We start from the raw sequence: 115,343 nt of genomic DNA on the forward strand, positions 1-115,343 counted from the left end.
CTTTTTGGAAGATTGAATATTAATGAAGAGACTACTTGCAATTATCGCGCTTATGTTTGCGGCCTCTTCCGTGCACGCCAGCATGATTTGGATGGCCGTTGCGGTAGATGCCAAACAAGTTGGCGAGTTCACCAAGAATGAGGAGTTACTGGCCCATACACTGTTGAAAGCCAAAGGCGAGAAGGCAATTAATCTCGACAAGGCTTGGCATGGCATTCACTATTTGCTCAATGGAACTGCGTGGGAGGTAACGAGCGTAGCTGGCCAAGCTATTCTTGGAGGTAAAGAATTTGGAACTGATATGGGCTACGGCCCCCCTAGAGTATTATCCACAGAAGAAGTGAAGAAGTTAGCGAAGGCGCTTTCCGTGGTAACGTCGCAGCAACTATCTGCACGATACGACCCCCAAGTAATGGAGAAAATGGAGATATACCCTACGATTATTTGGCGGCGGGAAGGAACAGATGCTCTGAAGTGGCTTTTAGATGATTATGCTGAACTGTCTAAGTTCTATCGGCAGGCTGCGGAAAAGGAACAGGCCGTTATCATCGTTATTATGTAGGCCGCCCCTTTGCGGCCAACAACAGATATTGAAGCCGCGGTGCCAATTTCTGGTAACGGCGATTTCTCTCGAAATTTAACTGGGCTCCATGAGACTTAGAAAAAGAATTCGCGAAATAGCAAATGCTGGCATCTATCGGCATGCCCTGTTCTATAATTTCCCGGGCGGCCTTCGCTTTGAACTGTCTGAGGGTGGGAGTCCACTTGACCAAGTATTGACTGCCCAGCATAAGGCGACGGCTATTTGCCAAGACATTTTCGGCGACAAAGACACAATACTCGTACATCTGCAGAAGTTTGCGCCTTCAAGTCGTTTCCAGTTGCGAGACACTGTTCGAGAACTCCGCATAGCCGGAGTAGTGGTCCCGATAGATAGAGAAATCTGGCTGGAGAAAGGTGCAGAAGATGACGCGGACGATGATGATGAGTATTGGATAAACTGTGTTTTTGAAGTATCCGCATCGAAATTGCAGAATCTACTTTGGTGTGCGTTAAGTTTTGATTTCGCTTCTATACGTCCGAATCCGCATTGTTTGGTTTATCTGGCTCACCCAGAAAAGGGAATTATCGTTCATCCATACGACGACCGAGGAATGGACATCATTTGTCAAAAGACTTCGGCACTACAGGAACTGTACGAGAAGCACTACGGCTGGTTGCTTAGGCACGATATAGAAGCCATGCAACAGACATTTGCTCGGTAATAGCGCTAAACGGCCAGAAGCAGACGCTTATTACAGGAATCCAGAATGAGATACATCGATGTAAAGTGGTTGCACGAAAATCGAAACTACCCAATTCGGTTAGTGTCTGAGATTGGCTTGGATGGTTATGAGATTCGAAAACTGGAATTTTTCAGAGATGGGCGTTGTGGCTTTGCGTGCGAATCTGGAGCAACTCTTGGCGTTGAGCTTGGTTCCTCTCCAACACCAACGCTTGATAACATAAATGCGATTGGTGAATTTGAGGGCGTTGAAATATGCGAAGCGGATTTCGAAGCATTGTGGGTGACAGTGGTTCGATAAATTGCACGCGCCGAAATCGGCCAATGCCGGACCTTTAGAGAAAACTAAGGTTGCCCCTTACTATCCTTTGCTTATCAATTGAGACGAGTCAGATGAGATTGTTTAAAATATACAGTGAGCCGAGGATTACCGCGATAAAGCTTTACTGTATCGGCGAACCTGTAAACAGAGAAGCGCTGCTATCTCGTATCCTAACTTCCCTGCAAACCACGTTTGGCGCATTCCCCGACGAATACGACATAGGTGGCCCCTATGGTGTAAAAAAGGGGAGCACTATCGGATATCAGTCCTTCCAGAATAAGCTCACAAAAAAGGGACATGAGAAGTACTACGCTTTGAGTGGCGAGACAGGTGGCCAATTCGGATTTCGACTTCTGCTTTGCGCACACATCGATGGGCTCGTTTATTCAGAGTTGATACTTTGGTATGCGTCACGAACCTATACCGTGAATTTTCTTAATTTGGTAGAACCGTTGCTGGAGCCTCTGAACGCTTCATGCGGATTCGATATTGACATCCCCGACGGTTATTCAGTATTTACTGAAACCAAAATAAAAAGGAGCATTTTTGGCTCAATTTCTATCAAGGTAAGTTTCGAACATTTGAAGTGGTTGTCGTCTATTGGCGAAGGAGGGGTTCGAGGGCACTTTAGAAATAACATAGTCAATGACCAGCAACTTTCCCTTCTAGGTTCCGCGCAATTGCTGCGGCCCATACCGCTATCTAACGGATTGCATTACATCTGTTCGCCAACTCATTGCACATCTCATTAGTCGGAGCTGGATTTTCCACTAGGCGGCTGGGAGTCTTGATTTTCGCTCGCCAAAACCTTTGCTATTGAGTGAATGTGGGCATGATTGCCAAGGTCCGCTTTGGGGCGACTTCCGCTTGCCGCGACAAAGCGTGACACCTCTGGGTAAGAAAAATGCTATTTTGGCTACAATCGGACAATTGCGGTCTGTCGGTTAATCAGACAATTTAATACAGAAAATGACAGACGAAGAACGAATTGAAGTAGATCGAGTGGCCCATGAATTGTCTGTTCGGGTCGGGCGCGAAGCGCATTTCTACGCCAATAAATATGTTGAGGAAGCAAGAACAAATGGTGAAACTGAAAAGGCCAATTTTTGGGAATGGGTGAGAGCGTATTTGCGGCCGCGCTAATAGCAAATATCGGCACAAATTTGATTGACTCCTTTCAAGAGTAGCATCCCGTGTCAATCGGCACGCTCTTGGCAATTACTGAAATGGTTCAACGGATTGTCACCTGCCCGTAAAATTAACAAGAGTTGGTCTATTAAATGTATGGGTGATGCTATATGGTGTGGCAGCCGATTGCGGATTCAATTGCATTTGCACATAATAAGGTTTCAAGGCATCAATCAACTTGCTACCGAAAACGATAGTGCGACCTTGTTTTTGCTTGGTTTAATTAACAGTGAAGGCAGTAAAGCTTTTAAATTCACCCGTTACCTTCAATATTTCTCCGACAGTCAATGCGGCAATTTCCATTACACACATACCAGCATAAAAAATAAGAAAAATAGCAAGTGCATTGCGATTGCAATGACACGCTTATTGATAGCTTTTCGCATAGTTTTAAAATTTTAAAAGTGCGCTGGCGTCGACATTAAGAATTAAATCGTCCAAGACCGGACGCGATGATCAAACAGAACATGGAGGAGTTGGTATGACCATTACAAGCGTCAGGTTCTATTTTTACCCAAACTCAGCCATCCGAAAAAAGACCTTGTCGTCTAAACTTTGGGGTTTCGCTGAGTGGTTTGAATGTCGTCTCAAGCCGATTCGGGAGGATTTGCGCGGGCCGGAAGTAAAAGGTGTGAACATCATAAACTTTTTTCTTTACGAAAAACCAGATGGGATGTTCAAGCAGGATGTCTGGTGGCAGCGAGGAAATACCTTTGAATACGATACGCTATTCGATTTGGCAGCGCTATCCAAAATACATCGAGTGAAGGCGATTGAGCAGTTAATGATGTGGGCAGCACCCATTGCTTTGGCGGCGCCGTGGCCTCAGGCTGTTGCGGTAGGGCGCGCGTTGAGCGTTCCTCTTACTGAGCGGGAAAAAGAAGAAATTCTGCCATACTTGCAATGGCCGCGAGGTGATATCAAAAAAAGAGTTACCACTAATCTCTAAAATAGTCGGCAACCGAGCGATAGTCCGCTTTGGGGCGCAAGCTGTCAATCTAACAGCGTTGTACGTCGACCCAAAGCAATCTTATTTTCAGAATGGCGCAGGTATGTGCAAGGGGTTAGAGGCCTCCAGGCCGACAATCAGAAGACCCAGAACGATTTCCTTGTTTTTGTTCGAGAAGGTCGGCGAAATGAACTGCTTCTGCCTCTGAGATCGCGGGCTCGCCGAGCGAATTTTGATTGTGGCAACAACGAGAAAAATACAAACCGTGATTTCTATATTTTCGCGTCTCTATAAATGGCTCGCAGCAAATTCCTACGCTGAGTTTGCCGAGGTAAGGGCCTTTCCACATGAACTCGCAGTAGTGTCACGAGCCACCGTCGTTAGACTCTCTAGCGGACAAAAGCATCCGCCGTCGTCGGATACATTTCAAGTCAATTTAATGGGTGAGACGCTTAGCGTGCCCTACCGAGCTTACTACGACAAAGAGCAACTGATTAAATGTATTGGATATCGTGGGCCTGAGCAAATCGTTGTGTTCTGTCTCGGTACTCGGCATTGTGATGGGTATATACGCGAAAAATGTGTCAAAGAACTCCTCCTGCGAGATGAGTACTGGGTAGTCCCTTTCAACGTTCAACTTCTCATTGTGTATGTAGTAGAAATCACTGTTCATATTGAGAAATTTCTACAGAGGGCAGATGATAATGAATACACAAATTTTCTTCACGAGAATACAAAATATGTTGAGAAGCTAGAACGTCGTGCCATAAGTTATTGGAATGTATATAACCGACAACAGTATCCTGATTTGGATGACTATCCGGCAATAAGAGCACTCCGTGCATTGAAGCGGCGTCACATTGTCGGTCGGTAGTAAATGTGAGGTAAATACGCATTTAACGAATGGGGAATATTTTTATTATTATTTTTGCAAATAAATGACGTCAGAGTGGTCGGCAATGTAAAATAAGATACTAATTTTCGCAATATATCTTATGATTAATTTACGTTGTTTGCTGATTATCGCGCTTCTTGTGTTTCTTAGCGGTTGCGGTGGTGGGGGTGGCTCTACCGATTCTACGGGTACTGCAGGCAGTACGCCCACACAACCACCAGTAACGCCGCCCACGGTGGAAACCCGCCAAACCAAAATTACTTTACAAAGCGATGCGGGCGACACGATTGGCTTAGGACAAAGTTATTCGTACAACTTAAGCGATTCGAATATTACCGTCACCAGTGACCATAATCGGTTAGTCGTACAAGTAGAAGGTGATGAATCGTGGATTGGTATATTTCAAGTTGGCGGCGCGGAGCAAACCCAGCTCAGCCTCGGGATGGTGACAAACGTTCCTAAATTCAGCGACGGCATGGACTGGAGCAGTAGTGGTCTCGCTTGGTCCGGCGAAGGCCGGTGGTGTTCAACTTCAACAGGCTGGTTCAGTATTGATAATGTGAAATATAACGGCTCACAACTTAGTGAAGTCAAAGTTCGCTTTGAACGCCACTGTAATGGTGCAAGCCCGTCACTGCATGGCGAAATCACCTATTATGCTGACGATTCCACCAAGCCTCCGGCTCCCGTGATGCCAGCACCGACAACGCTTTGGCAGCCCCATCAGATGTTGCGAACAGTATTGGCAACTACGCTTATTTTGAGAGTGAAGATGGTGATTATGTCGGCTTGGGCAAAACGTGGCGTTATGATCAGCGAAGCGCCAGCATTGTCGTATCAGGGTTAAGCACTAACATGAAATTCAGTATTCAGGGAGATGATCTTTGGTCAGCCGAGTTGCGAGGAATGAGCAGGTATAGCACTTTGCCACTTGGCTACTACCCTGGGATACAAGGTTCGCGATTCACCAACCCGGTCAAAGGTGGTATGAGCTGGACTGGCGCGGGGCGGGGGTGCAGTAAATCTACAGGCTGGTTTGTTATCGATTCCATGGCGAGTGACCAGTACGGCACCGTGTCAGCAATCGACTTACGTTTCGAGCAACATTGCGAGGGGCGTACTGCGGCGCTGCATGGTGCGATACACTGGAGAGCTCCGTCGCCGCTGCCTCCTGTTGTCGGCAATTCGACAGTAGGCTCTTGGCGCGCGCCGTCGCCGCTGCCAACGAGTGGAAACTATCTCTACATGCAAAGTGATCCCGGTGAATCATTGGCTAAAGGTCGTATCGATCTGCAAACGAATGCGACAGCTGCGTTCAGTGTCAATGTGCAGGATAATCGTCTTGCTATCAACGTTCACGGTGCTAACGATTGGAATGTGAACCTGACGCCTCAAGCAGGGCAAAGTCAGTTTGTTGCGGGAGACTATGCTAATCTGAGTGACGGTGCTCTAACCGTTTTGCTTGGTAACTACGGACAGTTTTCGCCGCATGGATGGGTTGTCATCGATAGCATTAGCTACGCTGCAGGAAAGATCGTAACGTTAGATTTGCGGTTTGAAGAACTCGGCCATAACGGGGTTGCTAATGATGGTGGTTTGTTACACGGACAGTTACATTGGCGAGCAGATCAGCCTGATAATTTTCCTGGTCCGTCGACGGTGGTGCCGGCGCTGTTCTGGAAGCCAGCGGCGGGCAATACACCATCTTCCGGAAGCTATATTTATCTGGAAAATGATCCCAGCGACTATCTTACTGACCAGTCTTCTTATCTTTATACGCCGCTGAACAGCTTAATTAAAGTCACCAGTACTGATCATTCCGTTACAGTTGAAGTGAACGGCGACGAAAGTTGGCGAGGTGTCTTTGTGGGAATCGGCAATATGAGTCAAATTCAACCGGGCTACTACGCGGGACAAGGCAATTCTATGCGTGGTAATCCCTCACGTGGCAATTTTAATTGGAGCGGTAATGGAAGGGGCTGTAACGATGCCATCTCTGGTGTGGTTGTCGATAAGGCGATTTATTCTGGGAGTCAGTTGATTGAATTGCGTCTGCGTTTTGAACAGCACTGCGAAAACGAACCTGGTGCTGCACGTGGCGAAATTCGCTGGCTAGCGTCGGACGTTCAGCAGCCGGCTGGACCAGCCGCGATTCCCTCTGGGTTGTGGCGCGCGCCTACGGGATCCTTACCCACTAGCGGCAGTTATTTGTATATCTATTCCGACCAAGGAGATTCGATTGGGCGCGGCAAAACCGTACTAATGACTGACAAGGATACCAAGTTTGCTGCTACGTTGGCTTCACTTTCCAACACCGATCCGTATTTTGCATTGTCGGCGCAGTCCTCCAACACCGATGCAGGAGAATGGTATGGTGAATTCCAGACCATGATCGGACTGAATAAGTTCCAGACGGGCTTCTATGACCATGTTGCTCGGGTTCCGTTCCAGAATCGGGCATTCGGTGGATTATCATGGGGTGCCAATGGAGTCAGCTGTGACTCTTCGATTGGTTGGTTTGCTGTGGATAATGCGGTGTATGTAGGCGAGAAGCTGACCGTCTTACATGTCAGGTTTGCGCAGCAGTGCGATGGATATGCGCCTCAGTTACACGGCGAACTTCATTGGGAAGCACCGCAGACCGTCGCCGTTTCAAGACAGCGAAATCCGTTTAACCATGCACTGATTCGAAAAAAATAAAGCGCATCAGTCCGCCGCCCACAACGCGCAGGCTGAGACGTGATGTGTGTCGTACCAGTAGTCTTTGATGCGCGTGGTGAGGTTGAAGGCTTGCATGTCATCGATGTCAAGTTCGGCGATGAGGTAGGGATGTTCTGCATTGCCGTCGCTGATAACAGTAACGTTGATGATAGGACCAGCGTGGATATGCTGGAGGAATGCGATAGCACTGTCGTTGTTTAGGCTGTGATGGAACCCTGTGAAAATGAGCTTATGCATAACGATTTTGTTATTTGCCTCAGTGTTAGATACGGCATTGAAATACTCTTGACGCGTTCTATTATAGATTGGTGCGGTGCAATAGGTGATGGGTGAAAATTAATATTTTCCTAAGTAGAAGTACATAGGTGAATTTTTATTGCTGCAGTATCTGGTCTGAAATGGTGGATGTTGGCTTATTTGGCGGGGGGGGCTCACCAGTCCAGGGGGGGCGCCGAGCATTATCTTGTCCAGCACGCGTGATGTCTTTTGCTTGGCTATGGTATGATACGCGGTTAATCGTAATTTACCTCCCATGCAGCAGGCGGATTACTTCATCTTGCCTTAATCACATTGTGCCGCCAGCGATTGTCGACGCGGCTTGTCTCTGATTTTGATTAGGCAAAGGCAACTCTTACTCATAGCAGGAATCAGGCGTGACCTATAGCGTCAAAGAAATATTTTATACATTGCAAGGCGAGGGGAACCACGCTGGACGTCCGGCCGTGTTTTGTCGCTTTTCGGGCTGCAATTTGTGGTCCGGCCGCGAAGAAGACCGAGCGACGGCGATTTGTCAGTTTTGCGATACCGATTTTGTTGGTACAGATGGCATTGGCGGCGGTAAATTTAAGCTGGCGCAAGAATTGGCCGCGACGATTGATTCTTTGTGGCCCACGTCCTATGCTGCAAGTAAATATGTGGTCTTCACCGGTGGTGAACCTTTATTGCAGCTCGATAGTGACTTGATTGAGGCGATGCACGCTGTCGGCTTTGAAATTGCGATTGAAACCAACGGTACTTTGCCCGTTCCGGAAGGCGTGGATTGGATTTGCGTCAGTCCTAAAATGGGTTCAGAGTTGGTGGTACGTAAAGGGAATGAGATTAAAGTCGTCATTCCACAATTGGGTCAGGATATGGCGTCATATGCAAATCTTGATTTTGAACATTACTTTGTGCAGGCAATGGATGGTCCGTTGGTAGCGGATAATCTGCGCCGCGCGATTGACTTTTGTAAGCAGCATCCGCAATGGAAGCTGAGCTTGCAAACACATAAACTTCTACAGATTCCGTAAGCTTTTCATGTTAACGATTACCCGAAAAATGGAATTCGATGCAGGACATCGCATTCCCGATCACAGCAGCCAGTGCCGTAATTTGCACGGTCACCGCTATACCTTGCAAATCACGCTCACCGGTGAGGTCGTACAACAAGACGGCGAATCCGATAATGGCATGATTATGGACTTTGGCGATATCAAAGCGCTGGCCAATCAGCATTTGGTCAATTTATGGGACCATTCCTTCATTGTGTATGAGAAGGATTACATCATCAAAAATTTCCTTGAGAAATTGCCTGGTCATAAGACGGTCGTGATTGATCGCGTGCCAACAGTGGAAAATCTGGCGAAAATTGCCTTTGATATCCTCAAGGATGTCTATCATGATCGATTTGGTCGCACCCTCTCGCTCACGAAAGTCACGCTCTATGAAACGCCCAATTGCTGGGCTGAGATTGACGGGTAATCTTGTGGAAGAGAGCACACGTTTGGATACGGTTTCGAATGAAGAAGGTCTGGCAGCTTCAGACCTTTTTTTTATGCGCGCAGCACTTGCACAGGCACAACTTGCTTGGGTTGATGGTGAGGTGCCAGTGGGTGCTGTTGTGGTCAAGGATGGTGTTATTATTGCAAGCGGGTATAATCGACCTATCGTTGATCATGACCCCACTGCACACGCAGAAATCATGGCGCTCAGAAGGGCTGCCGAAGTGATTGGAAATTACCGTTTGCCAGGTTGCGAATTATTTGTGACCCTAGAGCCATGTGTAATGTGTGCGGGAGCCATGATGCATGCGCGGCTTTCGCGAGTCGTGTATGGTGCGACGGATAAAAAAACGGGTGTAGCAGGTTCTGTATTGAATATTTTCGATCAGGCGCAGTTAAATCATCATACTGCTGTCGTGGGTGGTGTTTTAGCTGAAGAATGCGCTCAGTTATTGAAAGATTTTTTTGCAAGTCGGCGTCGCGAGCTTGCTGAAAAAAAACGGTTGTTACAGCGAGATCTTTCCTCTCATTAGATATCATTTCACATGCATTCTGCTCATTCTTCCCGCTTCAATCGCACTTCTCCTCTCCGTATTGCTATTGTTGCCCCGAGTGGCGCGCCACTCGATGAAGATGGGGTACTTATTGGCCTCGCGCGGCTTCGTGCATTAGGTCATTCAGTTCATAGTTACTATCATCCTGAAGAAAAATATCTCCGGTTTGGCGCGAGTGATCAATCCCGCATTGATCACTTGCATGCCGCGGCGCGTCATCCTGATGTGGATGTGGTGATGGCCTTGCGGGGAAGTTATGGTTTCTCTCGGCTGCTCCCTCATCTTGATTTTGATCTTCTGGCACACAGTGGGAAGCTCTTCGTTGGATACAGTGACTTCACTTTGATGCATCAAGCCATGTTGGCGCGTGGTGTTCTTAGCGTGGCTGGCCCAATGTTGGGCGATTTTAGTGATCCTACAAAGCATTCTGAATACACCATGGCCCAATTCTCTGCATGTTTGAAGGGGGAAGGGCATCAAGTGGAATTTGAAGCGACAGGTTCTCCGGATCTTGATCTGCGCGGGCGGTTGTGGGGTGGGAACCTGGCGATGCTGGTCAGTACGCTTGGGACACCTTATTGGACTGCGCTCAACGATGGTATCCTGTTTATCGAGGATATTGGTGAGCATCCGTATCGCGTAGAGCGGATGCTTTTGCAACTGCACGCTACGGGTGTGCTGGATAAGCAGAAGGCGTTGGTTCTCGGTGATTTTTCGGGATACCGTCTCGCTCCTCACGATAATGGCTATGATTTCTCTCAGATGTTGCAATTTCTTCGCAGTATATTGACGATTCCTGTTATTACTGGGTTACCTTTTGGGCATATCCCAGACCGAGCGTCACTCGTGATCGGGAGTGATGCCAGCTTGCGTATCACACAAGAGCAAGCGATTCTTGAAATGCGCTATTCGTTTTGAACTTTTTTTGAATCAAGACGTCAAAGTTCGGATGTTATCGTTGTTTCGAGGGCATACATAAAATAATCCTTATTTTTGTATGTCCTTTTTGTATGTGCTTCATGTTTTCAGCTTACTTATTTTTGTATTGAAATATGAATAAAATCGCCTATCTGAAACAAAATCTATACAAACCACTGATTGCTATCCAAGCAAGGGCTACCCTATGATGTAAGCCCTTATCCGTTGGGATTCGGCGATTAGTCTCCGGTCCCCTCAAGCGCGCTATCCGCCAGCTATTTATCTGCTAAATTGTTATTTTGCTAAGGCAAAATCAAAACTACTCTCTGAAAAAATTATCATGTCAGATTCTAATAATAAATTCTCTCGTGGCATTCGATATGCCGTTACTACGGTTGTGCTTGTTGGTGTTGCTTCTGGTATTTGGTGGGTAACCCACAAACAATCCGCTGCAGCGGGTGGTTGGCAAGGTAAAAATGGTATGGCTGCAGCGGTGGGTGTTGCGACAGTTGTGAAGCAAGACGCGCCATTGCAGATAGCTGCTTTGGGTACGGTAAATTCGACCTATACCGTGACAGTGCATAGTCGTGTAGACGGGCAACTGGATAAGGTTCACTTTACGGAAGGTGAATTGGTAAAACAGGGGCAATTGCTGGCTGAACTTGATCCGCGCCCATTCCTGGCGTCGTTGACGCAAGCAGAGGGACAGTTACTGCGCGATCAAGCGTTATTGAAAAACGCACAGTTAGATTTGCAGCGGTACAAACAGTTGTTAGCTCAAAATTCGATTGCCAAACAGCAGGTCGATACGCAAGAAGCGTTAGAGCAGCAATATCAAGGTACTGTCAAAAATGATCAGGGCGTTGTCGATAACGCGAAATTACAATTGAGCTACAGCCGAATTACTGCACCGGTTTCTGGTCGCGTTGGTTTGCGTCAGGTTGATCCAGGCAACATCGTTCATGCCAGTGATGCCACAGGTGTTGTCGTGATTACACAAACCGATCCGATCAATGTTTTGTTTTCTGTTCCAGAGACGAGTTTAACGAATGTGCTGACTGCGTCCCAAGAGGCAAAAGGACAGCTTAAAGTCGAGGTATGGGATCGCGATAATCAACATAAGATCGCAGATGGCATGCTATTGGCGATTGATAATCAATTGAATACAGCGACCGGCACCGTCAGTCTGAAAGCGAAATTTTCAAATGACAAACAGCGCTTATTCCCAAATCAGTTCGTGAACGTGCATTTGCAATTAGGTGCAAGGGCTAACGCGATTATCGTTCCAACGGCAGCTATTCAATTGGGTAAAGTCGGTAGTTATGTCTACACCGTGAATGAGGATACCTCCGTCAGTATTACTAAAATCGTTCCAGGCCCTGTGTCTGGCGATAATACCGTTGTGGAAAGTGGTCTGCAGCCAGGTCAAAAAGTGGTCATTGACGGTCTCGATAAGCTGCGTGATGGCGCCAAAGTCAAAGTCATTGATCGTAATGCGAAGCCAGATGCAGCCGGTGGTGAAGGTGGTCGTGGTGCTCGCGCCCACAAGGGCGATGGTGGTGGACGCGCTCCTGCTTCTGCCTCCGCTTCCGCATCGACTTCGCACGCTTCCGCTCCAAATTAAACGCAAGGAAATTGCATGAATCCGTCCCGCCCGTTTATTTTGCGGCCAGTCGCGACCACATTATTGATGATCGCGATTATGCTGACTGGCTTTTTGGCCTGGCGTTTGTTGCCAGTGTCAGCCCTACCTGAAGTCGATTATCCAACCATTCAGGTCGTCACTTTGTATCCTGGTGCTAGTCCTGACGTCATTACGTCGTCAGTCACTGCACCACTTGAGCGTCAATTTGGGCAAATGCCTGGCTTGTCGCAAATGTCATCATCGAGTTCTGGTGGTGCCTCTGTCATTACTTTGCAATTTGGTCTTGATTTAACCCTTGATGTGGCTGAGCAGGAAGTGCAAGCGGCGATTAATGCTGCAAGCAACTTGTTGCCTACTGATTTGCCTAATCCGCCTATCTACAACAAGGTGAACCCAGCAGATACGCCGATCATGGCGATTTCGATCAGCTCACCAACCTTGCCAATGACGAAAGTGGAGGACTTGGTCGATACCCGTCTGGCACAGAAAATCTCTCAAGTACCTGGCGTTGGTCTGGTGAGTATTAGCGGTGGTCAACGTCCTGCGGTTCGTGTGCAGACGAACACCAAGGCCCTTGCTTATCGGGGTCTGACCTTAGAGGATATCCGCACTGCAATTAGCAATGCCAACGTCAATCAGGCGAAAGGGAGCTTCGATGGCCCATTGCAAGCGTCTACCGTTGATGGTAACGATCAATTAAAGTCAGCCGACGAATATAAAGATGTGGTGATCGCCTACCAAAACGGTTCACCAGTTCGTTTGCGTGATGTGGCGAATGTGGTTGAGGGAGCAGAAAACGCCCAATTGGCTGCATGGGCTGGAGCAACGCCTGCCATTATTCTGAATGTCCAACGTCAACCGGGCGCTAACGTCATCAAAGTGACGGATAAGATCAAAGCCTTGTTGCCACAACTTAAAGCGGGTATGCCTGGCGCGGTGGATGTTGAAGTGCTGACCGACCGTACTGTGACGATTCGCGCTTCCGTTGAAGATGTGGAATTTGAATTGATGCTATCCGTTGCGCTCGTGGTGATGGTGATTTTCATTTTCTTACGCAATGTTCCAGCGACGATTATTCCAGCAGTGGCGGTGCCATTGTCGCTCATTGGGACCTTTGGTGTGATGTACCTCGCTGGTTTCTCGATCAACAATCTGACCTTGATGGCGCTAACGATTGCTACGGGGTTTGTGGTCGATGATGCCATTGTGATGATTGAGAATATTGCGCGCTACATCGAAGAAGGTGAAGCGCCAATGGCGGCGGCGTTGAAGGGCTCGAAGCAAATTGGGTTCACGATCATCTCACTGACTTTTTCTCTGATCGCGGTATTGATTCCATTGCTGTTTATGGGTGATGTTGTAGGGCGATTGTTCCGTGAGTTTGCGATCACGCTGGCCGTGTCTATTCTGATTTCAGCATTTATTTCGTTGACGCTGACACCAATGATGTGTGCTCGCTTGCTAAAGCATGTGCCAGAAGAAAAGCAGGGTCGTTTTTACCATGCCAGCGGAAAATTCTTTGATAACATCATCGCCTACTATGGAAAGAAATTAGTTTGGGTGCTGGATCATCAGAAACTGACGTTGTTGGTGGCGCTAGGGACGTTGGTGTTGACGGCAGTGCTCTATGTCTGGGTCCCGAAAGGATTCTTCCCGTTGCAAGATACAGGTGCAATTCAAGGGATTAGTGAAGCATCGCAGTCGATTTCTTTCTCAGCAATGGCGAACCAGCAAGAAGCCTTAGCGAAGAAAATTCTTCAAGATCCAGCGGTCGAGAGTTTGTCGTCGTTTATCGGTGTTGATGGTGCCAATGCATCGCTCAATAGTGGACGATTGCTGATTAATCTGAAACCAAAAGAAAGCCGCGACAATATTCGTATCGTTAATGAGCGTCTTCAGCAGGTTGTCAATGAAATCCCAGGCATGTCGTTGTACCTGCAGCCAGTACAAGACCTGAGTATTGATGCTCGAGTCAGTCGGACACAATATCAGTTCACGCTGCAAGCAACCAATCCTGAGGATTTGTCGACGTGGACACCGAAATTAATTGAGCAACTGCAAAAGCTGCCATCGTTAGCGGATGTTGCGAGTGATTTGCAAGATAAAGGTTTGCAGGCTTATGTTCAAATCAATCGGGACACCGCTTCACGTCTCGGTGTGACTACGGCTGCTATTGATAATGCGCTTTATGACGCATTTGGTCAGCGATTGATTTCCACGATTTTTACACAGACGAATCAATACCGCGTGGTACTGGAAGCTGATCCGAAAGCGCAACAAGGACCGTTGTCTTTGAAAGGTATTTATGTACCAACGTTATCTGGCGGACCAATTCCCTTGGATACGGTTGCTACGATCGAACAGCGTTCTACGTCGTTGACGATCAACCACCTCGGGCAATTCCCAACGGCGACTATTTCGTTCAACTTGTCGAAGGACGCCTCATTGGGTGAGGCAGTAGAAGCGATTCATCAGGCGGAAGCCGAATTGGGTATGCCGCCAAGTATCGAAACGCGTTTCCAAGGTGCGGCCATGGCCTTCCAAGCCTCATTGAGTAATACGCTGTGGCTGATTTTGGCGGCGATTATTACGATGTACATCGTCCTTGGCGTGTTGTATGAGAGTTATATTCATCCCATCACGATTTTGTCGACCTTACCTTCCGCAGGGATCGGTGCACTGCTGGCATTGTTAGTCAGCGGCACGGAGCTGAGTGTGATCGCCATTATCGGGATTATTTTGCTCATTGGTATCGTGAAGAAAAACGCGATTATGATGATCGACTTTGCCTTAGAGGCTGAGCGTGATCATGGCATGGCACCGCGTGAAGCGATTTACCAGGCGTGTCTATTACGTTTCCGGCCAATTCTGATGACGACAATGGCTGCCTTGTTAGGTGCGTTGCCTCTGATGCTAGGCGGTGGAATGGGCTCAGAATTACGCGCACCGTTGGGTATCACGATGGTCGGTGGACTCATGGTGAGCCAGGTGTTGACGTTATTTACGACGCCAGTCATCTATCTTGCTTTTGATCGCCTAGCACGTCGTTTTGGAAAAGTCTCCGCACCAATCGTTGCTGATGAGGCCGAAGCATGATGTCATCAGGACCGTTTATCCGGCGCCCGATTGCGACGACGCTGTTGACGCTGGCGATACTGCTCGCTGGTATGTTGGCATTTCGATTGTTGCCGGTATCACCGTTGCCTCAGGTGGATTTTCCGACGATTCAGGTCAGTGCTCGATTGCCTGGTGCCAGCCCAGAAACCATGGCTGCGACCGTCGCGACTCCGCTCGAACGTGCATTAGGACGCATTGCCGGGGTATCAGAAATTACGTCATCGAGTTCGTTAGGTTCGACAAATATCACGCTCCAGTTTGACTTGGACCGCGATATTAACGGTGCCGCTCGCGACGTTCAGGCTGCGATCAATGCCGCGCGTTCATTACTGCCGACAGGGATGCCGGCAAATCCAACGTACCGCAAAGTGAATCCAGCGGATGCGCCAATCATGATCATCGCTTTGACGTCTGATTCAATGACGCGAGGCCAGATGTATGATGCCGCCGACACGATTCTTGGTCAAAAGTTAGCACAGGTGAGTGGCATTGGTAACGTGATTGTTGGTGGTGGTTCCCAGCCAGCGGTGCGGGTGGAATTGAATCCTCTCCAATTGAACCATTATGGCATCGGTATGGAGACTGTTCGTGCTGCCATTACCACGACCAATGCGAACAGACCGAAAGGTTTTATCGAGGACGAGACGCATCATTGGCAAGTACAAGCCAATGACCAGGCGAAACTGGCGAAAGACTATCTTCCGCTGATCGTCAGCTATAAAAACGGAAATGCTGTTCGTATTTCGGATGTCGCTGCTGTGAATGACTCTGTGCTCGATGTTCGCAATGCGGGTCTGTATGGTAAGCAACCTGCCGTGATGCTCATTTTGTTTAGACAGCCTGGCGCAAACATAATCGAAACAGTGGATCGTGTGAGTGCGTTATTGCCTAGCTTAAAAGCCTCTATCCCAGCAGCAATCAATATGGACGTTGTGATGGATAGAACGCCGACGATCCGTGCCTCCTTGCGGGAAGTTGAACGTTCACTCGTGATTTCAGTAGCGCTGGTCATCATGGTGGTGTTTTTATTCTTACGAAATGGTCGCGCAACAGCGATTCCGGCGATTACCGTACCGGTGTCATTGGTAGGCACTTTTGCGGTGATGTATGTTGCGGGTTTCTCTCTCAATAATCTCAGCTTGATGGCCTTAACGATCGCGACGGGCTTTGTCGTCGATGACACCATTGTTGTTCTTGAAAATATTTCACGACATATTGAGAACGGTTTGCGTCCGTTTCAGGCTGCGATCAAAGGCGCAAAAGAAGTTGGCTTTACCGTCTTGTCGATGAGTATTTCTCTCATCGCGGTCTTTATTCCAATTCTGTTGATGGGCGGTATTATTGGTCGATTATTCCGCGAATTTGCGGTGACCTTGTCTGTCGCTATTTTGGTATCGCTGGTCGTCTCTCTGACGACAACTCCCATGTTGAGTGCACTGTGGCTCAAGCCTCATGCTGAAGTGAAACCAGGTAAATTTTTTCAGTTGAGTGAACGGGCATTTGACTGGATGCTCTCGGTGTATCGTCGATCGCTGCAATGGGCGTTAAATCACGGCCCTATTATGATGGTGGTGCTGTTTGCAACCATTGCCCTCAACGTTTATCTCTACGTGATCGTTCCGAAGGGATTTTTCCCCCAGCAGGATACGGGACGACTGAACGGGATGATTCAGGCAGACCAAAGTATTTCTTTTCAAGCGATGCAGCAAAAGCTGAAGAGATTTATTGATGTGGTTGGTGCTGATCCTGCGGTGGATAAAGTCATTGGCTTTACTGGTGGCGGTCAACGAAATATGGCGAATATGTTCGTCTCTCTCAAGCCACTCGGGGTGCGTACTGAAACGGCAGATCAAGTCATAGCGCGATTACGGAAAACGCTCTCAAAAGAACCAGGCGCGACACTTTTTTTACAATCGGTTCAAGACATTCGTATCGGTGGACGAGCCAGTAACGCGCAGTATCAATACACCTTGCAGGGAGATAGCCTTGAGGAGTTGCGTACATGGGCTCCGAAGGTAGAGGCGGCAATGCGCCAGTTGCCGATTCTTGCTGACGTGAATACAGATCAACAGACAAAAGGGCTTGAAACGAATCTTGTCTTTGATCGCGATGCGATGGCGCGACTGGGGTTGACGCAAAACCAAGTTGATTCTGTACTCAACGATGCGTTCGGTCAGCGTCAAGTATCGACCATTTATAACGCGCTGAATCAGTATCACGTGGTGATGGAAGTTGCTCCTGAATATTGGCAGAATCCTGATGGACTCAAGAGTATTTATATGCAAACGCCTGCGGGACAGCCTATCCCACTTTCTGCGTTTGCCCGTTGGGAACCCACCACAACGTCACTCGCCGTGAATCATCAAAGCCAATTTGCGGCAACAACGATTTCGTTCAATTTGCCGCCAGGTAAATCCCTTTCAGATGCGACAAAAGCAATTGATGGAGCATTGGCTGAGATTGGTTTGCCGACCTCAGTGCAGGGGAGTTTTCAAGGTAGCGCAAAAGGCTTCCAGGATTCGTTGAGTAGTCAACCGTTCTTGATTTTGACGGCGTTAATCGCGGTCTACATTGTGTTGGGCATGCTGTACGAGAGCGTCGTGCACCCGCTAACGATTTTGTCGACGCTGCCTTCCGCGGGTGTAGGTGCCTTGTTAGCACTCATGACGGTTGATTCAGAATTCAACATCATTGCGTTAATCGGTATTTTGTTGTTGATCGGTATCGTAAAGAAAAACGCCATCATGATGATTGATGTCGCGCTCACCGCAGAACGTGAACAGCATTTGTCGCCACAGGATGCTATTTTGCGGGCGTGTTTGTTGCGATTCCGCCCGATTATGATGACAACACTAGCCGCGTTATTTGGCGCATTACCTCTGGCACTCGGTCACGGTGATGGTTCGGAAATGCGCACGCCGCTGGGGATTTCGATTGTTGGTGGTTTGATTCTGAGTCAGTTGCTCACGCTATATACAACACCGGTGGTTTATTTATATCTCGATCGTTTCCGTTTGTGGTGTGCGTCATTCCGTAACGGCGGTCAGGCTATCGTTGAAAAATACTAGGATTCATTGTTATGTCAAAAAAAATGTTTCACCCTAAATTGATGGTCAGCCTGTTAGCTCTGGGCTTGTCCGCGTGCGCGATTGGCCCTGATTACGTGAGGCCAAAGATCGATGCGCCAGCAAGCTTCAAAGAGAATGGTGAATGGAAAACAGCGCAGCCAATGGATGTGAGTCCCCGTGGGGCGTGGTGGGAAGTGTATCGGGATGAGCAACTCAACAATCTGGTTAGTATTTTAAATCAGCAAAGTCCGACGATTGCACAAGCGGAGGCGCAATATCGCCAGACGAAAGAGCTGCTGAACCAAGCCGAGGGTAGTTTGTTTCCGCAAATTACGGCCACGGTTGGTGCGAAGCGCGGTGAGATTAACGCGGGTGCGCCTATCTCAAAGCAATATTCCACCAATATCGGTGCAACCTGGGAGGCTGATATCTGGGGTAGTGTCCGACGTGCAGTCGAGGCGGGTTTGGCCAAGGAAGAGGGGAGTGCGGCGCAATTGGCTGCAATTAAGTTAAGTAGCCAAGCACAATTGGTTACGGCTTATTTGCAATTGGTGGTTGCCGATGTCCAGCTGCGACAACTACGTGAGAGCGAAAAGGCACTCGCCGAAACGCTTACCTTGACGACTAACCAATTTCGCGCTGGTGTGGTCTCTGATGCGAATGTGGCAGCAGCAGAAAGCCAACTAAAAACAGCGCAAGCAGCGACGGTAGATAAGGCATTGACACGAGCGCAGCTGGAACACGCTATCGCTGTCGCGTTGGGAAAACCTCCAGCAAGTTTTAGTCTTGATGTGTCTAAAGCCGTTCCGCATTTGCCACAATTACCAGCGGTATTGCCATCAGCACTTCTGGAGCGTCGTCCAGACATCGCGGTGGCAGAGCGCAATATGGCTGTCGCGAATGCCCAGATTGGTATCGCACAAGCGGCTTATTTCCCAACAATCAATTTGTCAGCGTCCGGTGGCTATACAGGAAATGCTTGGTCTAATTTGATCAGTGCACCGAATCGCCTTTGGTCGCTGGGGCCGCAGCTTGCTGGTACGATTTTCGACGCGGGTGTTCATCGTTCACAAAAGGCACAGGCGGTCGCTGTTTATGACCAGAACGTCGCAACCTATAAGCAGACTGTGCTCGCGGCATTTCAAAATGTCGAAGATGACCTGATTGCGCAACGTTTATTGGCAGAAGAAGAGAAACTCCAGACAGAAGCCTTGGTTGCTGCTCAGCGTTCTGAACTCATCACCAAGAATCAGTATGCGGCAGGGACGGTAAGCTACATCAATGTTTTAACGGCGCAAACGACACGCATCAATGCTGAGGCTAGTTTGTGGACGATTAGAAATCGCCAGTACGCTAATAGTGTCGCTTTTATCGCGGCTATTGGCGGTAGCTGGTAAGTAGTCTTACGAGGTTCGGTCGTAAAAATAGCCCGATGGTATAACGCCATCGGGCTATTTTTTTGAGATGGTCGTGATGCGGTTTTTTGACTTGCGCTATCTCTACCTTTTGTGTTGTTGAGCATAAGAAAAAAGCCGCTTACGTCATCTGTAAGCGGCTTTTTAGGGGTGAACTTAAGTCGGAAACTTAATCACCAGCGTAGATGTCATTGTCTTTTGTCTCGCGAATGAACAACGCGCCGATTACCACAGTCACCAGAGCAATGATGATTGGGTACCACAGGCCGTAGTAGATATCGCCTTTAAACGCTACTAGTGCGAACGCAGTGGTTGGCAACAAGCCGCCGAACCAGCCGTTACCAATGTGATATGGCAAGGACATGGATGTGTAACGGATACGTGTTGGGAACATTTCAACCAGCATTGCAGCGATTGGCGCATACACCATCGTTACGTAGATCACGAGAATGACCAGCAATACCAGTACCATTGGTTTGTTGATTTGTTCTGGATCCGCTTTTGGTGGATAGCCTGCTGCTTTGATGGCATCAGCCAATTCTTTACTAAAGGCTTTGTCTTTCGCGGCTGCTTCTTCTTTTGGTAAGCCTACAGCGCTAAACGATGTCAATACTTTGTCACCAATTTTGACTGAGGCAACAGCTCCTGCAGGTGCTACTTCGTTTGCATAGTTGACGGATGCTGCTGCCAATTTTGCTTTGACGATATCACAGGAAGAGTTGAATTTCTTCGTGCCAGTTGGGTTGAACTGGAACTGGCAATCAGCAGGATCAGCAGTGACCACAACTGGTGAATTTTGCAGTGCAGCTTCCAACGCAGGATTAGCATAATGAGTCAATGCGCTAAAGATCGGGAAATAAGTTGCAGCGGCAAGGAAGCAGCCAGTCAGAATAATCGCTTTGCGGCCGATCTTGTCGGACAAAGAGCCAAAGACGATAAAGAATGGTGTGCCAATGACCAACGATGCAGCGATCAATAAGTTCGCTGTCGAGCCATCTACTTTCAGCGTTTGCTGCAAGAAGAACAGGGCATAGAATTGGCCGGTGTACCATACAACTGCCTGACCCATTGTTAAACCGATCAACGCCAAGATAACAATTTTGAGGTTTTTCCATTGACCAAAAGATTCTGTCAAAGGTGCTTTGGAGGTTTTGCCTTCTGCCTTCATTTTCGCAAAAGCTGGCGATTCGTGCATCGATAAGCGGATCCAAACGGATACTGCTAACAAGAAGACAGATACCAAGAAAGGTACACGCCATCCCCATGCGCTGAATTCTTCTTCACCAATCGCTTGGCGAGTGCCCAGGATGACCAGCAGGGATAAAAACAGACCTAAAGTCGCGGTCGTTTGAATCCATGCGGTGTAGGCGCCGCGTTTGCCGTGCGGTGCATGCTCAGCGACGTAAGTAGCAGCGCCACCGTACTCACCACCCAATGCAAGACCTTGCAAAATACGCAACGATACCAAAATGACCGGTGCGGCCATGCCGATCGTAGCGAAGTTTGGCAAGAGACCCACACAGAAAGTTGAGCCGCCCATAATCAAGATGGTGACGAGGAACGTGTATTTACGTCCAATCATGTCACCCAGTCGACCGAATACCAATGCGCCGAATGGACGAACAATAAAGCCTGCCGCAAATGCCAGCAAAGCAAAGATGAAAGCGGTATTGGGATCTGTGCCTGCAAAGAATTGTTTGGCAATGATCGCTGCTAAAGAGCCGTAAAGATAAAAGTCGTACCATTCAAAAACGGTTCCGAGTGAAGAAGCAAAAATTACTTTGCGTTCCTCCGCGGTCATTCCGCTTGACGCTGCGTTAGGTGCTGTCGCCATGCTTGTCTCCTGATTATGTTTTAAAGTATGTTGGCAAAGCGTGCTTATTAAAAATACTGACTGCATTTTTTGCACAGTTTGAGTGTGCGAGTTGAACCTTACGTCATACTGTCATGAAACTTACAGAAACTTACATATAGGCATTCTTTTGCCTTTTTGGATTTTTATTTGCTGAAAAACCACGCCATGATTGTCGCTGTAGGCATTCCTCCTTCGGATTGATGAGTTTTTATTCGTAGAAAAGGCACTAGCCTGTCTCTTGTTGGCGTCATCGTCGATCACCCTTATCAATTTTTTCGGGTGATCTGGATGAATCCAAGAGAGTGGAGAGGGGAGCGATATTGAATTTCTTTTGTCTTTTTAAAAAAATGAATTATTTTCGAACGGTCGTGCTATATTATGTTTTTCTGTGTTGATCACGGTGTTGTGGATGCGTAGATTGTGCATGCATGTGATGACGTTGGTGTCCTCGAAAGAGGAAGTCCATCAGCATCAATGACTTGCTACAACATCGACCTAGAACTCATGTAGCTTTTAATCATACTAATATTGGAGACCCACATGTCTGATGCTGTCATTGTTTCTACCGCGCGTACTGGCCTCGCTAAATCCTGGAAGGGCGCATTTAATATGACCCATGGTGCCACAATGGGAGGGCACGTTTTGGCGGCTGCAATCGCGCGTGCAGGCATCGAAGCGGGTGAAATTGAAGACGTGATCATGGGCTGTGCAACACCAGAAGGCGCCACTGGCAGTAATATTGCGCGCCAAATTGCATTGCGTGCAGGTTGCCCAGTGACAACGGCAGGGATGACGGTGAATCGTTTCTGTTCGTCTGGCCTGCAAACCATCGCATTGGCAGCACAACGCATTATCGCAGGCGAGGGTGACATCTATGCTGCTGGTGGCGTTGAGTCGATTTCATGTGTTCAGAACGAAGCAAACACGCATATGCTTGTTGAACCTTGGTTAAAGCAACACAAGCCAGAGGTTTACTGGCCAATGTTGCAAACCGCAGAGACAGTTGCTAAACGCTATAATATCTCGCGTGAACGTCAAGACGAATACGGCGTACAAAGCCAACTGCGCGCTTCAGCAGCGCAAGCAGCAGGGTTATTCAATGCCGAAATCGTGCCAATGACGACGATCATGGGTGTTGCAGACAAGGCGACGGGCATGTTGGTTAGTCGTGAGGTAACGATCGCTGCGGACGAGGGTATCCGCCCTGACACAACGCTAGAAGCCGTCTCTAAAATTCGTTCCGCTGTGCCTGGTGGTGTGATTTCTGCTGGTAATGCTAGTCAGTTTTCTGATGGTGCATCCGTTGCTGTGGTCATGAATAGTAAGCTGGCAGAGGCGAAAGGCTTGCAACCACTGGGTATTTTCCGTGGTTTTGCTATCGCTGGTTGTGAACCAGACGAGATGGGTATTGGTCCTGTTTATGCGATTCCAAAGTTGCTCAAAAAAGCAGGCTTAAAAGTCGAAGATATCGGTTTGTGGGAACTCAATGAGGCGTTTGCCGTTCAGGTGTTGTATTGTGCAGATACGCTTGGTATCCCAATGGATCGTCTTAATGTGAATGGTGGCGCGATCGCCGTTGGACATCCTTATGGTGTTTCTGGTGCTCGCCTCACGGGACATGCCTTGATTGAAGGCAAACGTCGTGGTGTAAAGTATGTCGTCGTCACAATGTGTATCGGTGGCGGTCAAGGTGCAGCTGGCCTGTTTGAAGTGGTTTAACGTCGACCTGTGTGTTGTTAAAGAGGAGCTTCAGGGTTCGTATGGCTTCTAAGTCAAACGCCTGAGGCTTTTTTATTTCTCACTTTTTCCGGTACAACCATGCAATCAAAAATCCTATCTCGCCGTGATCTTGAATTTTTACTTTATGAGTGGCTTGATGTTGAATCCCTGAATCAGCGCCCCCGTTTTGAGGATCACAATCGTGAGACCTTCAATGCGGCGCTCGATACATGCGAGCAAATTGCCACCGATCTGTTTGCAACCCACAATAAAAAGAGTGACCAGAATGAACCGCATTTTGACGGTGAAGTGGTCCACATGATCCCCGAAGTGAAGCAGGCATTAAAGGCGTTTTGTGATGCTGGGTTGCTTGCCGCTGGTCAGGATTATGATTTTGGCGGCATGCAATTGCCGTGTGTTGTTGAAAAAGCGGGATTTGCCTATTTTAAAGGGGCTAACGTTGGTACTGCCTCCTACCCATTCTTGACGATTGGTAATGCCAATACCTTGCTAAAGTGCGGTACGCCAGAGCAAATTAATTCGTATGTCAAGCCGATGTTGGAGGGGCGTTTTTTCGGCACGATGTGCCTTTCAGAGCCGCAAGCAGGCTCCAGTTTATCTGATATCGTGACCCGTGCAGAACCACAAGCTGACGGTTCTTACCGTCTGACTGGCAACAAAATGTGGATCTCTGCCGGTGAACATGAGTTATCTGAAAATATCGTGCACTTGGTGCTTGCGAAAGTGCCCGATGAGAATGGTCAATTGATCCCTGGTGTTAAAGGTATCTCGCTGTTTATTGTCCCCAAATATCTGCTGAACATGGATGGCTCTTGTGGCGAGCGCAACGACGTGGTGCTCGCTGGACTGAACCACAAAATGGGCTACCGTGGGACGACGAACTGTCTTCTCAATTTTGGTGAAGGCAAGTTTAAACCTCTGGGTAACCCGGGGGCGGTGGGGTATTTAGTTGGCACCTTGCACCGTGGACTGGCAAACATGTTCCACATGATGAACGAAGCACGGATTGGTGTTGGCCTTGGTGCGGTGATGCTGGGTTATACGGGTTACTTGCATGCGCTAGATTATGCACGTAATCGTCCTCAGGGTCGTCCACCTCTCAATAAAGACCCTGCTGAACCCCAAGTGCCGATCATTGAGCATACGGACGTCAAGCGCATGTTGCTGGCACAAAAAGCCTACGTGGAAGGTGGTCTCGCACTCAACTTGTACTGTGCACGTTTGGTCGACGAGGAACGCACAGGGACAACATCCGAAGCCCGTCAGCATGCGGCATTAATTTTAGAGATTCTCACGCCTATTGCTAAATCATGGCCATCCCAATGGTGCCTCGAAGCGAACAACTTGGCGATTCAGGTGCACGGCGGTTACGGGTATACCCGTGAATACAACGTCGAGCAGTTTTATCGTGACAATCGCCTCAATCCTATTCATGAAGGAACACATGGGATTCAAGGGCTTGATTTACTCGGTAGAAAAGTGGTCATGCGTGAGGGTGCTGCACTAGAAGCAATGGGTGAGTTGATGCACAAGACATTGCGCTTAGCCGCCAACCAGCCGCAATTGGTGGAGTACGGCAGAGCGCTTGCACGCGTATTGCAGCGCTTGGCGCAAGTCACAAAGCAATTGCATACATGCGGTGATACGAATAAAACATTGGCGAACGCGTCAGCGTATCTTGAAGTATTTGGACATGCTGTCGTTGCTTGGATTTGGCTTGAACAAGCATTGCTCAGTGTGGACAAGACCCATCATCATGACGCTGACTTCTACGCAGGCAAGCTTCAAGCATGTAAATATTTCTTCCACTGGGAATTGCCGAAAGTACATCCGCAACTCGATCTGCTGGGCAATATCGATACCACCACCTACGACATGCAGGATAACTGGTTTTAGTATGACGTCGGACAGTAACAACGGCAGATGACGTCTGTGATGGCATTTCTGCGTTGTTACTGTCTGAGTTCGAGACTGTAGGTCGGCAAATAAAACAATGAATATCATTGAGATCATCATAGAGATTCATCTCACTCATCTTCTCATTAATGTTCTCATTAATCATCCAATCCGGAGACAATTATGAATGCACGCACTGTTCAAGAACTGTTTAACCTCCAAGGCAAGACTGCACTGGTCACAGGAGGCTCGCGCGGTCTCGGTTTGCAAATGGCCGAAGCCTTGGGTGAGCAAGGAGCGAAAATCGTTCTCTCCTCTCGCAAACAAGCTGATTTGGATGAGGCCGTTGCCCACCTGAAAAGCCGAGGGATTGAAGCGAGTGCCGTTGCCGCTGATTTATCCAAAGAGTCCGCAGTGACACCCTTACTTGATGCAGCATTGGCCCAGTTGGGACACATTGATATCCTCATCAATAATGCCGGTGCTACTTGGGGCGCACCGGCCGAGGACTATCCCGTTGAGGCGTGGGACAAAGTCATGAATTTGAACATCCGTAGTATTTTCTTATTATCCCAAGCCGTCGGTAAGCGAAGTATGATTCCACGTCGCAGTGGACGTATCATCAACATCGCCTCGATTGCTGGGTTGGCAGGAAATGCACCGGGGACGATGCAGACCATTGCCTATAATACTTCCAAGGCAGCGGTAATTAACTTCACGCGCACATTAGCGGGTGAGTGGGGTGTGCACGGCATCACAGTGAATGCTATCGCGCCGGGATTCTTTCCATCTAAAATGACCAAAGGAATTTTAGATCACCTTGGCGAAGAGAAACTCGCGAAAGAGGCACCGTTACAGCGCATCGGTGACGATGAAGATTTAAAAGGTGCTGCGTTGTTATTTGCGTCGGACGCTGGCAAGCATATTACCGGTCAAACCTTGGCCATTGATGGCGGTGTTTCGGCGGTGTAATGATGGAGACCTCTCAATCCCCCGTCATACAGCAACCGTCCCCAACCATTAATCCATTTTTGCATGACTTGGGTGTCGAATTTCTTGAGATGGAAAATGGCACAGCAAAATTGTCTCTTGATCTCGCTGAAAAGCACATGAATAGCTGGCAGATCACGCATGGCGGCGTCATTATGACAATGCTCGATGTCGTGATGGCAATGGCAGGTCGGTCGCTGCATTCCGACCTGAAAGGCGTTGTGACCGTTGAAATGAAAACCAGTTTTTTGCAGCCCGGCGGTGTGGCCGGCGGGCGAATTGAAGCGCGAGGTAAAGCATTTCACCAATCGTCGACGATGTGTTTTTGTGAAGGCGAAGTGTGGAATGGTGATCGCTTAGTCGCTAAGGCCATGGGTACATTTAAATATTTGCGCCGTTTAACCTCGGGAGAAAATATGAAAAAGCTCTATGGCAGTGATTAAACATTGCCTTGATACCTGATCAGTAAAAGCGTGCATTCTAAAAAACAAGGAGACAACATGCGACACGGTATTCAGCAATCTTTGGAGAAGCGTATTCCTCGCCTCCCTCAATCTCTCACTCTCTTACTCGGGCTCATGAGTTTGGCAGGGGCTTGTTATGCGCAGTCTGGCCCCATGGATGCTGCTGCAAGCGACCCGCAAAAGCTAGGATGGATGCAAGGTTTTCCGCCACCACCCGATAAAATCATCCAGTTCGCGAATGGCAGCAATTATCAATTTCCTCGCACCCGTTGGGCCTTTTCCCATGGACGTGAACTCGGGCCTACGGTCAATGTATGGCACGGCAACGGCGTGACTACACCCCTCAGTTTTGCCCCGAAAGAGATTGATCAATTAGTGTTTCAAGATGAATTTGGTAAAGATACGACGTGGGCTGCAATGCTTGCCACAACCTATACCGATAGTGTCTTGGTAATGCACAAAGGGAAGGTCATTTACGAAAAATACTTCGGAATCAGCCGTCCTTATTTGCCGCACATCGCGATGTCGGTCACGAAATCATTTGTTGGCACCTTGGCGGCGATGCTCGCTGCGGACGGGACGCTCGACACGACAGCGCCTGTAACGAAATATGTCCCTGAACTTAAAGCATCAGCCTATGGCGATGCAACGGTGCGTCAGGTGATGGATATGACCATCGGCGTGAAATACTCCGAAGCCTATGCCGATCCCAAAGCAGAAATTTGGGACTATGCGAGGGCAGGTGGTTTGTTGCCTACCGCAGCAGATTATCAAGGGCCGCGTAGTTACTACGATTTTCTGACGAAGTTACAAAAAGAAGGTGAGCATGGCCAAGCCTTTGCGTACAAGACCGTTAATGCGGAAGTGTTGGCGTGGATTGTACGACGGGCTTCGGGTAAATCCCTTGCTGATTTGATGTCCGAGCGGTTATGGCAAAAATTGGGTACCGAAAACGATGCGTATTTTTCTGTTGATCGCATTGGTACTGAACAAGGTGGCGGGGGACTTAACCTGACCCTGCGTGATATGGCTCGGTTTGGCGAAATGATGCGACTTGGGGGACAGTTTAATCATCAGCAGATTGTTCCAGCATCAGTCGTTGATGAAATTCGGGGTGGTGGTGATCCAGCCAAGTTTGCCAAAGCAGGTTTTACCTTGCTCAATGGCTATTCGTACAAAGATATGTGGTGGGTATCGCACAACAGTCATCAGACATTTGAGGCGCGTGGCATTCATGGCCAACGCATTTATATCGATCCCGTCGCAGAAATGGTGATCGTGAAATTTTCATCCCATCCTGTGGCAGCCAATGGTGCGAGCGACGCCGTTACCTACCGCGGGTTCGGCGCCCTCGCTAATTTTTTAATGAAATGAGAAAGTCATCATGAACCATTATCAACGTATTGTTCTCGCATCCCGCCCGCATGGGCAAGTAACACCTGATAACTTTCGTATCGAAACACTACCTGTCCCCGAAATCAACGAGGGCGAGGTATTGATCCGCAATCACTATTTGTCGCTTGATCCTTACATGCGTGGACGCATGGAAGATGCAAAAAGCTATGCGGCACCTCAACCACTCAACGAGACAATGATTGGTGGCACCGTCGGGGAAGTTGTTGCCAGTAAAAACGCGCGTTTTCAGGTGGGCGATAAGGTGATTGGGATGTTAGGTTGGACGGAGATGGGCGTCTCTGACGGTACCTTGCTGCGTAAGCTTGATACGACACATATTCCCTTGTCGGCTTATCTGGGCGCGGTGGGGATGCCAGGGTTGACTGCGTGGTACGGTTTGACACAAATCATGCAGCCAAAGGCTGGTGAAACTGTTGTGGTTTCTGCTGCTAGTGGTGCGGTGGGAAGTGTGGTTGGTCAGTTGGCCAAGCAATTAGGCTGCCGCGTTGTTGGAATCGCTGGCGGTGCAGAAAAGTGTGCGTATGTCGTGAACGAATTGGGCTTTGATGCTTGTGTGGACTATAAAGCAGGGCAACTGGAAGCAGACCTCGCTTCGGCAACACCTCAAGGCATAGATGCGGTCTTTGAAAATGTGGGTGGTGAGGTATTCGACGCTAGTCTTGGACGTATGAACGCCTTTGGCAGAATTGCGCTGTGCGGCATGATCGCTGGTTATAACGGCGAGCAAATTAGCATTAAGAATGCGCGCGTTTTCCTGACAATGCGTCTCACATTGCGTGGATTTATCGTCTCTGAGCATATGGATCTCTGGCCACAAGGATTGCAAGAGTTAGGCACGAAGGTCGCGACAGGACAACTCAAATTCCGCGAGTCAGTCGCCGATGGTATCGGTAACGCACCCCAAGCGTTTATCGGATTATTAAAAGGCCAGAACTTTGGTAAGCAGTTAGTCAAGCTGATCTGAGTGCAACTCAGCACATCAGCAGAGACCAATCATACCGTTATTCATTACATATAAAAATCTTCAGGAGACAACATGAAAGTATTTAAGGACAGAGTTGCCGTGATCACCGGCGCTGCAAGTGGTTTTGGTCGTGAATTTGCGTTAATCGGTGCCCGCCTTGGAATGAAACTCGTCCTCGCTGACGTGCAGCAAGATGCATTGGATGCGACGAAGGCGGAGTTAGAAGGAAAAGGCGCACAAGTGGTGGCGATGATATGCGACGTGCGTCACGCTGACCAAGTGCAGGCCTTGGCGGATGCGGCCATGGCACGATTTGGCGCTGTGCATCTTGTCTTTAATAACGCAGGAGTTGGTTCTGGTGGATTGATTTGGGAAAACACACAAGCGGACTGGGAGTGGGTGTTAGGGGTGAACCTGTGGGGCGTCATCCATGGTACGCGTATCTTCACTAATCTCATGCTCGCTTGTGCCAAAGCTGATCCGGATTATGAAGGGCATATCGTTAATACGGCATCGATGGCAGGTCTTTTAAATGCACCCACGATGGGGGTGTATAACGTATCGAAACATGCGGTCGTGTCGCTGTCCGAATCGCTGTATCAAGACTTGCAATTAGTGGAAGCGCCTATTGGTGCCTCGGTCCTTTGTCCTTATTTCGTTCCAACGGGGATTTCGCAATCGCATCGCAATCGTCCCGCCGATCTCAAAGGCGACGCCCCGACTGCGAGCCAGCGTGCGGCGCAAGCGATGTCAGATAAAGCAGTGACGTCCGGAAAGGTCACGGCGCAAGAAGTAGCGGAAAACACTTTCAAAGCGATTAGCGAGCAACAGTTCTATATTTTCTCGCATCCCGGTGCGCTGAGTAATGTTCAAGAGCGGATGGAAGACATCATGATGATCAGAAACCCGGGTGATCCTTATAAGGCTGCACCACATATCCGCGATATGTTGCGTGCCAAACTTAAAGCCTAAGGTGTGACCGAATCATCTTCATTAATTTTTTGTGTAATTCATTAAGAGGATGCCGCAATGACTGCAAGTATCAAGCCTGGACAGTTTGCCCACCTAGAAAATGGCACACGTCTGCATTACGCTAGCGCTGGGGAGGCGGGGCGACCATTGCTTTTATTTGTTCATGGTTTTCCAGAGTTTTGGTACGAGTGGTCGGCGCAGCTTGCCGAGTTTGGTGGCGATTATTTTGCGGTCGCACCTGATTTGCGCGGATTTAACTTATCGGACATGCCTGCTGATTTAAGTGCGTACAAAGCAAAGCATATCGTTGACGATTTACGTTTGCTGATTGCGCATTTAGGCTATGAGCGGGCAATCATTGTGGCGCATGATTGGGGTGGTGCGATCTGCTGGAACTTGGCCATTACATTGCCATCGCTGGTGGAGAAACTGATCATTATTAACTCGCCGCATCCGTATTTGTTTATGGATTCGTTAAGCAAAGATCCTGCGCAACAGTCTGCTAGTGCCTACATGAATTGGTTACGGAATCCTGGTTCGGAAGAGGCGCTCGCAAAGGATAATTTTGCATTAATGGATGGTTTTTTTAATGGCATGGGTCAAGGGGAGGCAACGTGGTTCGATAAGCCAACCCGTGCTGCCTATCATGCTTGCTGGGAACGGGGGCTAACAGGGGGCGTTAATTATTACCGCGCTTCACCATTGCATCCACCGCTGGAGGGCAAGGAGGGGCCGTCGAAGTTACAGCTCAATCCTAACGATTTTAAAGTCCGCGTTCCTACCCGCATCATTTGGGGTGAGAATGATAAAGCCTTACCCAAAACACTATTAGATGGTATCGGTGATCTTATCAACGATCTCCAGATTGAGCGTATTCCGGAAGGCTCGCATTGGATTATCCACGAGCAACCTGACCGTGTGAATCGCCTGTTACGACAATTCCTAACAGATGCCGAATAAAAAAAGGAACAAGATAAGGGGACACTTGATGATACAAAGTGGCATTCAACCTGGTAGGCGGGAGACGAGTCTGTGGCGGTAGAGGATTTTGCATTTTCACATGCGTTACGTGTTCGGTGGTCGGAAGTCGATATGCAGGCAATCGTATTCAATGGCAATTATTTGAATTATTTTGACGTTGCTTTTACTGAATACTGGCGTGCAACCGGACTGCCTAATGCGCTGATGCAGGCGGCAGAGGGGAAAGAACTATTCGCCCGAAAATCGTCTGTTGAATATCTAGCGCCTGCACGATTTGATGACCTGTTGGATATTGGGGTCCGATGCCATCGAATAGGGCAATCTTCAATGCAATTTGTACTTGAAATATTCCGAAATGGGCAACATTTGATTTCAGGTGAATTGGTTTATGTCTATGCTGATACGCAACTCCCAGGGGGAACGCCCAAAGGAGTTCCAGTGCCGTCCTTGTGGCGTGAGACAATACACCGCTTCGAAAAAATCAAACCGTTAGGAGTCAATTGAGATGGTCACCTTAAAATCAAGCGCGAAGATTGTGTTAGGCGATTGGGCAACGCTGGAAAAAGACGCGCACGCTGTACGGTATGCCGTGTTCGTGCAAGAACAGCAAATTCCCGCCGAACTTGAATGGGATGTCATGGACGCACAATGCCTCCACGCCGTCGCCTATGATAGTGAGAACCGCGCGATCGGAACAGGGCGTCTATTACCAGATGGTCATATCGGACGGATGGCAGTATTGGCAAGTGCCCGTCATTCCGGTGTTGGCGCTGATCTTTTGCGCACTTTGATGGAGCAGGCCAAACTTCGTGGCGACAAGCTGGTTCAGCTCAATGCGCAGCAGTCGGCAGAACCCTTTTATGCACGCGAAGGTTTTGCACGAGATGGCGATATCTTCATGGAAGCGGGTATTGCGCATATTTCGATGGCATACCGCTTTGATTAATAATTACTTTTCTTGATTCTGCCAATCATTGCATAGAGTCCAGCGCCTATCAGGCGTTGGCTCAACGGCACCGCTCTCATCGCAGAGCGACCTCATTTTGTTCTCAATCCGCAGATAGTGTTCGAGCAGTCATCTTGTTCGGTTGATCGTCTTGGATGTGTTGAATCTGTTGTCGCTTTCTGTCCCTGTTTTCGCGACAATCTCCTTCTCATTTCCGGTGTTTATTCTTGTTTTTGCTGCACCCAGGTGATCTGTCGTGCAGGGCATTTTTCCGTATCTCGATCAATATTGGCCCATCTCTAAAACATTACTTAAAAATAAGAATGTTGAAAATTGTTTCTTGGTAGTCTATCTTTATAAAGAAGCAAGCATGATTTATTTTCAATTATCGCTGTATGAATCGCGGCTTCATGACCCATCAAGCTGAATGCACTCAAAAGTTTAAAATTTGCAATTTTGTAAGATAAGCAATAAATTAGTTAATTTGGAAACTAATTGCATTTAATTTAATTAGTTTCTCTCTGTTCAAAGTATGTTGTAGTCGCTTTCCGTCCACACCGCGATGTTCGCCAAGGAGTGGCATGTTCGTCAATTTTTATCCTGGGATGAAAAATGAAAATCGAAAATACAAAAGTGTCGACTCGGCTGATTACCGGATTTGGTGTGGTGTTAGCCTTTCTCCTGTTTATTTTGGTGCAGGGTGTCTTAAACATGCAGCACCTCCATCAGCAGATGCAGCAGATGGTCAAATTCAATGTAGAAGACGCGAGGTTGGCTCGGGTGATGTATCTATCCGTGACAGAGAGAGCGCTGGCGTTTCGCAATATTATTCTTTTGACCGAGCCAAGTGAGCGCCAATTGGAGAGCGAACGTATCGCGGTACAGGAAAAAAAATATAAAGAAGCCGCCGATCAATTAGATGCCTTATTGAAAATCGATCCCGATCCAACGCAAACGCAATTGACACTGATTAAAGAGATCAAAGACACCGCAGCAACCGTGCAGCCCATGGCAGCGAAGGCATTAACGCTTGCGATGAGTAGTGATGCACAGGAAGCATTCCACTTTTTACGGAGTGAATTTCGCCCATTGCAGAAAAAATGGTGGCAGCAGCTAGATGCTTTTATTCAAGATGAAGAGCATCAAAACAGAGTTGCTGTGGCCGATGCGGAAGAAAAATACACCACGGCAAAAACGATCATGATTTCCTGCGGGCTGGCAGCGCTTATTATTGGACTCGTTGGTTCCTGGCTCATTGTCAAGAGCCTGCTGAATCAGTTGGGTGGTGAACCTCGCTATGCGGTCACGATTGCTGAAAAAATTGCTGCTGGCGACCTGAGTATGGACATTCGTTTTGACAAAACGAATGAGCATAGTCTGATGTTTGCAATGAACGCGATGCGGAATGGTTTATCACAATTAGTAGGTACAGTCAGATTAGGGACAGAAACGATCGCGACCGCGTCTAATCAGATCGCGTCTGGCAACATGGATTTATCGTCTCGTTCAGAAAAACAGGTGGGCTCTTTGGAGGAGACAGCCTCATCCATGGAAGAGTTGACCTCCACAGTAAAACAGAATGCAGAAAGCGCCCGCCAAGCCAACCAACTTGCGATGTCTGCCTCAGATATTGCGATACGAGGAGGTAATGTCGTCAATGAAGTAGTACAGACAATGGGGTCGATCAATGATTCGTCACGAAAAATCGTTGATATCATCGGGGTCATCGACGGTATTGCATTTCAGACGAATATCCTTGCATTGAATGCTGCCGTAGAAGCTGCGAGAGCAGGAGAGCAGGGACGCGGATTTGCCGTCGTTGCGTCGGAAGTCCGTAGCCTTGCGCAGCGTTCTGCAGAGGCAGCGAGAGAAATTAAGCGGCTCATTGATGATTCCGTGACGAAGGTAGCGGCAGGGACGAGTTTGGTTGATCAGGCGGGAGCAACGATGGGTGAAATTGTCACTAGTATTCAAAAAGTGACGGGGATTATGAGTGAAATCATGTTGGCGACCCAAGAGCAGACTGCTGGGATTGAGCAAATCAATGAAGCGATTGTGCAAATGGATGATGTGACGCAGCAAAACGCGGCTCTCGTCGAAGAGGCCGCTGCTGCTGCATCGGCATTGCAAGACCAAGCCGACAAATTAAATGGTTTAGTCACTGCTTTTCACCTCGCTAGCGAGCATAGAGACATGGTGGCACCCTCTTTACAACGCTCCCATGAATCAAGCCATGTCAAAGCTAAGGTTGTTCCCATGGTGAGAAAAGCGCCACAAACGCGACCACACGCCAATGGCTTGTCGAATGTGAAACGATTAGGCAAAGAAGCAACAACCAACAGTGACAGCCGAGAAGATTGGACGGCGTTTTAAACCTCGCTTTGAGAGAGTGCTGCGCTTTTTTTATCTTTATCTTTTGTTTTTCAGCGACAAAGTGGTGATAAATCATCTTGTTCACATGAGAAGCTGTTTATTTAATGATGGAAAATGGCATCATGTGGGTGTGCATAGCATCGGTCGTGGGGTTTATCGCCCGCTATTGATCTCCCTGTTAACAAAGGCAATGAGCAGCAATATGATCTTGATTGCGAAGAGAGGCGTGTCATGAATCGTGTTTCCAGTGATCAGCAGAAATATGTCGATGTATTTAATGGCGACGCCGATGGTATCTGCGCGTTACACCAGTTGAGGATGGCATTTCCAAGGGAAGCGATTGAAGTCACAGGGGTGAAACGAGATATTGTGCTCCTTGATCGGGTTCAAGTCGCTCCTGGTGATCATGTCACGGTGTTGGATATTTCCTTAGACGCCAATGTAATTCCTCTTAAACAACATCTCGACGCAGGCGCCACTGTCAGCTATTTTGACCATCACGATGCACGTCATGCCTTTGAACACCCTCGTTTGGAGTTTCATTGGTCTGACTCAAAAGATGTATGTACCAGCCTTTTAGTCAGTCGTTTTTTAGACCACCGGTATGTGATGTGGGCAATTGTGGCGGCCTTCGGTGACAATCTCACCTCAGTTGCTAATAGCATGTGCATGGAGCAAGGGTTGGGATGGAGTGATCGCGCTTCATTGCAAGAGTTGGGTAAGTTAATGAACTACAACGCCTACGGCGAGCAACTATCGGATTTGCATTTACATCCAGCTGAGTTATACCGGGAAGTGCATCGCTTTGTGAATCCCTTTGATTTTATTCGGAGTTCGCCGCATTTTCTTGCGTTGCAGTTTGCCTACACAGAAGAGCTCAGTTACCTCAACGATTTGCATCCGATGGAGACCCGTGAACGCAGCATGGTGTACATGTTGCCGGAGGCGTCATGGTCAAGACGTATTTCAGGCTTATTGGCGAATAAGTTGTACGAAGAAAAAAGAGATTTTTCATTCGCTGTCCTGACACCGAAAACGACTGGAGGCTACGTGGTCAGTATTCGATCATCGTTGCCTGAGTCAAAGCCAGCAAGTCGGTTTTGTGCGCAGTTCCCGACGGGAGGTGGACGCCATATGGCTGCTGGTATTAATCATCTGGGGGCTGATAAGGTGAGTGGTTTCGTACAGCGTTTTTTTGATTACTTCGAGTCCTCATAGTCCACTTCGATCCGCAGATAGGCCTTATACGATCGCCACCAATACGCCTGCTGTCAACACGAGTGCGCCAGCAATCCGCTCTGTAATGAGGGCGTATTTTTCTTGTGTTGCGAGATGACTTGCTTTACTTGCGAGCATGCCGTAACCCAGCAAAATAAAAAATTCTGGAATGATCGAACATCCAGCTAAGATCAGCATTTGTATGCCAATGGGCTGAGACGGGTCAATAAATTGCGGCAGAATGGCCACAAACGTCAACATGCTTTTGGGGTTGGTGAGCTGAAGCATCACCGCTCTGGAAAAGATCTTTTTTCCACTCTCAGGTTGATCGTCGAGTCGAGACAGTGTGATCGGCGATGGTTTGCCAAAGATCGCCGAAAGACCCAGATAGACCAAATAAGCAGCCCCCAGATATTTGATCCCCATGTAGATCATGGGTGACGCTAATAATGCACCACCCAAACCCGTTGCTGACAAGGCAAAGAAAATAGCATTGCCGGACAAAATACCTAAGGTCACAAACAAAGACGTTTTCCAGCCCCGCGCAATGCCGTAGGCAACCACCATCATGACTGCCGGGCCAGGCGATAACGACATCGCCGCCTCTGTTGCTGTAAAAAGTGCCCAACTTTCCAATGTCATCGTCATGGATTTATGCTTTCACAAAGGAAATCAACGTGTCCAATACCGCATCTGGTTGCTCCGACATCAATGAGTGACCGCAGTTGTCAATATGCACGATCGTGCCGTGCGAGATGGTCTTGGTGAGCGTCGTGGTTGCTTTAGGCGGTGTCATCATATCTTTCTTACCAATGACAAATAACGTGGGGCATTGATGAGTCTGCACCATCTGCGCTGCCACTTCGCCATTTGCATACGCGTTACAGGCAAAGAAGTCGGTATAAAAGAGCTGATCTGGATTGATTTTGGAGAGGCGTTGCATTAAACGTTTGCTTCCACCAAGCACTGAAAATCCCGGTCCCGGAAACGCGGGTTTATGTGAGATCGAGGTATGAGACCAAATATTTACCATGTCAATCGCGGTGTGCTCTTCATCTCGTGCGGTGTTGAGAAGCATATCCGACACTTTCATGGGGTATGCAGTGCCGATGAGACATAACTTGTTGACCCGTTGCGGTGCTTGGGCATAAGTTTCGAGCGCAATTAATGAGCCCATGCTGTGCCCGATCAGTGTTGCTTGCGCAATGTTTGCCGCATCTAACAAGGCGAGAAGCCAAGTTGCCATCGCCTCTACAGAGCGAAGTGCAGGTCCCTGACTGCGACCATGTCCCGGTAAGTCAACGGCAAGGACGTTATAGCCGTGATGGGCAAAGTAGCGACTCTGCAATCCCCATACTGAGTGATCATTTTGTGCCCCATGAATAAACACAAGCGTGGGCAATGTCGATGTCAGCGCCTTGCCACCTGTGTAGCAGTACACCGCTTGTTGATGAACGTTGATGAGCATCTCAAGCTCCTTTCTGCGCGGCTTTTAAACCGCGGCTCAGGTCTTCTATGAGGTCATCCACATTCTCTAGACCAACGGATAAGCGCATGGTGCCCTCGGTAATGCCGGAGGCGCTAAGTTGTTCCGCAGGAACGCGGAAGTGCGTCGTGGAGGCAGGGTGGATGACCAGTGATTTCGCATCGCCGACGTTGGCGAGGTGGGAGAAGACAGTCAATGATTCGACAAACCGCCGACCTGCTGCCCGATCTCCCTTGAGGTTAAATGAGAAAACCGCACCACAGCCTTTTGGTAACAGCGTTTTGGCCAATGCGTAATCTGGATGACTTGGTAGCTCAGGATAGGATACCGAGGCAACGGCAGGGTGAGCAACTAAAAACTCGACGATTTTTCGTGTATTAGCAACGTGTCTTTCCATACGCAATCCCAGCGTTTCTACACCTTGCAGAATCGCAAAAGCGTTATGGGGGCTCATACAGGCACCAAAGTCACGCAATCCCTCGCGGCGAGCACGTAACGAGAAAGCGCCCACGGTGGATTCTTCACTAAATACCATGCCGTGGAAACCTTCATACGGCTCGCACAGTTCACCGAATCGACCTGTTTTTTCGTAGGCTTCTTGCCAGTCAAATGTACCACCGTCCACCAACAATCCGCCAATGGCCGTTCCGTGTCCACACAGGAACTTGGTGGCTGAATGGAAGACGAGATCGGCCCCAAGATCGAAAGGACGAATTAAATAGGGCGTGGTAAAGGTCGAGTCGACCATTAACGGCAGATAATTGTCATGTGCGATCGCAGCAACCTCTGGAATATTCAAAACGTCCAAGCCAGGATTGCCGAGCGTCTCTGCAAACAATACTTTGGTTTCAGGACGTATTGCACTGCGCCATGCCGAGAGATCGCGTGGATCGACGAAGGTAGTTTCGATGCCGAACCGTTTCATCGTGTAGGCGAGGAGGTTTTGTGAGCCGCCATACAAAGCGCGTGAAGCGACAATATGGGAACCTGCACCGGCAATCGTTGCAAGTCCTAGATGTAACGCCGCTTGTCCACTTGCCACGGCAATGCCAGCGATACCACCCTCTAATGCTGCAATGCGTTCTTCTAAAACGGCATTGGTAGGGTTGGAAATTCGTGAATAGACGTGGCCGGCGCGTTCCATATTGAACAACGATGCAGCGTGATCTGAATCTTTGAAAACGTAAGAAGATGTGAGGTAAATCGGTGTCGCTCTGGCACCTGTTGCTGGGTCGGGTGCTGCACCTGCGTGCAAAGAGAGTGTGTCAAAGCCAGGGTAATGTGGACCGCTCATAAACGGGTGTCTCCATAGAATAATGCTGCAATGCTACCACTAACGTTGCAAAATGAAATTGCGTTTTCAGTCGTAAAAAGTGTGAACATGCTGGATTTTTTGCATCGCTTACGATACATTGGAATACAGTTTTGTAAAACATAGATAACAGGAGGGGCAGGCCATGAAAGTTTCAGAAATACTCCAGGTAAAGGGCAATATCCTTTTTACTATTACGCCTGATACACCGATTGCTGATGCAGTGAGTGTGATGGAAGAAAAAGATATTGGCTCACTGGTTGTGATGGAATATGGTGACCTGGCAGGGATTTTGACTTTCCGCGAAGTCATCCGCGCGATCCATACAAACAAGGGGGCGTTGGGTAACGGCACGGTGCGGAAATACATGGATGATCATCCGATCACTGTCACACCTGAAACCGAGGTAAATGAAGTACGTCGTATGATGCTGGAAAAACATTCTCGCTATCTGCCCGTCATGGATGCAAAAACTTTGCTTGGCGTCATTTCTTTTTATGACGTTGCGAAAGCGGTATTGGAGGCGCAGAGCTTTGAAAACAAAATGCTGAAAGCCTATATCCGCGATTGGCCTGCAGAACAAAATGAAGAATAAGCAAAGAAGAATGACTTAATTTAAGATGACGCCCGCACAGAAAATATTGCGGGCGTTTTTATTTTTTAAAAAGGAAAAAACATGCATATCGCCGTCGTTGGGGCAGGTTTATCAGGATTGACAGTGGCACGCCAGTTACAAGCGCAAGGCCATCATGTGACGGTGTTTGAAAAGAGCGCAGGGGTCAGTGGTCGTATGAGTACACGCCAGACAGAACTCGGTGGATTTGATCATGGCGCTCAATATTTTACGGCGAGTTCTGATCGCTTCAAAAAAGAGGTGAGTGATTGGAAGAAACTCGGCTGGGTTGCGCCATGGAATGAAAAATTAGTCAGCCTTGATCACGGACAGTTCAAGTCCGCGGGTAAAAGCGGAACGCGTTACGTCGCCATCCCCGGGATGAATGCACTGGGTAAGCAATTAGCGCATGGTTTGGATGTCAGAAAAACGCAGCAAGTCGTCGCCTTAGAGGCATACGGTGAGCAATGGTTGCTGAAAGTAAAATCAGAGACGGTCGCGATCGATGCATCTGCAGGACCGTTTGATGCAGTGTTATTGGCAATTCCAGCCGATCAGGCCGCGCCGTTACTTTGTGCGCTTCCTGCTTTTGCAGAACAAGCGAAGAATGCCAAGATGTTGCCTTGCTGGACGCTGATGCTTGGTTTTCAGACGTCTCTGGAGCTGCCTTACGGCGGCGCGTGGGTGAATCAATCTCGTTTGTCCTGGATTGCCAAAGATAATTCCAAGCCCGAACGCAGGTCAGGAGAGCGTTGGGTGGCGCAGGCAAGTCCAGCATGGAGTATTGAGCATCTGGAAGAAGATCCCGAGCGCGCAAAAGAGAAATTATTGAAAGCGTTTCATGAGGCGACAGGATCATGGATTCAACCGATTCATGCGGTCGTCCATCGTTGGCGCTTTGCGCAGTCGGAGCATCCGCTGCCAGTGGATTGTTTGTGGGATAAAAATCAAAAAGTGGGCGTCTGCGGCGATTGGTTCGCCGCAGGTGTCGAGGGTGGAGGGCGGATTGAAAATGCCTTTTTAAGTGCGTTAGCCTTAGCTAAGACAATCGGCTAAACATTATTGGAGTATCTTGGCAAGTCCGCGAGCGGGCTTGCCAGCATCATACATGGTCCAACTTTTTCTTAAATGCGAAGGTACATGCCATATGGCACTGGTACCGGCTCTGAATAATGCTGTTTCCCCTTCTTTTAACGTGAACTCGTTACCTTGATACTCTAAAGTAACGCTTCCCTCAAGGATGTAGACAGCCTCATCGACGAAGTAATGCCATTCAAACGTCGAGGCATCACATTCAAAAATGCCTGAACTGGTCTTTCCGTCAGCCGATTTGAAAAATTCATTTGCCCGAAAGTTGGGTGTGCCCGATTTGATCCACGTCGGATCAACGCTCAATGGTTTTAAATGTAACTGTGTCGCTTCCGTGCTTGGGGCCGGTGTTTGATACGTGTGGCATATCGCCTCATAGGCCTTGAACAAGAAAATGCTCGCGATGCCACCAAGGATTGCTGCTTTTATTGTTCTTTTCATTCTCAATGTAACGGAGTGTAATCAAACGTGACATAATAAATAAAAAATAGTTTTTTTGCTATAGGTTAATTTATCGCTCGCCCGTTTGTAGCTTCCATAAGCTGGCATATCCTTGATTGCGACTCACAAGCTCATCATGGGTACCCGCTTCAATAATTCTGCCGGCATCCAGAAGATAGATACAATCTGCCTGACGAACAGTTGACAGGCGATGGGCGATGACAATGGTTGTCCGGTGGCGACTCACAATATCGAGACTGCGCTGAATTGCCGCTTCCGTTTCGTTGTCAACGGCACTGGTTGCCTCGTCTAAGATCAAAATAGGGGGATTTTTGAGGATTGCCCGGGCTAATGCGAGGCGCTGGCGTTGCCCGCCAGATAATTTTTGTCCTCGTTCGCCGATACGTGTTGCAAATCCCAGTGGTAGTTGCTGAATGAATTCAGTCGCTTCAGCGGCCTCTGCTGCGGCGGCGATGGCTTCCTCACTGACATTGTCCATGCCATAGGCGATGTTGTCGGCGATGGTACCGTCGGTCAGAAAACTATCTTGCGCTACATAGCCAATCAAACGACGTAGGTCTTGTAAGTGAAGATCGTCAATTGACGTACCATCGAGCAAAATTTGACCTTGCTGGGGGTGATAAAAGCGCAAGAGTAATTTAATTAATGTTGATTTCCCAGACCCAGTTGATCCCACGAACGCCACCGTTTTTCCGGCAGGAATGAGTAGATCAATGCCGTGTAACGTGGTTTGCGTACCATAGCCAAAGTGCACATTGCTAAATTCAATTTTTCCTTGCACCTGCGCTGGCGATACATGCTGACCCTCATAGTTAATGGTGATCTTTGTATCGAGTAGGTTCATGGCGCGGTCAATGGCTGACATGGATCGCTGATACATATCCGTCACTTCCGCTAAACCCGTCATCGGCCATAACAGGCGCTGTGTTAAATAAACCAAGACTGAGTAAGCACCGATCGCCAATTGTCCATGCAAGGTCAGCCAGCCCCCGTAAACCAGTGTTGCGGTAAATCCCGCCAGAATGGCCATGCGAATGATGGGCGTAATCGCGGAACTAATGGCAATGGCCTTCGCATTGGCTTCGCGGTACTGGTTGCTCGCTTCGGCAATGTGATTTTTCTCGATATGTTCAGTCGCAAATGCTTTGATTGTCGCCAGCCCAAGTAAGTTATTGTTGAGACGTGCACTGACATTGCCAGCCGCTTCTCGCACTTCTGCGTAGCGGGGCGCAAGGCGTCGTTGAAACCAAAAAGCGCCAAATAAAATCAATGGAACGGGGAGCAATGAGATGATTGCAAGCGCTGGTTGTAGTGCGAAAAAGACGGCACTCACCATGATTGAGGAGCAGATCACCTGAATAATTTGATTTGCTCCGCCATTCAGAAAACGTTCCATTTGATTGATATCCTCGTTGAGGATAGACATCAGGTTTCCTGTGCGCTGATTTTCAAAATACGCCATATCTAACTTCTGCACATGGTCGTAGGTGTCGAGCCTTAAATCGTGCTGTAGGTTCTGCGCTAGTTTGCGCCATTTTAGTTCTAGCAAATATTCAAACCACGACTCGCCGCCCCAGATGAGAGTATTGACGAGACCCAGTACCAGCAACTGATGCCATGTATCAGTGATCCCCAATCCACCCAGCACTTGCCTTGCGAGGAAACTCTTATCGCCATTGACGACAATATCGACGGCGACGCCAATCAAGACCTCAGGCAGAATATCGAAAAATTTATTGAGAACGGAGTACAAGGCCGCTAAGCGAAAATCTGTGCGGTATTGTTGAGCGTAGTGCAGGAGCTTCTTAAGCGGATGCGTGGTTGTCATAGTGATTGCAAGAGAAAGCGTTGGTCGTCATCGTCGATGCGCGTTGAAGCGCAGATTCTACCTTGGCTCCTGTTTGCGTGCAGGAAATAGATAGTCGCTGAGAGGTAACCGCTGCGCTATGACCGCTTTAATATCCCCCGACATAAAAAAACACCCGCTTATCAGAAGATAATGCGGGTGTTTTGTGAGTAGTGATGCGTTTAACGATCGATCACTACAGTGTCAACGCTTGTCGTAGACAATTAGTCTTCGCGACGTAAATGCGGGAACAAAATAACGTCGCGGATGTTTGGAGAGTCGGTGATCAACATCATCAGACGGTCGATGCCGATACCGCAACCACCGGTCGGCGGCAAGCCGTATTCGAGAGCGCGGATATAGTCGGCATCGAAGAACATCGCTTCATCATCGCCAGCTTCTTTCGCAGCCACTTGTGCTTGGAAACGTGCTGCTTGGTCTTCTGCATCGTTCAATTCGGAGAAGCCGTTCGCAATTTCGCGACCAGTCATGAACAACTCAAAACGCTCGGTGATGCCAGGGACTGTGTCTGAGGCGCGCGCCAATGGAGACACTTCTACTGGATAGTCGATGATATAAGTTGGGTTCCACAACTGCGCTTCTGCTGTTTCTTCAAACAGTGCTAATTGCAATGCGCCCAAACCTGCTGTAGCGAACGGTTTTACGCCGAATTTCAACAATTCTGTTTTGATGAATTCCGCATCGTGTAATTGTTCGTTTGTATATTGCGGTGCATATTTATTGATCGCACCAACAATGGTCAAGCGCTCAAATGGTTTTGATAAATCGAGTTCTTTACCTTGATAGGTCAATACGGCTGTGCCATGTGCATCTTCGGCAGCTTTGCGGATGACCTGTTCTGTAAAGTCCATCAGCCATTTGTAATCGACGTAGGCCGCATAGAATTCCATCATTGTAAATTCTGGATTGTGGCGCGGAGAGACACCCTCATTACGGAAGTTACGGTTGACTTCAAATACGCGGTTAAAACCACCAACAACTAAACGCTTCAGATACAGCTCTGGGGCGATACGCAAGTACATTTCCATGTCGAGCGCGTTGTGATGCGTGATGAAAGGCTTTGCCGCAGCACCACCTGGAATAACGTGCAGCATCGGTGTTTCAACTTCCATGAATTCATGGCTCGCCATGAAATTACGGATCGAGCTCATCGCTGCGGTACGTGCCTTGAATGTGCGACGAGTATCTTCGCTCATGATCAAATCGACGTAACGCTGACGATATTTAGTTTCTTGGTTGGCTAAGCCGTGGAACTTATCTGGCAGTGGACGCAAGGACTTCGTCAGCAACCGCAGTGTGGTGACTTTGATCGTCAGTTCATCTGTTTTGGTTTTAAATAAGACGCCTTCGATGCCGAGAATATCGCCCAGATCGTAATGACGGAACGCTTCCATTTCTGCTTCGCCAGTCTTATCGGTGGTGATGTAGAGTTGAATACGACCATCTGCACGGATACCCGATGCATCTTGCAATGTGGCGAACGCTGCCTTTTTGCCTGCTTCACGTTTGAGCATCATACGGCCGCCAACACTCACTTCTACATTGAGCGCTTCGAGTTCTTCGCGACCAATGCCGCTATACTGTGCTTGCAAGTCCGCTGCCTTGTGTGTTGGGCGGAAATCGTTAGGGAATGCGATGCCCTTGGCGCGAATCGCATCGAGTTTTGCGCGGCGTTCAGCGATGATCGAGTTTTCATCAACTGGTAGTTCGCTTGCAGCATTGTGGTTATTCATATCTGACATAAGATTTCTCTCACTGTTGCGGGTACGTGACCCGTTTGTTTTTAGTTCAGTGCGGCGTATAAAAATAAAAGCAGTATCGATCGACGCAACACGTTTTATACGTTGATGACTTAGACGCCTTGTTTGAGTGATGCAGCAATAAACTCGTCAATGTCGCCATCTAATACCGCTTTTGTGTTGCCGGTTTCAAAGCCTGTACGCAAATCTTTAATGCGTGATTGGTCGAGAACATACGACCGAATTTGATGGCCCCAACCGACATCAGTTTTAGAGTCTTCAAGGTTTTGCTTTTCACTCATGCGCTTACGCAATTCGAGTTCGAATAATTTCGCCTTCAACATTTCCCATGCTTCAGCACGGTTACGGTGTTGGCTACGATCATTCTGACATTGGACAACGATACCCGACGGACCGTGTGTCAAGCGTACCGCAGAATCCGTTTTATTGATGTGCTGACCACCCGCACCAGAGGCGCGATAGGTATCCGTCCGCACGTCAGCCGGATTAATATCAATTTCAAACGACTCATCCACTTCTGGGTAAACGAACAAGCTGGAGAATGAGGTGTGGCGACCATTGTTCGAATCAAATGGCGATTTACGAACTAAGCGATGGACACCTGTTTCTGTCCGTAAAAAGCCATAAGCGTATTCGCCTTCGACTTTGAGGGTTGCCGTTTTGATGCCCGCGACGTCACCGTCTGACTGCTCAAGAATTTCAACCTTGAACCCTTTGCGTTCGCAATAACGTAAGTATTGGCGCAACAGCATCGATGCCCAGTCTTGTGCTTCCGTTCCGCCCGCACCTGCCTGAATATCGATAAAGCAGTTATTGGGATCCATCGGGTTGTTAAACATACGACGGAATTCCATGCCTTCGACTAAACCGCGCAATTCTTGCGTATCTAATTCGATCGCTTCGAGCGTGTCATCATCGGATTCTTCGCGCGCCATCTCGAATAAGTCGGTGGCGTCACGCAGACCTGCATTCGCTTTGTTCAGTGTGTCAACAATCGCTTCGAGGGATTTTTTTTCTTTGCCCAGATCCTGCGCGCGCTTAGGGTCGTCCCAGACTTTGGGGTCTTCTAATTCGGCGTTAACTTGTTCGAGTTTCTCTGACTTGATATCGAAGTCAAAGATACCTCCGAAGTTCAGCTTCACGGACCGTGAGGTCGGCAAGCAGGGAGGAAAGACTATTGAGGCGTTCGGCTTCCATAATGTCGCTTTTCTAATGCAATAAAACCTTGCATTATAACCGCAGCCGCCCCTCTATAGTTGCCCGGCTGCCGTTAGTTTCGTCAATATGTTCTACGGTGATGGTGAAAAACAGGCAACTTTTCGGCTACCAGACAGAATTTAAGATCGTCGGTTTCGCGTTACGGTGGCTTTCTAGCCATGTTGCTAAATGATTTTTAAAGCAGGTGGGGCAGATGTGGTATTGCGTAATCTTGGCGGAACCACCACTTGGTAGAGATTCTTCTTCTTCGAGAGTGATCGTTGTGTTGACCTTTTCGTGCTCTTTGCTACTCCAGTTTTCGTCCCAGAGTGACTCGGCACCGCACACATCACAGGTGAGTTTATCGAACACTTCTTCGGTATGTTCGAGAATTAAAACGGTTTTCATGTGTTTCATAGTTCCTCCAAGGATTGCTACGTCGTAAGAATGTTCACCGCATGATTTATTCTACCTCAGGACGTCTTCTGATCGGAGGCTGATCATAAAAAAAGCCGTGCTTCGTGCACGGCTCTTTGTACTCGCCTTGATGTGAGGATGCATTAGGACAGGCGCACCCTCTCGCTAGGGGATGGTTTATCGACGACCTGTTTTCACGGAGGTTGATTTTGCTTTCGGCGAATTGTATGCCAGTCCTGAGCGGGTAGCTGCAGCAGCGGGTTTTGCAGTAGGCTTTGCGGCTGACGGTGTTGCGGTACGTGTCGCTGGTTTTTTTCCGTAAGTGTTAATCTTCGGTGCCGCAACGCGCTTACCATTGGCTACGCCACTTTCCTCAATGGTAATGGGGATAAATGGTTGACGAGCTGGAATCAAGTGACGAGGTCCACTGCCAATCAAATCTCGACGCCCCATCCTTACCAATGCTTCATGGATGATTTCCCAGTTTTCTGGTGCGTGATAGCGGAGCAGCGCTTTGTGCAATTTACGGATTTTGCCTGAGCGTGCGGTTTCGACAACTTCAGAATCCGCCGTCACTTTCTTGAGCGGATTTTTTCGGGTGTGATACATCGTGGTCGCCAACGCCATTGGTGTCGGCATAAACGTTTGCACCTGATCTAGTTTGAAATCGTTTTTCTTGAGCCAAATCGCCAGATTGACCATGTCCTCGTCCGTTGACCCCGGATGAGCGGCGATGAAATACGGGATGAGATATTGCTCTTTATTGGCTTCTTTGGAGTATTTTTCAAACATTTGTTTGAATTCATCGTAACTGCCAATGCCCGGCTTCATCATTTTTGACAGGGTATCGGTTTCCGTATGCTCGGGTGCAATTTTGAGCAAGCCACCAACGTGATGGGTAACGAGTTCTTTCACGTATTCTGGGGATCTTACCGCGAGGTCATAGCGCAAACCGGAGCTGATCAAGATTTTCTTCACGCCAGGAATCGCTCGCGCCTTGCGGTAAATAGAGATCAATTTGCTGTGATCTGTGCCTAAATTGGAACAAATGGAAGGATATACGCACGACAAGCGGCGGCAGGATTCTTCAATTTTCTTATCTTTGCAAGCAAGACGGTACATGTTGGCAGTGGGACCGCCAAGATCGGAAATCGTGCCCGTAAAGCCTTTCACTTTGTCGCGGATTTCTTCAATTTCACGCAAAATCGATGGCTCTGAACGGCTCTGGATAATCCGGCCTTCGTGTTCAGTGATGGAGCAGAACGTACAGCCTCCGAAGCATCCTCGCATAATATTGATCGAGAAACGAATCATTTCCCATGCAGGGATACGGGCTTTGCCATAGGACGGATGCGGAGCGCGTGCGTATGCACGGTCATAGACACCATCCATTTCATCCATTGCTAACGGCAGCGGGGGTGGATTGAGCCAAACATCGCGGTCGCCATGACCTTGCACTAATGCTTTTGCATTGCCGGGGTTGGCTTCCAAATGAAATACGCGGGAGGCGTGTGCATACATGACCGGATCGTCCTTCACTTCATCAAAAGAGGGGAGACGAATGACCGATTTGTGCTGCTTGTTCTTGAGCATGAGCTGACGCTCTTCGCGACTCATGATACGAATCGCTTGCTGCTTAACGACGTCAGCTGCGGGCGCCATGGTTGTTTCCGGTGGCGTATTGCCTGTTGCCGTTGCAGCGGAACTGTCGCCCGTGGCGCACTTTGCATCCTTTTCCGGCGTCATCGCGTAGGGATCGGTGTGCGCTTCGATTTTACCTGGCGTATCAATCTTGACCGAGTTGATGACTGTCCATTCGTCCTCAGGTAACCAGCCTTGTGGCACCATAAAGGCAGTGCCACGTAAATTGCGAATATCTTTGATGTTCTCACCTTGTGCTAATCGGTGGGTGAGATCGATCAACGCGCGTTCTGCATTACCAAACAACAAAATATCTGCTTTGGAATCCGGCAGAACAGACCGACGGACTTTATCCGACCAGTAATCGTAGTGCGCAATACGGCGCAGGCTCGCTTCGATACTGCCGATAACGACATTCGCGTCCGGAAATGCTTCGCGGGCTCTTTGGGCGTAGACGACCAATGCACGGTCAGGACGCTTTGTGCGATCGCCGTCTGGCGTGTAGGCATCTTCAGAACGGATTTTGCGGTCTGCGGTGTAGCGATTGACCATCGAGTCCATGTTACCCGCCGTCACCCCGAAATATAAGTTGGGCTTACCAAGTACCCGAAACGCGTCTGCTGAGTGCCAGTCTGGCTGACTGATAATACCAACGCGGAAACCATGGTGTTCTAACAGACGACCAATGAGCGCCATCCCGAAGCTCGGATGATCGATGTAGGCATCGCCGGTGACTAAAATGACGTCGCAACTGTCCCAGCCCAGCTTGTCCATTTCGGCACGAGACATAGGAAGAAAAGGGGCAGTATGAGCACCACCGACATCCTCACGGAAGCGGGGGAAAGAGAAAAGATTTTTAGGCAAAGGATTCATGCTCGCAATTTTACCGGAAAGCAGTTGCCTCTGCTTGGAGGAGTCTGAAATTATGCTGAATAATCAAAAGCTTGCATAAAAATCGTGCGATCGCGGCACCCAAAAACCGTCGTCATTTGACCTCAAGCTGCGGTATCCGTCATTTTGATGTCAACATTGCTACGCATCAATGCATCGACTTCCGTATTTTTGTGTCGAGGCACCCATTTGAGCGTGAGCCCTGGCAGGGCTGCCATGAGCGATCGTGCTTGCAGTCTGTAATGGGTAAGTCGTGCAGAGGCTTTATGGTCCGGACCGAGTACATCATTGATGACAACCTGACTATCGCCACGTAATAGAACCTTGGTGCGATCAACGTCAGGCACTTTATCCGTGATTAATTGAAGTGCAGCGAGGAGTGCTTGGTATTCTGCGTCACTGCTATCGCCATAGCCGATGGATGTGGTGTGTCGGTAAAGCGCGTTATTTTTTCCTTTGAGTATGCAGGCGAGGTTGCATTGGCCCGGATTGGGTTTCGCGGAGCCGTCGAACCAAGCAAGCCAATCTGCATCGGAAAAAGGATCTTTGTTTTTACTGGATGGTGGCATGGAATACGGAATTCAATTGAGCTGTAGGTGAACGTTTATAAAAGTTGTATGATTAATATGATCAATATGATTAATATGACGATAGATGGTTGATCATGTGATTATGGCTGATAAGGGATGATTCAGGCTGATGATCGCTCAGAGTCCTTCATTGTCAGCCTTTCATCGTTGTGATATGTGGCGTTTTACTCGTGAGAAAAATAATGTTTGATCAGATCAGGGATAAATTTCGGCAGTTTCAATTCAATATCTATGACAATGTGATTCGGCTGTCTTATCAGCGGGCTCGATTGGAAAAGAAAAAAGTAGCGATTGATTTTGGGGAAATCGCTATGCTCACTCGTTCAGGCGCAGGCGTGTCCGCACCCACCGAGCCAGTCATGCTATTACTGCACGGCTTTGGATCAGAGAAAGATACATGGCTTCGTTTTGTTGAATTGCTCCATCTTCCTTTGCCTTTGGTGATACCGGATTTGCCGGGTCATGGGGAAAGTACTTGGGACAGTGAGCAAGATTACTCGATTCATAGTCAAGCGTATCGGGTGCATCAGATGTTAGTCAACCTCGGCATTACGGCTGTTCACATTGTTGGGCACTCGATGGGCGGCGCAATCGCTTTGCGACTCGCGCATCTTTACCCAGAGATGGTTCGCTCTCTCGTTCTCATTAGTGCTGCTGGCGCAGAGATTAAGCCAGGGCGGGTTGGAAATGTGATTGATTCCCGGGATTTAAATCCGCTGGTCGATGTACAAAACAAAGCGGATTTTCAGCGTTTGCTTGATGTCTGTATGCACAAACATCCCTATCTGCCCCGTATTGCATTTAACGTACTGGCAGAAAAGAAGATCGCTCGATTTGAGATGGATAAACGCATCTTCAGCGATATGGTGACGGATCTAGATCAAAGCGCCTATCTGGCGCAACTTCAATTGCCTGTTCTCATTATCTGGGGCGACAAAGATCTGGTGCTGGATGTGGCGGATGCCCAATTTCTTCACGAAAGAATCAATGGCAGTGAGAAAATCATATTGAATGGTATCGGTCATGTGCCCATGCTTGAGGAACCGCAGCACACTTGTCGATCTGTCCGTGATTTCTTTCAACGTTACAAAATTGGATGAAAATGTAAAAAGTAGGCAAAATGATATTTCATTTATGTTGGTCGCCAGCCACAATAGAAGATCGTCGGCAAAAGTTGCTGAGTCAATAAGGAGTGCGTCATGTCAATTTCTTCGTTGGGTGCTGGGAGCTATCAATCTGTGAGTACGTTGGGTTCGTCGACAACGAAGACCGTGGCGTCGTCAGACTCAACATCAGAGGTTGGCGCTACGTCGTCGAGCGCAGCTGCGGCAGTCACATCGACGTCCGCCACAAGCAATACCAGCGCATTAAACGCGGCCATTACACAAGCGTTATCGCAGATAAATCCCAACATCGACTTAACGAGTTTACTCTCTACCAGCGGACAACAGTCCTCTTCTGCCTTTACGCAGCAACTGCTCAACGCACTGCCTGGCTTGAACGCTAAAAGTTCAACGACCTCGGATCTGTTCTCAATGCTTGACGGCTCGTCGAGTAGCTCAGATTCCTCTAGTAGTGGAAATATTTCGCAACTTTTATCATCCGCATTGGGGCAGTCGTCGAAGGGATCGTCAGGTTCATCCACGCCGACGCCCGTGACATTGGATAAATCGAGCGCTACCTTTAATCTCCAACACAGCATCCAGCAATTAATTACGACGCTAGGGAGTAATTCGAGCAGTCTTAGCACTATGTTTGGCGATACATCGAGTACCTCAGATTCGTTGACTGGCTCGCTACAATCCTCCTTTAATACCTTGGTGAGCAACAGTGGAGGCAATCCTTCGCAAGCAAGTCTTCAGTCATTCTTGAAGCTCGTTGCCGCCAATATTGAAGGTAGTAATTCGATTGGTAGTCTTTTTAGCGCGAGCGCTTAATTTTAACGATCATCGATGCCATCTCTATTGATTGCGCTACACTGATGGCGCACATCACTAACAGCCTGCAAATCCACGGTTTGCAGGCTTTTTTGCTTTTTGCTTTCGCATTGTTGAATGAAGAAGACGGGCGACACAGACGTCGGCGAAATATTGTTTATTTTACCGATGACGTTCAATGACATTTGGATCACAATACGTAGGCGAAATAACAACGACAGGAGCGAAACAGAATGAATGCATGGATGATCTGGGCTGCATTGGCAGGGATTGTTGTCATATTGGAGCTGTTTTCCGGCACCTTTTACCTATTAATGATTTCGATCGGAATGGTGGCGGGCGCATTGGTCGCTGCCATAGGTGGCGCGAGTGCTTTGCAGTTGGTGATTGCCGGCGCTGTCGGTTGTCTCGCTACCGTTTTGTTACATCGTAGTAAATATGGTTGGAAAGGGAACGCCCACGCTGGACGAGATCCTAACGTCAATATGGATATTGGTCAGTTGATTGAAGTTGGTCAGTGGAATGCGGATGGTCATGGACGATTTTCGGCTCGTGTTAGTTATCGGGGAGCAATGTGGGATGTTGAACTCCATCACGGAGTAGGCGAGCCGGGACGTTACCTTATTCAGGAAGTGCAAGGCAGTAAGTTCATCGTTAAGCCATCAACTGTGTAGGGTTGGTGAGTGTCAACAGTGACCTCAGGATGTGTTCTTAACTATTTGAAGGTGAAAATATGGAAAGTATTGGCAGCGTTGCGTTAGTCTTATTTGTACTGGCGATCGTGTTTGTATTTAAAACAATTAATGTTGTACCGCAGCAGCACGCGTGGGTCGTAGAGCGTTTGGGTAAGTACCACAGCACATTGGGACCAGGTCTCAATATTGTTGTCCCATTTATCGATCGCATCGCCTATAAGCACATCCTCAAAGAAATTCCATTGGATGTCCCGCCGCAAGTGTGTATTACCAAAGACAATACGCAGTTACAGGTTGACGGTATTTTGTATTTTCAGATTACCGATGCGATGCGTGCATCGTATGGGTCATCTAACTATATTGCGGCGATTACGCAATTGGCGCAGACGACTTTGCGGTCTGTGATTGGTAAGATGGAGCTCGATAAAACATTCGAAGAGCGAGATCATATCAATACAACGATCGTAAGCGCTATCGATGAATCGGCTGCGAATTGGGGGGTGAAAGTCTTACGTTATGAAATTAAAGACCTGACGCCACCGAAAGAAATTTTGCATGCGATGCAAGCGCAAATTACCGCTGAACGTGAGAAACGTGCCTTGATTGCCGCCTCTGAAGGACGTAAGCAAGAACAAATTAATATTGCTACCGGTGAGCGTGAAGCGTCGATTGCTAAATCTGAGGGCGAAAAGCAGGCATCGATCAATCGTGCTCAAGGTCAGGCTGCTGCGATTTTAGCGATTGCTGAGGCGAGCGCTGAGGCCATTCGTAAAACAGCAGCGGCAATTCAATCGCCAGGTGGTGAGGATGCGGTGAACTTGAAGGTCGCGGAGCAATATGTTGCCGCCTTTGGTAATTTGGCGAAAACAAATAATTCAATTATTGTGCCAGCGAACCTCGGGGACATGAGTGGCTTGATTGCCACTGCGATGCAAGTTGCTAAATCACAAAAAGCGACCGTGCCTGAAGTGGCTAAACGTGTAAATTAAACGGCATTTACTGTGCACAGTGTTCGGTAAGAAAAAAAGCGACAACAAAAACGGTTGTCGCTTTTTATTTGCTTAACGTCGCTGCATCGTTGCATCGTTGTGATTAGGGAATTATCTTCCGCCAATCTTGGTTTCGCCAAACAATGCCTTTTGATCGCGCGGTTGCGAACGCCAGTACTGTTTGGGGGCATCGACGGTGGCTCCCAATGCCGCTGCCGCGTGCCATGGCCAATGTGGGTCATAGAGGATGCCACGTGCGATGCCGACCATATCCGCCTGGCCACTGGCAACGATATGTTCTGCTTGTTCGGCCTCCGTGATCAATCCAACGGCGATAATTGGCATGGTGGTCGATTGCTTGATGTGTTCCGCAAAGCCCACTTGATATCCCGGCACCAATGGGATTTGCTGCAAGGGTGATACGCCGCCGCTTGAGACGTGCAGGAAAGCGCAGCCTCGTTGCTCAAGCTCTTTGGCAAAAACGGTACTTTGCTCGACATCCCAGCCACCTTCGACCCAATCGCTCGCCGAAAGACGTACGCCTACGGGGTAGTCGTCTGGCAGTGCTGCTTTGACCGCATCAAATACCTCTAACGGGAAACGCATGCGATGTGCGAGGTTGCCACCGTAATCATCTTCGCGTTTATTGGAGAGTGGAGATAAAAATTCGTGCAAGAGGTAACCATGCGCTGCGTGGAGTTCGATGACATCAATACCTAAACGATGAGCGCGTAGGGCGGCATCGACAAAAGCTTGTTTGATCCGAGCGAGTCCTGCTGCGTCGAGGGCCAGTGGCGGTGCTTCATGCGCACCGTGCGCAACTGCGGATGGCGCGACTGTTTCCCAGCCGCCGTGTTCAGGTGCAATCAGCTGTCCACCATCCCAAGGGGTTTGACTCGATGCTTTGCGACCTGCATGGGCGAGCTGGACTGCGATGGGCATCGTTGAATATTGGCGGATGGCTGACAAGATTTTTCCCATCGCTGCTTCGGTGTCGTCCGACCATAATCCAACGTCAGCGGGCGAGATTCTACCTATCGGCTCGACTGCCGTGGCTTCAATAATCAATAGTCCAGCGCCAGACAATGCAAGCGCGCCGAGGTGGATCAAATGCCAGTCCGTCATTTTTCCATCGACTGCCGAATATTGGCACATCGGCGGGATAATAATTCGGTTCTTTAACGTTAGTTTCCCTAATGAAACGGGCGTGAAAAGTGCACTCATTGATAATTTTCCTGTGATGTTGAGATCTCGGCCGTCGAAGGCGGTCGCTTTACATCATAAGGGAAATTGGCGTGGCTTGCTGACGAGGGATTTTCTTTTCCCTCTGAAGGTGCGCCAGTAGTTAACAGGGTTATACGTTGATTGAAATCGTGCTGACGATCTGCTGATTCAGATTATCTTGATCCAATGTTGCTACCGCTGACGGGTTATTTTTTAACGCTGCTGCCCACTGCGAGCTCAGATCGCTCTGGTTGTTGGTGCCATTGAATGCACTAATCGCGCTGTATAGGGCGGCGTTTGGATTGATTTGGGAAGTTGTTCCGTTGTTAATATTGCTAACAATAATTTTGTCTTCTGCCAGTTGCGAGTTCGCTTGCGTCGTATTTTGGGAGGTTGAAGAAGATGTTGCGGATGAATTCGTTGTAGCGGCGGTAGAGGAACTGCTCGGCGCTTGACCCGCACTATTAAACGCACTGAGTAAGCCCGCGGCAGTGTAGGTTGTTGCTGATGTCTGGTTTCCACCAAGAATCGACACAATACTGGCTTCAGACGCCAGATTGACGGCTGTGCCAACCAACGAAGCGCTCGCAGCGGATGAGACCGATGCTGGCGCAGTGGTCGTTTCGGTCGCTGTTGTGACGCTCGGGGTGTTGGTTGAGACACCACCAGTAGTGGTGTTCTGGCCTGCCGATGGGGTGCTCTGTATGGACGTTAGTGACATTGACAATCTCCCGTGTCTGATACGTTATCGGCATCAAGAAGGTCGACTTTAATCGATAGCGATTTTTTTTTGCGGATCAATGTCGATGATTGGTTATTGTTAAGAAGCTTATTTGGCGGAGTGGGTACGCAATGTGAGAGAGAACCAAATGTGATAAGTTACGAGATTGCACCAGAAAATATCGTTAATCGAAGCAAGTTCCATTAACGTGTAGTGTCAGTTAAACAATGATCTTTCCGTTCGACCAATCAATAATTACTAAAAAGATATTGTGATGAATAAATTTGCTCACGCGCTATCCCATCGTCTACCGTTCAATTACGTGTGGATCATTGTTGGTATTATTTTCATTGCGTTGCTGTCTGCCGCGGGCATTCGGGCAACGCCGGCCATCATGATTTTGCCGCTTGAGCATGAATTCGGCTGGAGTCGGACGACGATTTCTTTTGTCATTTCAGTCAATATCGCCCTGTATGGATTGATTGGTCCTTTTTCGGCAGCAGCAATGCAAAGCTATGGCATCCGTCGCATGATTCTCGGTGCGATGGGGCTGTTGGCGATCGGCACGTTGCTGAGCACGTTTATGACTTTGCCATGGCACATGATGTTGGCGTGGGGCGTAATCGTCGGTGCGGGTAGTGGTGTCGTTGCTAACACGCTTGCTGCCACGATCGTTGGACGATGGTTTGAAACACGGCGTGGACTTGCCATGGGCATACTGACTGCCAGCGCGGCGACAGGGCAGATGGTTTTTCTACCTCTCATGGCCTACATGGTCGACCATGTGGGTTGGCGGTCAGTTGCATTAATGGTCTCAGGCGTTGCGGCGTTAGCGATTCCAGTGATTGCCCTCTTGCTGCCAGAGAAGCCTGCGGATATTGGGATGCGTCGTTATGGTCAGATCGATGACACTGTACACAGCACGATGACAGGTGCCAATCCTTTCGTTGCGGCGATTGGTGCGCTAAAAAAAGCAATCCGTATCAAAGATTTCTGGCTACTCTTCTTTAGTTTTTTTGTCTGCGGTATGAGCACCAATGGCTATATCGGTGCGCACTTTATCGCCATGTGCAGTGATTACGGAATTTTAGCGGTCGGTGGTGCAAGTATTTTGGCCACCATGGGTGTGTTGGACTTAGTAGGGACGACCCTCTCAGGGTGGTTATCCGATCGTTACAATGCCCGCGTGTTACTGTTTTGGTATTATGGATTGCGCGGAATTGCATTGATATTTTTGCCGCAGGCGTTTGGCATTAGCTATTTTGGATTGCCAATCTTTGCGATTATCTACGGTCTGGATTGGATTGCGACAGTGCCGCCTACAGTACGCCTCGCGAATGATGTTTTTGGTAGAGCAGCGGCACCTATTATTTTTGGTTGGGTCGTTGTAGGGCATCAGCTCGGTGCGGCGAGTGCCGCGCTACTTGCCGGCTATATGCGTAATAGCTTGGGAAGTTACACCGCTTCATCAATGATGATGGGAGTAGCGTGCATCATTGCAGCTGTCATGGTGCTCCGCATTCACGGACAACGTCACCCCGGCGATGCTTCTCCAGAGGCCTCCGCAGCGAGTTAATGGCGTGACGAACCCAATCAACAAGGTGCTATTGCCTACGCTTGGCCAGCACCTAAATCCAGTACATGGAGGGGAGTGACTCCCTGTACTTCATTGTAGGTTGAAATAACCCAAGCGTCTTGGCTCTCCGCTAGACGCAGGTGTAAGGCGTGGGTAAAAAACCGTATCGATTGCTGGTCGACGCCAGCAAATGCATCATCAATCAACGTCAATGGCTGGCACGCCGCTAAGGCGGCGGCCAGCCAGACTTTCCGCTTCGTTCCTGTCGATAGCATGAAGAACTGCTTTTCGATATGGGGCCGTAATGCTAGTCCGTCTATCGCATCGTTCAATATTGACGCATTCCAGTTCGCGTAAGTGCCCGACAAACCTGATAAAAACGCGTTGACCTGCATCTGGTCTACCTGTGCATCTTGCGTGTCGATCCAGAATATGTTTTTTTGATATGCCGTTTTATCACGGACTAGACTGCACCCATTGAGTAGGATGTCGCCTTCTTTCAAAATGAACTGACCTGCCATCAGTTTTAGTAAGCTCGTTTTACCACAAGCCTCTTCCCCTGTTACGATCGTCAGACCGTGTAAAACATCAACAGAAAATGAGGTAAATACAGATCTTTTTGGATAATCAAAGCTGACTGTGTTGACTTTCAGAAGGGCAGTGGGGATCATAAGGAGTTGGATGATAAGTATCACGGAGACAGAAATTATATCCTGCCAAGCGCAACCGGTGACCAATGGTTGACGCAATCACACCTGAGCTGAATTGAGCAAAAAAAAGAGATATGCCAGAAGAAGCGAAGTTAATCGAGATAGAGAAAGTCAGAATAGGTATGTTCGTTAAACTCGATCTGAGTTGGTTCGAACATTCTTTTCCTCTGAGTTCTTTTAAGATTACAAATCAACAACAGCTCGATGAGCTAAGAGCATTAAGGCTCACGCAGGTTCGTTATTTTCCCTCGAAGTCTGATGTCCATCCGGATGCGTCGACTCATCGGCATCCTTCACCTCCAGAAAAAACACAATCGCCGGATCAGGCGATGAAAGTCTATGACACGCTCATTGAAGCGAAACGTGCTCGCGCTGAGCGACTCGCGAAGCAGCGCGCCGAGATTGCCTTGTGCGAAGAGCGTTTTGTCCGTGCAGCGACCATCGTCAAGGATATCAATAAGCACATTTTTTCTCGCCCCAAAGAGACTTTGCAAGAGGCGCGAAAATTGGTGGAGAGTATTGCTGAAGTGTTTAAGAATGCGAATGACGTCGTGATGCATTTGATTCAGCAGTCGGGTACCAACGAGGACGTGTATTTTCATACACTGAATGTCTCTGTGCTTGCAATGATGTTGGCAAACGAAATGAAGTGCGATGAGTTGCTCATCAAGGAAATTGGGATTGCGGCGTTATTTCATGACATTGGCAAAACAAATATTCCCGACAAAATTTTGATGAATCCTGGTCCATTGAATAAAGCGGAGCAGACTTTTTTTGAGCTCCATACGCAATACGGCTTGGAGATTGGACGCAATGCAGGCTTGTCGCCGGTGACGCTTGACGTTATCGCCAATCATCATGAGTTGATCGATGGTAGTGGTTACCCCCAGCGACGTAAAGGGGCCTCATTGAGTATGGCGACGCGTATCGTCAGTGTTGCCAACATCTATGACAATCTATGTAATCCTGTTGATATTCGTCAGGCGATGACACCGCACGAGGCTTTATCCTTTTTATACGCACATAAACGGGGTCAATACGATCCTGCGGTGATTGCGACTATGGTGAAGAGTTTAGGTGTCTATCCTCCGGGGACGATCGTTAAATTATCGAATGAGGTGATTGGTCTCGTGATGAACGTTAATATTGGGAAGCCGTTGCGTCCCTTGGTACTGGTCTATGACTCAGAGATACCGAAAGAGGCGGCTATTATTTTGGATTTATCAGAGGAGTCCACCGATATCAGCATCAGTAGTAGCATTCGGCCAGGCTTATTACCTCGGCACATCTATGACTACCTGAACCCCAAAAAACGCATTAACTACTATGCTGAGTCTAAAAATAAAAAGACCAAAAGCACCACCGCAACTCATCTGACTTAGTGAAAGAAATCATTGATCCCCATGACTAAGCAAGGCAACGCCACCGAACTCTCCACATTGGCAGATGTTGGATTATTACATCACGTGATCAATTTTTCGCGTGAGGCCGTTGTCGTGTTGTCTGAAGATTCACTTGTGATCGTTGAATTGAATCAGAAATCTTGTCAGGTGTTGGGTTATTCGCGCGAAGAATTATTAGGAAAAGAAATTTCTCTGATTGAGTGTTCTTTGCAAGATGTCTTTTTTTGGGATGATATGCAGCAAACATCCGATCGTACGGGGAACAGGATCGCGGATAGCGAGTGGCTTACGAAGGACGGTGTTGTGATTCCGATGGAAAAGCGCGTCAGTTTTTTTGGGACCGATGCTCGGGGTTTTTGGATCATCCATGCCGAAGACATTACTGCACGGATCCGTGTCAACCAAGAGCAAATCCATCTCGCTTCCCAGTTGCAGAGCTCATTGGAGGCGACGGCAGAGGGCATTTTATCGGTCGATTTGCGTGGTAACGTCATCAATATCAATCACCGCTTTATTTCAATGTGGCATTTAACGGATCAGGTGCTCATCGGGCGTCACCTTGATCTTATCGTTTCATCAATCATTTCGCAAAGCGTGAACGGGTCGGTGGTGGCGACAAGTTTAGAACGAGTCAACGCAGAGCCAGATGTCGAAACGGCCGATCAAGTGGCATTACTCGATGGCCGCTACGTTGATGTGGTCTCTAAGCCAGAATACTACCGCGACCAGCTTATTGGTCGTGTAATTAGCGTGCGTGACATTACGGCGATGAAGCAAGTCGAACACAATCTCAAAGAGATGCGCGACCTTGCCGAGTTAGCCAATCAGGAAAAGTCGAAAATGCTTGATGCCGTGCGCTTGAGCGAATCGCGCTTGCGACGGCTAGTGAATGCGAGTTTGGTTGGTATTATCGAAGGAAGTGGTCAGGGACATCTCATTGAAGCCAATCAGGTGTTATTGACCTTACTTGGTTACGACAGAGTAACGCTGGAAAGAGGCCAGTTAAATCTATTTTCGATGATGCTAGAAGCGTCGCATGCCGTGTGTCATGCTGCGTTTCATGAAATCGATGTTGGTTATCAGGCGACGCCTTTTGAATCGACACTCATCTGTGCCGATGGAAGTCTGGTGTCGGTAATGATCGGTTTGGCGAGGTTGGAAGGGACGGAGCATGGTTGGGTTGGTTTTGTTCTAGATCTGACCGAGCAGAAGAAGGCCGACAAAATCAAATCGGAGTTTATTGCCGTTGTTAGCCACGAGTTGCGGACGCCATTGACGTCGATTCGCGGCGCACTTGGGCTGTTAGAACATAGTATTGGAAAAGATTTACCCCCGAAGTTAATGCAGTTATTAAAAATCGCCCATAAAAATAGTCAACGACTCGGGGCCTTAGTCAATGATTTACTTGATATTGAGAAACTCGTTTCGGGGAAAATGAGTATAAGCAGTGATAGGGTTGACCTCGTTGCTTTGGCGCAACAGGCAATGGAGTTCAACAGTGCTTATGCGCAGCAATTTGACGTTCGTTACTATATTGAAGATCACCCCAAGAGTGCGTGGGTTATCTGTGACGCCGATCGAGTGATGCAAGTTTTTGCGAATCTATTGTCGAATGCAGCAAAATTTTCTCATCCATCAGGGATGGTCGCTATCCGGATTCTCGATCGGGACGACATGTTCAGGGTAGAGATTGAAGACCACGGACAAGGTATTCCGTCGCACTTTCACGATCAAATTTTTTCTAAATTCGCGCAAGCCGATGGTGGCAACACGAGGAAGCAGGGCGGTACAGGATTAGGTCTCAATATTTCTAAAACATTTATTGAAAAAATGGGCGGACAGATTGGATTTGAAAGTAGAGAGGGAGAGGGGAGTGTGTTCTGGTTTACACTGACGGCTGCCGTCCGACGTCTGGATGAACGTTAGGACGGCTGCGATGTGTCAATGGTGATCACACTTTGTTAAACTCAGATAAGGCGATAACAATAGGATCAATGACAGATGCCCAATCACCTTGTGTTTTTTGCCGGAACAATCGGACAGTCGGATACCATGGACTCTTATCAGTGTCGTACATCCACCGCCAATCAGGGGCAAATGGAAGCATGACCCAGACGGGTTTACCCATCGCCGCGGCAAGGTGAAGAATCGAGGTGTCGACCGAGATGACGACGTCGACGAGTTCAATTAAGGCAGCAGTATCGCTAAAAGTTTTAATGTCAGGGCGATGCACAATCGTATTTTCAAGGCGATCAAGGAACAAACGACCCTCTTCGTTGATATCCTTTTGAAGTACGACGAACTCCGCATCAAACTCAACAATTTTCTTTAGGTGTTCAATGTGCACCGAGCGGTTGTGATCGTTGGTGTGTTTTGGATTGCCTGACCAAGTGAGCCCTACGCGTAATGGGCGACGACGTGCTCCAAGTTCTCGATCCCATTTTTCTAGATACGCTTTATCGCAGTGTAAATAAGGAACCTTGTTTGGTATCGTCTCAATCGTTGTGCCAAACGCGAGGGGAAGACTCATTAATGGGCAGTAATAATCGTGCGGCGGTGGTGGGACATACTCGGTGATGACATGGGTTACGCTAGGAATTGTTTTAAGCTGTTGCATGAGTTCAACCTGCGCGCTAAACACCACGACGATAATTCCTTTTGGCTTGGCGTCGGAAACAAGCTTCACATAACGGATAAATTGGAACGTATCGCCAAAACCTTGTTCCGCAGCAAGCATAATGGTTTTGTTGGTGAGGCTATCAAGCCGTTTCCATCGCGGACTTGTTGAATTAATTTTACCAAGACCCAATCGCTCTACCTGCCAACGGCTTTCAAACTTTGGCCAGCCACGTTCAAAATCGCCTTTCAAAAGACGTATGATCGATTCTTCGAACGCTGCGTCGATATAACCTGGGGAAAGTTCTTGTGCTCGTTCTAGGAGTTGGAGTGCCTTATCGAAATGGTTGATAGACAAATAGACTGCAGCACGGTTGTAACACAGTCCAGGAGTCTCTTTGATTAACGCCTCAACTTGATCGTAGCAAGCGAGCGCCTCATGCGCCCTTTGTAAAAAAGCGAGAGTGTTTCCGCGGTGCATATGCAAGTCTGGAAAGTCGGGATACAGTGAAATGCCTTGATGCGCGATGGCCTCTGCTTTTGGAAGATTGCGGTTGGAAAAAAAAGCCATGCAAAGATCACGATAAGCGAAAGGCTGTTGAGGATCGAGTTCAATCGATTTTTCAAAGAGTGAAATCGCGTTCTCATAATCTTTTTCATTCAACGCAATCGTACCAAGTAGGTAATAAGAATCTGCCACCTCTGGTGCCAGTTCTATCGCCGTCGTCAAGTAAGTTTCTGCCAATTTGTATTGTTTTAAACCGCAGTAGATATGGCCACACATGACGTGGGCTTTTGCCATTTGCGGATCGATGGCGATCGCTTGCTTGTATAAATCAAGCGCTTTCATCACGCTGCCAGCACGGATGGCGGTATCAGCTTCTTGTTTGATGGCTGCTGCGTCAGGTTGTTGTGACGCCTTTGCAGGCGAGGGCTGGCTGGTTGAAGAAACTAACTTTTTTAAAAATTTCAACATAGTGACCATTTATCTTGTTAGAGCCTAGTCATGATCATGGTCGTCATTTCATCGGCAAACTCACGATCAAAATCTGCTTCAATCAAGCGCCATTTAAAAGCATTGCCAAGCTGGGCTTTTTTGTAAATATTCAATGTATTTGTTTGTCTGAAAGCATCTACTTTTGTCAGAACCTTGGCCAGAACTTCTTTGCGTTTCGGCATCAATTTGTTCTTCTTCACCGCTTCTTGCGGCATTTTCTCGATAATAAACTCAGCGAGTGAGACGCCAAATGCTTTTGCTGCCGTTGCATCAAACCAAGTGAACATAGTCAGGTATTTAAAAAAGTAGAAGGAAATGCGTAGGCAGGTGTCTCGACACTTTTCAAAAATGCGAGCGAGCAAATTGCCTACACGAATGTTATTTTCTATTTTACTACACGGGTACAGAAGAACATCGTCATGAAATGACAGTTTGCGCGAGTCAACAATAGCAACATGATCAATCCGCTACAACGCATTGACTTGAGGAGATCTGCGGCGGAACCGATGACATAGCCACCTAGCGTAAAATCAAGAAACAGGGCGGATAACGGCAGGTAGATATTTTGCGCAAAATTCTGGCGGCATTCTTCTCGCTTTACCTGAGCTGATTTCAATACAGACCAAATCCCATTGGGCTCTGAAAATAACGGCCTGATCAGTCTCGCGGATCAGTTGGAAGCGCCGGCGCATGTTCAGTTTTTCATCGGTATCTATTAGCCATGTTGCGAGTAAAAGCTTTTCCCCTAAGGTCGATGGAAGAAGATAATCGTATGCGGCGTGTCGGATGGCCATTGCGCGATCGAGACGCTGGTAATCGGCTAATCCGAGTCCTAGTGCCTCAGAATGGGCCCAGCCAATCGCTTCACACCATTGCACATACACTGCATTATTCGTGTGATGAAGACCATCGATGTGCGTTGCATCGGGAGTGCATTGACGTAAAAAAGGGGACGGGTAATCCCAAGCAAATTGACTCGCTACTGGGAAAGTCGTGTCATTCATTCTGCATTTACTCAGTTTTCACTCAGACCTTGATCACTGCATGTATTTCGATTTCGACTTTGTATTCTGGTCGGATCAATTTTGCGCCAATGGTCGTTCTGGAAGGCGTAAAGCCTGGGGCAACCCAATCGTCCCATACGGAGTTCATTAATGCATAATCCCCAACAGAGGCGAGGTAGATTCGCGCTGAGACAACGGACCGCTTATCGCCACCTTCTTTTTCTAGCAGACGATCAATAAACATCAGAATTTCACGGGTCTGACCAGTAATGTCAAGTGACATGTTTTCGGCCACTTGTCCTGAAAGATAGAGTAACTTTGCGTCTCCCAAATGTACAGCGGTCATTTCGCTGAAACGCGGGCCGACTTCATGCCTGACGATTTCCATACTTTCTCCGTTATTTCAATTGCTTAGGACGCGGCTTTGGATGTGGAAGCCTGATCGTCTCGATGTTTCCAGCCGCCACCGAGCGACTGGATAAGCGCCACAGTATCAGATAATCGGTTCGCCTGTGCCTGAACCACATTCACTCTTGCTTGTTGGTAAGCTTGCTCTGCTACCAAGAGCGTTGCTGTACTGATGTCGCCTAAAGCAAATTGTTTTCGAGCGATTGTAACGCTCTTGAGGCTCGCCTGTTCTGCCTTATATGCCGCTGCATAAGCATTGGTGTCGTGGTCGATGGCTTGCAGCGAATCGGCAACGTTCTGAAATGCGCCGAGTACCGTAGAACGATATTGTGCAGCAGCTTGGTCATACGCTGCTTGTGCTGCCGCTTGTTTATGTTTCAATGCGCCGCCATCGAAAATTGGCTGCGTGGCATTGGCTGCAAGATTCCAAAATGCGCCACTGGCCTTGAACATATCCGAGAATTTCTCTGCTGCAGACCCATAGTTGGTCGCTCCAATCGAAAAATTAGGGAGCCGCGCCGCTGTGGCAATCCCAATTCCCGCACTCGCTGCTTGCATTTGTGCCTCTGCTGCACGTACATCGGGACGTTGTTCAATCAGAGCGGATGGCAAACTGAGCGGAAGTTCTGATGGCAGTTGCAGTTCGTTTAATTCGAACGTCGGGATGCCTTCTTCGTTCGGATAGCGACCGGCAAGAGCGAAAATCAGATCACGTTGAATAGCGAGTTGCTTTTCTAATGGCGGAAGCAGTGCTTCGCTGGCTGCAAGCGTGGCTTCTTGCGCCGCCACATCCGCTTGCCCAAGCTGACCAAGGGCGAGCTGGCGCTCAAACATGCTTAACAACTTTTTCTGACTGGCGATGACTTCTTTTGTTGCCTGTATTTGTCCACGCAACATGGCCTCTTGAATAGCCGCGTTTGTCACATTGCTTGCGAGCGTCAGATAAGCGGCCTCTAACTGGAACCGTTGATTCTGTTCCAATGCCACATCCGATTCGACTTGGCGTTTATTGGCACCGAAAACGTCGATGGTGTAAGAGACAGATACTTCGGCTGTCTGAACGTTGTAGTACGTCGCCCCAGAGGCAGCAGGGCTGGCAAGCGGTTTTGCTACGCGCTGCCGGGTGGGCGAATACGAACCGGTGATGCTCGGAAAATAAGCAGCCTCTTGCGCAGCTGTCGCTTCTCGGGCACCTCTTAATGCTGCTTTCGCTGCTTCAATGGTGGGGTTGTTCTTCAGACTCGCGGCAACAAGGGCATTTAATGCTTGGTTGTGAAATAACTCCCACCATTCAGCGGGAATATCTCGGCCAACCACCAGCGCTTGGCGTTCAACGCCGGCGTCGCGTTTTGCCTCAGCATTCGCTGGGACATAAGTGGCTGGTAGCGTCTGTGAAGGGCGCTGATAGTCTGGACCCACTGCGCATCCACTCATGCCAGTAGAAATGGCGATCAATAATGCCGCCGCACAGGGCGTCCGATGAAATGTCATGACAGGTAAAGAGAGGATCTTCATTATCGACGGTGCCTTGAATTTTTATTTTCTTTGCTTTCGACAAAGCGTTCTAACGCAAAATAAAATGTCGGCAAAATGAATAAGGTCAACAGGGTGGAGATGATCAGTCCTCCAACGACGACGGTTGCTAAATCGCGTTGGACGTCTGTACCCACGCCGGTTGCTAACGCTGCAGGCAGCATACCAAAGGAAGCGACGGTCGCCGTCATGAGCACTGGACGTAGACGCTCGGCTGCGCCCTTGATCACTGTATCGTGAAGTGAGAAGCCGCTACCGCGAACACGTCTAAAGTTGGCGACCATGATAATACCGTTTTGAACGGACACGCCAAACAGTGCAATGAACCCCACTGCAGTGGCGACGTTGAGTGTCTCACCTGTCAAGTGAATGGCAATTAAACCACCAAGTGCAGCCAAAGGAACGACGCCTAATACGAGGATCGCCTGACGCAATTTTCCGAATTGGAAAAACAGCAGCACGCCCATGACCAACAACACGACGCCCAAGATCACCGTCAGACGTTGTTGCGCCCGTTGCTGGTTTTCAAATTGGCCAGCCCATTCGAGGTGGATCTTTTCTTTATTGAATTTGACTTCGGTATCGATGCGTTTTTGCGCCTCTTCGAGGTACGACGTTAAATCGCGACCACGGTTATCGATTCGCACAGTGACTTGACGTTGGTTAAACTCATGCGAAATCGTACTTTCGCCCGATTGCATCTGAATTTTAGCAACCTGAGAAAGAGGGATCTTTGCACCTGTTGAGCTGTTCAAGAAAAGGTTCCCCAGCGATTCAATGGTATTTTTACTCTCTTTCGGGAATTTGACGGTCACATTGTAGGTGCGATCTTCCACAAAAACAGGAATGACAGGTGTGCCGCCGATTCCGGTTTGAATCAGGTTGGCAATATCTTGTGCATTGATCCCGAAACGAGCAGCAGCCTCACGATCCACTTTTACTGCGATTTGTGGAATCGGTGGTTCTTGAAAGAGTGACGCGGACGCTGTTCCTCGAATCGTTTGCAAAATATCGACGATTTGATTGCCAATCCGACGGTTTTCTTTCAAATCCGCGCCATACACCCGGAGTACCAACGGGCTATGCGCGCCGCCGATCGCGTCGTTCACACCATCAATAATCGGTTGGCTGATACCGATCGAAAACCCCGGCATCGCCGCGAAGCGTTTTGTCAATTTGTCGATGAACTCGGCCTTAGTTTCGTGATCGGGCCACTGTTCGTAGGGTTTTAAGCCGACTGGAACCTCAATATGGGATGGCGTCCAAGGATCAGTACCATCATCGCTGCGTCCGAGTTGCGTCACCACATAAGAAATCTCGGGGTATTCACGCAATGTTCGACGCAACTCGGCCGCCATGTCATTGGCTTTGTCTAGCGATAGTCCTGAAGGCAATTGCACCTGAAGCCACAACGCCCCTTCGTCTAGCTCCGGTAAAAACTCCCGTCCGGCACTTGCCCCAAGCACGAGAACAGCTGCCAGTGCGATTGCTGCGGACACATAGGCGATGATTGGTCTGTGTAAGAGCACATCCAGTGTCGCGCTATATTTCTCAGTGAGCCAGACTAGCGGCTTGTTATGGAATATCTTTTGCGGTTTACGTAGCGCAGCAAACGCTAAGCCCGGGATTAAAACGATAGAGCAAATTAAAGCGCCTAATAATGCATAGCCGACGGTATAGGCCATGGGCGTAAATAGCTTGCCTTCAGCACGCTGAAAGGCGAACAGTGGCAGGTAGGCAGTGATAATAATCAATGTCGCAAAGAAAATCGGACTTGCGACCTGACTGACTGTTTCGAGGATATCCTCTTCATTGAGTTCCACATCAGGTGCTTCTTCGCGACGCCTGAGAATAGCCTCCATGACGACAATCGCACCGTCAACAATAATGCCAAAGTCGATCGCCCCAAGCGAAAAGAGGTTGGCAGGCATTTTGGTGGCGTACATGATGATGAAAACGGTGACCAGTGCGATCGGAATCGCAACCGCTGCCACGATGGCACTGCGAGGGCTCCCAAGAAACAGAATCAAGACGATACAAACTAAACCAATGCCTTCGATGACGGTATGTGAGACCTTGTGAACAGTTAATTTCACGAGATCGTCACGGTCAATGTAAGGCACGATCTTGATGCCCATCGGATCGAGACGTTTTTGTAATTCTTCCACTTTCGCGTGAACACGCTCAAGCACTTTGGAAGGGTTTTCGTATTTCAGCATCAACACGATACCTTGGATGGTATCGGGATTGGCATCTTTTCCGAGAATACCTTCGCGTTCTTGATGGCCAAATTGCAGTTTGCCGAGATCGCGCACAAGCACAGGAACGCCATTGCTCTGCGTAACGACGACTGCCCCTAAATCATCGAGTGAGTGAACCTGTCCAATACCACGGACCACATAGCTTTGCTCACCGCGGGCAATACGTCCGCCGCCAGCGTTAGCGGTATTGGCGTTGATGGCATTCACGACGTCGTTCAGAACGACGTTATACCGTTGTAATTGGCTAGGATCGAGTTCTAATTGGAACTCCTTGGTGAATCCGCCAAAATTATTGACGTCAGCAACACCGGCGACTTGCTTAAATGCGGGTGTGACTATCCATTTTTGGGCTTCGGACAGTTCCATCAGATTTTTCGTATCTGATTCGAGCGTGTAGCGGAAAATTTCCCCGGCCGGGCTCGATATCGGACCGAGTGTTGCCTGGACCCCAGTGGGGAGTGTTACCTGCGCAATGCGCTCATTGACCCGTTGACGGGCAAAATAGTCATCCGTTCCATCTTGAAAGACGAGCGTAATTAACGACAACGCAAATGTACTACTCGAACGAGTCGCCACGACGCCGGGCGTATTGCTTAACGCACGTTCTAAAGGAATCGTAATCTGTTGCTCGATTTCTTCTGCAGCCAGTCCCGGTACTTGCGTTGTCACCTGCACAGTCACATCACTAATATCGGGATAGGCTTCCACTGCCATCTTTGTCCAAGACAGATAACCGTAAATACTTACCAGAATCGCAATCACCCAAGCAAGGTGACGCCTTCTGAAGCAGAGAGCAAGTAACTGATTAATCATTGAGCAGCACTCCTCCGCTGACGACTACTTTGTCGCCTTGAGACAAGCCGCTGATAATCGCGACGGAATCAGGTTCTTCGTTGCCTACGATGACGGTTCTACGGATGAATGTCCATGGTGCTGTTTCTACGAAAACGGTAATGCTATCGTTATTCATCAGTAAGGCGGACGTAGGAACGCGAACCTGCTTGGCTTGTGGAATAGCAACCGATGCCGTGGCAAACATGTTTGGTTTGAGTAAACCGTCTTTATTGGCGGTGACAATCCGTGTTTTATTGCGCCTCGTATCGGCTTCCAACATCGCGTTGACGATATCGATCTTTCCTTTGATGATTTTTCCAGGATAGGCTGCAAGCCGGATATCGACAGACTGTCCTTTGGCGATGGATTGAATTTGTGATTCCGGCACGTTCGCAGTAACCCATACACTGTCGAGGTTTGATATCGTCATAATGGCTGCCGTCGCATCGTTGATGTAGGCACCTGCTGCATTATTGATCGCAGTGATCGTGCCGCTGACAGGAGCGACGATTTTTAATGCATGTGATTTATCGTTGGTTTTACTGTCAACACCCAGTGCCGATAGGCGAGTTTCTGCACGTTTTGCTTCTGCTGCCGCTTGCGCGTAATTACTTTCGAGTTGCTCCAAATCTTTCGCTGCGTTGGCGCCTGCCGCGTTGACACCTTTTCCTCGGGTAAGAGCAGCTTTGGCTAATTCAAGCGCATCTTTTGCCTTTTCAGCATCCGCATAAGCTTGGGCCACGTCTCCTGAATGAATGACAGCGATCAGTTGACCTTCTTTGACAACATCACCCAATTTGACTTTCACCTCGGACAGGCGTCCGGTTAATGGCGGCAAGACATTGACGGTATGGCTGGGATCAGCTTCAACAACGGCGGGGAAGGTGACCAGATGTGGAATGTCTGCCATTGCTACTGTGGCCACTTTCAATCGCGTACGGAAAGGCGATTTTTCAGGGACGACTATTTTTTCACCTTGACGCACCAAGAGGGGTTCTGGTGTCGCGCCTTTGTTGCTTTCTGCAATGGCGGACGAGACGCTGAGCAATGCGCATAAGCTGATCGTCGGTATGAGTACCCAACTGGCTATTTTAATATAACTTTTGCGGGGGAGTGTGTGCAAAGAAGAGAACGTTGTTTTTATGGTTTTGATTGCAGAGTTGCGCATGCAATGACTCCTGGTTAAATACTCGCCTTATTTATCATTCTTCCCCGCGTCCAAGCAGAAATAAGGATGATGCTGATGTGTTTCTTGTGTTCATCGGAACAAAGCCCCTGAAACTAAAATTTGCACATTGTTACCAATGTAGAGTAGTTCCTTGACTTGTTGATGACATAAAAAGAGCTGTGGTACTGCCTTTTCGAATTCAAGTTGATATTATCGCGTCGTTTTCACGTCGCGATGCGTGAAACGGAGGACGTGTATGATTTCCCCGTCGCTGTCAGTAGATAAATCCAATGTTGACCGATTTGGCGCACATTATAGGCGAGACGTTGTTATTCTTTTAAACGAAATATCAAATTAGTTTTCGTAACGTATCCTTCTTATGATTTATGTAAGATAGACTTGTCGTTTTTTTCTAACACTTTCTGATGGCAGGCCATGGCAGAACATACTGTTTCTAAGTTTTTTCCCAAGAAAATCGTCCGAAATCAGGAACAGACCGCGATTCAGGTCGCAACGAACCGTGTCATCGTTGTCCAAGCAAACGCTGGGGCTGCAAAAACGACCACGTTGGCGCTACGAATAGGTGAGGCACTTGCCAATCACGTGCCTCCGAATAAAATTCTTGCCCTCACATTTACCTCTGCGGCGCGCGATGTAATGCGTTCGCGTCTTTTGGAGCTTGGCGTTAATTATAAGATCGTCAATGACATTCAACTTTTCACCTTTGAAGAGTTTTCGTCAGCGATCTTAGCTCGCATTGAGGGCGAAAAAGAGGGGAGTGAAACTAAAAAAATCGGCCAGAGCCGTCGTGTCAAACCCTACGTTGTCGAGGCATTGCATCATGTGGCTCAATTCTATGCGCACAAATTAGATTTTCTGCAAATTGAAACACATAACATTGCCATTGCCCAATTTATCGAGGCACAGTTAAAGCTCAAGGCAATGATGGTTCTGGATCCCTACTTTGATCTCGATGAACTAGAGAGTGTCTATATCCAATGGGGTGTGACAGCGACAGCTTATTTGACCGCGATAGAATACGAAAGAATCCGTCGCGGCAAAAAAGACAATCCCGTGTTTCGGGCGGAGTTCGATGCGACCTATGATCTCGCACAGTATTTACAGAGTGATCCCGGGATGGGGCAGTATTTGCCCGATTACCAATTGGTCGTTTGTGACGAGTTACATGATCTGAATGAAGCGGCATTTTGTATATTGAGGCACGTGATTGCTGCTGAACGGCGGTGTTTCTTTGTTGGGGCGGGTGATGAACATCAAGTGATTCATGCCACGCTGGGAGCGAGTCGAGAATTCTTAGAAACACGGTTCAAAGCGGCTTTCCCGTCGCTGAAGGTGTTGCCACTATCGATGACCTATCGCCATGGGCCTCATCTCGCGTATGCAATGCGTGAATTTACGGGTAAGAAGATTGATTCACTTGTATCGATCAACACAGAAATCGATGTACCAACTTACGATGATCTTCCGCACTCTGTTGCGCAACGCGTTGTCTCTTGCTTGCAAAAATGGGTAACAGATGGGCACTCGCTCGATGATTGCGCCATTTTAATGCGAGATAAAGATCAGTCTATCGAGATCGAGAATGCCTTGCGCATGGCCAAGCTTGCCTACAAAACCCCCGCGATGGCAAGTTATTTACAATGGGATGAAGTGCTCTTCTTACGTGGAATCATGGCGATTCTTCTCAATGACCTGACATCGATAAAAAGTTATGAGGTACGCTCAGGCGTATTGGACGCATTGGCGACATTCGGCGATCTCCGAATTCCTGATCGTGATTTGGAGAGTGCGAAATACACGGTGGCAAAAAATCCCGAGCTTATTTTTGACTTTGCCAATAAATACATTCATGAGTCGACGTTATCTCATGTCAGAGTGTTAGCGGACTTGCTAGTGGATCTGAAAAAGAGCGTGCAAGCATTGACGGCAGCAGCACTGTTAGAGCAGATTGTTCAGCGGATGGATTTGTACGCTGCCGCGAGGCGGATTTTTTTGCGCCCTTATGACGCGAGTGTTGTGGAAAAAGCGATTTCAGGACTGATTTCATTTGCGCGGGAAACCGGAATGAACCTGCAGCAATTCGCCCATGGATTGAATGAGGCAGAAACATTTGCGACACGCCAGCGTGAAAAAAATGTCGTGACGCTTGATACCGTTTCTAATGTGAAAGGGCGAGAGTTTGAATATGTTGTGATGCCTGGATTGGAAGTGAGAAGATTTCCCAATCCACTTTTTGATTTGCAGGATGAGCGTCATTTATTCTATGTTGCTGCGACGAGGACAAAGTCTCGTTTAAGCCTCCTGGTACCCGCTGATCCAGTAAAACAAAGTCCTTTCATTGCTGCGATGCGCTTGAATGAATCGAAGGCGGAAGCGAAGACGGCTCTTTCTCGCAATGTTGCTCAAGGCAATACGCCACCGCCAGTGGTGCGGCAGTATCTGAAGGTGCCGTTCCATGAGAAGGATCAGGCGAAGGCATTGGGTGCGCGTTTCGATCTGGCCAGAAAGGCGTGGTATGTAGAGCCAGGCGTCGATATCAAAGCGTTTTATGCGTGGCTATAAATACTCCTGTCGCCTTGTTGACGACGGTGTTGGGTCATGAGCCTTGTCTTGACATCTGTCATGACCAGTGAATAGAGGTAGGGTGACGAAGTGGTGTGGAAAAAATTAATCGCGTGGCTCAGTGGGACGGCCGCGATGCCCTTGGTGGCTTATCCGATGATCCGCGAAGTAACGCCGGAGATCGAAACGTCGATCTTGTCCATGTGTATGTGGGGCGGGGCTTGGGTGGTGTGTAGTGCTGCTTTATGGTTTTTTGTTCAACGACATGTTGATTAATTGCTTACGTCGCCAATCACATCTTATTTGGCGTGTACCATAAGCTCGGATCATCGGTTGGCGTCATCGTTGGTACAAAAGGGTTACTCAGTTTAATTAAACGTCGGCCTTTCAGATTAAGCTTTTCAATGGCGGGCATGTTGTATTTGTAAAAAATGGCGTCAAAGCTGCCGTCCTTGCGCATCATTTGTAAGCCCGCCTCAATTCGCTCTCGAAGAAGCTGGTCTTTTTGGTTGAAAAAGAAATAGAACGGAAATTGGTAATAGAGTAATAAATTTTTCTCAATGACCAAATCTGGGTAGGCGATGCGAAACCGCTCATACTCTCCCAGAATTTCACCAACGCCACGCGGGAAAAAGTCGAATCGTTCACCCGCGAGCATCTTGCTGAGCTGCCCATAGGGTGCTTGAACGACGTTGATGTGATGGGCCTGATAGATGCTATTGTCAAACCAATCGATTCCCTGACCCACGGTGAATTTCCTCAAGTCTTCTTCCGACTTGATTTGATCAAATTTGCTTTGGTCCTGTTTTCTGATGAGTGCTACACGGTATCCAAGAAGACCTTTTCTGAGTGGTATGCGAATGACGGAGAATTTTTTCTCTAGCTCTTCGGATGTGGGGTTCCAAATAATATTCACGTTGTGATGATCTCGCGCCAACTCCTCGATCGAACGCTTTTTAGGCGCGATACTATCGCTTGGCCCACACTCAAACGCGCCGTACTTGGCTTTCGTTTTCTCTAGCGCCGTTTGTAAAATTTCAATCACATCATTAAAACGCGCGTCGTTTTCTACCTCGCCAGCAGGGTAGATTACCTTTGTCGTCGTAGCAAAGATAGGTAGCGCGGTGCCAACGATGCATAGGATGAAGAAAAACTTGATGAGGCTCTGCTCGGGCTTCATTTTAACTCCATGTCCAACGGCGGAGTTCGTGTAAATGCATCATCTTTGGTCGTAGAAAAATATAAAATAAGAAACAAACGAACGATCAGCCCCGCAACCATTCATCAAAAAATAAAATAAGGATGGTGCACACCTTCAATAGAACAGTTGCTCTCTCTTTTTATCGAAAGCAGATGTACTATGGAACCGGCAATATTGCTGGTCACTTGTGTCAAGCGTATGACCTTGCATTTATAAAATAATACCGTACGTCAACTTCGTTGCTATCATATCTTACTGTGATTTTATCGTCAGCAATGTTAAACAATGGGGAATTTAGATGAAAGATGAGATTGACAAAGCAATGGGGCCAAACACTCAGTTGGTTCACCATGATTACACTGCACCTGCTGGGTTTTCAGCGTTTCCTGTCGCTATTCATCATGCATCGACAGTTCTGTTTGATAACCTAAAAGCGATGCGCGCTCGGAGCTGGTTAGAGAAGACATCCTACACCTATGGATTACATGGTACGCCAACGAGCTTCACGCTGGAGGCGCGCCTAGCTGACATTGAGGGAGGTAATCACTGCCTCCTCGCTCCAAGTGGACTGTCTGCGATCACCCTGATTGATCTCGCGCTATTGCAAAGCGGTGATGATGTGCTGATCCCAGACAACGTCTATCATCCGAATAGAGAGCTGGCGAATTGGCTCAAGACTAGTTTTGGCATTAGCGCCCGTTTCTATGATCCGATGATCGGTGCTGGCATTCGAGATCTGATTGCACCGAATACGCGTTTGATTTGGACTGAAGCACCTGGATCTGTGTCGATGGAAGTGCCAGATATTCCGGGAATTTGCATGGCAGCGCACGAAAAGGGTGTGCTGGTGGCGCTTGATAACACATGGTCAGGTGGAATTGCTTTTCCTGCTTTTGAACATGGTGTGGACATTTCTATGCAAGCTCTTACGAAGTACCAAAGTGGCGGCTCCGATGTGCTCATGGGCGCTGTAATAACGCGAGATGCCGCCTTGCACGCCAAATTGCAGACCGCCCATATGCGCCTTGGATTAGGCGTCGGGATGGACGACGTCTACATGGTGTTGCGTAATCTCCCTACCTTAAAGCTACGGTTTGATGCGCACGATCGATCTGCAAGACAAGTTGCGAAATGGCTATCGGGGCGGCCTGAGATCAGCAAGGTGCTTCATCCGGCATTGGAAGATTGCCCTGGACACGATATCTGGAAGCGTGACTTCAGTGGCGCAGGTGGGTTGTTTTCCGTACTCTTTCATCCACAGTATACCGAGGAACAAACGGACTATTTTGTTGAAAGTCTAAAGCTTTTTAAAATTGGATTTAGCTGGGGCGGGGCGCATAGTTTATGTGTTCCATACAGAATCGACAAAATGCGCGATCAATGGCGAGATACGGGTATTTTGGTTCGGTTCAATATAGGTCTCGAAGATGCAGAGGATTTGATCAAGGATATCGAACACGCTTTGGACGGTATGAGAGCTTATGGGATGAAATAACGTCGTCACTACCTTCGTCATTAAATTCGCCATTAAATTTGTCACTGAAGCCGTAAAAAATAAAAAAGGGAAGATGACTAAGTCACTTCCCTTTTATTTTCTCAATGATGTACCACCGAGGGTGGTACGTACATCTGAGGTTATTTCATCGATGCTTGATGTGAGCGATTAAGCAGACAACAATTGACGTAAAACGAATGGCAAGATACCGCCATGTTTGTAGTAGTCAACTTCGATTGGTGTATCGATACGCAACAATACTTTCACTTCTTGTGATTCGCCGTTAGCACGGTGGATAACCAAAGTAACTTCTTGCTGTGGTTTGATATCGTTTTCGATACCTTTCAAGTCGAAAGACTCTGTACCAGTGATGCCTAAGGAGTCAACACTGTCAGCGCCGATGAATTGCAGAGGCAATACACCCATACCAACCAAGTTAGAACGGTGGATACGTTCGAAGGACTTAGCGATCACCGCTTTTACGCCCAACAGTTGTGTGCCTTTCGCTGCCCAGTCACGTGAAGAACCTGTACCGTATTCCTCGCCGCCGAAGATCATGGTCGGTGTACCTTCAGCAATATACTTCATCGCTGCGTCGTAGATCGCCATTTGTTCGCCAGTTGGTTGGAACAATGTTTCGCCGCCTTCAACGCGGGAACCATCTTCCTTCGCTGGGATCATCAAGTTTTTGATACGAACGTTAGCGAATGTGCCGCGCATCATGATTTCATGGTTACCACGACGTGAGCCGTAGGAGTTGAAATCTGCTTTCAGAACGCCGTTTTCTTTCAACCATTTACCTGCTGGGCTGGATTCTTTGATTGAACCTGCTGGAGAAATATGGTCAGTTGTGATGGAGTCGCCGAATACGCCCAATGCACGTGCGCCTGTGATGCCAGTCGCTGCTGCTTTTGGTTCCATTGTGAAGTCAGCAAAGAATGGTGGCTCAGCAATATAAGTGGAAGTAGGCCAGTTGTAGACTTCGCCTTCTGCCACGCCTTTGATGTTTTCCCACAGTTTTCCTGGTGCGCCTTTAACGTCAGCGTAGTTATCTTTAAACGTTTTGGAGTTCATCGCGAACTTCATCAGTTTTTGGATTTCTGCGCTTGTTGGCCAGATGTCGCCCAAGAAAATATCTTTACCTTTAACGCGACCAACTGGTTCAGTCATCAGATCTTTCGTCACGTTACCAGCGATGGCGTAGGCAACAACCAATGGTGGAGACGCTAAGAAGTTAGAGCGGATGTTCGGGTGAATACGCGCTTCAAAGTTACGGTTACCAGACAATACAGCGGCAGCAACGATGTCGTTAGCGACGATTGCTTCGTTCATTGCTGGAGTCAGATCACCTGCATTACCGATACAGGTAGTGCAACCATAAGCAGTAACGCCAAAGCCGAGTTTTTCCAAGTATGGCAACAAACCAGCTGCTTCCAGGTATTTCGTGACAACGCGAGATCCAGGCGCCAAGGATGTTTTGATGTGTGGAGCAACTTTCAAACCAGCTTCAACAGCTTTTTTCGCTAACAGACCAGCTGCCAACAATACGCTTGGGTTGGATGTGTTCGTGCAAGAAGTGATCGCTGCGATCAGTACGTCGCCGTTTTTCACTTTCACGTTGTCGCTGTTAGTGTAAACCGCTTCCAGATCTTCAGCTTTTTTATTGAAGCCGTTTTCGGATGTTGGTTTGGAGAACAGATCAGCGAACGTGGATTTAACGTTACCGATTTCGATACGATCTTGTGGGCGCTTAGGACCAGCTAAGGAAGGCGCAACAGTGGACAGATCCAGAGAGATTTCTGTCGTGTAGTCGATGTCGCCTTTTTTCGGAATACCGAACATTTTTTGGGCTTTGAAGTAGCCTTCGAATGCGTCGATTTCTGCTTTAGTACGGCCAGTGCCTTTGAAGTAATCGATTGTTGCTTCGTCAACTGGGAAGAAGCCCATTGTCGCGCCGTATTCTGGTGCCATGTTCGCAATGGTTGCGCGGTCTGTCAATGACAGGGAACGTGTACCTTCGCCGAAGAATTCAACAAACTTACCAACTACTTTTGCTTTACGCAGCAATTCAGTAATCGTCAGAACCAGATCCGTTGCAGTACAGCCTTCACGCAGTGCACCAGTCAAATTAACACCGACAACGTCTGGTGTCAGGAAGTAAACTGGTTGACCCAGCATGCCTGCTTCAGCTTCAATACCACCAACACCCCAACCTACAACGCCGATACCGTTAATCATTGTCGTGTGGGAGTCAGTACCAACCAGTGTGTCTGGGTAGTAAACGTCATTCTTTTTCGCGTCTTTGACTTTGTGAACGCCGCGTGCCAAATATTCCAAGTTAACTTGGTGAACGATACCAAAGCCTGGAGGTACAACGCCGAATGTGTCGAATGCTTGCATACCCCATTTCATGAACTGATAACGCTCGTTATTGCGTTCGAATTCCAGTTTCATATTCAGATCGAGTGCTTTCTTTTCACGGAAATGATCGATTTGAACGGAGTGATCAACGACCAGGTCAACTGGGACCAATGGCTCGATGTTTTTTGGATTTTTGCCTTCTTTCGCTGCAACGTTACGCATCGCAGCCAAATCAGCCAACAGAGGAACGCCAGTAAAATCTTGCAAGACCACGCGAGAAACGACGAATGGAATTTCATCCGTACGAGTGGCAGTTGCACCCCAGTTAGCCAACTGCTTGACGTGTTCCTCAGTAACCTTTTTGCCGTCGCAGTTACGCAGAACGGATTCCAGAACCACGCGAATGGAAACTGGCAGGCGAGAGATTTTTACACCCAGATTTTTTTCCAGCGCTGGCAAAGAAAAGAATTTACCTTTCTTTGTTTCTGAAATTTTAAAATCTTTCAGGGTTTTGAATGCATCGTGATACGCATTTTGGCTCATGGCTATTCCTTATTTACAAAAATCAATGATCAAATGAATGCTTGCTGTTACTTCTTGTTGAGTTCTACATCCTCATACCGTCGACATCTTTGGTAAGTGGTGTAAATGCTTTTGCTCAAGGTCGTACTTATTTTGTTACAGGGGTGGCGTCTGCGGGTGCTTCGGCCTTATTTGCTGCGGTTGCTGCATCTGCCATCATTGGTACTGCGCTAGTGCATTCGTTGGCAAGTTGCTGACCTTTACGAGAGTCAAGCAGCAAACCTTTGGCTGGAATACCAATCCAGATAAATCCCGCTTTCGGGTTCTCGAATCGATATGCGCCTGTCGTCGTGTCTACGCGGTGCATGATGTACAAATGCTTTTTCCAACGCATGGCGATATGATCAATATTATCGCCGTGTGTGTACATTGTGAGTGAATTGCCGAGCTCACAAGTGTATTCGTAATTTTTATCTTCGCGAACGTCTGGTTCGATTTCGTCAGGTTCTTGAGGTGCGGGAGCTACCGCTTTTTTGGCTTTGCTCGATGTTTTTGTTTTGATCGGTGCAGGCGCGTTGTCTGCATTTGCAGCGAGTGGTGCAAAAACAAAGCTGCCCGCTACCATGATGCCGGCAAGGCGGGAAAAAAAGTGGTTCATTCGAGGTCTCCTTCAAGTAAAGCAGTTGCTGTTGTTGGCAGCGTCAATGCGCAGGATTGAGCGCGTTTTAAAATCGTCCAGAAATAACGGTAACTGGCGCGATCGTGTAATTTTCCAGCGTGTTGAATCGGCGCCCAATTGTTTTGTTGGGCATGCGTCAAAATTTCAATGGCGGAGGTTATTTCGTCATGCTGTGGAGCCATGACCTGCACAATATGATTAATTTGTGCTGGATGAATGCTCCACATGCGTGTGTAGGCGAACTCGTTTTTTGCACGGACGGCGTCTTGACTGACGACGGAAAAATCGCGGATGTCGGTAGTGACATTATGTGATGGCACTTTTCCAAATCGATGGCATGCAGCAGCGATCTCGAGCTTTGCTTTCGCAACTAACGGATGTTCGAACTGATGAGGAGATTGCATTGCCGACGAAGGAATCGCACCATAATGCGATGATACAAAGTCCATAATGCCAAATGAAAGACACTCAACTTGAGGCAGGGCGGCAATGGCCATCACATCAGCGAGTGCGTCATGCGTTTCAATCAATACATGGACGGGTAAGTTGCTTCTCCCAGCTGAGAACGCATAATCGTTGATTTGGCGGATTGCATGATCCACTTGCACCGCTGAGCTTACTTTGGGCAATACGATGTACGCCAAACGTTGAGCGGTCGCTGGGATGATGAGGGATAAATCTTGCTCAAAGGCGTCGTGCTGGATATCGTGCACGCGAACGCCAATGCGTGAAAATTGGTTGTTGTCGCTATTAAGAAGTTCGCTGACCAACTTGGCATGGCTAGCTTCATTGCCAGTTGCTGCGCCGTCTTCACAGTCAAAGGTAATATCAAAAGTGGGACCCAGCTGTTGCTGTAGTTCCATTGATTTACGCATTAACTTTTCCGAGCCTGCATAGTGATCACAAACCGGTAAAAATGCCGGCGTTAACTGATCTTGAAATAAGGCGCGGGATGGATGCATCAGGTTTGAATAATACGGTAAAGGAGGGCGAACAGTAGTCTCCTATTCGCCCTTGCCTTGTTTATTAGCCTACCAGGTGTTTAACGCCATCACGCTCTTCTTGCAGTTCTTTGAGAGTGATATTGATACGTTCACGAGAGAATTCGTCGATTTCCAGACCTTGAACAATCGTGTATTCGCCGTTTTCAGTTGTTACTGGGAAGCCGAACATTGTGCCTTCTGGAATGCCGTAGGAGCCATCAGATGGAATGCCCATTGTTGTCCACTTGCCGTTTGTGCCCAGTACCCAATCACGTACGTGATCGATCGCTGCGTTCGCTGCGGATGCAGCAGAGGACAAGCCGCGTGCTTCGATGATCGCTGCGCCACGTTTGCCAACTGTTGGCAGGAATACATCTTTGTTCCAAACCTGATCGTTGATCAAATCTTTTACAGCTTGACCGTCTGCTGTTGCGAAACGGTAGTCTGCGTACATTGTTGGAGAGTGGTTACCCCAAACGCACAATTTTTCGATTGCGGATACTGGTTTGCCAGTTTTCGCAGCAACTTGAGACAATGCACGGTTGTGATCCAAACGTAACATGGCTGTGAAGTTTTTCGCTGGCAATGATGGAGCGGATTTCATTGCGATGTAAGCGTTGGTGTTAGCAGGGTTACCAACAACCAGTACTTTAACGTTGCGAGAAGCAACTGCGTCGAGCGCTTTACCTTGTACCGTGAAGATCTGTGCATTTGCTTCGAGCAAGTCTTTACGCTCCATGCCAGGACCGCGTGGACGTGCGCCAACCAGCAGAGCAACGTCAGCATCTTTGAATGCAGTCATTGGATCGCTGTGTGCAGTCATGCCTGCCAGCAGTGGGAATGCGCAATCGTCGATTTCCATCATGACGCCTTTGAGCGCTTTTTGCGCTTTTTCGTCAGGAATTTCGAGCAATTGCAAAATGACTGGTTGGTCTTTGCCCAGCATGTCGCCGTTAGCGATGCGGAACAACAGTGAATAACCGATTTGGCCAGCGGCGCCGGTGACTGCTACGCGCATAGGGGATTTTGCCATGATACATCTCCGAAGTGAGGTAAAAAACGATGTTCAAATTTTGCTGAGTTAAGAACACACCAGCTAACGATGCTGAATGATAGCGCCTAACGTTCTGCTCGTCAGCCAAATTTCAAATGATTTTTTCTGTAAAATCGAATTAAGCCGCTTTTACAACTTTACATTGCGTAAGTTCGCGCTATATTGCTGGAGTAGGTAGATGATGTCGCATTCATTAACCCGCGCTCGCTTTTCGTAATTTTTACGAAGTTTAGGTGTTGTGGTGTTGTGTGTCAATGACTATCTTATGTCTTATATAAGACATATTAGTTAGCTTTAGTTGTAGACGGCAAGGGTGTTTTTGTGGTGAAATTGCGAACTATGACTTCAAACACGCCAAATCCAAATATCTTGCCTGCGAACTCGCCGAGTTCCGGTACAGGTGTTGTTGGTTCCTCCAGTAACGTATCCCCGACGTTCAGTCCTTTATATCAGCAGATTAAATCACTCATCACGCAGAGTTTGCAGGCGGGAGAGTGGAAGCCGGGTGAATTGATTCCGAGCGAGATGGAGCTCGCGGCGCGGTTTAAGGTTAGTCAGGGCACGGTTCGTAAAGCGATTGATGAACTCTCTGCTGAAAATCTCGTCGTGCGCCGCCAAGGGAAGGGGACATTCGTTGCTACCCACCATGAGGCGAGGGCGCAATTCCGTTTTTTGCGATTGGCACCGGATGAGGGTGTCCCTCACTATCCTGAAAATAAAATTATTGAGGTGCGCCGGCTTCGCGCACCTGCAGAAGTCGCACGTCTGTTAGAAATTAAATCGGGCGACTCCGTCGTTTTCATTCGCCGCGTGCAGTCTTTTAGTGGTGTGCCAACGATTCTTGATGATCTCTGGTTGCCTGGTGTGATTTTCAAAGGCCTCACTGCAGAACGTTTAAATGAATACAAAGGCCCGATGTATGGCTTGTTCGAAACGGAATTTGGGACGCATATGATCCGCGCCTCGGAGCAAATCAGGGCGGTTTGTGCTGATGCGGTTGTGGCTGAATTGCTGTCGATTGCGCCGGGTACGCCGTTGTTGAATGTGGAGCGCGTGTCGTACACCTATGGCGATAAGCCGGTTGAATTACGGCGCGGGCTATACCTGACATCCCAGCATCATTATCGGAATGAATTGAGTTAATGATTGGTGATGTTAGTTGTGCAATAGCACATTATTTTCAGTTTTGATCCATTTAGTGTCTTTTTCTGATTGCTTTTTGCTGGTGTTTTCCTGATTGACCTTCGGCAGATATTCAGATTTGGTATTAAGATGGTGGTATTTTGAAAGATTGGGATCAATTTTTGTTGGTGCGACGCACCAAAATGAGCGAAAATTGCATGATTTTGTGTACAGACTAGTTAATGGGGAGATTATTTATGTCTGAAGTAGTGAAAAACAGGCCACGCTATGGTGTGATGCGCCTGATTGATGCAACTGGATATCGACTGCCGCTCGCAGGCATCGTTTCCATCTTGCATCGTATTAGCGGGATGTTGATGTTCTTGCTGTTGCCCTTCATTTTGTTTTTGTTGGACAAGAGTGTGACTTCTGAAGTGTCTTTTTCAGAGTTGCAGGCGTTGACCTCTGGCGTATTCGTCAAATCGGTGATTCTCGCGTTGGTATGGGCATTTTTGCACCATTTTTGCGCAGGTATCCGTCATTTGATTATGGACCTTCACTACGGTCTGGATAAGCATTCAGCACGCAAATCAGCAGTGAGTGTGTTGGCTGTCAGTATCACATTGGCAGCGTTGGTTGCCCTGAAATTGTTTGGAGTATTCTAAATGGCAAATAACAATATTGGACCAAAGCGCCTTGTTGTTGGCGCACATTATGGATTGCGCGACTGGTTGGCTCAGCGTGTAACTGCCATCGTGATGGCGATTTACACGGTGTTGTTGTTAGTCCTGTTTTTGACTGGTAGTAATTTTACTTACGAAGGCTGGGCAGGCGTATTTGCTCACCAGTGGTTTAAATTGGCGACGTTCTCTGTAGTGATCTGCTTGCTGTACCACGCTTGGGTTGGTATGCGTGATGTATGGATGGATTATGTAACACACAGCGTTGTAGCAAGAATGGTTTTTCAGGTTGCCACCATTTTGTGGCTGGTTGCTAGTGCTGGCTATGCCGCACAGATTTTGTGGAGAGTATAAAAGTGGCTGCGATTAAATCCACAATCCCTACCCGTCGTTTTGATGCGGTTATCGTTGGTGCAGGTGGTTCAGGTATGCGTGCTTCGCTACAATTGGCTGAAGCTGGCTTGAACGTTGCTGTACTTTCTAAAGTTTTTCCAACGCGTTCACATACAGTGGCTGCGCAGGGTGGTATCGGTGCTTCTTTGGGTAATATGTCCGAAGATAACTGGTACTGGCATATGTTCGACACAGTCAAAGGCTCTGATTACCTCGGTGATCAAGATGCGATTGAATTTATGTGTCGTGAAGCACCAAAAGTGGTCTACGAGTTAGAACACTTCGGTATGCCGTTTGACCGTAATGCGGATGGTACGATTTACCAACGTCCGTTCGGTGGTCACACTGCAAACTTCGGTGAAAAGCCAGTTCAACGTGCTTGCGCTGCTGCTGATCGTACTGGTCACGCGCTGTTGCATACACTCTATCAACGCAACGTCCGTGCACGTACGCACTTCTTCGTTGAATGGATGGCGATCGACTTGATTCGTGATCAAGAAGGCGACGTTCTGGGTGTTGTTGCACTCGAGATGGAAACTGGCGAAGTCATGATGCTCGAAGCGAAGCAAACTATTTTCGCAACAGGTGGTGCTGGTCGTATCTGGGCTGCATCAACAAACGCATTTATCAATACTGGTGACGGTATGGGTATGGCTGCGCGTGCTGGTTTGCCGCTGGAAGACATGGAATTCTGGCAGTTCCACCCAACCGGTGTTTCTGGTGCAGGCGTGCTGATTACTGAGGGTGTGCGCGGTGAGGGTGGTATCTTGGTGAATAGCCAAGGTGAGCGTTTCATGGAACGTTATGCGCCGACATTGAAAGATTTGGCGCCACGTGACTTCGTTTCCCGTTCAATGGATCAGGAAATTAAAGAAGGCCGCGGTTGCGGTCCAAATAAAGATCACGTGATGCTCGATCTGCGCCACATCGGTGCAGACACGATTCAAAAGCGTTTGCCTTCGATTCTTGAAATTGCGCATAAGTTCGCCAACGTTGATGCAACGAAAGAGCCAATTCCTGTTGTTCCAACAATTCACTACCAAATGGGCGGTATTCCGACCAACATTTATGGCCAAGTTGTTGCGCCTAAAAATGGATCAAGTGAAGTGGTTAACGGCTTGTACGCTATTGGTGAGTGCGCTTGCGTTTCCGTACACGGTGCTAACCGTTTGGGTACTAACTCATTGCTCGACTTGTTGGTGTTTGGTCGTGCTGCTGGTAACCACATCGTTGCAAGCAATCTCAAAGCACGTAGCAATAAAGATTTGCCAGCGGATGCGGCTGATCTGGCGTTGTCTCGCTTGTCCAAGTTGGAAAATAGCACTGGCTCTGAACGTGTTCAGGACGTTGCGAATGCGATCCGTAAAACGATGCAACATCATTGCGGCGTATTCCGTACTGATGAGTTGCTGCAAGAAGGCTACAAAGAAATTATGGAGCTCGACGAGCGTCGCAAGCACGTTTCTTTCAAAGACAAGTCCAAAGTATTCAACACAGCACGTGTTGAAGCACTGGAATTGGATAACTTGATCGAAACAGCAAAAGCAACGATCACTTCAGCAGCGGCACGTAAAGAATCACGTGGTGCACATGCGCACCGTGATTACGAAAAACGTGACGATGAAAACTGGATGAAGCACACACTGTGGTATTCCGAAGGCAATCGTCTTGACTACAAACCTGTTGTCACTAAACCGCTGACAGTAGAGACGTTCAAGCCGAAAGCTCGTACATTCTAAATTGAGAAAATGCGCTGCCTAGTGCTACTAGGCAGTCTATTTATCGTGTGTCCCTACGGATACACAAGGAAGATATCATGGCACGTACACTGAAATTTAAAATTTATCGATATGATCCGGACAAGGATGCAAAGCCTTACATGCAAGACCTGACCGTCGAGCTCAAAGACACGGATAAAATGTTGTTGGACGCGCTGCAGCGCATCAAGGCTGACGTGGATGATTCTCTCGCATTGCGTCGCTCATGCCGTGAAGGCGTTTGCGGTTCAGATGCAATGAACATCAACGGCAAAAATGGTCTGGCTTGCACAACAAACTTGAATGAGTTGACAGAGCCTATCGTCTTGCGTCCATTGCCTGGTCTGCCAGTTATCCGCGATTTGATCGTCGATATGACGCAGTTCTTCAAGCAATACAATTCGATCAAACCATATTTGATGAACGATTCTATTCCTCCGGAAAAAGAACGTCTGCAATCGCCAGCCGAGCGTGAAGAGTTGGATGGTTTGTATGAATGTATTCTGTGCGCTTGCTGCTCAACATCCTGCCCATCGTTCTGGTGGAATCCGGATAAATTCGTCGGTCCAGCAGGTTTGTTGCAGGCGTATCGCTTTATTGCTGACTCTCGTGACGAAGCAACTGGCGCGCGCTTGGACAACTTGGAAGATCCTTACCGTTTGTTCCGTTGCCACACAATTATGAACTGCGTTGATGTTTGTCCAAAAGGTCTGAATCCGACCCGTGCTATTGGCAAAATCAAAGAGTTGATGGTTCGTCGCGCCGTGTAATAGAAAAAGAGGCGGCGCACAATGTGCCGCTTCTATTTCATGCAACTCTTCATGTCGTTTAAAGAGTTGCATGAAATAGAAAGCATTAAAAGAGAAATGAAAATGTCAAAGCTAGTGGAAGAGTCTCACCAAAGTGATCCAGTTAAGCGCGCTCGTTTGCGCTGGCGTGCAAGACGTGGTTTGTTGGAAAATGATCTGATATTGACGCGGTTTCTGGATGCAAACGAAGAAATTCTGAGCGACGAAGAAGTGGATGCTTTTAGTCGTTTGATGGAGTTGTCTGACAATGTCCTGATGGATCTGATTATGGCGAGAAAAGAGCCTGCTGATGAAGTAGATCTGCCTCACGTCCATGCTCTCTTGGCTCGTCTGCGCGTAGCTTGATAAGTACAGTTTTTTTTTGTGTTTTTTTGATTAACGACTCACCTCTTATCTGAAGGAAGAGCCATGACTAATTCTGAAACAAAAGCAACCCTTTCATTCTCCGATGGTTCCCCATCGCTGGAGATGCCAATTTACAAAGGATCTATCGGTCCTGACGTAATTGATATTCGTAAATTGTACGGTGCGACCGGCATGTTCACTTACGATCCGGGTTTTATGTCGACTGCGGCATGTAATTCTTCGATTACTTACATTGATGGCGATAAAGGCGAGTTGCTGTATCGTGGTTATCCAATCGAGCAACTGGCGGTGAATGGCGGTGACTTCCTCGAAACTTGCTACCTGTTGTTAAATGGCGAATTGCCAAACGCAGCGCAAAAAGAAGAATTTGTCTCCACAGTGACCAAACACACAATGGTCCATGAGCAGATGCAATTCTTCTTCCGTGGCTTCCGTCGTGATGCGCATCCAATGTCTGTATTGGTTGGTACTGTCGGTGCATTGTCGTCCTTCTACCATGATTCTTTGGACATCAACGATCCTCATCACCGTGAAGTTTCTGCGATTCGCCTGATCGCGAAGATGCCAACATTGGTCGCAATGGCATACAAATATTCTATCGGTCAGCCATTCGTGTATCCACGCAATGACTTGTCCTATAGCGCAAACTTCATGCACATGATGTTCTCTACACCATGTGAAGAATACAAAGTGAACGACGTGTTAGTGCGCGCTTTGGACCGTATCTTGATTTTGCATGCTGATCACGAGCAAAATGCATCAACATCGACAGTTCGTCTGGCTGGTTCTTCAGGTGCAAATCCGTTTGCGTGTATCGCTGCTGGTATCGCTTGCTTGTGGGGCCCTGCTCACGGTGGTGCGAATGAAGCAGCGCTGAGCATGCTCGAAGAAATCGGCAGCGTGGACAACATTCCTTCCTTTATCGCACAAGTTAAAGACAAAAACTCTGGCGTTAAGCTGATGGGCTTTGGTCATCGTGTGTATAAAAACTACGATCCACGTGCTAAATTGATGCGTGAAACATGCTACGAAGTATTGCAAGAGTTGGGTCTGCAAGACGATCCACTGTTCAAACTGGCGATGGCATTAGAGAAAATCGCGTTGGAAGATGAATACTTCGTTAGCCGTAAGCTGTATCCAAACGTTGACTTCTACTCTGGTATCGTTCAACGCGCTCTGGGCATCCCAACCGCATTGTTCACAGGTATCTTTGCATTGGCACGTACGGTCGGCTGGATTGCTCAGTGGAAAGAAATGATCTCCGATCCAGAGCAAAAAATTGGTCGTCCTCGTCAATTGTTTGTTGGTGCTCCTAAGCGTGACGTCGTCGCGATTGACAAGCGCTAAGAAGCAAGATGTTACAAATGTCGAAATCATTCATGTTTAACTGCGGATCGCGGCATTAAATAAAGGCGAGTCATTACGACTCGCTTTTTTATTTTGCAGTAAATATGCTATGCTTCGGCTCGAAAGTAAATTTTAGATGTATTTTTGTTTCTGATTCAAAAGGTATATTGTTCCCAATGTGTGTTTTGATTTTGATGCGAGAATAGTTTGAAACAAGCCCTTCCCCACAACTTGATGTGCGATCCGCTAACCGGTCAGGCCGTGTCGCGGAAGGTTAGATTAACCCGCTAATCTCGCGAAACGCGAAGAAAGGTGAGCAAGATGATGCAACAATATAACGCTAACTCGTATCTGTTCGGCGGCAATGCGCCGTACGTAGAAGAACTGTACGAATCCTATCTGAACAATCCTGGTTCAGTACCTGACAACTGGCGCGCATATTTCGATGCGATGCAACATGTGCCTGCAGTTGACGGTTCTTCTAAGCCTGACGTAGCGCACGCGCCGGTCATCGCTTCTTTTGCAGAACGTGCTAAACAAGGTCCAATTCGCACTGTCAGCGCGACTGCTGATGCCGAAATGGGTCGTAAGCGCGTGGCTGCTCAGCAGTTGATCGCTGCATATCGTTTCTTAGGTAGTCATTGGGCGAACCTCGACCCACTGCAACGCCAAGAGCGTCCAAGTTTGCCAGAGTTGGAGCCAAGTTTTTACGGCTTCACTGATGCTGATATGGACATCCAGTTCAATATTAGCAATACGTATTTTGGTTCTGAAACAGCCTCTTTGCGTGATCTGGTTAACTCTCTGCGTGACACTTACTGCCGTTCAATCGGTGCTGAGTTCATGTACATCAGCGATCCGACAGAAAAGCGTTGGTTGCAACAAAAGCTCGAATCTATCCGCTCTACACCGAGTTTTACTGCAGAAAAGAAAAAACACATTCTTGATCGCTTGACAGCAGCAGAAGGCTTGGAGCGCTATCTCCACACACGTTATGTTGGTCAAAAACGTTTCTCCCTCGAAGGCGGTGAAAGCTTTATCGCATCGATGGACGAAACAATTCAACGCGCTGGTGAGCGCGGTGTACAAGAAATCGTTATCGGTATGGCCCACCGTGGTCGTCTGAACGTTTTGGTGAACACATTGGGTAAAATGCCACAGGATTTGTTTGCTGAATTCGAAGGTAAACACGGTGATGATTTGCCAGCTGGTGACGTGAAGTATCACCAAGGTTTCTCTTCCGACGTATCTACTCCAGGCGGTCCAGTCCACCTGTCCTTGGCATTTAACCCATCCCATTTGGAAATCGTTAATCCGGTGGTCGAGGGTTCTGTCAAGGCACGTATGGATCGTCGTGGCGACAAGGATGGCTCACAAGTATTGCCAATCTTGGTACACGGTGACGCAGCGTTTGCAGGGCAGGGCGTTGTGATGGAAACGCTGAACTTAGCGCAAACTCGTGGCTACGGTACTGGCGGTACGATGCATATCGTGATTAACAATCAGATCGGTTTCACCACATCTGATCCACGTGATTCACGTTCGACACTGTATTGCTCCGACGTTGTGAAGATGATTGAAGCGCCAGTATTGCACGTTAATGCGGATGATCCAGAAGCAGTTGTTCTGGCAACACAGATCGCGCTTGATTACCGTATGGAATTCAAGAAAGACGTTGTTGTTGACATCATTTGCTACCGTAAATTAGGTCACAATGAGCAAGATACACCAGCACTGACTCAGCCGCTGATGTACAAAAAAATCGGTCAACATCCTGGTACACGTAAGATGTACGCAGACAAGTTGTCAGCACAAGGCACGATTCCAGCTGATGGCGGCGACGCGATGGTAAAAGAGTTCCGTGATGCGATGGATGCGGGTAAACACACGCATGATCCAGTCATCTCTAACTTTAAAAACAAATACGCTGTCGATTGGATTCCATTCCTGAACCGTAAATGGACTGACGCTGCGGATACTGCTGTTCCAACAACAGAACTGAAACGTCTTGCTGAGCGTATCACAACGATTCCAGCAGGATTCAAGCCACACAGCCTCGTAGAAAAAGTGTTGAGCGATCGCGCGACCATGGGTCGTGGTGAAATGAATCTGGACTGGGGTATGGGTGAACATCTCGCCTACGCATCTCTGGTGTCTTCCGGTTACGCAATTCGTTTGACGGGTCAGGATGCGGGTCGTGGTACTTTCGTTCACCGCCATGCTGTATTGCATGATCAAAACCGTGAGCGTTGGGATTCGGGTACATACATCCCTCTGCAAAACATCTCAGAAAATCAAGCACCGTTCACGGTGATTGATTCTGTGTTGTCAGAAGAAGCCGTATTGGGCTTTGAATATGGTTACTCAACAGCAGAGCCAAACACATTAACGATCTGGGAAGCGCAGTTCGGCGACTTCGCTAACGGTGCACAGGTTGTTATCGATCAGTTCATCAGCTCCGGTGAAGTGAAGTGGGGTCGTGCATCTGGTCTGGTGATGATGTTGCCACATGGCTACGAAGGTCAGGGTCCAGAGCACTCATCTGCTCGTCCAGAACGTTTCTTGCAGTTGTGCGCTGATAACAATATGCAGGTAGTTCAGCCGACAACAGCAGCACAGATTTTCCATCTGTTGCGCCGTCAAATGATTCGTCAGTTCCGCAAGCCGTTAGTGATTTTGACACCTAAATCATTGTTGCGTAACAAGGATGCTGGTTCTGCCTTGTCCGAATTGTCTAAAGGCAGCTTCCACACGGTCATCGGTGAAGTCGATGAGAAAATCGATGCGAAGAAAGTAAAACGTGTTATCGCTTGCTCCGGTAAGGTTTATTACGATTTAGTGAATGCGCGTAAAGAGCGCGGTCAGACAGACACAGCAATTATCCGTGTGGAACAGCTGTATCCATTCCCACATAAGAGTTTTGCTGCTGAATTGAAAAAATTCCCAGAAATGACGGAATTAGTCTGGGCGCAGGATGAGCCGCAAAATCAGGGACCTTGGTTCCAGATCCAACACAATATTTTTGAAAGTCTGGAAGAAGGTCAGAAATTGGCCTACGCAGGTCGTCCAGCAAGTGCATCGCCAGCGGTCGGTTACTACGACAAGCACTATGCACAACAAAAAGCATTGTTGGAAACGGCATTTTCCAAACTCAAAGGCTTTGTCCTCACTAAATAATTAACACAGTGCTGCATCAGGATCTGATGCAGCACGCAGTTACCCGAATCGGAGAGAAAAAAAATGGCAATTATCGAAGTAAAAGTTCCTCAGTTATCTGAGTCAGTAGCAGAAGCAACCTTGTTGACATGGCACAAGCAAGTAGGCCAGTCCGTTGGTCGTGATGAAAATCTGATCGACGTAGAAACAGACAAAGTGGTGTTGGAATTGCCAGCACCAGAAGCAGGCGTTATTACACAAATCATCAAAGGCGATGGCAGCACAGTTGTTGCTGGTGAAGTGATCGCTATTTTGGATACAGAAGCTTCCGCTTCCGCTGGTGCCGCTGCTGCTGCGCCTGCTGCAGCCGTCGCCGCTGCCCCAGTTGCTGCTGCAGATGCGAAATCATCTGCTGGCGTTGCAATGCCAGCAGCTGCCAAAATCCTGGCAGAAAACGGCTTGTCCGCCGGTCAAGTGGATGGTTCTGGTAAAGATGGTCGCGTAACGAAGGGCGATGCATTGGCTGCTGTTGCTTCCAAAGCGACTCCAGTTGTTGCACCTTTGGCAGCGCCAGTGGCAAGCAAACCAGCGTTACAACAAGTGGCAGCGCCTACATTGGCAAACTTGGGCGATCGTCCAGAAGAGCGCGTTCCGATGAGCCGCTTGCGTGCACGTATCGCTGAGCGTCTGGTTCAATCCCAATCGACGAATGCCATCTTGACGACATTTAATGAAGTCAACATGGCTCCAGTGATGGAATTGCGCAACAAATACAAAGACAAATTTGAAAAAGAGCACGGCGTGAAGCTTGGCTTTATGTCTTTCTTCGTCAAAGCGGCCGTTGCTGCATTGAAAAAATACCCAATCATTAACGCATCCGTTGATGGTAACGATATTGTTTATCACGGTTATTTTGATATCGGTATCGCTGTTGGTTCCCCACGTGGCTTGGTTGTACCTATTCTGCGTAATGCTGATCAGATGTCGATCGCTGACATCGAGAAAAAAATCGGTGAATTCGGTGCAAAAGCAAAAGATGGTAAGTTGACGCTGGATGATTTGTCTGGTGGTACATTCTCTATCTCCAACGGTGGTACTTTCGGTTCGATGTTGTCTACACCAATCATTAACCCACCACAATCCGCTATCTTGGGTGTGCATGCAACGAAAGATCGCGCTGTGGTTGAAAATGGTCAGATCGTTATTCGCCCAATGAACTACCTGGCAATGTCTTACGATCACCGTATTATTGACGGTCGTGAAGCGGTATTGGCATTGGTTGCAATGAAAGACGCGTTGGAAGATCCATCCCGTCTGTTGTTAGATCTGTAATCACTGTCAACGGCTATCAACGTGAACATCGCTGACGACATCCAGCGTTTGCACGAACTGCATCAGTCAGGTGCTCTGACTGATGCGGAGTTCGCGCAGGCGAAAGAAAAGCTTCTTGAGAAAGATCCTTCGGGCGCTTCCTTTGCACAATCAACATCTGCGTCGTACACAAATAACGGCGATGGAATCAATCAGTTAAACCGTTTCCGTCGTTCCATAAACGACCGATGGTTGGGTGGTATTTGCGGTGGTTTAGGCAAGTTCACAGGGTTGGATTCTTGGATCTGGCGTTTGATCTTTGTGTTTTTCGCGCTGTTTGTTGGCACAGGTATGCTGGCTTATTTATTGGCGTGGATCTTCGTGCCAGTAGAAGAGTGATGTTCACTTGTCTGCAGATTCGCTCTAGTAGTGTCTGCAGATGATTAAAAGATAGTCTGCTTTAAATACAATTCAGGATAATTTCATGAGTAAACAATTTGATGTCGTCGTTATCGGCGGCGGTCCAGGCGGTTATGTTGCAGCAATTCGCGCTGCGCAACTTGGTTTCTCTACTGCATGTATCGATGCATGGAGCAACGATAAAGGGGGTCCTGCACCAGGTGGTACTTGTACCAACGTAGGTTGCATTCCATCCAAAGCGTTATTGCAATCGTCTGAACATTTCGAACACGCGGGTCACGCTTTCGCTGATCACGGTATTCAAGTGTCTGGTCTGGGTATTGACGTTGCTAAAATGTTGGGTCGCAAAAATACGATCGTGAAACAAAACAACGACGGTATTCTGTTTTTGTTTAAAAAGAATAAAGTTACTTTCTTCCACGGTCATGGCTCCTTCGTCAAGGCAGACGCAGCTGGTTATGAAATCAAAGTTGCTGGCAAAACGGAAGAAACAATTACAGGTAAGCACATCATCGTTGCGACTGGTTCGAACGCGCGTGCATTGCCAGGAACACCGTTTGATGAAGTCAACGTATTGTCCAACGAAGGCGCACTGAACATTGCCGAAACACCGAAAAAACTGGGCGTGATTGGCGCTGGCGTTATTGGTTTGGAAATGGGTAGCGTATGGCGTCGTTTGGGTGCTGAAGTGACGGTACTCGAAGCATTGCCAACGTTCTTGGGTGCAGTTGACGAACAAATCGCCAAAGAAGCGCACAAACTGTTCGTGAAGCAAGGTCTGTCTATTAATTTAGGCGTGAAGATCGGTGAGATCGTCAACAGTGGTAAAGACGTCACAGTTAATTACACAGATGACAAAGGCGCTGAGCACAAAGCGGTGTTTGATAAACTGATCATCTCGATCGGTCGTACACCAAATACTAACGGCTTAAACGCTGAAGGCGTTGGTTTGGCACTCGATGAACGCGGCTTCATTGCTGTTGATGGCGATTGCAAAACTAACCTGCCGAACGTATGGGCAGTAGGTGACGTTGTTCGTGGTCCAATGTTGGCGCACAAAGCGGAAGAAGAAGGCGTTGCTGTTGCTGAGCGTATTGCTGGTCAACACGGTCATGTCAACTTCAATACGATCCCTTGGGTTATTTATACCTCCCCAGAGATCGCATGGGTTGGTCGCACCGAGCAGCAATTGAAAGCGGACGGCGTTGCTTATAAGGCTGGCACATTCCCATTCATGGCGAATGGCCGTGCACGTGCTTTGGGTGACACATCGGGTATGGTGAAATTCTTGGCTGATGCAACGACAGATGAAATCTTGGGTGTTCATATCGTAGGTCCAATGGCATCTGAGTTGATTTCTGAAGCCGTTGTGGCAATGGAATTCCGTGCTTCTTCTGAAGATATTGCACGTATTTGCCATGCACACCCATCGTTGTCCGAAGCAACAAAAGAGGCAGCGTTGGCTGTTGATAAGCGTTCATTGAATTTCTAATTCACTGAAACTTGTCTGCATGCAGCGTTCAAGCGAATAAGTCTTGATGAAATGGACGAGTCGGGTACTCGTCCATTTTTATTTAGTAGGAATACCCGATACTGCATATCGGCGAGCCGCTTGTGTGGGATGCTGGTTGTTAATTGTGCCGTCAGATGTAAGCGCTGCGGCGAGATCAATGCGTGAAAATCGCACACTAATGATGTGGTTACCTGCGAACGTTTTATGTCAGGTGGGGCATCTAGAGAAATACAGACCATGGATGTTCAAGAGTTTTACCAAGATGCGTTGACGCAACGTGGATTTAAGGCCGATGAAGCGCAGAAACGCGCAGTAGATCGTTTGCAGAAAGCCTATGAGGAGTGGGTTTTCTATAAAGGTAAGCGCGCTAACCGACTCACACGGATGATTACTCGCCCCGAGGTGCCGCGTGGTGTCTATATGTGGGGCGGGGTAGGGCGTGGTAAATCGTTCTTGATGGATAGCTTTTATTCGGTTGTGCCAGTTGTCCGTAAAACACGCTTACATTTTCATGAATTCATGCGGTCGGTTCATCGGCAGTTAGATGAGCTCAAGGGCGTTGCCGATCCGTTGGATGAGGTAGCGCGACAAATCGCAAAAAAATACCGTCTGATCTGCTTTGATGAGTTTCACGTGTCTGACGTTGCGGATGCCATGTTGCTCTATAACTTGCTCAAAGCCTTATTCGATAACGGTGTGTCGTTCGTGATGACCTCTAATTATGAACCTTCGACACTCTATCCAGATGGGTTGCATCGCGACCGGATGCTCCCAACAATCGCGTTGTTGAAAGAGCGACTCGATGTCTTAAACGTGGATTCTGGCAATGATTATCGGAAGCGCGCGCTGGAACAAGTGCAAGCCTATTTGTCACCGTTAGGTGCGGCGACGGATAAGGCACTGCGAGATAGTTTTGCGCGTATCGCTGATACAAAGGACGAAGAGCCGATTGTCGACATCGAAGGTCGTAAGTTGAAATCCTTAAGAAGAGCCGGTGGTGTGATCTGGTTTGATTTCAACACTTTATGTGGCGGTCCTCGCTCACAAAACGATTACCTTGAAATTGCAAGTCGCTTTCATACCGTGATCTTGTCTTCTATTCCAGCAATGTCTGCTGCCATGTCTTCGGAAGCGAGACGGTTCACATGGCTTATCGATGTGTTCTACGATAATAAAGTGAAACTCATCATGTCGGCTGAAGTTGCGCCCGAGTTGCTCTATACTCAAGGGACACTTTCAAACGAGTTTCATCGTACTGTGTCGCGGATTATTGAAATGCAATCGAAAGAGTATATGGAAACCGATCAACGCCAACTTGCAGAGTCACTTACCTGATGTTTACTATGAGTCCCATTCTCTCAACGAAGATGGCGCGTTACGCGACCTTCGTTGCACTGGTGTTTGCTCCACTGAGCGTATTTGCCGACGACGGTAAGCAAGAACTAGCGCAAATTGCGACTGTGGTGCATGCACTCGATGCGCGTTTTCCCGCAGGAGGCATCCAAACCAACGATGCTGCAGATGTCGCGATCAAAGAAAGTGCTGAAGCCCAAGAGCGATTACAAAATTGGTATGTCGTCGCGGAACATCATTGCTATAACACGTTCTTTGTTAATGATTGTCTTAAGGAAATAAAAGTCGAGCGTCGAGAATATTTACCGACGCTCCAACGGATTTCATTAGAAGCGAAAGCTCTTCAGCGACAAATCAAAGTGATGGAGCGTGATCGGGAAACCGCGCAAAAACAAGCGAAGTAATTTTGTTTTTTTCATGCTAGCGATGAGCGTGATACCTCGTCCTGGTATCACGTTTAGCCCATGAAGGTGGGCTTAAGTAGTTGGTCAGTGCGTTTTTACTGCGTTGCGCTGATAGTTTCTATTTCTCCTCCATTGTGATGAATGATTGTCGATTCAGCGGTTGTTGATAGACGAGTTCTTCTTGCCATTTATTTTTAAAGATCGTCTCTATGTCCTTTTCTTCCCTCGGTTTGCTGCCCGAAACATTATCCGCGATTGCCAAGCTAAATCATGTGACGGCGACACCAGTCCAGGCGGCGGCGATTCCAGTTGTTCTGCATGGCACGGATTTGATTGCACAAGCGCAGACCGGGTCCGGTAAGACACTGGCCTTTTGCGCGCCGCTACTGCAGGCGTTGCAGCCATCGCAGCAACCTCGTCGCGTTCAGGTGCTGATACTTGTTCCAACACGTGAGTTGGCAGTTCAAGTCGCGGACACAGTGACTGCAATGGCAAAAGGCATGGCGCGTTCTGTGAAAGTCGGCGTGTTATTTGGGGGTGTCTCTGTTAACCCGCAAATGATGCATTTGCGAGGCGGTGCGGACGTCATTATCGCAACGCCTGGGCGTTTGCTCGATTTGATCAGTCAAAATGCACTATCAATTAGTCACGTTGATACGTTGGTTTTGGACGAGGCTGATCGCTTGCTCGAACTTGGTTTTGCAGACGAGCTACAGCGGATCTTGGCGCTTTTGCCGACATCGCGGCAAACGCTTTTATTTTCAGCCACGTTTGCTCCGCATGTCGAGTCGCTGGCACAGCAAATTTGCCAGAATCCAGTGCGAGTACATATCCCTGAAACCGACCTTGGAAAGCCCGATATCGTTCAGCGCGCTGTCTTGGTCGATACTGGGAAGCGTACACAGTTGTTGCGGCATCTCATGAAAACGGAAGGGTGGAAGCGCGTACTGGTTTTTGTTGCGACCAAGTATGCCGCAGACTTAGTATCTACCAAACTACGCCGTCTTGATATCTCTGCGGAGCCTTTTCATGGCGAATTGAGTCAAGGAAAGCGTGAGCAGGTGTTGGCTGATTTTAAAGCGTCTCGGGTGAAGGTTGTCGTGGCGACGGATCTTGCTGGGCGGGGGATCGATATCCTCGATCTGCCAGTGGTTGTTAATTATGATTTACCACGCTCTGCGGATGATTATATCCACCGGATTGGTCGCACTGGCCGTGCCGGCGCTCGCGGCTTAGCCCTGAGTTTTGTTACGTCTGAAACGTCGGCACACTTTACGACGATTTTACGTAAAAATCAGTTGCGGATTGCTACTGAGACCATCTCCGGATTTGAGGCGCAGGAAAGAGCGCCTGTGGTTACTGCACCGTTGGATGTACATGGTGGTGTTAAGGGTCGTCGCCCAAGTAAAAAAGATAAGTTACGGGCTCTCGCAAAAGAGCAAGGTAGCTTACCGCCGGATGCCGAAAGCTGATTTTTCGTGTGCTGTGAGTGGATTTCGATCTACGCTAGTCTTAGTCCATTTCCGCTAATGTTTGATGCACGAAAGCCGACAAAATAAGCCGTGCTTGGGGAGTGACGTCGATAAATTCAAAGCCATGGCGGAACTCAGTTCCACTTTCAGTCGGTGCAATGGAGCGTAGAATGGTATTCAACGTCAGGTATTCATCCGTTCCCGCTGCATTGACTTTGAATTTAATGACGCCGGTATCTCCTTTTTTACCAAGTTGTTTTTTGATGATTCCCGAGGTGCCACCCATGCTCAGATCGCCTAAGGTCGCCGCTGCGGTTTGTGGAGGGTCGCCAATACTCACAGACGCAATGATTTTGACCGTTGCACGTGCGCCTTGCCGAATGGTTGTCGCTCGAACCTGTTTTGGGTAGCTGAGATGTAAATAATCATGCGGAGAATAGACGTATTTAACCAGCGATGCAGTAAATGCATACGCTTTCTTGCCTGGAAACGCCCGGATAATAAACGTTTGTCCCTCTCGCAGCATCACTGATTTACCACCTGCTACGGGCGCTGTCACCAACAGGGATTTATTCTTTACAAAACCGATTAATTTGACGGTATATCTAGTCGCCGTATGATCGTGCGTTTGAAGGTAAACATTTTCTCCGACCGTCCAGCGCACGCTATCGAGCTCAATCACCGTCTCTTTGTGCAACTCTTCTGCGGGTTTTTGTGCGGTCGGCTTTGATGCCGGAAGTGAAGCGCCTGCTTCAGAGGGAGCATCGGTAGAGGATGTTTCAGTTATCTCGATTTTTGATGGAATACTGTCCCACAACATATCGGCTTCACAATAGCCGACTTCCATCAGGTGGTTCAGCTGTTGTTGATCTTCGATATGCAGCCCAGGTTCAAATAAAACTTGTCCATCCTGGTTATAGATCGTCCAATGAATCGTTTGTCCAATTGCTATTTCAGTATGCCGCAAAGGCATTAATCCCAGTACTTCACCCATCTTTTTTTTCCATTTTCTATGGTTGAGAACCTGTTGCCAGCGTCAGATGTTACGCCTGATCGCGCCGAAAGTAGCATAGTTAACTGAGTTCGGTCTTGATAATCGTGAACAATGTGCTACTAATGACTGATTAATGCGAGTGTAAAATAAAAAAAGTCTGAAATTTATCAATTTCAGACTTTTTTACAACAATTTGAAATAGTTAGATACGGTTACTTACCTGTTTCCGCCTCTGATTTGACACAGTCAACGAAATAGCCACGTTTTCCATCGACTTCCGCCTTGACCAAGCCGTGGCAGTCGGTTTCAAAGCCAGGGAATTTTTCATTGAAATCACGTACAAATCGCAGGTAGTCAACGATGGTGCGGTTGAAGCGCTCACCTGGAATCAACAGTGGAATGCCTGGTGGATAAGGCGTCAGTAGGATCGCAGTCACGCGGCCTTCTAATTCATCAATAGATACGCGCTCAATTTCACGATGCGCCATCATGGCAAAGGCATCGGATGGCTTCATTGCTGGCTGCATGTCAGACAGGTACATCTCTGTCGTCAAGCGGGCAACGTCATGACCTTTGTAAGCCTCATGGATGCCTTGGCAGAGATCCTTCAGTCCGGCACCTTCGTAACGTGGATTGGCGGCTGCAAACTCAGGCAAAATGCGCCAGATTGGCTGATTCTTATCGTAATCATCCTTGAATTGTTGCAGCGCCGTCAAAAGCGTGTTCCAACGGCCCTTGGTAATGCCGATGGTGAACATGATAAAGAATGAATAGAGGCCGCATTTTTCAACAATAACGCCGTGCTCAGCCAAATACTTGGTCACGATCGACGCAGGAATACCTGTTTCGCCGAATTTACCTTCCAAGGATAAACCCGGTGTAACGATTGTTGCTTTAATTGGATCGAGCATGTTGAAGCCAGGGGCTAACTTGCCAAAGCCATGCCAATCATCCTCTGCGCGGATAATCCAATCTTCGCGTGAACCGATACCATCTTCAGCAAATTCCTCAGGTCCCCAGACTTGGAACCACCAGTCTTTACCCCATTCTTGATCGACTTTACGCATGGCGCGACGGAAGTCCAATGCTTCTAAGATAGACTCTTCCACCAATGCTGTACCGCCAGGTGCTTCCATCATCGCTGCAGCAACGTCGCAGGAGGCAATGATGGAGTACTGAGGTGAAGTTGATGTGTGCATCAGATAGGCTTCATTGAAGCTGTCTTTATCAAGTTTGCGTGTCTCGGACTCACGCACCAGAATTTGGGATGCTTGAGAAATACCGGCCAATAATTTGTGTGTCGATTGGGTCGAGAAAATCATCGATGACTTAGCGCGTGGACGATCTTTGCCAATGGCGTGCATGTCCTTGTAGAAGTCGTGGAAAGTCGCATGTGGCAACCACGCTTCGTCAAAGTGCAATGTGTCAATCTGACCGTCGAGCAAATCTTTCAGTACTTCGACGTTGTAGAGCACGCCGTCGTACGTCGATTGTGTAATGGTGAGAATGCGCGGTTTCTTGTTCTTGGCTTCGCGTGCAAATGGATTGGCCTCGATTTTCTTCATGATGCTTTCCATGCTGAATTCTTCCAGCGGGATAGGACCGATGATGCCGAGGTGATTACGTGTCGGCATGAGGAAGACAGGAATCGCGCCGCACATGATGATGGAGTGCAGAATCGATTTGTGGCAATTGCGGTCAACGACAACGATATCGCCCGGCGCGACAGTAGAGTGCCATACCATTTTATTGGAGGTGGACGTACCGTTCGTCACGAAGTAGCAATGGTCCGCATTGAAAATGCGCGCAGCATTGCGTTCAGATGCGGCAACAGGACCCGTATGATCAAGTAATTGACCGAGTTCTTCAACGGCGTTACAGACGTCGGCACGGAGCATATTCTCACCAAAAAACTGATGGAACATTTGACCGATTGGCGATTTTAAGAAAGCAACGCCACCGGAATGCCCAGGACAGTGCCAAGAGTAGGAGCCATCATTGGCGTAGTGCACCAATGCTCTGAAAAATGGTGGTGCAAGACTGTCCAAATAGGAGCGGGCCTCACGAATGATGTGACGGGCGACGAATTCTGGCGTGTCTTCAAACATATGAATGAAGCCGTGCAATTCACGCAAAATATCATTCGGGATATGGCGCGAAGTACGGGTTTCACCATAAAGGTAGATAGGAATATCCGCATTTTTGTAGCGAATTTCTTCGACAAACGCGCGCAGAGATTTGAGTGCGTAGTCTGTTTCTTCGAAGGTGCCGCCACCAAACTCTTCATCATCAATCGACAAGATAAATGCAGAGGCGCGGGATTGTTGTTGGGCGAATTGGGACAAGTCGCCATAGCTGGTAACGCCCAACACTTCCATGCCTTCAGTTTCGATGGCATCTGCTAAAGCACGGATGCCTAAGCCTGAGGTGTTTTCTGAGCGAAAGTCTTCGTCAATAATAACGATGGGGAAGCGGAATTTCATGGTGGTCTCCAAAAGACGTGGTACAAGGGAGACGCCTGGGCAAGTTAAATCAACCGCTTGCGCGCCGAAAAATTCAAAAAAGAATGCGTAAAAAGAACGGGGGGCTTAAGCGCAGTGCGCCCAGATCTCTACTGATCCTAAACGAACCGAATTCTCTCAGATAACGGGCGCTCTATGTGAAAAAAAACGGGCAATTTTTGCATTCAAATGATAATTTCATGGGATTGTCATTTAGTTGCCGAGATGGTCGTATGTTGCATTGCGAAAATCTCCAGAGAGCAAATTTTATTCAGACTTTGTTGGGTGATTGATCGCGTTGACAATAAAAAAATGAGCGCGAAGTGCGCTCATTTTTTAGATACTCTTTGATGAGAGTTGAGACTGTCGGACTCTTAGAATCGGTAACTTGCCGCTGAATAAACAGTAATTGGTGTTTTTTCAAACACGAACGGACTCTTCGTCACATCTGAAGAGAAACGGCTGACAGAGGCACCCGTTGTCAGCGACCAGTTTGCGTCGATTGTCCAATGCCAACTTGTACTCAACTTAATATCGGAAAGACCAGATCCTGGCGTGTATTGTGAGTAGCCGCTGGCCATTGATTGCTGCTCGGTGACGCCAAAATAAGACTGCATGTACGAAGCATTCACCCAGTTTGCGCGCAATGTTGCTGTGATACGGTGTTGATCATTAATTGCAGTGGTAAAACGCGCACCGACACTCGTTTGCAAGCCGTTATGTCCAACGCCCGAACCATAACGGATGGACGACAACAGGGAATAATTTTGATTAATGTTGTAGTTGAGGAAAGCGCCTGGTTCAATTGCTGTGTCCACATCCCCTAAACCTTGCAGTTTGGAGGAGGATGATTCATCACGAGCGGCTTCTAATGACAGCCGAACGCCATACTGCAAGCTAGGGTCTTTGGAAAAGTTATATCCAAGTCCATTCACAGCGCTGAAGAAGGCGCCGTTTTTCCATTGTGCATCAAATAAGGGGTAGACCTTCGCCTTTCGCTCGTCCGATCCAAGATATTTTGGCGTGAACAATACAGCGCCACCCAAAGAGAAATTAATGTCTTTTGGTAAATAATATTCAGGGATGGTTTGCACAAATTCTGAGGTTTGTGCCTGCGCACCGCACGAGGCGGCGAGTAGCAGGAGGCAAAGGAGCTTTTTCATTTTGATTTCTCGAATCATTTCTCGTTATTTTAGATGTGAAACCAAGCGAGTGCTGCCAGTATAACGCCAACTCCCGCGACACCGTAGGAGACAACATTAAGCCATTTTTTCTTGGTTAATAGCGTTATCGCAGCTAAAGAAATGGCGATTTGTACCGCAGTCATTGCTTGTGCCCAACGATGATGCTGGTGAAGTTCCAATTCAGATGCTTCTTCCCATTTCGTGGCTTCTGCCTCGAGTTCATCCGCTTTTTTCTTAATTTCTTCTTTTTCTGTCTTGTAGCGTGCTACCTCAGACTTATACTTTTCTTGATCGGTACCTGGCAGGCTTATTGCCAGTTCCGCAAGATTTTGCTTATTGGATTTTGACTGATAGAAGTTCCACTGATTAGACGCTTCTGTCTTTTTGATAGCGGCTTCATTTTTGTACATGGCAGCGTTATTTTGCGTGGCGCCGCCTTCGTAGCCGAAAAGGGCACCAATGGTCGCTAAGATGGCCGTCATGACGGCGATGCGGCTTGCAAACTGATCGTTGCCGTGCGCTGCGGCATGCTCTACTTCGTGGTCATGAGGACCGTGGACATGAAATTCATCACTAGACATAGTAGTTCCTATTTTTTTTCGTATGTTACAAATGCGTAATGCACTTGTTTTGTTGCTGATGTGTGTAATTCGCGCGTGGTTTCCACCCAAGTTGCCGAATCGATTTCTGGGAAAAACGCATCGCAATCAAAACGATCTTGAATCTCGGTAACGATAAGGCGATCGGCAAGCATTAAGGCTTGCTGATAAATCTGTGCTCCTCCGATAATAAATGCATCTGTTCCATTGATCAGAGACTGCGCATCTTCTAAAGAGTTCACTGTTTCAACGCCATCGTGCTGCCACGCTGTGTTACGAGTCACAACAATATTGCGTCGGTTCGGCAACGGCCGTCCGATCGATTCAAAGGTATTGCGACCCATAATGATGGGGTGTCCGCTCGTCATTTTTTTAAAATGCGCAAGATCTTCAGGTAAGTGCCAGGGCAGGGTATTGTTGATCCCAATACCTCGTTGTTGGTCAAATGCAACGATAATACTTAATAATGACATGATAACGAATCCCTTGTATCAAACTGCAACAGGCGCTTTGATATGTGGATGAAATTCGTAGTTCTCGAATTCAAAATCATCATATTGATAATCAAACAAACTCGCTGGATGGCGCTTTATCTTGAGCGTCGGTAAAGGGTGCGGCGTGCGTGATAACTGCTCCGCCACTTGCTCCATGTGGTTGGAATACAAGTGACAATCACCACCCGTCCAGATAAATTCACCGACGCCGAGATTGCATTGTTGCGCGATCATATGCGTTAGTAAGGCATAAGACGCGATGTTAAACGGCACCCCGAGGAAAATATCGGCGCTACGCTGGTACAACTGGCAAGATAACTTGCCATCGGCGACATAAAACTGAAACAATGCGTGACAAGGTGGTAACTTCATTTGTGGAATATCTGCGACATTCCATGCTGAAACGATCAGGCGTCGTGAATCAGGATTCGACTTGATCTGTTCTACAAGTTGTGAAATTTGATCAATGTGCTTGCCGTCGGGTGTTGGCCAATTTCGCCATTGTGAGCCGTAAACGGGACCGAGGTCACCATTTTCGTCTGCCCAGTCATCCCAGATAGAGACGCCGTTGTCTTTGAGATATTTAATGTTGGTCGAGCCAGCCAAGAACCAGATTAATTCATGGATGATTGACTTCAAATGTAACTTTTTCGTTGTGACTAAAGGGAATCCTTCGTTCAGATCGAAACGCATTTGATAGCCAAATACGGAGACTGTGCCAGTACCAGTGCGGTCAGTTTTCTTTGTCCCGTTCAGTTGAACGTGACGCATAAAGTCGAGGTATTGGCGCATAGTTGCTTGCTTTGAGGAAATATTGCGGAGAGAAATGAGGCGGTAGTATACCTTATTCGGCGGCGCTCCCTGTTGTATTGCATGCAAAAAAGCCTCGTTTCGAGACTTTTTTTGCAGTGCAATAATGCCATTTCACAATATTGCTCGCGGCGGTCTCATGTCTCAAGCGATCAGCGTTCAATCCATCGTTTAGCAAGGACGATACCGAAAAATGGCAGGGCAGGAGATTGGTGTTAATGTGTCCCTGTTTCGCATCTATCTCTGGATACGAAGGTACTAACGATTGTTGAGAAGCGGGTCTTTTGTCTCGGGATCGCCTGGTGCGACGAGCGGGAGTTTGATTTCAAACGTCGAGCCGCGATTTGGCACGCTAGATACATGAATTGTACCACCCAGTACGTTGGTAATAATGTTAAAGGTAATGCTGAGCCCAAGACCGCTACCACCTTGACCGAACTTCGTTGTAAAGAAGGGTTCGAAGATGCGGTTGATAATCTCAGCGGGAATCCCCTTACCGTCATCACTGAAAATGACCATAACGTGATCGCCCATCTTCACTGCTTTACAAAGCATGTGTCCCTCAGTCCGTCCTTCGAGACCATGAATGACCGAGTTATTGACCAGATTGGTAAATACTTGACCCAATAAGCCAGGATAGCTGTCGAGTTGAATGTCCTCTGGGATATCTAATTCCAGTGTGTAGGGCGTTTTACGCAAGCTAGAGTGAAGGAGGGCACTCAGTTCTTGGAGCATGACCAATAGGCCAAATTTGCGTCGTTGGGCGCTTGATTGATCGACGGCCACTTGTTTGAAGTCACCAACGAGGTGAGCGGACTGTTGCAAGCCGCGGAGCAGTAGCTTGGTTGAATCAAGTGCGGTCACTGCGTAGCGTGTGAGATCGGAGCGACGTATCTGTCCAGCTTCCACCATTTGAAGAAGGTGGCGCGTCTCTTCTTCTAACGTACTCGCAACCAAAAGGCAATTTCCCAGCGGTGTATTGAGTTCATGGGCGACACCGGCAACCATCGAACCCAAAGCAGCCATACGTTCGACGCGGGCGAGTTCGGTTTGCGCCGAGTTGACGTTATGGAGGGCGGCTTCCAAGTTTTGGTTAACGCTTTCAAGCTCTTGTGTACGCTGGCGGACTTTGGATTCGAGTGTGCCGGAGTATTCGAGAAGTTGATGATTTTTTACCTCGAGTTCGCCAAAAGAACGTTTAAGTGCTTGTCTTGTTGCTTCAAGACTATTGGCGAGGTGGCCGAGTTCATCTTCGCGATTGAGCGCGATAGGATCATTGAGCTCGCCATTGGCAAGTCTGTCTGATTCGTCCATGAGGATTCGAACAGGTTGCACTAGGCGCCATTGTAGAACCAATAAAATGAAGAAAATCGCCATAAACAGCGAAAGGACCGCTGTAGTGACGTAACGTCGAAAATCGGATCGCAAGCTTTCTTGCAGCAGATCTTCTGCCAATGTAAGACGTACTTCGCCGATTACTTGTCCGCCATGTTTGATTTCTCTCGACATGGTCGTAAAGGGACCTTTTTGCGTCTGGCGACGAATACTGTTTTTAATAAATTCTTTTTTGTCAGGGAGCGTAATGACTTCAATTGTTGCTACCCTCGGGTCGGAGTAGACAACTTCACTTGAGATATTGGCAATCTCAGGCGTAATTTGCCAGAGCGGTTCGCTCAAAATGACTGAGAGAATTTCGACGAGACGATTGTGATCCTCAGCATTTCGCGCGCGTGCAGCGATTTCGATGCTGTTGATATGGTAAGGGATCAGAAAGGTAGCAGGTACGGTGAGTCCGAAGACAACCGCTAGAATGATCGCGAGTCTTAGTGTAATACGGCGGCGTATGGCTGAGAAAAGAGATCTAAACCGCATTGCAATATCCTTGTGCTTCGCTGTTCTAAGTGGTGATGCTGTAGGGCAAGCTATGCGTTTTTTGATTAACCATCCTGCCGGAACTCGTCCCTGTCTACGACCGAATTGAAAGTGAATTTGTGGACAAGCAATAAATACTAAGAGTTTTTTTCTCTTTGAGCAAGGAGTTGATTGGCTTTGGACTTACTTGCAACAATAAAAATATTTTTACATGTAATATTGATAACTAATTGCCACAGTTATCAACTTTTTGCGCTTCGATGCAAATGAATCCTATGGAGCGAACGTGGTGAACGAATCCGGTTTATCGGATTGTGTCATCGATATCGTCAAAAAAATGGGGCGCACAACGCGACCCCATATTTTTCACTCAACGATGAATGCCGATGTGAGGCAAATCAATGATGTTCTCTGGCGTGATTGATCGTATATTTAGGAATCTCAATCGTGATATCCTCTTGTCCAAGTTTGACTTGGCAAGAAAGTCGTGAAGTGGCTTCCAAGCCCCATGCAGCATCAAGCAAGTCTTCTTCATCGTCGCTCGATTCGTTTAATGAGCGAAAACCTTCGCGAATCACAACGTGGCACGTGGTGCATGCACAGGACATCTCACAGGCGTGCTCAATTTCTACGTCGCTTTCAACCAAGGCTTCACACAGAGACTTTCCTTCTTCCGCATCAATCACGGTTCCTTGCGGACATAACTGGGGGTGGGGTAGAACGATAATTTTAGGCATGTGGATCTCATTTTCTTTCAAGTGTTGTGCTATTCAAGACAGTGGCCTCAACCGGAGGGATACTGTCTTGATTTTTTGTGCATCATCGTTTGTCGCAAGTCGATGCTGTTCAGATAGCGCTTATTCAATATCGTTCAGTCGCTTTCCGGCGAGTGCAGTACGTACACTCTGATCCATCCGGCGTGCTGCAAATTCTTCCGTTCCGTTAGCAAGCGCAGTGATCGCGCTGTGCAACTTTTCGTGGTCATCCTGCTGCATCTGCGCTCGTACAGCTTGCATCAAGCCATCGATGACGCTGAATTCAGATTCTGAAATCAATTGGCGATCTGCATCTAACGCGGACTGCGTTGCAAGCAGAATACGCTCCGCTTCGACTTGTTCTTCGCGAAGGGCGCGTAGCTTCATGTCTTCATCCGCCGAGCTAAATGAATCCTGCAACATACGAGTAATATCGTCGTCAGCCAATCCATAAGAGGGCTTGACGGTGATGGCTGCCTCCACGCCGGAGCGTAATTCACGCGCCGAGACAGATAATAATCCGTCAGCATCCACTTGGTAGGTGATCCGAATTCGTGCGGCACCCGCAGCCATTGCTGGAATGCCACGTAATTCAAATTTTGCCAAAGATCGGCAGTCACTCACCAGTTCACGTTCACCTTGAACAACATGAATCGCCATCGCGGTCTGACCGTCTTTGAATGTCGTGAATTCTTGCGCTCTTGCGCAGGGGATGGTCGAATTGCGTGGAATAACTTTCTCGACCAGTCCGCCCATTGTTTCAACACCGAGTGACAGCGGGATGACATCTAATAAGAGCCAATCATCGCCAGGAGCGCGATTGCCGGCTAATAAATTCGCTTGGATCGCTGCGCCCAGTGCCACGACCTTATCTGGGTCGATATTGGCGAGGGGTGTCGTTTCAAAGAACTCGCCCACCGCTTTGCGAACGTGAGGCATGCGTGTTGCGCCACCGACGAGAACGACACCGTCGATATCGTCACTAGTTAACCCAGCATCACGAAGCGCTTTGCGGCATGGGGTGATGGTTTTGACGACCAAGTGTTGCGTTATTTCGGCAAAAATCGCGGCGGTAATTTGCAGGTGGACGCTTTCGCCAGAGTTTAATTTCGCATCAATGAAGGTGCTTGGTTTGCTAGAGAGGATCTCTTTGGCTTCACGCGCTTTCATCATCAGCAAGCTCGTATCTTCGTCAGACAGAGGTGAGAGCTTTGATTCTTGTAAGATCCAGCAAAACAGTCGGTGATCGAAATCGTCACCACCGAGTGCGGAGTCACCGCCCGTTGAAAGTACTTCGAAGACACCCTTGCTCATCTTCAAAATAGAAATATCAAAGGTGCCACCGCCTAAGTCATAAACAGCATAGGTGCCTTCAGAAGCATTATCTAGTCCATAGGCAATCGCTGCTGCAGTGGGTTCATTGAGTAATCGTAATACATTGAGACCAGCGAGTTTCGCTGCATCTTTCGTTGCCTGACGTTGTGCATCATCGAAATAGGCAGGAACAGTAATGACGGCGCCGACCAAATCATCGCCCAGCGCATCTTCCGCCTGTTGACGTAAGGTGGCGAGGATCTGTGCAGATACTTCTACTGGACTCTTAATGCCGGCAACCGTTTTCAATTGAACCATGCCTGGCTCGTCATGAAAATCGTAAGGAAGATTTTCTGTGTAGGCGATATCTTTTAAACCGCGACCCATGAATCGTTTGACGGAAACGATCGTGTTTTTGGGGTCGTTGCTTTGCTCTGCCTGTGCTTTGAATCCGATGTGTGCATGACCATTCGGCAGATAACGGACGACGGAGGGCAGTAAAGGGCGACCTTCTTCGTCATTTAACACTTCTGGAATACTATTGCGGACAGTCGCTACTAATGAATTCGTCGTACCCAGATCAATCCCAACCGCCAGACGATGTTGGTGTGGGGCGGTGGACATGCCTGGTTCTGAGATTTGCAATAAAGCCATGGTATTTTGGGTGGATGGCGAACCATCAGATAAGCGCGATGAGGCGCAAGGTTAATCGAGTTTATTCTTCTAGTGCCGCAATGTCAGCAATGAATTTTTCTAAGAACATGCACGTTCTGATTTGTTGCGCCGCTGCTGGATAATTTTTCTCATCAAGTGACTTCCCAACCAGCGCGAGTTGCTCTTTCTGCGCTTGGTGTAACTCTTTTTCAAGACGCATCAGTGCGTTGAGGTCATTTGATTGACGTGCGTCGTCGAATGCTTCTCGCCATTCCATTTGCTGCATCAAGAATTGCGCCGGCATCCTGGTGTTCGACTCAGTCTCTAAATCGACGCCTTGCAATTCACACAGATAAGTTGCACGCTTGAGTGGTTTCTTCAGCGTTTGATATGCTTCGTTGGCACGGGTCGCCCATTGCATGGCTACCCGTTTTTCAGCATCACTTGATTGCGTGAACTTGTCTGGATGTACCTTGTTTTGCACTTCATGATAAGCGCGGTCCAGCTCATGCATATCCAGCGAGAATTGTTGCGGCAACTGGAATAGCTCAAAATGGTTTTGCATAACGGTATTCTGGTTGCTTAGATACGGAAACTCTCGCCACAACCACACTCATCTTTGACGTTCGGATTGTAGAATTTAAAACCTTCATTTAATCCTTCACGGGCAAAGTCGAGCTCTGTGCCGTCGATGTACGGCAAGCTTTTCGGATCAACGAAAACCTTTACACCGTGGGATTCAAAGACAGAATCATCATTGCCCGCTTCGTCGACATATTCCAGCTTATAAGCCATGCCAGAACAGCCAGTCGTTCGCACGCCAAAACGGAGGCCGATGCCTTTGCCGCGGCGCTCCATATAGCGTGTGACGTGCTTTGCTGCTTTTTCTGTGAGTGTGATTGCCATACTGCTCCCCATCCTTACTGCATCAATTCTTCGCTGCTTTCTTACGCTGCGTTGTGTTTATTTTTGTAATCCAAAACTGCTGCTTTGATCGCGTCTTCTGCCAGAATGGAGCAGTGGATTTTGACTGGAGGTAAAGCTAATTCTTCAGCAATAGCGGTATTTTTGATTTCTAACGCTTGATCCAGTGTTTTACCTTTGACCCACTCTGTGACGAGTGACGACGAAGCGATCGCAGATCCGCAGCCATACGTTTTGAATTTCGCATCTTCAATGACGCCATCAGCGCCTACTTTAATCTGCAATTTCATGACGTCGCCGCACGCTGGTGCGCCAACCATGCCTGTACCAACACTGTCGTCACCCTTTTCGAAGGCGCCAACGTTACGTGGATTTTCGTAGTGATCTAACACTTTGTCTGAGTAAGCCATTTTGATGCTCCAAAAAATTATGTACTGCCGTTGTGTCAGTGTTCGCTGGGCGAAGGGTTATTCACCCAGCACTGATGTTTAATGTGCTGCCCATTGAATGGTTGAGATATCAATGCCGTCTTTGTACATGTCCCACAAAGGCGACAAAGAACGTAATTTCTCAACTTTGGTTTTCAACAAATTGATCGTGAAGTCAATGTCTTCTTCAGTCGTAAAGCGACCGATGGTAAAGCGAATGGAGCTATGTGCCAATTCATCACTGCGACCAAGCGCACGTAAAACGTAGGATGGCTCTAAGCTTGCAGAGGTACATGCCGATCCTGAAGAGACAGCGATATCTTTAATCGCCATGATCAATGACTCGCCTTCGACATAATTGAAGCTGACATTCAGATTGTGTGGCACGCGGTGATCCATGTCGCCGTTGACGTAGGTTTCTTCAATTTCTTTCAAACCATTAGCCAGACGATCGCGCATTGCACGAATATGTGTCAGTTCGCTTTCCATTTCTTCTTTGGCGATGCGGAATGCTTCACCCATACCAACGCATTGGTGCGGTGCTAATGTGCCAGAGCGGAATCCACGTTCGTGACCGCCACCGTGCATTTGCGCTTCCAGACGCACGCGAGGCTTGCGGCGAATATACAGCGCGCCGATACCTTTTGGTCCGTAGGATTTGTGAGCAGAGAAGGAGACTAAATCGACTTTGACTTTTTCAAGATCGATGTCAACTTTGCCGGTTGCTTGTGCAGCGTCAGAATGGAACACGATGCCACGCTCGCGGCACAGCTCACCGATTTCTGCGATCGGTTGAATGACGCCGATCTCGTTATTGACCCACATCACAGACACCAAAATGGTGTCAGGACGGATTGCCTCTTTTAACTGTTCAATCGTAATCAAGCCATTGTCTTGTGGCTGCAAATACGTTGCGTCAAAACCTTGGCGCTCTAATTCACGCACGGTGTCGAGAACTGCTTTGTGTTCAGTTTTGACGGTAATGATGTGCTTACCTTTGGCTTTGTAGAAGTTCGCTGCGCCTTTGAGAGCGAGGTTATTGCTCTCTGTTGCGCCCGATGTCCAGACGATTTCACGTGGATCTGCGTTGACCAAGGCAGCAACATTTGCACGTGCTTCTTCGACTGCCGCTTCTGCATCCCAACCATACATATGACTACGAGACGCCGGGTTGCCGTACTGGGCGCGCAGAAATGGAATCATTTTGTCGGCAACGCGCGGATCAACCGGCGTCGTTGCGGAATAGTCCATATAAATAGGGAAGTGTGGGGACTTCAGTGTATCCAACAGACTTTGTTCTAGTGGTGCGTTCATTCAAGACTCCAAATATTCAAGAAGCAGTGTGATTGGCATGCGCCTGATGCACGACAATGACTTGGTTTTCCGAGATTTTCTGTTTTTGTTGATTCACCAGATCCTGTAAGGAGACGGAATCTAGATAATCGACCATTTTTGCGTTTAATGTTGCCCACAAGTCATGCGTCATGCAATGCAGGCCATTGCTGACGTCGCTACCATGACAATTTCCTTTGCCACCGCATTGCGTTGCATCAAGAGGTTCATCAACAGCGATGATAATATCGGCGACAGTTACATTTTGTGCTTTACGGGCGAGATGGTAGCCGCCTCCTGGTCCACGCACCGATTCCACGATTTCATGACGGCGCAGTTTTCCAAAAAGCTGTTCGAGATAGGATAGAGAAATATCCTGGCGTTGGCTGATGCCGGCAAGCGTGACAGGACCTTTGTCTTGACGCAATGCCAGATCGATCATCGCTGTGACAGCAAATCTTCCTTTGGTTGTAAGGCGCATGTTGTTGCTCCGGTGCCTGTGGCTAAAAATCTTATGCCCTGAGTTGTTGAGCATTTTGATCAAGTATAACAAACTTGAGTGATTCTGTCAGGTACTGGGTTTTTTGGCTTTTTCAGAGGCGGAATGCAGGTGCCAACAGCGGGGGGAAGGGGCTTAAGCGCGTTAGATGGCCGGCGTTTCCAGAAACAATTGTTCCACTTTCTGCCTTGCCCACGGTGTCTTACGTAAAAATTTCAGGCTCGATTTTATACTAGGATCACTACTGAAGCAGCGGATCTGAATGCGGGAGGAGAGCTCTTCCCAGCCATAGTGCTCAACTAATTGTAGAAGGATGGATTCCAGAGTAATGCCATCGAGGGATTTCTTTTGCATGAATTCGTTTTCTCATTACGGTTTGAACCAAAGCTCTTGCCGATGGAGTGGTAATTTTCGGCTGTCGAGCTGAGGATTGCTTAACTCGATAATTGTACGCCGTTTTATGTTTGCTCTTTGAATTGCTTCTTTATTGTATTTTTGGAAAATTCGCTCGAATTCACCAGTGGCGACAATATGCTCCATCCCAGTTTGAAGATCCTTTGCAAATACCGGCTGTCGAGGTGATACAAAAAAATAGTATGCCGTTGGGTAGTGAAGTACGATGTATCGATCCACGACAAGCGGTAGTTGCGCATGGGTCGCTTGTTCTCCCCAAATCTCAAAAATAGCGCGCGGGAAGTAATCAAATCGGTTCATGGTGAGCATCTTGAATAATGCCTCATAGGTCGATGAAGAAACGACCTTGAGCTGGTTACTCTCCAGTATGGCGGTGTCCGGCCAATCATGGACTTGGCCAGCACTAAATTTCTGCAAATCGTTGAGCGTTTTTACATGCTGGAGCAGGTCGCGATTTTGTTGAGTGACAAACGCAATGCGCCATCCAAGCGTTCCCTTGTCGAGTGGAACTCTGATGGGAATGAGTTTGCTTTCACGTTCATTCGTTGACATACTCCAAATCAAATCGAGCTGCCCATTTGGAGAAGTGGTCTCATTGATCGCGCGTGTTTGGGGGTAATTTTCAGCGCTTGGTATGAGGTGATATTTCTCTGGAAATTCTCGTAATGCGGCGTTGAGCACCTCTAAGATAAAATCAATATGAGGGTCAATTGCCGCTGTTGATCGTGGGTAATAAATTGTTTCAGCGCACCATGCGCTTTGATATTGCCCGCAGAGGATCAGGAATATTGTCAGAATACAAGATTGAATCAGATGTTTGCACATTGATAACTGGTATGCACCATTGGCTAAAATATTAAAATTATTTTAGCCCAATGTGACTCCAACTCAGCCTGCTACCGAAAATAAAAAAAACTGCCATGGTGATATGGCAGTTTTTATGTGAACAAGCATTCGTGCACAGAAATACTAAATATCGAAGCTGATACCCTGTGCTAAGGGGAGTGCATTGCTGTAATTGAAGGTATTTGTTGCTCTGCGCATGTAGGCTTTCCATGCGTCAGAGCCGGACTCTCGGCCTCCACCTGTATCTTTTTCACCACCGAATGCACCGCCAATTTCAGCACCTGAAGGGCCAATATTGACGTTTGCGATACCGCAGTCACTACCAATCGCTGAGACAAATTTTTCAGCTTCACGCATATCGGTCGTAAAAATGGACGAAGAGAGACCTTGCGGTACAGCATTATTCCATTCGATTGCCTGCTGCAAATCAGTGTAGCGAACGATATACATGATCGGCGCAAAGGTTTCGTGATGCATCGATGCTGTGTGCGTCGGCATTTCGACCAATGCCGGTTTGACGTAGTACGCCTCTTCGCAACTCGCCACGGTGACGCGCTCTCCACCAAATACTTGGCCACCTTCGTTTTTTGCGATCGTCAGCGCACTTTGCATGGCGTCGAAAGAGGCACTGTCAATCAGTGGGCCGACGAGCGTGTTTTTGTTGAGTGGATTACCGATAGGCAATCCTGCATAAATTTTCTTTAGTCGCGGGATAAGTGCATCGTAAATGCTGTCATGGACAAATAGTCGACGTAGTGTTGTGCAACGTTGTCCTGCTGTACCCACCGCAGAGAAAGTGATGCCACGAACAGCCATCTCGAGATCGGCGCTTGGTGCGACGATCATCGCATTATTGCCACCCAATTCAAGAATTGTCCTGGTCAAGCGTTTAGCACAGGCCTCTGCAACTTGACGACCCATTCGGGTGCTGCCGGTAGCACTCACCAGCGCGATGCGCTTGTCATTGACAATGTGTGCGCCGATGTCACGACCACCGATAACTAATTCTGCCAATCCCACGGGGGCATCATTGCCAAATTTGGCAACGGCCTTCAAAAATAAAGCGTGGGTGGCGATTGCGGTGAGCGGTGTTTTTTCAGAGGGTTTCCAAATGACACTGTTGCCGCAAACAAACGCGAGAGCCGCATTCCATGCCCATACGGCGACAGGGAAATTGAAGGCCGAAATCACATTGACAACCCCGATTGGGTGCCATTGTTCCATCATCCGGTGACCAGGACGCTCTGATGCAATCGTCAGTCCATACAGTTGACGCGACAAGCCGACGGCGAAATCGCAAATGTCGATCATTTCTTGTACTTCACCCAAACCTTCTTGCAAAATTTTACCTGCTTCTAGCGTCACGATTTTACCGAGCGTTTCTTTGTGGATACGCAATTCTTCGCCGAAGAGACGCACTAACTCGCCACGTCGCGGTGCAGGAACTTGTCGCCATTGTTGAAAGGCCGCGTGCGCACGATCAATTCGTGTGTTGACCTCATCGATATCGTTCTCCCGTAAGCTAGCGAGTGTTTTTCCATCGATGGGTGATTTGCTGAAAATGTCCGCGCCTTGGTAATCCGCGAGTTGGACGCCAAGGTCTGCAAGTAAGTGTTGAAGTGTGGAGTTATCCATGATCATCGCTTATCAATAAGTGGTATGGCTGTTGTTGAACGATTGTGTCGTTTGGGTATGTGCCAAAGTGGATGAAATTATCTCGTGCCATTTCACGAAGAAACAGGAAGGCGGATTGCTCGTCGACCTTCCTGGTTTCTGTTATCTGACGCGCCGTCTTTTTATTATACGGCGTAATATTGACCAAACCGATTGGAAAGAAAGTCGGAGAGATTGGTTTGCTCTTGGCGGACGAGACCGTGTTGTGGCAATTTACCGTTGACGACTAAGTCAACCATGGCGCAGATGCCGGACGCCGTCGTCAGTTGAATGGCGGAGAGCAATTGGCCGTTCACATTTTGTGCGTAGATTTTCTTCGCGTAGGACTCCTGTTCCAGACGTCCGGCGCGCATACCAACGACGCTGACAAATACCAACACAACGTCTTGCTTTGTCATTGGAATTGACGTTTCCAACACATCCTTCAAAATGGGGCGACGTTCTAATTTACCTAATTCAAGATCGCGAATAAGCATTTTGACGATGTCACGATGACCAGGGTAGCGTACAGTTTTGTAATTGAGATTCTGTACTTTGCCCTCGAGGCTTTCACACAGTGTCCCCAGTCCGCCAGAGGTATTAAAGGCTTCGTAGTCAATGCCGTCGAGTGAGAAATGTTCGATCTCTTCCAGTGCAGCAGTTTCGCGTAAATGACCATCGACAATGGCTTCACATGGATTGCAATACTCGTTGATTAATCCATCAGTACTCCATGTCAGATTGTATTTCAGCGCATTGTTAGGGAAAGTCGGCAACGCACCAACGCGCATGCTGACATCCCGCAGAGAATCAAATTTTTTCGCGACATCATTAGCCACAATCGAAATGAAACCGGGTGCTAGGCCACACTGTGGGACAAATGCACAGTCTGCTCCTTCTGCTAATTGCTTGACGATGCGTGTGCTTTCCACATCCTCAGTCAGGTCAAAGTAGTGCGAATTCGCCTGACGGGCTGCACTAGCGATGATCGGCGTCAGGAAGTACGGGCAAGCGGAGAGGGTGACTTTGTGGCCGCGGATTAATTCGGTCACTGCTGACTGATTCCCGAGATCAGCCTGAACGACACGTGTCCGTGGAAAGCCTGCCTGCTCAACGTATTTCAGACGCTCTGGATCACGATCTGCAACCGTAATTTCGTAGTCGCCCGTGTGGGAGAGCAAGTTAAGAATCGCATCACCGATCTTGCCGGCGCCGAGAAGGATAAGTTTGGTTGCCATACAGTGTCTCCGAAAATAGTGTTGTTAATCAGTACCGGAAAACAAGTCTAGATGGAAATTTTGTCAGATAATAGTACGTAAAATATCGTCATAATGCTCAAAGTGACGACAAATTGACGAACTAATTAAGCAAAGTGTAGCCATGAAGCCAGAGCTCGATGAGATTGATCACAAAGTACTCGCCCTATTGATGGACGACGCCCGTTTACCTGTCACCACCATTGCGAAGCATATTGGTGTAGCACGGACGACGATCATCGCCCGGATCGCTGCGCTTGAAAAACGAGGTGTTATTGCTGGCTATGGCCTTAAACTCAACCAAAAAATGGTACAGCAGGGGGTGCGGGCTTATGTGGGGATGTCTGTCGAAGCGCGTTATGCGACTGCGTTGATTAAATTCTTGCAGTCATTGCCTGAGACAGAAACCTTGTGTGCAGTCAGTGGTGCGATTGATTATATGTTGACGTTACGCTGCGATACGACGGATACCCTGGATCGATTATTAGATCGTATTGGTGCGATGGATGGCGTTCGACAGACGTCGACATCGATCATTTTGAGTAAGAGGATCGACCGTAGTGCGCTATGAGGTAAGGATGCAGTGATCGAATGATCTTGTTGGCATTGCTGTGGAGCTTGATTGCCATGCCTCAAGCTCCATCAAAGGGCGGGGGTAACAGAGGAAGGTGTATGTCGCAGCCTAGGTATTGCTGGCCGCTTTTTGCATCGATTTTTTAGCAGCGACATTTGATTTTTTCTGTGCATTCGATGCCGCAGCTGACTCGTTAAATAAGGTGT

At 48.1% G+C, this 115,343-nt stretch carries 101 protein-coding genes (1 of these 101 running past the window's edge); 54 read left to right on the forward strand and 47 right to left on the reverse strand.

What is annotated here, in order from left to right:
• The first annotated feature begins 22 nt into the window (after positions 1-22).
• From ACO0K2_RS08525 to ACO0K2_RS08555, 7 genes are all read left to right on the forward strand, one after another.
• Positions 23-562: a YfbM family protein gene (locus tag ACO0K2_RS08525; RefSeq protein ID WP_423017710.1), complete on the forward strand. Its 540-nt coding sequence runs from the start codon at positions 23-25 to the stop codon at positions 560-562.
• An 88-nt stretch (positions 563-650) separates the two neighbouring features.
• Positions 651-1,265 (forward strand): DUF3885 domain-containing protein, encoded by a 615-nt coding sequence (locus tag ACO0K2_RS08530; RefSeq protein ID WP_423017712.1) that lies wholly within the window; start codon positions 651-653, stop codon positions 1,263-1,265.
• 45 nt (positions 1,266-1,310) lie between these two features.
• On the forward strand, positions 1,311-1,586 hold the full coding sequence (locus tag ACO0K2_RS08535) for a DUF6881 domain-containing protein (protein ID WP_423017714.1): 276 nt from the start codon (positions 1,311-1,313) through the stop codon (positions 1,584-1,586).
• Positions 1,587-2,576: 990 nt separating this feature from the next.
• Positions 2,577-2,750: a hypothetical protein gene (locus tag ACO0K2_RS08540; protein ID WP_423017715.1), complete on the forward strand. Its 174-nt coding sequence runs from the start codon at positions 2,577-2,579 to the stop codon at positions 2,748-2,750.
• A gap of 526 nt (positions 2,751-3,276) precedes the next feature.
• The gene (locus tag ACO0K2_RS08545; RefSeq protein ID WP_423017717.1) at positions 3,277-3,744 is read left to right on the forward strand and encodes a hypothetical protein; all 468 of its coding nucleotides are present in this window, start codon (positions 3,277-3,279) and stop codon (positions 3,742-3,744) included.
• A 995-nt stretch (positions 3,745-4,739) separates the two neighbouring features.
• The gene (locus ACO0K2_RS08550) at positions 4,740-5,486 is read left to right on the forward strand and encodes a hypothetical protein (protein ID WP_423017719.1); all 747 of its coding nucleotides are present in this window, start codon (positions 4,740-4,742) and stop codon (positions 5,484-5,486) included.
• A gap of 8 nt (positions 5,487-5,494) precedes the next feature.
• Entirely contained in the window at positions 5,495-7,339 is a 1,845-nt protein-coding gene (locus ACO0K2_RS08555; protein ID WP_423017721.1) for a hypothetical protein, read from the forward strand.
• 6 nt (positions 7,340-7,345) lie between these two features.
• Here ACO0K2_RS08555 and ACO0K2_RS08560 read toward each other — a convergent pair whose 3' ends face one another.
• Positions 7,346-7,597 carry a hypothetical protein gene (locus ACO0K2_RS08560; protein ID WP_423017723.1) on the reverse strand — a complete coding sequence of 84 codons (252 nt, stop codon included), beginning with the start codon at positions 7,595-7,597 and terminating at the stop codon, positions 7,346-7,348.
• Between the two features lie 416 nt (positions 7,598-8,013).
• On the opposite strand from ACO0K2_RS08560, the gene queE reads away from it, so the two are divergent.
• From queE to ACO0K2_RS08600, 8 genes are all read left to right on the forward strand, one after another.
• A complete protein-coding gene (gene queE, locus ACO0K2_RS08565) occupies positions 8,014-8,649 on the forward strand; it encodes a 7-carboxy-7-deazaguanine synthase (RefSeq protein WP_423017725.1) in 636 nt (211 codons plus the stop codon).
• A 7-nt stretch (positions 8,650-8,656) separates the two neighbouring features.
• Positions 8,657-9,100, forward strand: coding sequence for a 6-carboxytetrahydropterin synthase QueD (gene queD / locus ACO0K2_RS08570; RefSeq protein ID WP_423017727.1), 444 nt, complete (start codon positions 8,657-8,659; stop codon positions 9,098-9,100).
• Positions 9,063-9,653: a tRNA adenosine(34) deaminase TadA gene (gene tadA, locus ACO0K2_RS08575; protein WP_423017729.1), complete on the forward strand. Its 591-nt coding sequence runs from the start codon at positions 9,063-9,065 to the stop codon at positions 9,651-9,653. Before queD ends, tadA begins: the two co-directional genes overlap by 38 nt.
• A 12-nt stretch (positions 9,654-9,665) precedes the next feature.
• Positions 9,666-10,592: an LD-carboxypeptidase gene (locus tag ACO0K2_RS08580; RefSeq protein ID WP_423017731.1), complete on the forward strand. Its 927-nt coding sequence runs from the start codon at positions 9,666-9,668 to the stop codon at positions 10,590-10,592.
• Between the two features lie 340 nt (positions 10,593-10,932).
• Positions 10,933-12,216, forward strand: a complete 1,284-nt coding sequence (locus tag ACO0K2_RS08585; protein WP_423017733.1) for an MdtA/MuxA family multidrug efflux RND transporter periplasmic adaptor subunit — start codon at positions 10,933-10,935, stop codon at positions 12,214-12,216.
• A gap of 15 nt (positions 12,217-12,231) precedes the next feature.
• Positions 12,232-15,333, forward strand: a complete 3,102-nt coding sequence (locus ACO0K2_RS08590) for an MdtB/MuxB family multidrug efflux RND transporter permease subunit (protein ID WP_423017735.1) — start codon at positions 12,232-12,234, stop codon at positions 15,331-15,333.
• Positions 15,330-18,422, forward strand: coding sequence for a multidrug efflux RND transporter permease subunit (locus ACO0K2_RS08595; RefSeq protein WP_423017737.1), 3,093 nt, complete (start codon positions 15,330-15,332; stop codon positions 18,420-18,422). Before ACO0K2_RS08590 ends, ACO0K2_RS08595 begins: the two co-directional genes overlap by 4 nt.
• 11 nt (positions 18,423-18,433) lie before the next feature.
• Entirely contained in the window at positions 18,434-19,819 is a 1,386-nt protein-coding gene (locus ACO0K2_RS08600) for an efflux transporter outer membrane subunit (protein WP_423017739.1), read from the forward strand.
• Positions 19,820-20,006: 187 nt separating this feature from the next.
• Here ACO0K2_RS08600 and ACO0K2_RS08605 read toward each other — a convergent pair whose 3' ends face one another.
• Entirely contained in the window at positions 20,007-21,671 is a 1,665-nt protein-coding gene (locus tag ACO0K2_RS08605) for an MFS transporter (RefSeq protein ID WP_423017741.1), read from the reverse strand.
• A 561-nt stretch (positions 21,672-22,232) separates the two neighbouring features.
• Here ACO0K2_RS08605 and ACO0K2_RS08610 point away from each other — a divergent pair.
• From ACO0K2_RS08610 to ACO0K2_RS08665, 12 genes are all read left to right on the forward strand, one after another.
• Positions 22,233-23,411 (forward strand): acetyl-CoA C-acyltransferase, encoded by a 1,179-nt coding sequence (locus tag ACO0K2_RS08610; protein WP_423017743.1) that lies wholly within the window; start codon positions 22,233-22,235, stop codon positions 23,409-23,411.
• A 99-nt stretch (positions 23,412-23,510) separates the two neighbouring features.
• Positions 23,511-25,328 (forward strand): acyl-CoA dehydrogenase, encoded by a 1,818-nt coding sequence (locus ACO0K2_RS08615; protein WP_423017745.1) that lies wholly within the window; start codon positions 23,511-23,513, stop codon positions 25,326-25,328.
• Between the two features lie 183 nt (positions 25,329-25,511).
• Positions 25,512-26,300 carry an SDR family oxidoreductase gene (locus tag ACO0K2_RS08620; RefSeq protein ID WP_423017747.1) on the forward strand — a complete coding sequence of 263 codons (789 nt, stop codon included), beginning with the start codon at positions 25,512-25,514 and terminating at the stop codon, positions 26,298-26,300.
• A complete protein-coding gene (locus tag ACO0K2_RS08625) occupies positions 26,300-26,761 on the forward strand; it encodes a PaaI family thioesterase (RefSeq protein ID WP_423017749.1) in 462 nt (153 codons plus the stop codon). The genes ACO0K2_RS08620 and ACO0K2_RS08625 overlap by 1 nt, the downstream gene beginning before the upstream one ends.
• 135 nt (positions 26,762-26,896) lie before the next feature.
• Positions 26,897-28,156, forward strand: a complete 1,260-nt coding sequence (locus ACO0K2_RS08630; protein WP_423018466.1) for a serine hydrolase domain-containing protein — start codon at positions 26,897-26,899, stop codon at positions 28,154-28,156.
• Between the two features lie 10 nt (positions 28,157-28,166).
• A complete protein-coding gene (locus ACO0K2_RS08635; protein WP_423017751.1) occupies positions 28,167-29,162 on the forward strand; it encodes an NADP-dependent oxidoreductase in 996 nt (331 codons plus the stop codon).
• 72 nt (positions 29,163-29,234) lie between these two features.
• Positions 29,235-30,134, forward strand: a complete 900-nt coding sequence (locus ACO0K2_RS08640; protein ID WP_423017753.1) for an SDR family oxidoreductase — start codon at positions 29,235-29,237, stop codon at positions 30,132-30,134.
• A 57-nt stretch (positions 30,135-30,191) separates the two neighbouring features.
• Positions 30,192-31,094, forward strand: coding sequence for an alpha/beta fold hydrolase (locus tag ACO0K2_RS08645; RefSeq protein ID WP_423017755.1), 903 nt, complete (start codon positions 30,192-30,194; stop codon positions 31,092-31,094).
• Between the two features lie 72 nt (positions 31,095-31,166).
• The gene (locus ACO0K2_RS08650; protein WP_423017757.1) at positions 31,167-31,619 is read left to right on the forward strand and encodes an acyl-CoA thioesterase; all 453 of its coding nucleotides are present in this window, start codon (positions 31,167-31,169) and stop codon (positions 31,617-31,619) included.
• A gap of 1 nt (position 31,620) precedes the next feature.
• Positions 31,621-32,061 carry a GNAT family N-acetyltransferase gene (locus ACO0K2_RS08655; RefSeq protein ID WP_423017759.1) on the forward strand — a complete coding sequence of 147 codons (441 nt, stop codon included), beginning with the start codon at positions 31,621-31,623 and terminating at the stop codon, positions 32,059-32,061.
• A 612-nt stretch (positions 32,062-32,673) separates the two neighbouring features.
• Positions 32,674-34,434: a methyl-accepting chemotaxis protein gene (locus ACO0K2_RS08660; protein WP_423017761.1), complete on the forward strand. Its 1,761-nt coding sequence runs from the start codon at positions 32,674-32,676 to the stop codon at positions 34,432-34,434.
• Between the two features lie 231 nt (positions 34,435-34,665).
• Positions 34,666-35,652, forward strand: a complete 987-nt coding sequence (locus ACO0K2_RS08665; RefSeq protein ID WP_423017763.1) for a DHH family phosphoesterase — start codon at positions 34,666-34,668, stop codon at positions 35,650-35,652.
• A gap of 24 nt (positions 35,653-35,676) precedes the next feature.
• Here the strand turns inward: ACO0K2_RS08665 and ACO0K2_RS08670 are convergent, their stop codons facing one another.
• Genes ACO0K2_RS08670 through ACO0K2_RS08680 form a run of 3 tightly spaced genes read right to left on the reverse strand, consistent with a single transcriptional unit; the run spans position 35,677 to position 38,432 of the window.
• Entirely contained in the window at positions 35,677-36,300 is a 624-nt protein-coding gene (locus ACO0K2_RS08670; protein ID WP_423017765.1) for a LysE family translocator, read from the reverse strand.
• 4 nt (positions 36,301-36,304) lie between these two features.
• Positions 36,305-37,120 carry an alpha/beta fold hydrolase gene (locus ACO0K2_RS08675; RefSeq protein WP_423017767.1) on the reverse strand — a complete coding sequence of 272 codons (816 nt, stop codon included), beginning with the start codon at positions 37,118-37,120 and terminating at the stop codon, positions 36,305-36,307.
• Position 37,121: 1 nt separating this feature from the next.
• Entirely contained in the window at positions 37,122-38,432 is a 1,311-nt protein-coding gene (locus ACO0K2_RS08680; RefSeq protein ID WP_423017769.1) for an O-acetylhomoserine aminocarboxypropyltransferase, read from the reverse strand.
• A gap of 163 nt (positions 38,433-38,595) precedes the next feature.
• Here ACO0K2_RS08680 and ACO0K2_RS08685 point away from each other — a divergent pair, with 163 nt between their 5' ends.
• Entirely contained in the window at positions 38,596-39,045 is a 450-nt protein-coding gene (locus tag ACO0K2_RS08685) for a CBS domain-containing protein (RefSeq protein ID WP_423017771.1), read from the forward strand.
• Positions 39,046-39,126: 81 nt separating this feature from the next.
• A complete protein-coding gene (locus tag ACO0K2_RS08690) occupies positions 39,127-40,119 on the forward strand; it encodes an NAD(P)/FAD-dependent oxidoreductase (protein WP_423017773.1) in 993 nt (330 codons plus the stop codon).
• A 3-nt stretch (positions 40,120-40,122) separates the two neighbouring features.
• On the opposite strand, the gene ACO0K2_RS08695 is transcribed toward ACO0K2_RS08690, so the two are convergent.
• The 7 genes from ACO0K2_RS08695 to ACO0K2_RS08725 all read right to left on the reverse strand — a co-directional run bounded on the left by ACO0K2_RS08695 (position 40,123) and on the right by ACO0K2_RS08725 (position 48,956).
• Positions 40,123-40,593 (reverse strand): cupin domain-containing protein, encoded by a 471-nt coding sequence (locus tag ACO0K2_RS08695; RefSeq protein ID WP_423017775.1) that lies wholly within the window; start codon positions 40,591-40,593, stop codon positions 40,123-40,125.
• Positions 40,594-40,663: 70 nt separating this feature from the next.
• Complete coding sequence (locus tag ACO0K2_RS08700) at positions 40,664-42,442, reverse strand: ABC transporter ATP-binding protein (protein ID WP_423017777.1); 1,779 nt, start codon at positions 42,440-42,442, stop codon at positions 40,664-40,666.
• A gap of 242 nt (positions 42,443-42,684) precedes the next feature.
• Complete coding sequence (lysS, locus tag ACO0K2_RS08705) at positions 42,685-44,214, reverse strand: lysine--tRNA ligase (RefSeq protein ID WP_423018468.1); 1,530 nt, start codon at positions 44,212-44,214, stop codon at positions 42,685-42,687.
• Positions 44,215-44,333: 119 nt separating this feature from the next.
• Positions 44,334-45,438 (reverse strand): peptide chain release factor 2 gene (gene prfB, locus ACO0K2_RS08710; protein WP_423017779.1). Its coding sequence is split into 2 segments (ribosomal slippage): positions 44,334-45,356 and positions 45,358-45,438, totalling 1,104 coding nucleotides; the frame shifts between segments, so codons are not numbered across the junction.
• Between the two features lie 126 nt (positions 45,439-45,564).
• Positions 45,565-45,855 carry a hypothetical protein gene (locus ACO0K2_RS08715; RefSeq protein WP_423017781.1) on the reverse strand — a complete coding sequence of 97 codons (291 nt, stop codon included), beginning with the start codon at positions 45,853-45,855 and terminating at the stop codon, positions 45,565-45,567.
• Between the two features lie 177 nt (positions 45,856-46,032).
• A complete protein-coding gene (locus ACO0K2_RS08720; protein ID WP_423018470.1) occupies positions 46,033-48,285 on the reverse strand; it encodes a YgiQ family radical SAM protein in 2,253 nt (750 codons plus the stop codon).
• Between the two features lie 206 nt (positions 48,286-48,491).
• The gene (locus ACO0K2_RS08725) at positions 48,492-48,956 is read right to left on the reverse strand and encodes a ribonuclease HI family protein (RefSeq protein ID WP_423017783.1); all 465 of its coding nucleotides are present in this window, start codon (positions 48,954-48,956) and stop codon (positions 48,492-48,494) included.
• A gap of 203 nt (positions 48,957-49,159) precedes the next feature.
• Here ACO0K2_RS08725 and ACO0K2_RS08730 point away from each other — a divergent pair, with 203 nt between their 5' ends.
• Positions 49,160-50,077, forward strand: a complete 918-nt coding sequence (locus ACO0K2_RS08730) for an alpha/beta fold hydrolase (protein WP_423017785.1) — start codon at positions 49,160-49,162, stop codon at positions 50,075-50,077.
• A gap of 99 nt (positions 50,078-50,176) precedes the next feature.
• Positions 50,177-50,914: a hypothetical protein gene (locus ACO0K2_RS08735; RefSeq protein ID WP_423017787.1), complete on the forward strand. Its 738-nt coding sequence runs from the start codon at positions 50,177-50,179 to the stop codon at positions 50,912-50,914.
• 2 nt (positions 50,915-50,916) lie between these two features.
• On the opposite strand, the gene ACO0K2_RS08740 is transcribed toward ACO0K2_RS08735, so the two are convergent.
• A complete protein-coding gene (locus ACO0K2_RS08740) occupies positions 50,917-51,099 on the reverse strand; it encodes a hypothetical protein (RefSeq protein WP_423017789.1) in 183 nt (60 codons plus the stop codon).
• A gap of 48 nt (positions 51,100-51,147) precedes the next feature.
• Between ACO0K2_RS08740 and ACO0K2_RS08745 the strand changes: the two genes are divergently transcribed.
• Both ACO0K2_RS08745 and ACO0K2_RS08750 read left to right on the forward strand, forming a co-directional pair.
• Positions 51,148-51,588: an NfeD family protein gene (locus tag ACO0K2_RS08745; protein ID WP_423017790.1), complete on the forward strand. Its 441-nt coding sequence runs from the start codon at positions 51,148-51,150 to the stop codon at positions 51,586-51,588.
• 59 nt (positions 51,589-51,647) lie between these two features.
• A complete protein-coding gene (locus tag ACO0K2_RS08750) occupies positions 51,648-52,598 on the forward strand; it encodes an SPFH domain-containing protein (protein ID WP_423017792.1) in 951 nt (316 codons plus the stop codon).
• Between the two features lie 111 nt (positions 52,599-52,709).
• On the opposite strand, the gene ACO0K2_RS08755 is transcribed toward ACO0K2_RS08750, so the two are convergent.
• Together ACO0K2_RS08755 and ACO0K2_RS08760 are read right to left on the reverse strand one after the other, a co-directional pair.
• Complete coding sequence (locus ACO0K2_RS08755) at positions 52,710-53,822, reverse strand: NADH:flavin oxidoreductase/NADH oxidase (RefSeq protein WP_423017794.1); 1,113 nt, start codon at positions 53,820-53,822, stop codon at positions 52,710-52,712.
• A gap of 130 nt (positions 53,823-53,952) precedes the next feature.
• The gene (locus ACO0K2_RS08760) at positions 53,953-54,543 is read right to left on the reverse strand and encodes a hypothetical protein (RefSeq protein ID WP_423017796.1); all 591 of its coding nucleotides are present in this window, start codon (positions 54,541-54,543) and stop codon (positions 53,953-53,955) included.
• A gap of 274 nt (positions 54,544-54,817) precedes the next feature.
• Here ACO0K2_RS08760 and ACO0K2_RS08765 point away from each other — a divergent pair, with 274 nt between their 5' ends.
• Complete coding sequence (locus ACO0K2_RS08765) at positions 54,818-56,119, forward strand: MFS transporter (protein WP_423017798.1); 1,302 nt, start codon at positions 54,818-54,820, stop codon at positions 56,117-56,119.
• Between the two features lie 35 nt (positions 56,120-56,154).
• Here ACO0K2_RS08765 and ACO0K2_RS08770 read toward each other — a convergent pair whose 3' ends face one another.
• Positions 56,155-56,790: an ABC transporter ATP-binding protein gene (locus ACO0K2_RS08770; protein WP_423017800.1), complete on the reverse strand. Its 636-nt coding sequence runs from the start codon at positions 56,788-56,790 to the stop codon at positions 56,155-56,157.
• A 113-nt stretch (positions 56,791-56,903) separates the two neighbouring features.
• Here ACO0K2_RS08770 and ACO0K2_RS08775 point away from each other — a divergent pair, with 113 nt between their 5' ends.
• Both ACO0K2_RS08775 and ACO0K2_RS08780 read left to right on the forward strand, forming a co-directional pair.
• Entirely contained in the window at positions 56,904-58,211 is a 1,308-nt protein-coding gene (locus tag ACO0K2_RS08775; RefSeq protein ID WP_423017802.1) for an HD-GYP domain-containing protein, read from the forward strand.
• A gap of 21 nt (positions 58,212-58,232) precedes the next feature.
• Positions 58,233-60,158, forward strand: coding sequence for a PAS domain S-box protein (locus tag ACO0K2_RS08780; RefSeq protein WP_423017804.1), 1,926 nt, complete (start codon positions 58,233-58,235; stop codon positions 60,156-60,158).
• A gap of 25 nt (positions 60,159-60,183) precedes the next feature.
• On the opposite strand, the gene ACO0K2_RS08785 is transcribed toward ACO0K2_RS08780, so the two are convergent.
• The 7 genes from ACO0K2_RS08785 to ACO0K2_RS08815 all read right to left on the reverse strand — a co-directional run bounded on the left by ACO0K2_RS08785 (position 60,184) and on the right by ACO0K2_RS08815 (position 69,053).
• On the reverse strand, positions 60,184-61,824 hold the full coding sequence (locus tag ACO0K2_RS08785; protein WP_423017806.1) for a tetratricopeptide repeat protein: 1,641 nt from the start codon (positions 61,822-61,824) through the stop codon (positions 60,184-60,186).
• A 17-nt stretch (positions 61,825-61,841) separates the two neighbouring features.
• On the reverse strand, positions 61,842-62,207 hold the full coding sequence (locus ACO0K2_RS08790; protein ID WP_423017807.1) for a hypothetical protein: 366 nt from the start codon (positions 62,205-62,207) through the stop codon (positions 61,842-61,844).
• A gap of 168 nt (positions 62,208-62,375) precedes the next feature.
• Positions 62,376-62,849: an acyl-CoA thioesterase gene (locus ACO0K2_RS08795; RefSeq protein WP_423017809.1), complete on the reverse strand. Its 474-nt coding sequence runs from the start codon at positions 62,847-62,849 to the stop codon at positions 62,376-62,378.
• Positions 62,850-62,871: 22 nt separating this feature from the next.
• Positions 62,872-63,237 (reverse strand): RidA family protein, encoded by a 366-nt coding sequence (locus ACO0K2_RS08800; RefSeq protein WP_423017811.1) that lies wholly within the window; start codon positions 63,235-63,237, stop codon positions 62,872-62,874.
• Between the two features lie 23 nt (positions 63,238-63,260).
• On the reverse strand, positions 63,261-64,772 hold the full coding sequence (locus tag ACO0K2_RS08805; protein WP_423017813.1) for an efflux transporter outer membrane subunit: 1,512 nt from the start codon (positions 64,770-64,772) through the stop codon (positions 63,261-63,263).
• Entirely contained in the window at positions 64,772-67,864 is a 3,093-nt protein-coding gene (locus tag ACO0K2_RS08810) for an efflux RND transporter permease subunit (protein ID WP_423017815.1), read from the reverse strand. Before ACO0K2_RS08810 ends, ACO0K2_RS08805 begins: the two co-directional genes overlap by 1 nt.
• Entirely contained in the window at positions 67,857-69,053 is a 1,197-nt protein-coding gene (locus tag ACO0K2_RS08815; RefSeq protein ID WP_423017817.1) for an efflux RND transporter periplasmic adaptor subunit, read from the reverse strand. Before ACO0K2_RS08815 ends, ACO0K2_RS08810 begins: the two co-directional genes overlap by 8 nt.
• A 435-nt stretch (positions 69,054-69,488) precedes the next feature.
• Here ACO0K2_RS08815 and ACO0K2_RS08820 point away from each other — a divergent pair, with 435 nt between their 5' ends.
• Both ACO0K2_RS08820 and ACO0K2_RS08825 read left to right on the forward strand, forming a co-directional pair.
• The gene (locus tag ACO0K2_RS08820; RefSeq protein WP_423017819.1) at positions 69,489-71,636 is read left to right on the forward strand and encodes a UvrD-helicase domain-containing protein; all 2,148 of its coding nucleotides are present in this window, start codon (positions 69,489-69,491) and stop codon (positions 71,634-71,636) included.
• 95 nt (positions 71,637-71,731) lie between these two features.
• Positions 71,732-71,872, forward strand: a complete 141-nt coding sequence (locus ACO0K2_RS08825) for a hypothetical protein (protein ID WP_423017821.1) — start codon at positions 71,732-71,734, stop codon at positions 71,870-71,872.
• Positions 71,873-71,928: 56 nt separating this feature from the next.
• On the opposite strand, the gene ACO0K2_RS08830 is transcribed toward ACO0K2_RS08825, so the two are convergent.
• A complete protein-coding gene (locus tag ACO0K2_RS08830) occupies positions 71,929-72,816 on the reverse strand; it encodes an amino acid ABC transporter substrate-binding protein (protein ID WP_423017823.1) in 888 nt (295 codons plus the stop codon).
• 319 nt (positions 72,817-73,135) lie between these two features.
• On the opposite strand from ACO0K2_RS08830, the gene ACO0K2_RS08835 reads away from it, so the two are divergent.
• The gene (locus ACO0K2_RS08835; RefSeq protein ID WP_423017825.1) at positions 73,136-74,332 is read left to right on the forward strand and encodes a cystathionine beta-lyase; all 1,197 of its coding nucleotides are present in this window, start codon (positions 73,136-73,138) and stop codon (positions 74,330-74,332) included.
• A gap of 168 nt (positions 74,333-74,500) precedes the next feature.
• On the opposite strand, the gene acnA is transcribed toward ACO0K2_RS08835, so the two are convergent.
• The 4 genes from acnA to ACO0K2_RS08855 all read right to left on the reverse strand — a co-directional run bounded on the left by acnA (position 74,501) and on the right by ACO0K2_RS08855 (position 79,910).
• The gene (gene acnA / locus ACO0K2_RS08840) at positions 74,501-77,236 is read right to left on the reverse strand and encodes an aconitate hydratase AcnA (protein ID WP_423017827.1); all 2,736 of its coding nucleotides are present in this window, start codon (positions 77,234-77,236) and stop codon (positions 74,501-74,503) included.
• 127 nt (positions 77,237-77,363) lie between these two features.
• A complete protein-coding gene (locus ACO0K2_RS08845) occupies positions 77,364-77,873 on the reverse strand; it encodes a hypothetical protein (protein ID WP_423017829.1) in 510 nt (169 codons plus the stop codon).
• The gene (locus ACO0K2_RS08850) at positions 77,870-78,856 is read right to left on the reverse strand and encodes an HpcH/HpaI aldolase/citrate lyase family protein (protein WP_423017831.1); all 987 of its coding nucleotides are present in this window, start codon (positions 78,854-78,856) and stop codon (positions 77,870-77,872) included. Before ACO0K2_RS08850 ends, ACO0K2_RS08845 begins: the two co-directional genes overlap by 4 nt.
• A gap of 64 nt (positions 78,857-78,920) precedes the next feature.
• Positions 78,921-79,910, reverse strand: coding sequence for a malate dehydrogenase (locus tag ACO0K2_RS08855; protein WP_423017833.1), 990 nt, complete (start codon positions 79,908-79,910; stop codon positions 78,921-78,923).
• A gap of 360 nt (positions 79,911-80,270) precedes the next feature.
• On the opposite strand from ACO0K2_RS08855, the gene ACO0K2_RS08860 reads away from it, so the two are divergent.
• The 14 genes from ACO0K2_RS08860 to ACO0K2_RS08925 all read left to right on the forward strand — a co-directional run bounded on the left by ACO0K2_RS08860 (position 80,271) and on the right by ACO0K2_RS08925 (position 96,034).
• Positions 80,271-81,074 carry a GntR family transcriptional regulator gene (locus ACO0K2_RS08860; RefSeq protein ID WP_423017835.1) on the forward strand — a complete coding sequence of 268 codons (804 nt, stop codon included), beginning with the start codon at positions 80,271-80,273 and terminating at the stop codon, positions 81,072-81,074.
• A 236-nt stretch (positions 81,075-81,310) separates the two neighbouring features.
• Positions 81,311-81,718 (forward strand): succinate dehydrogenase, cytochrome b556 subunit, encoded by a 408-nt coding sequence (gene sdhC, locus ACO0K2_RS08865; RefSeq protein ID WP_423017836.1) that lies wholly within the window; start codon positions 81,311-81,313, stop codon positions 81,716-81,718.
• Entirely contained in the window at positions 81,719-82,087 is a 369-nt protein-coding gene (sdhD, locus tag ACO0K2_RS08870) for a succinate dehydrogenase, hydrophobic membrane anchor protein (RefSeq protein ID WP_423017838.1), read from the forward strand.
• Positions 82,088-82,089: 2 nt separating this feature from the next.
• On the forward strand, positions 82,090-83,865 hold the full coding sequence (sdhA, locus tag ACO0K2_RS08875) for a succinate dehydrogenase flavoprotein subunit (protein WP_423017840.1): 1,776 nt from the start codon (positions 82,090-82,092) through the stop codon (positions 83,863-83,865).
• A 77-nt stretch (positions 83,866-83,942) separates the two neighbouring features.
• Positions 83,943-84,653, forward strand: a complete 711-nt coding sequence (locus ACO0K2_RS08880; RefSeq protein WP_423017842.1) for a succinate dehydrogenase iron-sulfur subunit — start codon at positions 83,943-83,945, stop codon at positions 84,651-84,653.
• Between the two features lie 102 nt (positions 84,654-84,755).
• Positions 84,756-85,037 carry a succinate dehydrogenase assembly factor 2 gene (locus tag ACO0K2_RS08885; protein WP_423017844.1) on the forward strand — a complete coding sequence of 94 codons (282 nt, stop codon included), beginning with the start codon at positions 84,756-84,758 and terminating at the stop codon, positions 85,035-85,037.
• Between the two features lie 63 nt (positions 85,038-85,100).
• Positions 85,101-86,405, forward strand: coding sequence for a citrate synthase (gltA, locus tag ACO0K2_RS08890; protein ID WP_423017846.1), 1,305 nt, complete (start codon positions 85,101-85,103; stop codon positions 86,403-86,405).
• 321 nt (positions 86,406-86,726) lie between these two features.
• A complete protein-coding gene (locus tag ACO0K2_RS08895) occupies positions 86,727-89,582 on the forward strand; it encodes a 2-oxoglutarate dehydrogenase E1 component (RefSeq protein ID WP_423017848.1) in 2,856 nt (951 codons plus the stop codon).
• Positions 89,583-89,645: 63 nt separating this feature from the next.
• Positions 89,646-90,893 (forward strand): 2-oxoglutarate dehydrogenase complex dihydrolipoyllysine-residue succinyltransferase, encoded by a 1,248-nt coding sequence (odhB, locus tag ACO0K2_RS08900; protein WP_423017850.1) that lies wholly within the window; start codon positions 89,646-89,648, stop codon positions 90,891-90,893.
• A 21-nt stretch (positions 90,894-90,914) separates the two neighbouring features.
• Positions 90,915-91,271, forward strand: a complete 357-nt coding sequence (locus ACO0K2_RS08905) for a PspC domain-containing protein (protein ID WP_423017852.1) — start codon at positions 90,915-90,917, stop codon at positions 91,269-91,271.
• A gap of 85 nt (positions 91,272-91,356) precedes the next feature.
• The gene (gene lpdA / locus ACO0K2_RS08910; RefSeq protein WP_423017854.1) at positions 91,357-92,784 is read left to right on the forward strand and encodes a dihydrolipoyl dehydrogenase; all 1,428 of its coding nucleotides are present in this window, start codon (positions 91,357-91,359) and stop codon (positions 92,782-92,784) included.
• A 258-nt stretch (positions 92,785-93,042) separates the two neighbouring features.
• On the forward strand, positions 93,043-94,140 hold the full coding sequence (gene zapE / locus ACO0K2_RS08915) for a cell division protein ZapE (protein WP_423017856.1): 1,098 nt from the start codon (positions 93,043-93,045) through the stop codon (positions 94,138-94,140).
• Between the two features lie 8 nt (positions 94,141-94,148).
• A complete protein-coding gene (locus tag ACO0K2_RS08920; RefSeq protein ID WP_423017858.1) occupies positions 94,149-94,562 on the forward strand; it encodes a hypothetical protein in 414 nt (137 codons plus the stop codon).
• Positions 94,563-94,771: 209 nt separating this feature from the next.
• Positions 94,772-96,034 (forward strand): DEAD/DEAH box helicase, encoded by a 1,263-nt coding sequence (locus ACO0K2_RS08925; protein ID WP_423017860.1) that lies wholly within the window; start codon positions 94,772-94,774, stop codon positions 96,032-96,034.
• A 40-nt stretch (positions 96,035-96,074) separates the two neighbouring features.
• Here ACO0K2_RS08925 and ACO0K2_RS08930 read toward each other — a convergent pair whose 3' ends face one another.
• The 18 genes from ACO0K2_RS08930 to ACO0K2_RS09015 form a co-directional block, all read right to left on the reverse strand.
• Positions 96,075-97,028, reverse strand: a complete 954-nt coding sequence (locus ACO0K2_RS08930) for a flagellar brake protein (protein ID WP_423017862.1) — start codon at positions 97,026-97,028, stop codon at positions 96,075-96,077.
• Positions 97,029-97,240: 212 nt separating this feature from the next.
• On the reverse strand, positions 97,241-99,511 hold the full coding sequence (locus ACO0K2_RS08935; RefSeq protein ID WP_423017864.1) for an Orn/Lys/Arg decarboxylase N-terminal domain-containing protein: 2,271 nt from the start codon (positions 99,509-99,511) through the stop codon (positions 97,241-97,243).
• Between the two features lie 392 nt (positions 99,512-99,903).
• Complete coding sequence (locus tag ACO0K2_RS08940; protein ID WP_423017866.1) at positions 99,904-100,692, reverse strand: MipA/OmpV family protein; 789 nt, start codon at positions 100,690-100,692, stop codon at positions 99,904-99,906.
• A gap of 29 nt (positions 100,693-100,721) precedes the next feature.
• On the reverse strand, positions 100,722-101,294 hold the full coding sequence (locus ACO0K2_RS08945; protein WP_423017868.1) for a DUF4337 domain-containing protein: 573 nt from the start codon (positions 101,292-101,294) through the stop codon (positions 100,722-100,724).
• A gap of 8 nt (positions 101,295-101,302) precedes the next feature.
• A complete protein-coding gene (locus ACO0K2_RS08950) occupies positions 101,303-101,785 on the reverse strand; it encodes a dihydrofolate reductase (protein WP_423017870.1) in 483 nt (160 codons plus the stop codon).
• An 18-nt stretch (positions 101,786-101,803) separates the two neighbouring features.
• Positions 101,804-102,598, reverse strand: a complete 795-nt coding sequence (locus ACO0K2_RS08955; protein ID WP_423017872.1) for a thymidylate synthase — start codon at positions 102,596-102,598, stop codon at positions 101,804-101,806.
• Positions 102,599-102,874: 276 nt separating this feature from the next.
• Positions 102,875-104,488: a sensor histidine kinase gene (locus ACO0K2_RS08960; protein ID WP_423017874.1), complete on the reverse strand. Its 1,614-nt coding sequence runs from the start codon at positions 104,486-104,488 to the stop codon at positions 102,875-102,877.
• Between the two features lie 398 nt (positions 104,489-104,886).
• A complete protein-coding gene (fdx, locus tag ACO0K2_RS08965; protein ID WP_423017876.1) occupies positions 104,887-105,225 on the reverse strand; it encodes an ISC system 2Fe-2S type ferredoxin in 339 nt (112 codons plus the stop codon).
• Positions 105,226-105,345: 120 nt separating this feature from the next.
• The gene (gene hscA, locus ACO0K2_RS08970; protein WP_423017878.1) at positions 105,346-107,211 is read right to left on the reverse strand and encodes a Fe-S protein assembly chaperone HscA; all 1,866 of its coding nucleotides are present in this window, start codon (positions 107,209-107,211) and stop codon (positions 105,346-105,348) included.
• Positions 107,212-107,272: 61 nt separating this feature from the next.
• Positions 107,273-107,776 carry a Fe-S protein assembly co-chaperone HscB gene (gene hscB / locus ACO0K2_RS08975; protein ID WP_423017880.1) on the reverse strand — a complete coding sequence of 168 codons (504 nt, stop codon included), beginning with the start codon at positions 107,774-107,776 and terminating at the stop codon, positions 107,273-107,275.
• A 17-nt stretch (positions 107,777-107,793) separates the two neighbouring features.
• Positions 107,794-108,117 (reverse strand): iron-sulfur cluster assembly protein IscA, encoded by a 324-nt coding sequence (gene iscA, locus ACO0K2_RS08980; protein ID WP_423017882.1) that lies wholly within the window; start codon positions 108,115-108,117, stop codon positions 107,794-107,796.
• 41 nt (positions 108,118-108,158) lie between these two features.
• Entirely contained in the window at positions 108,159-108,545 is a 387-nt protein-coding gene (iscU, locus tag ACO0K2_RS08985) for a Fe-S cluster assembly scaffold IscU (protein WP_423017884.1), read from the reverse strand.
• Between the two features lie 78 nt (positions 108,546-108,623).
• Positions 108,624-109,877 (reverse strand): IscS subfamily cysteine desulfurase, encoded by a 1,254-nt coding sequence (locus ACO0K2_RS08990; protein ID WP_423017886.1) that lies wholly within the window; start codon positions 109,875-109,877, stop codon positions 108,624-108,626.
• Between the two features lie 16 nt (positions 109,878-109,893).
• Entirely contained in the window at positions 109,894-110,376 is a 483-nt protein-coding gene (gene iscR, locus ACO0K2_RS08995; RefSeq protein ID WP_423017888.1) for a Fe-S cluster assembly transcriptional regulator IscR, read from the reverse strand.
• A gap of 162 nt (positions 110,377-110,538) precedes the next feature.
• Positions 110,539-110,748 (reverse strand): VF530 family DNA-binding protein, encoded by a 210-nt coding sequence (locus ACO0K2_RS09000; RefSeq protein ID WP_423017890.1) that lies wholly within the window; start codon positions 110,746-110,748, stop codon positions 110,539-110,541.
• A gap of 15 nt (positions 110,749-110,763) precedes the next feature.
• Positions 110,764-111,633, reverse strand: a complete 870-nt coding sequence (locus tag ACO0K2_RS09005; protein ID WP_423017892.1) for a hypothetical protein — start codon at positions 111,631-111,633, stop codon at positions 110,764-110,766.
• A 144-nt stretch (positions 111,634-111,777) separates the two neighbouring features.
• On the reverse strand, positions 111,778-113,295 hold the full coding sequence (locus ACO0K2_RS09010; RefSeq protein ID WP_423017894.1) for an aldehyde dehydrogenase family protein: 1,518 nt from the start codon (positions 113,293-113,295) through the stop codon (positions 111,778-111,780).
• A 158-nt stretch (positions 113,296-113,453) separates the two neighbouring features.
• Positions 113,454-114,545 carry a saccharopine dehydrogenase C-terminal domain-containing protein gene (locus ACO0K2_RS09015; protein ID WP_423017896.1) on the reverse strand — a complete coding sequence of 364 codons (1,092 nt, stop codon included), beginning with the start codon at positions 114,543-114,545 and terminating at the stop codon, positions 113,454-113,456.
• A 142-nt stretch (positions 114,546-114,687) separates the two neighbouring features.
• Between ACO0K2_RS09015 and ACO0K2_RS09020 the strand changes: the two genes are divergently transcribed.
• Positions 114,688-115,134, forward strand: coding sequence for an Lrp/AsnC family transcriptional regulator (locus ACO0K2_RS09020; RefSeq protein ID WP_423017898.1), 447 nt, complete (start codon positions 114,688-114,690; stop codon positions 115,132-115,134).
• A gap of 111 nt (positions 115,135-115,245) precedes the next feature.
• Here the strand turns inward: ACO0K2_RS09020 and ACO0K2_RS09025 are convergent, their stop codons facing one another.
• A protein-coding gene (locus tag ACO0K2_RS09025) for a hypothetical protein (protein WP_423017900.1) crosses the window boundary here: on the reverse strand, positions 115,246-115,343 show its end. The gene runs 247 nt beyond the window's last position; the window shows 98 of its 345 coding nt (coding positions 248-345); its start codon lies beyond the right edge, outside the window; it ends in the stop codon at positions 115,246-115,248.

This window comes from Undibacterium sp. MH2W, assembly GCF_049340215.1.
In the GTDB taxonomy this organism is placed as follows: Bacteria; Pseudomonadota; Gammaproteobacteria; order Burkholderiales; family Burkholderiaceae_D; genus Undibacterium.

Bases quoted from the DNA above. Each gene is read 5' to 3' on its own strand.
- ACO0K2_RS08880 (WP_423017842.1), top strand. From the start codon at position 83,943: ATGGCACGTACACTGAAATTTAAAATTTATCGATATGATCCGGACAAG.
- ACO0K2_RS08815 (WP_423017817.1), bottom strand. From the start codon at position 69,053: ATGCGCAACTCTGCAATCAAAACCATAAAAACAACGTTCTCTTCTTTG.
- ACO0K2_RS08560 (WP_423017723.1), bottom strand. From the start codon at position 7,597: ATGCATAAGCTCATTTTCACAGGGTTCCATCACAGCCTAAACAACGAC.
- ACO0K2_RS08775 (WP_423017802.1), top strand. From the start codon at position 56,904: ATGCCAGAAGAAGCGAAGTTAATCGAGATAGAGAAAGTCAGAATAGGT.
- odhB (WP_423017850.1), top strand. From the start codon at position 89,646: ATGGCAATTATCGAAGTAAAAGTTCCTCAGTTATCTGAGTCAGTAGCA.
- ACO0K2_RS08750 (WP_423017792.1), top strand. From the start codon at position 51,648: ATGGAAAGTATTGGCAGCGTTGCGTTAGTCTTATTTGTACTGGCGATC.
- ACO0K2_RS08640 (WP_423017753.1), top strand. From the start codon at position 29,235: ATGAAAGTATTTAAGGACAGAGTTGCCGTGATCACCGGCGCTGCAAGT.
- ACO0K2_RS08680 (WP_423017769.1), bottom strand. From the start codon at position 38,432: ATGAGCGGTCCACATTACCCTGGCTTTGACACACTCTCTTTGCACGCA.
- ACO0K2_RS08605 (WP_423017741.1), bottom strand. From the start codon at position 21,671: ATGGCGACAGCACCTAACGCAGCGTCAAGCGGAATGACCGCGGAGGAA.
- ACO0K2_RS08955 (WP_423017872.1), bottom strand. From the start codon at position 102,598: ATGCGCCAATACCTCGACTTTATGCGTCACGTTCAACTGAACGGGACA.
- ACO0K2_RS08700 (WP_423017777.1), bottom strand. From the start codon at position 42,442: ATGACAACCACGCATCCGCTTAAGAAGCTCCTGCACTACGCTCAACAA.
- ACO0K2_RS08550 (WP_423017719.1), top strand. From the start codon at position 4,740: ATGATTAATTTACGTTGTTTGCTGATTATCGCGCTTCTTGTGTTTCTT.
- ACO0K2_RS08555 (WP_423017721.1), top strand. From the start codon at position 5,495: ATGAAATTCAGTATTCAGGGAGATGATCTTTGGTCAGCCGAGTTGCGA.
- iscA (WP_423017882.1), bottom strand. From the start codon at position 108,117: ATGGCAATCACACTCACAGAAAAAGCAGCAAAGCACGTCACACGCTAT.
- ACO0K2_RS08845 (WP_423017829.1), bottom strand. From the start codon at position 77,873: ATGAACCACTTTTTTTCCCGCCTTGCCGGCATCATGGTAGCGGGCAGC.
- zapE (WP_423017856.1), top strand. From the start codon at position 93,043: ATGGATGTTCAAGAGTTTTACCAAGATGCGTTGACGCAACGTGGATTT.
- ACO0K2_RS09010 (WP_423017894.1), bottom strand. From the start codon at position 113,295: ATGATCATGGATAACTCCACACTTCAACACTTACTTGCAGACCTTGGC.
- ACO0K2_RS08675 (WP_423017767.1), bottom strand. From the start codon at position 37,120: ATGCTCATCAACGTTCATCAACAAGCGGTGTACTGCTACACAGGTGGC.
- ACO0K2_RS09020 (WP_423017898.1), top strand. From the start codon at position 114,688: ATGAAGCCAGAGCTCGATGAGATTGATCACAAAGTACTCGCCCTATTG.
- ACO0K2_RS08530 (WP_423017712.1), top strand. From the start codon at position 651: ATGAGACTTAGAAAAAGAATTCGCGAAATAGCAAATGCTGGCATCTAT.
- ACO0K2_RS08665 (WP_423017763.1), top strand. From the start codon at position 34,666: ATGAATCGTGTTTCCAGTGATCAGCAGAAATATGTCGATGTATTTAAT.
- ACO0K2_RS08925 (WP_423017860.1), top strand. From the start codon at position 94,772: ATGTCCTTTTCTTCCCTCGGTTTGCTGCCCGAAACATTATCCGCGATT.
- gltA (WP_423017846.1), top strand. From the start codon at position 85,101: ATGACTAATTCTGAAACAAAAGCAACCCTTTCATTCTCCGATGGTTCC.
- iscR (WP_423017888.1), bottom strand. From the start codon at position 110,376: ATGCGCCTTACAACCAAAGGAAGATTTGCTGTCACAGCGATGATCGAT.
- ACO0K2_RS08885 (WP_423017844.1), top strand. From the start codon at position 84,756: ATGTCAAAGCTAGTGGAAGAGTCTCACCAAAGTGATCCAGTTAAGCGC.
- ACO0K2_RS08635 (WP_423017751.1), top strand. From the start codon at position 28,167: ATGAACCATTATCAACGTATTGTTCTCGCATCCCGCCCGCATGGGCAA.
- ACO0K2_RS08730 (WP_423017785.1), top strand. From the start codon at position 49,160: ATGTTTGATCAGATCAGGGATAAATTTCGGCAGTTTCAATTCAATATC.
- ACO0K2_RS08820 (WP_423017819.1), top strand. From the start codon at position 69,489: ATGGCAGAACATACTGTTTCTAAGTTTTTTCCCAAGAAAATCGTCCGA.
- ACO0K2_RS08580 (WP_423017731.1), top strand. From the start codon at position 9,666: ATGCATTCTGCTCATTCTTCCCGCTTCAATCGCACTTCTCCTCTCCGT.
- ACO0K2_RS08945 (WP_423017868.1), bottom strand. From the start codon at position 101,294: ATGTCTAGTGATGAATTTCATGTCCACGGTCCTCATGACCACGAAGTA.
- ACO0K2_RS08895 (WP_423017848.1), top strand. From the start codon at position 86,727: ATGATGCAACAATATAACGCTAACTCGTATCTGTTCGGCGGCAATGCG.
- ACO0K2_RS08855 (WP_423017833.1), bottom strand. From the start codon at position 79,910: ATGGCAAAATCCCCTATGCGCGTAGCAGTCACCGGCGCCGCTGGCCAA.
- ACO0K2_RS08600 (WP_423017739.1), top strand. From the start codon at position 18,434: ATGTCAAAAAAAATGTTTCACCCTAAATTGATGGTCAGCCTGTTAGCT.
- ACO0K2_RS08930 (WP_423017862.1), bottom strand. From the start codon at position 97,028: ATGGGTGAAGTACTGGGATTAATGCCTTTGCGGCATACTGAAATAGCA.
- acnA (WP_423017827.1), bottom strand. From the start codon at position 77,236: ATGAGCCAAAATGCGTATCACGATGCATTCAAAACCCTGAAAGATTTT.
- iscU (WP_423017884.1), bottom strand. From the start codon at position 108,545: ATGGCTTACTCAGACAAAGTGTTAGATCACTACGAAAATCCACGTAAC.
- ACO0K2_RS08720 (WP_423018470.1), bottom strand. From the start codon at position 48,285: ATGTCTCGTGCCGAAATGGACAAGCTGGGCTGGGACAGTTGCGACGTC.
- ACO0K2_RS08540 (WP_423017715.1), top strand. From the start codon at position 2,577: ATGACAGACGAAGAACGAATTGAAGTAGATCGAGTGGCCCATGAATTG.
- hscA (WP_423017878.1), bottom strand. From the start codon at position 107,211: ATGGCTTTATTGCAAATCTCAGAACCAGGCATGTCCACCGCCCCACAC.
- ACO0K2_RS08990 (WP_423017886.1), bottom strand. From the start codon at position 109,877: ATGAACGCACCACTAGAACAAAGTCTGTTGGATACACTGAAGTCCCCA.
- ACO0K2_RS08940 (WP_423017866.1), bottom strand. From the start codon at position 100,692: ATGAAAAAGCTCCTTTGCCTCCTGCTACTCGCCGCCTCGTGCGGTGCG.
- ACO0K2_RS08685 (WP_423017771.1), top strand. From the start codon at position 38,596: ATGAAAGTTTCAGAAATACTCCAGGTAAAGGGCAATATCCTTTTTACT.
- ACO0K2_RS08735 (WP_423017787.1), top strand. From the start codon at position 50,177: ATGTCAATTTCTTCGTTGGGTGCTGGGAGCTATCAATCTGTGAGTACG.
- ACO0K2_RS08760 (WP_423017796.1), bottom strand. From the start codon at position 54,543: ATGTCACTAACGTCCATACAGAGCACCCCATCGGCAGGCCAGAACACC.
- hscB (WP_423017880.1), bottom strand. From the start codon at position 107,776: ATGCAAAACCATTTTGAGCTATTCCAGTTGCCGCAACAATTCTCGCTG.
- ACO0K2_RS08740 (WP_423017789.1), bottom strand. From the start codon at position 51,099: ATGTCATTGAACGTCATCGGTAAAATAAACAATATTTCGCCGACGTCT.
- ACO0K2_RS08535 (WP_423017714.1), top strand. From the start codon at position 1,311: ATGAGATACATCGATGTAAAGTGGTTGCACGAAAATCGAAACTACCCA.
- ACO0K2_RS08690 (WP_423017773.1), top strand. From the start codon at position 39,127: ATGCATATCGCCGTCGTTGGGGCAGGTTTATCAGGATTGACAGTGGCA.
- ACO0K2_RS08805 (WP_423017813.1), bottom strand. From the start codon at position 64,772: ATGAAGATCCTCTCTTTACCTGTCATGACATTTCATCGGACGCCCTGT.
- ACO0K2_RS08920 (WP_423017858.1), top strand. From the start codon at position 94,149: ATGAGTCCCATTCTCTCAACGAAGATGGCGCGTTACGCGACCTTCGTT.
- ACO0K2_RS08755 (WP_423017794.1), bottom strand. From the start codon at position 53,822: ATGAGTGCACTTTTCACGCCCGTTTCATTAGGGAAACTAACGTTAAAG.
- ACO0K2_RS08960 (WP_423017874.1), bottom strand. From the start codon at position 104,488: ATGCGGTTTAGATCTCTTTTCTCAGCCATACGCCGCCGTATTACACTA.
- ACO0K2_RS08745 (WP_423017790.1), top strand. From the start codon at position 51,148: ATGAATGCATGGATGATCTGGGCTGCATTGGCAGGGATTGTTGTCATA.
- tadA (WP_423017729.1), top strand. From the start codon at position 9,063: ATGAAACGCCCAATTGCTGGGCTGAGATTGACGGGTAATCTTGTGGAA.
- ACO0K2_RS08625 (WP_423017749.1), top strand. From the start codon at position 26,300: ATGATGGAGACCTCTCAATCCCCCGTCATACAGCAACCGTCCCCAACC.
- ACO0K2_RS09005 (WP_423017892.1), bottom strand. From the start codon at position 111,633: ATGTGCAAACATCTGATTCAATCTTGTATTCTGACAATATTCCTGATC.
- ACO0K2_RS08950 (WP_423017870.1), bottom strand. From the start codon at position 101,785: ATGTCATTATTAAGTATTATCGTTGCATTTGACCAACAACGAGGTATT.
- ACO0K2_RS08830 (WP_423017823.1), bottom strand. From the start codon at position 72,816: ATGAAGCCCGAGCAGAGCCTCATCAAGTTTTTCTTCATCCTATGCATC.
- ACO0K2_RS08780 (WP_423017804.1), top strand. From the start codon at position 58,233: ATGACTAAGCAAGGCAACGCCACCGAACTCTCCACATTGGCAGATGTT.
- ACO0K2_RS08935 (WP_423017864.1), bottom strand. From the start codon at position 99,511: ATGAAATTCCGCTTCCCCATCGTTATTATTGACGAAGACTTTCGCTCA.
- ACO0K2_RS08525 (WP_423017710.1), top strand. From the start codon at position 23: ATGAAGAGACTACTTGCAATTATCGCGCTTATGTTTGCGGCCTCTTCC.
- ACO0K2_RS08660 (WP_423017761.1), top strand. From the start codon at position 32,674: ATGAAAATCGAAAATACAAAAGTGTCGACTCGGCTGATTACCGGATTT.
- sdhD (WP_423017838.1), top strand. From the start codon at position 81,719: ATGGCAAATAACAATATTGGACCAAAGCGCCTTGTTGTTGGCGCACAT.
- fdx (WP_423017876.1), bottom strand. From the start codon at position 105,225: ATGCCTAAAATTATCGTTCTACCCCACCCCCAGTTATGTCCGCAAGGA.
- ACO0K2_RS08670 (WP_423017765.1), bottom strand. From the start codon at position 36,300: ATGACGATGACATTGGAAAGTTGGGCACTTTTTACAGCAACAGAGGCG.
- ACO0K2_RS09000 (WP_423017890.1), bottom strand. From the start codon at position 110,748: ATGCAAAAGAAATCCCTCGATGGCATTACTCTGGAATCCATCCTTCTA.
- ACO0K2_RS08695 (WP_423017775.1), bottom strand. From the start codon at position 40,593: ATGAAAAGAACAATAAAAGCAGCAATCCTTGGTGGCATCGCGAGCATT.
- ACO0K2_RS08545 (WP_423017717.1), top strand. From the start codon at position 3,277: ATGACCATTACAAGCGTCAGGTTCTATTTTTACCCAAACTCAGCCATC.
- lpdA (WP_423017854.1), top strand. From the start codon at position 91,357: ATGAGTAAACAATTTGATGTCGTCGTTATCGGCGGCGGTCCAGGCGGT.
- ACO0K2_RS08610 (WP_423017743.1), top strand. From the start codon at position 22,233: ATGTCTGATGCTGTCATTGTTTCTACCGCGCGTACTGGCCTCGCTAAA.
- ACO0K2_RS08715 (WP_423017781.1), bottom strand. From the start codon at position 45,855: ATGAAACACATGAAAACCGTTTTAATTCTCGAACATACCGAAGAAGTG.
- ACO0K2_RS08595 (WP_423017737.1), top strand. From the start codon at position 15,330: ATGATGTCATCAGGACCGTTTATCCGGCGCCCGATTGCGACGACGCTG.
- ACO0K2_RS08590 (WP_423017735.1), top strand. From the start codon at position 12,232: ATGAATCCGTCCCGCCCGTTTATTTTGCGGCCAGTCGCGACCACATTA.
- ACO0K2_RS08785 (WP_423017806.1), bottom strand. From the start codon at position 61,824: ATGTTGAAATTTTTAAAAAAGTTAGTTTCTTCAACCAGCCAGCCCTCG.
- ACO0K2_RS09015 (WP_423017896.1), bottom strand. From the start codon at position 114,545: ATGGCAACCAAACTTATCCTTCTCGGCGCCGGCAAGATCGGTGATGCG.
- ACO0K2_RS08860 (WP_423017835.1), top strand. From the start codon at position 80,271: ATGACTTCAAACACGCCAAATCCAAATATCTTGCCTGCGAACTCGCCG.
- ACO0K2_RS08770 (WP_423017800.1), bottom strand. From the start codon at position 56,790: ATGATCCCCACTGCCCTTCTGAAAGTCAACACAGTCAGCTTTGATTAT.
- ACO0K2_RS08810 (WP_423017815.1), bottom strand. From the start codon at position 67,864: ATGATTAATCAGTTACTTGCTCTCTGCTTCAGAAGGCGTCACCTTGCT.
- sdhC (WP_423017836.1), top strand. From the start codon at position 81,311: ATGTCTGAAGTAGTGAAAAACAGGCCACGCTATGGTGTGATGCGCCTG.
- ACO0K2_RS08655 (WP_423017759.1), top strand. From the start codon at position 31,621: ATGGTCACCTTAAAATCAAGCGCGAAGATTGTGTTAGGCGATTGGGCA.
- ACO0K2_RS08585 (WP_423017733.1), top strand. From the start codon at position 10,933: ATGTCAGATTCTAATAATAAATTCTCTCGTGGCATTCGATATGCCGTT.
- ACO0K2_RS08725 (WP_423017783.1), bottom strand. From the start codon at position 48,956: ATGCCACCATCCAGTAAAAACAAAGATCCTTTTTCCGATGCAGATTGG.
- ACO0K2_RS08850 (WP_423017831.1), bottom strand. From the start codon at position 78,856: ATGCATCCATCCCGCGCCTTATTTCAAGATCAGTTAACGCCGGCATTT.
- queD (WP_423017727.1), top strand. From the start codon at position 8,657: ATGTTAACGATTACCCGAAAAATGGAATTCGATGCAGGACATCGCATT.
- ACO0K2_RS08800 (WP_423017811.1), bottom strand. From the start codon at position 63,237: ATGGAAATCGTCAGGCATGAAGTCGGCCCGCGTTTCAGCGAAATGACC.
- ACO0K2_RS08615 (WP_423017745.1), top strand. From the start codon at position 23,511: ATGCAATCAAAAATCCTATCTCGCCGTGATCTTGAATTTTTACTTTAT.
- ACO0K2_RS08645 (WP_423017755.1), top strand. From the start codon at position 30,192: ATGACTGCAAGTATCAAGCCTGGACAGTTTGCCCACCTAGAAAATGGC.
- ACO0K2_RS08630 (WP_423018466.1), top strand. From the start codon at position 26,897: ATGAGTTTGGCAGGGGCTTGTTATGCGCAGTCTGGCCCCATGGATGCT.
- ACO0K2_RS08620 (WP_423017747.1), top strand. From the start codon at position 25,512: ATGAATGCACGCACTGTTCAAGAACTGTTTAACCTCCAAGGCAAGACT.
- ACO0K2_RS08765 (WP_423017798.1), top strand. From the start codon at position 54,818: ATGAATAAATTTGCTCACGCGCTATCCCATCGTCTACCGTTCAATTAC.
- lysS (WP_423018468.1), bottom strand. From the start codon at position 44,214: ATGAATAACCACAATGCTGCAAGCGAACTACCAGTTGATGAAAACTCG.
- ACO0K2_RS08795 (WP_423017809.1), bottom strand. From the start codon at position 62,849: ATGAATGACACGACTTTCCCAGTAGCGAGTCAATTTGCTTGGGATTAC.
- ACO0K2_RS08835 (WP_423017825.1), top strand. From the start codon at position 73,136: ATGAAAGATGAGATTGACAAAGCAATGGGGCCAAACACTCAGTTGGTT.